Genomic DNA, 113317 nt, shown 5'->3' on the forward strand with positions numbered 1-113317 from the left:
AACTACCCGCCGATGGAGAGGAAGTACTGATGACGATCGTCGACAGCGGCGCACCTGCGGACACGCAGGAGGCGAACGACTCCGGCATCCAGTCGTACCTGGTCACCTTCATCATCCGGCGATTCGATCCCGAGGTGGATGCTGAGCCGCGCTGGGTCGACTACGACGTGGAGATGTACCCCACGGACCGTGTTCTGGACGCGCTGCACCGCATCAAGTGGGACGTGGACGGCACGCTGAGCTTCCGTCGCTCCTGCGCGCACGGCATCTGCGGGTCGGACGCCATGCGCATCAACGGTCGCAACCGCCTCGCCTGCAAGACGCTGATCAAGGACCTCGACATCTCGAAGCCGATCTACGTCGAGGCGATCAAGGGCCTGCCGCTCGAGAAGGACCTCATCGTCGACATGGACCCGTTCTTCGAGTCCTTCCGCGACGTGCAGCCCTTCCTGCAGCCGAAGTCCGCTCCGGAGCCCGGCAAGGAGCGCTTCCAGTCGATCAAGGACCGCGCGGTCTACGACGACACCACGAAGTGCATCCTCTGCGCCGCGTGCACGTCCTCGTGCCCCGTGTTCTGGACCGACGGTCAGTACTTCGGTCCCGCCGCGATCGTCAACGCGCACCGTTTCATCTTCGACTCGCGCGACGATGCCGCCGACGTGCGCCTCGACATCCTCAACGACAAAGAAGGCGTGTGGCGTTGCCGCACGACCTTCAACTGCACCGAGGCGTGCCCCCGCGGCATCGAGATCACCAAGGCCATCGCCGAGGTCAAGCAGGCTGTTCTCCGCAGCTGACCGGCCCGGATAGCCTCGAGGCGTGACCTCAGACGACGAGACGCCTCCCCTGCGCGAGCGGTGGGAGGCGTCTCGTCTGCGCGAGCGCCTCGATCAGCCGATCGAGCGTGCCACGGTGCTGACTCGCAGGACGGTCGAGTCATTCCCCGTGCGGGTGTGGCGACGGTTCCTGCGGCGGAACGGATTCCTGCTGGCGGCGAGCATCAGCTACCAGTCCCTGTTCGCGATCTTCGCGACGCTGTACACGGCGATCGCGGGTGTGGGCCTGTGGCTCGGCGGGTCGCAAGCGGCGATCGACGGCGTCATCACGGTCGTGAACTCCTACCTGCCCGGCTTCATCGCCGCCGGGGGCACGCTCGACCCGGCTGACGTCGCCGACATCGCGCGCGACAGCAGCAGCCTCTTCGCCGTGACCGGTGCGATCGCCGTCGCCGTCGCGATCTGGACGTCTATCGGATTCGTCACCTTCACCCGTCGCGCGGTGCGCGGCATCTTCGGCCTCCCGTTCGACACCCGCAGCTTCGTTCTGCTGAAGCTCGGCGATCTTCTGGCGGCCCTGCTGTTCGGGCTCGCTCTCGTCCTCGGCGCCGTCCTCGGCCTCGTCGCCGGCGGCGTCGTCGCGCTCGTCCTCGATTGGGCGGATGTGCCGTACGAATCGGCGGTCGTCGACGTGACGAGTCGTATCGCGTCGGTCCTCGTCAGCGTCCTCCTGAACACGGCTGCGCTGACCGGCCTCATCCGATTCCTCACCGGCACCTCCCTGCCGTGGCGCGCGATCCTCCCCGGCGCGCTCGCAGGCGGCGGCGCGCTCGCGCTCCTGCAGCTCGGCGGCGGTTTCCTCGCCGTGTACTCGCCGACCAACCCGCTCCTGGCGACGTTCTCCGTCGTCATCGGCCTGCTGCTGTGGCTCCGCCTCGCCGGGATCGTGATCCTGGTCGCGGCATCCTGGATCGCTGTCGCCGCAGACGACGCCGACATCCCCCTGGTCGAGACGACCGCGGCAGAGCGGCTGGAACGGGAGCGACGAGCACTCCGGGTCGTCGCCGAGGCCGGAGTCCGCGAGGCGCGGCAGTCGCTCGCGGACGCCTCGTGGTGGCAGAGGCCGGGTGCCCGGCGCGACCTCCGGCACGCGGAGGAACTGCGGGAACGCACCCGGGAGTGAAGGCGTGTCGGCGGTCGTCGATACGCTGGAAGGCGTGCCACGAACACTCCGCATCGCCTCCGTCAACGTCAACGGCATCCGCGCCGCCGCCCGGAAAGGGATGCACGGGTGGCTCGAAACCGCCGATGTCGACGTCCTGACCCTGCAGGAGGTGCGGGCCGAGGCATCCGATCTCGCGGCAGCTCTGCCCGGGTGGCACATCGTGAACGACGAAGCCCTCGCGAAGGGGCGCGCGGGCGTCGCGATCGCCGCGCGGGAACCGCTCGACGTGTGGCGGGTCGACCTCGGCGACGAGGCGCTCGACTCGAAGGGGCGCTGGGTCGAGGCCGACATCGAGGTCGATGGCGAGCTCCTCACGGTCGTGAGCGCCTACGTCTTCACGGGCGAGGCCGGCACCGAGAAGCAGATGGCGAAGTACGCCTTCCTCGACGCGATGGAAGAGCGGATGCCGCACCTCGGTGACCTCGCGCTCATCACCGGTGACCTGAACGTCGGGCACCGCGAGTTCGACATCCGCAACTGGAAGGGCAACGTCAAGAAGGCCGGCTTCCTCCCCCGCGAGCGCGCCTACTTCGACCGGTTCACCGGGCCCGCGGGCGACACCGTCGCGACCGTCGACGGCGAGAGCGGCACCGGACTCGGCTGGGTCGACGTCGGGCGCAATTTCGCGGGCGAGACGGACGGACCCTACACCTGGTGGTCGAACCGCGGAAAGGCGTTCGACAACGACACCGGGTGGCGCATCGACTACCACCTCGCCACCGCGGAACTCGCGACCCGGGCAACCGACTACCGGGTCGTCCGCGCCCCCTCGTGGGACACCCGGTGGAGCGACCACGCGCCCGTCGTCGCGGACTACACGCTCGGCAGCTGAGCACGGGCAGCGGGGGCGCAGCATCCGTTCGCGCCTAGGATCGTAGGGTGAGCAAACCCCGCCTGTACTCCGGAATGCAGCCCTCCGCCGACTCCCTCCAGATCGGCAACTACATCGGGGCGCTCATGCAGTGGCGGGACCTGCAGGAGTCCTACGACGCGTTCTTCTCCGTCGTCGACCTGCACGCCCTCACACAGCCGAACGATCCGTCGGAGCTCCGTGAGAAGACCCGCCGGACAGCTGCCCAGTACATCGCCGCCGGCATCGAGCCCGCCAAATCGACCCTGTACGTGCAGTCGCACGTGCGCGCGCACGCCGAGCTGGCGTGGGTGCTGTCGACCATCACGGGCTTCGGTGAGGCAGGGCGGATGACGCAGTTCAAGGACAAGTCGGCGCGCTACGGCACCGACGCGACGAACGTCGGCCTCTTCACCTACCCGATCCTGATGGCCGCCGACATCCTGCTGTACCAGACGGACATCGTCCCCGTCGGCGACGACCAGAAGCAGCACGTCGAGCTGACCCGTGACCTCGCGGAGCGTTTCAACAGCCGCTTCGGCGAGGCGTTCCGCGTGCCGAAGCCGGTCATCCAGAAGGACACGGCGCGCATCTACGACCTGCAGAATCCGACCTCGAAGATGTCGAAGTCCGCCGAGTCGGATGCCGGGGTCCTGTGGCTCCTCGACGACCCGGCGAAGTCCGCCAAGAAGGTCATGCGCGCCGTCACCGACTCCGAAGGGGTCGTGCGCTACGACCGCGCGGAGAAGCCCGGTGTGTCGAATCTGCTCGTGATCTACGCAGCCCTCACCGGTCGCGAGATCCCCTCGATCGAGGATGAGTACGCGGGACGCGGATACGGCGACTTCAAGAAGGGTCTGGCCGAGGTCGTCGTCGCGGAGTTCGGTCCCGTACGGGCGCGTGCGCTCGAGCTGCTCGACGATCCGGCCGAACTCGACCGTGTGCTCGCGACGAACGCCGCGCGGGCTGAAGAGGTCGCCGACCGGACCCTCGGCGACGTGTACGACAAGCTCGGGCTGCTGCGTCGTGCCTGATCCCTCCGCCTCGCAGCTCGACCCTGACGCTGCCCTCGTCGCAGCGATCGACGCCGCCGCGGGACCGTCGATGGCGGCGCCCGACGACCGCGAGGCGCAGGAGCGACTGTGGCGGGCGGTGTTCGCGCTCGACAAGTGGATCTTCATCGCGCGCGGAACCGACGAGCAGCCCACCCCGTTCGCCGCAACCACCCCGCAGGGCCCGGCGATCTTCGCCTTCTCGACCCCGGAGCGCGCGCAAGACGCCGCCGCAGGATTCGGCATCCCGAAGGAAGAGGTCGACCGACTGCCGGCCGTCCCCCTGCCGGATGCCGCCGGCTGGGTCGCCTCGTATGCGGAATCGGGCGTGGCGTCCATGGTGTTCGACGCGCCGGTCATCGGGGCGATGGCTCCCCTGTCCAATCTCGCCGCGATGGCCGTCTGGATCCAGCAGCACCCCGACGGCTGACGCCCGGGGCGGTACGTCTCGGCGCGGACGCGTGCCGTTCTCCGGACCAACGGTCGGTGACGGACCTGAGGGTGCCGGGGTGGTGGGATTCATCCGGAGAACGGCACGCTGACGGGCTCACACCCGACGCCGGGAGCGGAGCAGGCCGCGAACCGCCGAGGCCACCTGCTCGGGCCGCCACATGATGTCGGCGGCTGACAGCCGCATGACGGTGTATCCGCGCTCCGCCAACGCGAGGTCTCGGGTGCGATCGGAACGGTATGCCTCCGACCCGAGGTGATGAGCCTCGCTGTCGCATTCGATCACCAGCCACCCGTTCACAAGGAGGTCGACCCTGCCCACCCCATCGATGCGCACCTGCAGGTCGACATCCCTGGTGATGCCGCGTATGAGCAGTCGAGCGAGCGTTTCGGGCCCGGACTCCGCCCGGCCATCGAGCAGTGCCATCAGCGGCGCGAATCGCTTCGGGAGGAGTGCGAACACCTCCGTGACGTCGCTCGGTCGGATCAACCCCGTGTGCAGCGCGCTGTCCAGCGAGGCTACAGCTGCGCGCGGAGGCTGGCAGCGCACCGCGTGCGCGAGCATGTCGATGGGGTGAGCGCACGCTCGGCGAGGCAAAGCGCCGTCCGACGCCCGGAGCCAGTGACGCACGATCCGCTCGTCGCCGGAGGGCTTCAGCCGAGTCGAGTGGGGCGGCACGAGGACGTGGAGACCCCCGCCGTCGAGCACGAAGACTCCCAACAGCCGCAAGGCGCTCACGCAGGTCAGCACTCCTCCTGCCTCGACGGCGGCGACCAGCGCCTGGTCAGTGCCGGCGGCGACGTAGTTGTCCCGGCGCGCACGAATCAGCCGCCCCTCCCGGATCGCCGCAGCGATCGCGCGCTTGCTCACCCCTTCCGCCCGGAGCTGCGCAGTGCTCCACACCGGCGTTTCGAGGACCTCCGCGGCCCGCTGCCGGAACACCCGACGTTCGCTCTCCCACATGCGCCCACCCTGACCGGTGCGCGATCGGCCTCCGGCCCTCTCCACAGGTGACGCCGATCCTGAAGCGGGGATCGGCGACGTGCAGGAGACGCGGGCCGTTCTCCGGAGCAGCGCTACGGGAAGCACCATCCCCGGCTGCGATGCGCGTTCCCTCCGGAGAACGGCACGTGCCGGGCGATCCAGCGCGGCGTGCTGTGCCGAGGACCATGGGACGGGCAGGTCGCCCACCCGCGTCCCGTTCTCCGGAAGATTGAGCCACGGAGGCCGCACTGATGCCCCGTCACCCGACGTGTCCGGAGAACGGCACACACCTGGGTAGGGTCGGGGCATGCAACCGGTGACCCTGCGGACGGAGCGGCTCGAGTTGTCGGTGCCGACAACGGCCGACGTCGACGCGATCACGGCCGCGGCGCAGGATCCTGAGGTGCCGCGGTGGACCACACTCCCCTCGCCGTACGAGCGGACCCACGCCGAGGACTTCATCGACAAAGCTGCGACGTGGTGGGACGAGGAGAGCGAGCTCACCTGGGGCGTCCGCCGCGAGGGCCGTTGGATCGGCATGATCGGCCTGCACCGGGTCGAGAAGCAGGGCGCCGCCGAGATCGGATTCTGGCTGGATGCCGCCGCCCGAGGCCACGGCTTCCTCACCGAAGCGGCGGCGGCGGTCGTGGACTTCGGGTTCGCCGAGCCGCTGTCGCTGAGGCGGATCGAGTGGCGGGCGATCGTCGGCAACCAGGCGTCGGCTCGCGTCGCGCAGAAGCTCGGCTTCCGCTTCGAAGGCACTCTGCGCCAGGGCCTCTCCGGTCCGCGCGGCCGGGACGACGGCTGGATCGCCGCCGTGCTCGCGACCGACGACCGCACGCCGCACCCCTGGCCGGTCCTCTGACAACCCCCTGACCCGCGTCCTCCGCCGATGGCAGGATGACCCCATGCCTGAGATGCCCGAGGTACAGGGACTGGTCGACTTCCTTCGCGAGCGCGCGACCGGACTGACCGTCACGAAGGTGTCGGTTGCGAACATCGCCGCACTCAAGACGTACGACCCGCCGATCGACGCCATCACCGGCGCACAGGTCACCGGCGCGTCCCGCCACGGCAAGTTCATCGACCTCGAAACGGATGCCGGCGCCCACCTGATCTTCCATCTCGCCAAGGCGGGCTGGCTCCGCTGGTACGACCAGCTGCCCTCGACGGTCATCCGCCCCGGCAAGACGCCGATCGCCCTCCGCGTCGGATTCGACGACGGATCGGGGTTCGACCTCACCGAGGCCGGCACGAAGAAGTCGCTCGCGTACTACGCCGCCCGCTCCCCCGCCTACGTCCCCGGGATCGCGCGCCTGGGTCCCGACCCGCTCGACGCGTCCTTCACCCGCGACACGCTCGCCGGACTCCTCACCGGCCGCCGTACGCAGATCAAGGGTGTCCTCCGCGATCAGTCGATCGTCGCCGGCATCGGGAACGCCTACTCCGACGAGATCCTGCACGCCGCGAAGATGTCGCCCTACGCCTTGGCGGCGACGCTGACGGATGCCGAGATCGATCGGCTCTACGCCGCGACGCGGCAGACGCTGACGGATGCGGTGGCCGCGGCATCCGGCAAACCGCCTGCTGACCTCAAAGATGCCAAACGTCGCGGCATGGCCGTGCACGGTCGCCGCGGCGAGATCTGTCCCGTGTGCGGCGACGAGGTGCGCTCGGTCTTCTTCGCCGACAACAGCCTCGAGTACTGCCCGACGTGTCAGACCGGCGGCAAGATCCTCGCCGACCGGCGCCTGTCGCGTCTGCTGAAGTAGGTCAGACGGTGCCGGCGAGGACGCGTGCGTCGTCGTCGACCCAGCCCATCGACTTCTCGACGGCCTTCGCCCACAGGCGGCAGCGACGGTCGCGTTCGTCCGGGTCCATCTGCGGCTCAAACCGGCGATCTTCCTGCCAGTAGCCGCGGAGGGCGTCCTTGTCGGACCACACACCGACGGCGAGACCGGCCGCGTAGGCGGCTCCGAGCGCGGTGGTCTCGACCACCTTCGGGCGGATCACGGGGATCCCGAGGATGTCGGCCTGGAACTGCATGAGCATGTCGTTGCGCGTCATGCCGCCGTCGACCCGCAGCTCGTCGAGGTCGCGGCCGGTGTCGGAGACGACGGCCGTGATGACGTCGCGCGTCTGGAACGCGGTGGCCTCGAGGGCCGCCCGCGCGATGTGCGCCTTCGTGACGTACCGGGTGAGACCGACGAGGGCGCCGCGGGCGTCGGGGCGCCAATAGGGGGCGAAAAGGCCCGAGAAGGCGGGCACGAAGTAGGCACCGCCGTTGTCCTCGACGCTCCGGGCGAGACGTTCGACCTCGGCGGACTCCGAGATGATCCCGAGGTTGTCGCGCAGCCATTGGACGAGGGAGCCCGTGACGGCGATCGACCCTTCGAGCGCGTAGTGCGCGGGCTCGTCACCGAGGCGGTACGCGACGGTCGTGATGAGACCGGCCTGCGAGCGGACGAGCTCGGTGCCGGTGCCGACGAGGAGGAAGTTGCCGGTGCCGTAGGTGTTCTTGGACTGTCCGGCGTCGAAGGCCGCCTGCCCGAAGGTGGCGGCCTGCTGGTCGCCGAGGATGCCGGCGATGCGGATGCCGCGGGCCACCCGCGGCTGCACGACCTCGCCGTACACCTCGGAGGACGAGCGGATCTCGGGCAGCATCTCGCGCGGGATGTCCCACACCTGCAGCATCTCGTCGGACCAGTCGAGGGTCTTCAGGTCCATCAGCAGGGTGCGGCTCGCGTTGGTGACGTCGGTGATGTGGATGCCGCCGTCGCTCCCGCCCGTGAGGTTCCAGACGATCCAGGTGTCGGGCGTGCCGAACAGCAGGTCGCCGGTCTTCGCCGCCTCGCGCGCGCCGTCGACGTTGTCGAGGATCCACGCGATCTTGGATGCCGAGAAGTACGACGCGAGCGGCAGACCGGTGACGTCAGCGAACGCGTCGACGCCGTGAGCGTCGATGAGCCGGTCGATCGCGGGCTGCGTCCGCGTGTCCTGCCAGACGAGGGCGTTGTGGATGGGGCGGCCGGTGCGGCGGTCCCACACGATCGCCGTCTCACGCTGATTGGTGACGCCGATCGCGGCGACGTCGGCCGCCGACAGGCCGACCTGGTTGAGGGCGCGAGCGAGCACCCACTCCGTGTTCGTCCAGATCTCCACGGGGTCGTGCTCGACCCGCCCGGCGCGCGGGAAGATCTGCTCGTGCTCCCGCTGCGCGGTGGCGATGAGAGCCCCTTCGCCGTCGAACACGATCGCGCGTGTCGAAGTGGTTCCCTGGTCGATGGCGATCACGTGTTCGGCCACGTCTCGTCTCCTCTTCGAGTGCTCGTCGCCAGGTCGCGGCGACGGAAGTGCCGGCGTCGGCGTCAGACGGCGACGGGATCGGCGGCGTGCACCGCGGCGAGAGCCCGATCGATCTCGGAGCGCCGTGCTGCGGCATCCCACCCCATCACATCGGCGACGGCGTCTGCCACTTCTTCGACGACCTCGACCGTCGCCTCACCGCGGAAAGCGATGTTGGTGCGGCGGAGGAGGATGTCGTCGAGGTGGACGATCGACTCGGTGCGGGCGATGTGGCGGAACTCGCCCGAGGTGAACCGCGGAAGCGACGCGAGCGGGGCGTCGGCGTCGTCCTCACGGATCGAAGCCGCGACGGCGAGCGCGTGCGTGCCGTAGCGGTGCAGCATCCGGGTGCCGCGCTCGGGGCCGAAGTCGGACAGGTACTGGTGGACCCATTCGTCGCGCTCGGCGTCGGTGCGGGGGAACCCGACGGCGCCGCCGATCGGCAGGCCCTTGGTGGAGCGGACGCGGTCGCGGCCGATCCGTGCTAGGAGCTCGTCCGTGAGGCGCGCAGCGACGGCGCGGAAGGTCGTCCACTTTCCGCCGACGAGGCTCAGCACGGGGACGCGGTCCGACCCGGGGAGCACGGCCTCTTCGATCCGGTAGTCGCGGGAGACGAATCCTGCGGCGATGTCGCCGTGGCCGGGGAGAGGACGAACGCCCGAGTAGCGGTGGACGATCTGCGAGCGGTCCACGGGGATCGTCGGGAAGACGTGACCGATGAGGTCGAGGAAGTAGTCGACCTCCTCCTCGGTGCAGACGGCCGGTTCGGACATGTCGTGCTCGAGGTCGCTCGTGCCGACCAGGACGCGACCGTTGAGCGGGTAGATGAGGACGATGCGTCCGTCGGAGTGCTCGAAGAAGAGCTCCCGCCCGCCGGTGGCCTGCATCAGCTCGGGGTGGTCGAGGACGATGTGCGACCCCTTGGTGCCGCCCATGTAGTGGGTGGCGTCACCGAGCGCGCGGTTGGCGAGGTCGGTCCACGGGCCCGCCGCGTTGAGGACGACGGATGCCGCGAACGGGAACTCCTCACCGGTCACCTCGTCGCGGAGGACGACCTTGCCGTCCTGGACGCCCGCGGCGGAGACGTAGTTCGCCGCGCGGGCACGGCTGCCGCCGAGGGCGACGCCGTCGCGGACGAGGTCGAGGCCGAGGCGCTCGGGGTCGCGGAGCGAGGCATCCCAGTAGGTGGCCGTGTACTTCACGTCGGGGTTCAGGTCGGGCAGCGCACGAAGCGACCGGCGGCGACCGTGGAACGTGTGGCGCGGGACCTTGCCGCCGCCCCGGGAGAACGAGTCGTAGATGATGAGGCCGACCTTGATGAGCAGGGCACCGCGCTCGGTCGAAGCCGTCTTGCGGTGGAGCACCATCCGCAGCGGCGCGGAGAGCAGACCCGAGAACGTCGAGAAGATCGGCACGGTGGTGCGGAGGGGCCGGACGTAGTGGGCCGCTGTGGTGAGGAGGTCGTTGCGCTCGGTGACGGCTTCGTGGACGAGGCGGAGTTCGCCGTTCTCGAGGTAGCGGATGCCGCCGTGGATCATGTGGCTCGACGCGGCGGACGCGCCGGAGAGGAAGTCGCTGCGCTCGACGAGGGCCACGTCGATTCCTTGCAGAGCCAAATCGCGGAAGGTCGCGACGCCGTTGATGCCGCCGCCGATGATGAGCACGTCAGCCTGGGGCCGCTCGCGCAGCGCCGTCGTCGTCCGTCGGATCTCGGTGTCCACGTCACACTCCCACTTCTGCCGGGTGTCGACCCGGTCGCCTCAGACCGCCACCGGAGTGGCTGTTGGGACCAATGATGACATTCGTGGACGGGATTGCAGTCCGCTTGCACATACGTGCACACTGTCCCTCGTGGAAGACACACTCGATCCCGACGACATCCGTCGCGCCCTCACCGCGGCGCATCTGTACTACGTCCAGGAGCGCACGATGGAAGCCATCGCACGCGAGCTGGGGACCTCGCGCTCAACGGTGTCCCGGCTCCTCTCGCGGGCGCGGGCGAGCGGGATCGTGGACATCCGCATCCGCTCCCCCTTCGCCGCGCCGCAGCTGCTGGAGCAGAACCTCGCCGACCGGTACGGCATCACCGCGCACGTCGTTCCGGTGCCCGACGACGCGAGCGATGTCGAGCGGCTCGAGCGCGTCGCGACCGCCGCAGCTCACCTGCTGGGCGACCTCGTCGTGCCCGACGCCACCGTCGGGATCGCGTGGGGGTCCACGACGGCGGCCGTCAGCCGCCGCCTCGTCCCCAAGTCCGTCCACGGGACGACGTTCGTGCAGCTGAACGGATCGGGGAACACCCGGACGACCGGACTCCTCTACGCCAGCGACATCCTGAGCCGGTTCGCCGTCGCCTACGGCGGGAGCGCACAGCAGTTCCCCGTGCCGGCGTTCTTCGACGACCCCCGCACGAAGCACGCCATGTGGCGTGAGCGGAGCACCACCCGCATCCTCGACATGCACGCGTCGATGGACCTCGTCGTCTTCAGCGTGGGCGCGGCGGACTCCCGCGTGCCCAGCCACGTCTACTCCGGCGGCTACCTCGAGCCGGAAGAACTCGCGGCGCTCGACCGCGAAGGCGTCGTCGGCGACGTCGCGACGGTGTTCTACCGTCTCGACGGCTCGACCCGAGGGATCGAGCTGAACGACCGGGCGACCGGGCCCCGCTTCGATGTGCTCCGCCGCGTGCCGAGCCGTGTGTGCGTCGTGTCGGGAGTCGACAAGCGCGACAGCCTGCGCGGAGCCCTCGCGGCTCGCCTGGTCACCGAATTGGTCGTCGACGAGGCGACCGCCCGCTCGCTCGCCGAGTGACCTGGGATGTCAAGAGATGACAGGGAATGAATCGGGCGCAGGACGGTTGATTACACTTCAAGAGCAAGAAACGTGCTCCGGGGTCGGTGAGAATCCGAACCGGCGGTGACAGTCCGCGAGCGGGACCCCCGGGTCCTGCTGATCCGGTGGAATTCCGGAACCGACGGTGATGCGACGCAAGTCGCTAGTCCGGATGGGAGGCAGCACGGACGGATGCGGTGATTCCGCGATGACGTCTGCAGCGCCCGCGCCCCGGAGAACCCCATCGTGAGGATCCGGATGAGTGTCACCGACGCAGAGCAGAGCGCGCTTCGCCGCGCGTTCGCGCTCGCGCAGCACGGCCCGCGGGGAGTGAACCCCCAAGTCGGCGCCGTCATCCTCTCCCCCGACGGCGAGGTCCTCGCGGAGGGCTGGCACCACGGTGCCGGCACCCCTCACGCCGAGATCGACGCGCTGTCGAAACTGGACGCGGATGCCGCGCGCGGAACGACCGCCGTCGTGACCCTCGAGCCGTGCAACCACACGGGCCGCACCGGTCCGTGTGCGGTCGCGCTCATCGAGGCGGGCGTCGCCCGCGTGGTCTACTCCGCAGCGGACCCCGGCGCGGTGTCGTCGGGAGGCGCCGAGCGGCTCCGCGACGCGGGTGTGGACGTCGAAGGTGGCGTGCACCGCGAGGAGGGCGAAGAGCTCATCGCGTCATGGCTGACGGTGCAACGCCTCGGACGCCCTCAGGTCACCGTGAAGTGGGCGCAGTCGCTCGACGGGCGGGCCGCGGCATCCGACGGCACCAGCCAGTGGATCACCGGATCGGACGCGCGCGCGGACGTCCACCGTCGCCGTTCGCTCGCGGACGCGATCCTCGTCGGAACGGGCACCGTGCTGGCCGACGACCCCGCACTCACCGCGCGCCGGCAGGACGGCAGTCTCTTCGAGGACCAGCCCCGTCCCGTCGTCGTCGGAACGCGCGCCGTGCCGCAGGAGGCACGCCTGCGCTCCCACCCGCGACCGTTCATGCAGGACGAGGGCGAGGATCTGCGGGACCTCCTCGACCGCCTCCGCGAACTCGGGGCGCACCGAGTGTTCCTCGAGGGCGGCCCGACGCTCGCGGCATCCTTCCTGCGACAGGGGCTCGTCGACGAGCTCCTCGTCTACATCGCTCCGACACTGATCGGCGGCGAGCGCGTCGCCGTCGGCGACATCGGCGTCACGACCATCGCAGAACAGCGGCGACTCGACATCGTCGGTGTCGACAGACTCGGCGACGACATCCTCGTCACCCTGACCCCGAAGGAGAGCTGATGTTCACGGGCATCATCGAAGAGCAGGGCGTCATCACCGCGATCGAGCCGTCCGGCGACGGCGTCCGCCTCGCCGTGCGCGCTCCCCTCGCGGTCTCCGACGCGGCACGCGGCGACTCGATCTCGATCAGCGGCGTGTGCCTCACCGTCACCGAGCAGACCTCCGAAGGCTTCACCGCCGACGTCATGAAGCAGACGCTCGACATGTCGACCCTCGGCACCCTCGCCGTCGGCTCGCCGGTCAACGTGGAGCGGGCACTCGCCGCGCACACGCGCCTCGGCGGTCACATCGTGCAGGGGCACGTCGACGGCACCGGCGAGGTGCTCGAGGTGCGTCCCGGCGAGCAGTGGCGCGTCATCCGTGTCTCGCTACCGGCAGGGCTCGCCCCCCTCGTCGTCGACAAGGGCTCGATCACGGTGCAGGGCGTCTCGCTCACCGTCTCCGACGTCTCGGACGCCGACACGTCGTCGCACTGGTTCGAGATCTCCCTCATCCCCGAAACCCTCGAGGTGACCACCCTCGGCGCGCTGACGCCCGGCGACCCGGTCAACCTCGAAACCGACATCCTGGCGCGGCACGTGCAGCGCCTGCTCCGATTCGCCTCGCCCGACGGCATCCCGACCACAGAAGAAGGAGGCTCCCGATGAGCCTTTCCACCATCCCCGACGCCCTGGCAGCTCTCAAGGAGGGCCGGCCGATCCTGGTCGCCGACGACGAGAGCCGCGAGAACGAGGGCGACATCATCCTGTCCGCCGAGCTCGCCTCGCCGGAGTGGCTCGCCTGGACCATCCGCTGGTCCAGCGGTTTCCTCTGCGCGCCGATGTCGGCCGACTGGGCCGACCGGCTCGACCTGCCGCCGATGGTGGAGGTCAACCAGGATGCCCGGAGCACCGCGTACACGGTCAGCGTCGACGCCGCGGAGGGCGTCACGACCGGCATCAGCGCGTCCGACCGCGCCCGCACGGTGAACGTCCTGGCAGACCCGAACTCGGTCCCCGCCTCGCTCATCCGTCCGGGTCACGTCCTGCCGCTGCGGGCCGTCGACGGCGGGGTCCGCGAGCGTGCCGGGCACACCGAGGCCGCCGTCGAGCTCATGCAGCTCGCCGGCCTCCAGCCCGTCGGTGTCATCGGCGAGGTCGTCGCCGATGACGGCAGCATGATGCGGATGCCGGGGCTCCTCGAGATGGGCGAGCGGGAAGGCATCCCCGTCATCACGATCGAGCAGCTCATCGCACACCTCAACGCGGCCGACGGCGACAGCGCCGCCGCCCACGCCGACGGCATCCCCAAGCGTCGGGTGAGCCTCCGCGCCGAAGCGACCGTGCCGACCTCGCACGGCGAGTTCCGCTTCCTCGCGTACAAGGACCGGATCACCGGCACCGACCACATCGCGGTCGTCTCCGGCGACCTCACCGAGGATGCGCCGCTCGTGCGCGTGCACTCCGAGTGCCTGACGGGCGAGGCGTTCGGCTCGCTCAAGTGCGAGTGCGGTCCGCAGCTCGAGGCTGCGCTCGACGCGATCGAGCAGGACGGCGGCATCGTCATCTACATGCGCGGTCACGAGGGTCGCGGCATCGGCCTCATCAACAAGCTGCGCGCGTACAGCCTGCAGGAGCGGGGCCTCGACACCGTCGACGCCAACCTGGCCCTCGGACTTCCCGCCGACGCCCGTGATTACGCGGCGGCCGCCGGCATCCTGCAGGACCTCGGGGTCGCGCAGATCCGACTGCTGACCAACAACACCGACAAGGTCTCGCAGCTGCGAGCGCTCGGGCTCTCGATCGTCGATCAGGTCCCCCTGCTCGTCGGAGTCGGCGCCAACAACCACCAGTACCTGGCGACGAAGGCCGACCGTATGGGCCACATCATCGACGCCGACGAGCTGCGCGAGGCTCTCGCGCACAGTGAGGAGCACAAGGCATGAGCGGACACGGAGCACCCCAGACCGAAGCGGTCGACGCGAACGGGATGTCGGTGGTCGTCATCGCCGGCCAATGGCACGACGCCATCAGCAACGGCCTGATCGCCGGCGCCGCACGGGTCCTGGATGCGTCGGGGGCCTCATGGCGACTCGTGCGTGTACCCGGCTCGTTCGAGCTCCCCGTCGCGTCGAAGGCGGCGCTCGACGCCGGCGCTGACGCGGTCGTCGCCCTCGGCGTGATCATCCGCGGCGGCACGCCCCACTTCGACTTCGTCTCGGCCGCTGCGACCGACGGCCTCACCCGCGTCGCCCTCGACACCGGCAAGCCCGTCGGATTCGGCGTGCTCACCCTCGACGACGAGCAGCAGGGCCTCGATCGCGCCGGCCTCGAAGGCTCGAAGGAAGACAAGGGCGCAGAAGCAGCGGATGCCGCCATCCGCACCGCGCTCGTCCTCCGCGACCTCCGCGGCTGATCGCGCGACCTCCTGGTGCGCAGGATCTCCACCTTCAGCTAGCCTGAGGGCATGGAGATCCTGCGCAGCATCGTCGTCCTCGTCCACCTCGTCGGGTTCGCGACGCTCTTCGGCGCCTGGGTGGTCGAACTGGTCGGCCAGCGTCGGGTGACCCGGATCATGCACTGGGGCCTCGGCATCGCCCTCGTCGCCGGTCTCGCGCTCTCGGCGCCGTGGGGCCTCGACCACGACCTCAACTACGCCAAGATCGGTATCAAGCTGGTCGTCCTCGTGCTCATCGGCGGTCTGCTCGGCGCCGGCGCGGGACGCCTGCGTAAGTCGGGGTCGGTTCCCGCGGGGATCTTCTGGCCCATCGGCATCCTGACCCTTCTCAACGCGGGGCTCGCCGTCATCTGGCGCTGACCGGGACTTCCCGCCGCGATGCGCGGGAGTAGGGTGGAGGTTTGCGCGTCGGCGACTCCGTCGGCGCCTCGGTGATCCCAGTGCTGTGATGCCCCCGCGACACCCCTGCGAGGTCATCCGCCGCCGACACGTCCCATGAGGACCCACCGCTTCGCTCCGAAGGTCCCCCCGCATGTCATCCGCAGCACCCGCGGCATCCGTCGCCCCCGCCAATCCGCGCTCACGCGTCATCACCGCGAGCCTCATCGGCACGACGATCGAGTTCTACGACTTCTACGTCTACGCGACCGCCGCCGTCCTCGTCTTCCCCATCCTCTTCTTCCCCGCCGGCAACGACACCGCGAACCTGCTGCTCTCGTTCAGCATCTTCGGCGCCGCGATGGTGGCGCGCCCCATCGGCGCCGTGATCTTCGGCCACTTCGGCGACAAGTTCGGCCGCAAGGCCACCCTCGTCGGCTCTCTCCTCACGATGGGTGTCGCCACCTTCCTCATCGGCTTCCTGCCGACCTACGATCAGGTCGACGTCCTCGCCCCGATCCTGCTGCTCATCCTCCGCCTCGCGCAGGGCTTCGCCCTCGGCGGCGAATGGTCGGGTGCTGCGCTCGTCGCGACCGAGAACGCCCCGAAGGGCAAGCGCGCCTGGTACGGAACGTTCCCCCAGCTGGGAGCTCCGATCGGGTTCATCATCGCGAACTCCGTCTTCCTCGCGATCTATTTCGCGCTCCCCCACCCCGATGGCCCGGCGCAGCGGAGCGAGGCGTTCCTCGAATGGGGCTGGCGCGTGCCGTTCCTCTTCTCGGCGGTCATGGTCATCGTCGGTCTCTACGTTCGGCTCAAGCTCGTCGAGTCGTCGACGTTCGCCAAGGCGGAGAAGACCGGCGCGATCCGCAAGTTCCCCCTCGGCGAGGTCGTCCGTCGGCACTGGCGGCAACTCATCCTCGGCACCTTCATCATGCTGGCGACCTACGTGCTCTTCTACCTGATGACCGCGTTCACCCTCGCCTACGGCACAAAGGCCACGACAGAGGGCGCCGCCTCAGCGGCTGAGGCGGCCGGCACGGCCTTCGACGCCGCCGCCTACGTGCCGGGCCTCGGCTTCGGCTACACGGACTTCGTCATCATGCAGATCGTCGGCGTGGTCTTCTTCGGCATCTTCACGCTGCTCTCGGGTCCCGTCGCGGACTCCATCGGGCGCCGCCGGCTCCTCCTGTGGATCACCGGAGCCATCGGGGTCTTCGGACTCCTGTTCAACGTGTTCCTGTTGCCCCAGCTCGACCCGAAGTTCACCGGCGCACTGGTACAGGGCTTCCTTATCCTCGGGTTCATGCTCATGGGTGCGACGTTCGGGCCGATGGGGGCGCTGCTGCCGGAGCTCTTCCCGACGAACGTCCGCTACACGGGGTCGGCGATCTCGTACAACGTGTCGTCGATCCTCGGCGCCGCACTCGCTCCGATCGTTGCGACCGCGCTGTGGGCGGCCGCGGGCGGCTCGCCGTGGCTCGTCGGCATCTACCTGTCGGGCTCCGCCGTCCTCACCTTCATCGCCCTGTGGCTGTCGAAGGAGACGAAGGACGTCGAGTACGAGACGAACATCGGACACGCGGACCTCGGCATCCGCTGACCTCCGCTGAATCGACGGATGCCGCGGCCCACCCCACCGGGAGGGTCGCGGCATCCGGTCTGTCAAGAGCTCCTCTCGGGGCACACTCGGGTCTATCGTCAGCCTCACAGGGACACGAGGAGTGGACGATGGCGATCAAGAAAGTGACCCAGGCATCGGTCGTCGAGTACGACGAGACCGGCGGACCCGAGGTGCTGCACCTCGTCGACCGTCCGCTCGCCGAACCGCGTCAGGGCGAGGTGACCGTCGAGGTCATGACGATGGGCCTCAACCACATCGACGGTTTCGTCAGATCCGGTGCGGAGGAGGAGTGGGACGACGAGTTCCCCCGCCGGTCGGGAAGCTGCTTCGCCGGGACCGTCATCGCCGTCGGCTCCGATACCGCCGATTTCCCCGTCGGCAGCGACGTCGTCGGGCACCTCCGCGCAGGTGCCCAGGCGAGCCACGTGACCGTCTCGGTGGACCGCCTGGTCCGTAAGCCGAAGAACGTCACCTTCGAGACCGCGGGCGGCCTCTACCTGGCCGGAACGACGGCCCTCGACATCCTCGACGAACTCAAAGTGGGCGCGGGCGACACGGTCGTCGTCTCGGCGGCGGCGGGCGGCGTCGGAAGCGTCGAGGCGCAGATCGCGATGCATCGCGGCGCCCGCGTGATCGGTACGTGCGGCGCCCGCAACTTCGACTATCTGCGACAGCTCGGCGTGAAGCCGGTGCAGTACGGCGACGGCATCGTCGACCGCATCCGCGCTCTGGCTCCGAACGGAGTGAGCGCCTACATCGACAACTTCGGGCAGGACGGGCAGGACATCGCCGAGGCGCTCGGCGTGCCGGCGGGCAAGTTCCGCTCGAGCGCCGACCGTCGCGACCGTGAGGTCGCCCTGCTCTCCGACGAGCCCGACGCCGTCGCTCACGGGACCGAGCAGCTCCGCAAGCTCGTCGCCCTCGCCGAGAAGCGCGCCGTGAACGTGCTCGTCTCGGGCTTCTATCCGCTGGCGGACGTCGCCGAGGCCTACGACGACCTGCTGAAGCTGCACTCCCGAGGCAAGGTCGTGCTCGCGACGCATCCGGTCAATCCGCGTCGCATCCGCAAGGCGCGCGAGGTCATGGAGTCCGGCCGCTGAGCCTCAGTCGAGGAACAGCGCGCGCAGCCGCTTCGTGGTGAAGACGAGCCCGACGGCGATCATCACGACGTAATACAGAACGTGCCACAGCATGTCGACCGACAGGATGCCGAGGGTCAGCCCGCGGAGGAGTTCCACGCCGTGCCAGAGGGGCAGTGCCATGACGATCGACTGCACCCACTCGGGGTAGACGGTGATCGGGTAGAACGTCGCCGAGAAGAGGAACATCGGCAGCAGCACGAAGTTGATCCAGTCCATGTGCTGGAACGTCTTCATGTAGCTCGTGATCGCCATCCCCAGGCTCGCGAAACCGAACGCGATCAGGAGTACTGCCGGAATCGCGAGGATCGCGGTCCAGGCGAGGTTCAGCCCGAGCACCTGCATGACGATCATGAAACCGGTCGCGTAGAGCAGGCCGCGCAGGAGCGCGTAGAGGATCTCGCCGAGGGCGACATCGAGGGGCCCGAGGGACGTGGCCAGCATCCCCTCGTAGAGCTTGCCGTAGTTCAGCTTGAAGAAGACGTTCCAGGTGGAGTCGTAGATCGCGCCGTTCATCGCGGAGACGGCCAGGAGGGCGGGCGCGATGAACGCGGCGTAGCTGACGTCGATCCCCTGCGAGGTCTGGACGTCGCCGATGAGCTTGCCGAGCCCGAGACCCATCGACGCGAGGTAGAAGACCGGCTCGAAGAAACCGGACAGGACGACGGCCCAGCTCGAGGATCGGGCGGCGAGGAATCCGCGCTGCACGACGGCGCCGGGGTTGCCCGCCCAAAGGGCACGCACTCCCCCGCGGCGGGCGGCGGTGTCGACGGCGACGGCGCTCACTTGGCGAGCCTTTCGATGAAGACTTTCCGGCCCCACAGGTACCCCACTCCAGCGAGCACGACGAGATAAGCGAAGTGGACGACGATCATGAACGGCGGCACTGCGGCGCCGTAGGTCGCGAGGCGCCCCAGCTCGGCGCCGTGCCACAGCGGCGAGACCCACCCGATCCATTGGAGCCAGACGGGCAGGGTCTCGAGAGGGTAGAACGTGCCCGAGAACAGGAACGTCGGCATGAAGATGAAGCGCTGGACGAGCGCGAACTGCCCCCTGTCGTCTTCGATCGAGCCGGCGTACGCCATGAGCGGGATGCCGAACGCGAGGCCCGCGAGGATGCCCGCCGGGATCGCGATCCACCCGGTCTCGGGGTTCGGCACCGTCGTCCACCCGATGCCGAGGGCACCGAGGAGCCAGATGAAGAGGTAGTACGCCGCGACCGCGAACGTCATGCGGGCGGCCGCGCCGATGATGACGCCGTTGGCGATCTGCGGGCTCGACAGGGCGGACGCGTTGAACCCGAAGAAGTACCGTCGCCACTTGAACCCGGCCATGACGGGGTACGTCATCTCCTCGGAGGCGACAGAGATCGCGGCGGTCACGAGCAGCGCGGGCGCGACGAACACGAGGTAGTCGACCTGCACGCCGCGGTCGTCGATGGGCGTCTGGATGAGAGCGGCGAGTCCCGCCGCCAAGCCGAGCAGATAGAGGACGGGCTGCCCGAGCGCGCCGACGACGATCGTCCACCCGTAGGCGCGCATCGCGCGGACCATGTGCTCGGTGACGTACCAGCTGCCGAACCTGCGGGGTTTACGCCCCCACTCCATCGCCTCCGCTCGCAGCTCGTCGAGAGTCGGCTGCGCCGCCTGCGTCGTGTCACTCATTCGATGAGCGACCGTCCCGTGAGGCGGAGGAACACGTCCTCCAGGCTGGAGCGACGGACAAGACTGGTGATCGGCTGCAGCCCCGACGCCGTGACCTGCTCGAGGGCCGCTTCGCCGTCGTTCGCGTAGACGAGGATGCGGTCGGGCAGCACCTCGACGCGGTCACCGATCCCCTGCAGCTGAGACGCGACCTGCTCGTTGCGGTCCGACCCGAAGCGCACCTCGAGCACCTCACGGCTGGAGTGCTCGCGGATGAGGGAGGCCGGGCTCCCCTCGGCCATGATCCGTCCCTTGTCGACGACGACGAGCCGGTCGCAGAGCTGCTCGGCCTCGTCCATGTAGTGCGTCGTCAGCACGAGCGTCGTGCCGCGCTCCTTGAGACGGAACAGGCGATCCCACAGCACGTGACGGGCCTGCGGGTCGAGGCCCGTCGTCGGCTCGTCGAGCAGCAGGATCCGCGGGTCGTTGATGAGCCCGCGCGCGATCGTGAGTCGCCGCTTCATTCCACCCGAGAGCTGGTCGACCTTGCTCTTCGCCTTGTCCTCGAGCTGCGCGAACGCGAGGAGTTCGTCGGCTTTCTCGGCGCACACTTTGCCGGGAAGACCGAAGTAGCGCCCGTAGATGTAGAGGTTCTCGCGGGCGTTGAGCTCGCCGTCGAGGTTGTCCTGCTGGGGGACGACGCCCAGGCGCGAGCGGATCTCAGGGCCGTAGCGGTCGGGGTCGAGACCCAGGATCGAGAGGTTTCCGCTCGTCCGCGTCGACACGGCGCCGATCATCTTCATCGTCGTCGACTTGCCGGCACCGTTGGGGCCGAGCAGACCGAAGGACTCCCCAGGTGCGACCTCGAACGACAGCCCGTCGACGGCGACGAAGTCGGGCTTGCCCTTGGCCTTGTAGGCCTTCACGAGGTTCTCGGCGCGGATCACGGGTTCTGGCACCGGACCACCCTACCGACGGGGTGGGACACCGCCCACGCGCGTGGGGGGAAGATAGAGGGATGTCCACGCCTCGCCGCGGTCTGCGCCGCCCTTCGAAGGACGACGGCCCCCGCGCCAGCCTCCGTCAGCTCGTCCCGTTCCTCCTCGAACACAAGCGCGTCCTCGTGGTCGTCGGCGTGCTCAGCGTGCTCGAAGCGGTCGCCACCCTCATCCAGCCACTCCTGGTCGGCGACGTCATCGGGCGTGTGCAGGCGGGCCAGGCCCTCGGCATCCTCGTCTGGGTCCTCGTCGGCCTCGTCGTGGTGTCGTCCCTCATCGGCGGCTTCCAGCACTACCTGCTGCAGCGCACCGGCACCGCGGTCGTCTACTCGAGCCGCCGACGCCTGATCGCGAAGCTCCTGCACCTGCCCGTACAGGAGTACGACGCCCGACGGACCGGCGACCTGGTGTCGCGCGTCGGCACGGACACGACCCTCCTCTACGCCGTCCTCACGCAGGGCTTCGCCGACTCGATCGGCAACGCCCTCATCTTCGTCGGCGCGATCATCGCGATGCTGATCATCGACCCGATTCTGCTGCTGCTGATCGTCGTCGTCATCGGCGCCTCGGCGACCGTCGTCGTCGTGTTGAGCGGCCGCATCCGTCGGGCCACGCTCGAACAGCAGGAGAAGGTGGGCGCCCTCGCCTCGGGCGTCGAACGGGCGATCGGCTCGATCCGCACGATCCGCGCGTCGGGTGCGGAGTCCCGCGAACAGGAGACCATCTCGACCACCGCCGGCGAGGCCTACGACGCGGGTGTGAAGGTCGCGAAGGCGTCGGCGATCGTCGTCCCGGTCGCGGGAATCGCGCTGCAGGTGTCACTGCTGGTGGTGCTCGGCGTGGGCGGATTCCGCGTGGCATCGGGCGCCATCGAGATCGCGCAGCTCGTGGTCTTCGTGATGTTCCTCTTCTTCCTCGTGCAGCCGCTCGCCTCGTTCTTCGGTGCGATCACGTCGGTCAACCAGGCACTCGGCGCGCTCGGCCGCATCCAGGAGGTCCTCGATCTGCCGGACGAGACCGCGGAGGATGCCGCCCTCGCCGCATCCGCTGCCTCACCCGCCGCCGACTCGACGGCCGCGATCGAGTTCCGCGACGTGCACTTCTCCTATCCCGAGGCAGTCGTCCGCGCACGCCGGAGCGCACAGGACGAGGCGCTCAAGACCCTCGCCGACGCCCGCGCGCCCATCCCCGAGGAGTCCGAGCCGGAGCCCGAGGCCACCGTGCTCCGCGGCGTCTCGTTCGAGGTGCCGCGTGGAGCGCGCGTCGCACTCGTGGGCCCGTCGGGCGCCGGCAAGTCGACGACCCTCTCGCTCATCGAGCGCTTCTACGACCCGACGGCAGGCGCCATCCTCATCGACGGGATCGACGCGCGCGCGCTCGATCGCCTGTCGCTGCGCGCCCGCCTCGGGTACGTGGAGCAGGATGCCCCGACCCTGGCCGGCACGATCGCCGACAACCTGCGGCTCGCCTCACCGGAGGCATCCGACGCGGACTGCGAGCGCGTGCTCGAGGCCGTGAACCTCACCGAGGTCCTGGAGCGCTCCGCGCTGCGGCTGCAGGCTCCCGTCGGCGAGGCGGGTGTGATGCTGTCGGGCGGTGAACGTCAGCGCCTCGCGATCGCGCGGGCCCTGCTGGCCGCTCCCCCGATCCTGCTGCTCGACGAGTCGACGTCGTCCCTCGACGGACTCAACGAGCAGCGCATGCGCGACGCGATCGACGCCGTCGCGGCCGGTCGCACGCTCGTCGTCATCGCGCACCGACTGTCGACCGTCGTCGACAGCGACCTCATCGTGGTGCTCGACCACGGCCGCGTCGTCGGCCAGGGCACGCACGAGGAACTAGTGCGCGACGTCCCCCTCTACCGCGACCTCGCCGCCCGCCAACTGCTCGTCTGACGCGCTCCCCCCTCGAACGCGCGGCGACCCGACGCGAACTGCGACTCCCGGCATCCGGGAACAGCAGTTCGCGTCGGGTCGACGGCTGGTGCGGCGGGTCAGACCGTCTGCTGGGAGCGCTGCAGGCGGTAGCGAAGGGCGGCGAGCTCGGCGTACAGAGCGGGCGGGACCTTGCCGTCGAACGTCCGGTAGAACTCCTCGGTGAGGTCGGCCTCGGCGAGCCAGGATGCCGGGTCCACCGCGAACAGCTCGTCGAGATCCGCCTGCGGCACGTCGATCCCCGCGAGGTTCAGGTCGGACGTCTCGGGGAGGCGCCCCACCGGGCTGTCGACCGCACCGACCGACCCGTCGACGCGGCGGATGATCCAGTCGATCACGCGGGCGTTGTCACCGAATCCGGGCCACAGGAAGCGTCCGTCGGAGCCCTTGCGGAACCAGTTGACCTGGAAGATGCGCGGAGCACGGTCGAAGCGCAGCTTCTGCCCGACCTTGAGCCAGTGGCCGAAGTAGTCGGCCATGTTGTAGCCGCAGAACGGCAGCATCGCGAACGGGTCGCGGCGCAGTTCGCCGACGAGCCCTTCGGCTGCGGCCGTCCGCTCCGAGGAGATGTTCGAGCCCATGAAGACGCCGTGGGTCCAGTCGGTCGCCTCGACCACGAGCGGCACGTTGGTGGCGCGGCGTCCGCCGAAGAGGATCGCATCGAGCGGCACACCCTCGGGGGCGTCCCAGTCCGCGGCGATCTGCGGGCACTGACCCGCGCTCACGGTGAAACGCGAGTTCGGGTGGGCGGCGGGACGACCGGATGCCGGGGTCCAGGGCTTGCCCTCCCAGTCGGTGAGCTCGGCGGGCGCCTCGTCGGTGAGGCCCTCCCACCACACGTCGCCGTCGGGACGGAGGGCGACGTTGGTGAAGATCGTGTTGCCCCACAGGGTGTCGACGGCGGTGACGTTCGTCGATTCGCCCGTGCCGGGCGCGACGCCGAAGAAGCCCGCCTCGGGGTTGATGGCCCAGAGGCGCCCGTCCTCGCCGGGACGGAGCCACGCGATGTCGTCGCCGAGGGTCTCGACGCGCCAGCCGGGGATGGTCGGGCGGAGCATGGCGAGGTTCGTCTTGCCGCAGGCCGAGGGGAACGCGGCGGCGACGTGGTAGGCCTTGCCTGCGGGGTCGATGACACGGATGAGGAGCATGTGCTCGGCGAGCCAGCCCTCGTCGCGGCCGATGACCGAGGCGATGCGGAGGGCGAAGCACTTCTTCGCGAGGATCGCGTTGCCGCCGTAGCCGGAGCCGAACGACCATACCTCGAGCGTCTCGGGGAAGTGGACGATGTACTTCTCGTCGTTGCACGGCCACGCGTCGTCCTGCTGGCCGGGCTCGAGCGGCGCGCCGACCGAGTGCACGGTCTTGACCCACGGCTTGCCGTCGGCGATCTGCGCGAGCACCTCGGTGCCGACGCGCGTCATGATGCCGATCGAGGTGACCGCGTACGCACTGTCGGTGATCTGCACGCCGATGTGCGAGAGCGGCCCGCCGACCGCACCCATCGAGAACGGCACGACATACATCGTGCGGCCGCGCATGCTGCCCTCGAACAGGGGCGTGATCGTGGCGCGGATCTCGTCGGGCGCGATCCAGTTGTTCGTGGGCCCGGCATCCGCTTCACGCTCGGAGGCGATGAAGGTGCGACCCTCGGTGCGGGCGACGTCGCTCGGGTGCGAGCGGGCGAGGTAGGACCCGGGACGCCACTCGGGGTTGAGCTTGATGAGCTTGCCCTCATCGACCTGCTGGCGCAGCAGCGCGTCGTTCTCGGCGGCCGAGCCGTCGACCCAGTGGATGCGGGCGGGCTGCGTGAGTGCGGCGATCTCGTCGACCCAGGCGTGGAGGGCTGCCATCCCCTCACCGGTCGCGGCGGGACGGATGCCGGTGGGCGCCGGCGCTTCGCGGCGGGGGGCGGGCGTCGACTCGGTACGGACGGGGCGGGTGAACAGGTCTGCGATGGCCATTCGGCGCTCCTCGGTTGGGGTGGGCGTTCTTCCACTGTGCGCGCTTCCCAACCGAGTTTTCAGACCTCGAAGCGTTAAAGAAGTCGGATTCTTTCGCTAACATCAAGATCATGGCGACGCCCCTCCAGCTCTCGACGCTCGGTCACCGCATCCGGCACCAGCGCACCACCCACGGCTACACGCTCGACGAACTGGGCGAGATCGTCGGGATCGCCGGCAGCCAGCTCAGCCTCATCGAGAACGGCAAACGCGAGCCGAAACTCTCGGTGCTGCAGGCCATCGCGTCGGCGACCGGGACCGACGTCACCGACCTGCTCTCCACCGAGCCCCCCAATCGCCGAGCCGCCCTCGAGCTCGACCTCGAACGCGCGCAGCGGAGCCCCGTCTTCCGGCGCCTCGGCGTTGCCCCCGTGAGAGTCACCAAGACGATGTCGGACGAGACGATCGAGGGCATCCTCGCCCTGCACCGCGAACTCGAGCGCCGCGAGCGCGAGTCGATCGCGACACCGGAAGAAGCGCGACGCGCGAACACCGAGTTGCGACTGCGGATGCGGGACCAGAACAACTACCTGCCCGAGATCGAAAAACTCGCCGAGAAGAAGCTCAAGGCCGCTGGGCACACCACCGGCGCACTCACCCACCGAACCGTGAGCATCATGGCGGAGCAGCTCGGGTTCGAGCTCATCTACGCGAGCGACCTCCCCCACTCGGCGCGTTCGGTCACCGACCTCGAGAACGGACGCATCTACCTGCCGCCCGCATCCATCCCCGGCGGTCACGGCCTGAGGTCGATGGCGCTCCAGGCGATGGCGCACCGGCTTCTGGGGCACACGCCGCCGACCGACTACGCCGATTTTCTTCAGCAGCGCCTCGAGATCAACTACTACGCGGCGTGCTGCCTCATGCCCGAGACCGCGTCGCTCGCGTTCCTGACGCAGGCGAAGAAGGACCGGAATCTCGCGGTCGAGGACTTCCGCGACGCGTTCGGCGTGACCCACGAGGCCGCAGCCATGCGCATGACGAACCTCCTCACGCAGCACCTCGACATCCCCCTGCACTTCTTGCGGGTCGACGGCGCGGGCGCGATCAACCGGGTCTACGAGAACGATGGACTGCCACTGCCGATGGACGTCACGGGCTCGGTCGAGGGGCAAGTGGTGTGCCGGAAGTTCGCGGCGCGGTCCGCGTTCGCGGAACAGAACCGCACCACGGAGCACTACCAGTACACCGACACCCCCGGCGGCACGTTCTGGTGCTCGAGCCAGACCGGCTCGACCGGTGAGGGCGAGTTCTCGATCACGGTCGGCGTGCCGTTCGACGATGCGCGCTGGTTCCGCGGGCGCGAGACGCAGAAGCGCGCGAGCTCGACCTGCCCGGACGAGGCCTGCTGCCGGCGCCCCGACGCCGACCTGACCGAGCGCTGGCAGGGCAAGGCGTGGCCGAGCGCGCGCGTGCACATGCAGATGTTCTCGCCGCTCCCCCGCGGAATGTTCCCGGGCGTCGACGACGGCGAGGTCTACGCGTTCCTGGATCGACACGCCTGAGCGTGTTGAAGGCGGATGCGTCGCGGGTGTACGCTCACGCGGTGAGGTTCGCCTAACCTAAGCTGCCACGTCACCTCGTCGCTTCCTCGACGGGCAGTCGGTCCGCGGACGGGCTGCGACGGGGCAGCAGGCACCGGCCTCACTCCGCACACCCGAAGAGATCCCCGTGCTCGCCTCGCTCCTCCCTCCCTTCCTCATCGGCCTTCGCGAAGGCCTCGAGGCCGCCCTCGTCGTCGGCATCCTCGTCGCCTATCTGACCCGGATCGAGCGGCGCGACGTCCTGCCGAAGCTGTGGGCAGGCGTGGGCCTCGCCGCCGCCCTGGTCGTCGTCATCGGCGCCGTCCTCACCTTCGGCGCCTATGCGCTGACCTTCCAGGCCCAGGAGCTCATCGGCGGGCTCCTCTCCCTCCTCGCGGTGGGAATGGTGACATGGATGATCTTCTGGATGCAGCGCACCGCCCGGACGATGCGATCCCACCTCGAGGGCGGTGTCGATCGCGCACTCGCCATGAGCGGGTTCTGGGGGATCGTGCTGATCGGCTTCGTGTCGGTGGCGCGTGAGGGAATCGAGACGACGCTCTTCCTCTGGTCGATGGTGCAGTCCGCCGGCCAGGAAGGCCCCGGACTGGCGGGCGCGGTCCTCGGGATCGCGGTCGCCGTCGTCCTCGGCTGGCTGCTCGCCCGCGGTGTCGTCCGCCTCGATCTCCGCAGGTTCTTCGCGTGGACCGGCGGGTTCCTCGTCATCGTCGCCGCCGGGGTGCTCGCCTACGCCTTCCATGACCTGCAGGAAGCCGGCGTCCTCCCCGGCCCCTTCTCGGGATCGGCCACGATCGACCCCGCCACGGGCAGCGTCGGCGTCGGATGGGCCGGATTCCCGTTCGGCTGGGCCTTCGACGTCACGGCGCAGATCCCGCCGGGCGGCACACTCGCCGCCATCTTGCAGGCGACCGTCGGCTTCATGCCCGAGATGACCTGGCTGCAGGTGATCGCCTGGGCCCTCTACATCGCCGCCGTCGGCACGTTCTTCGTCCGCGGTCTCATCCGGCGGACGCCCGCCCCGAAGCCGGCCGCCTCCCCTGACACTCTCGCCCCTCGTCACGCCCCCCAAGGAGCATCATGACCCGCACCCGCCGCGCCCAGGCGCATGCCTACCTCTCCCTCGCCCTCGCCGCCGTCGGCGTCGTCGCCCTCTCGGGCTGCGTCGCGAAGACCGACGTCGCCAGCGCCGACGCGCTCACCGTGACTTCGACCGACACCTCGTGCGACGTCTCGGCGTCCGCCGCGAAGAGCGGGACGCTGACGTTCGCGGTCTCGAACAAGAGCTCTCAGACCAGCGAGTTCTACCTGCTCGCCGAGGACGGGCTCCGCATCATCGGCGAGGTCGAGAACATCGCGCCGGGCGCGGAGCGCACGCTCACCGTCGTCGCTCAGCCCGGAGAATACAAGACGCTCTGCAAGCCCGGGATGGTCGGCGAGGGTGTGGGTCGCGCAGACTTCAGCGTCACCGGCACGACCGTCGCCGCGACCGGCGACGACGCCGAGCAGAAGCAGAAGGCCGTCGACCTGTACGCGGCGTTCGTGAAAGACCAGGTCGAGCAGCTCGTGCCCGCCGTGGACACGTTCACGACGGCGTACGAGTCGGGGCGCGACGACGAGGCGCGCGCGCAGTTCCCGAAGGTGCGGGCGTTCTACGAGCGGATCGAGCCGGTCGCGGAATCCCTCGGCGACCTCGACCCGCGCATCGACTACCGCGAAGTGGATGCCGTGGCGGAAGGCCTCGACTGGACCGGATTCCACCGCATCGAGAAAGACCTGTGGGTCCCGAAGAAGGATGCGCTCAACGCCGACGGCGAGACGCCCGCGTGGAAGGACTGGGCGCCCTCGACCACGGCCGAGCGCGCCACCTACGGCGACAAACTCGTCGCGGATGTCGGCGAGCTCAACGACTACGTCCACTCCGAGAAGTTCCAGCAGGCCCTCGACTCCCAGGGCGTCGCCGGGCTCTCCAACGGCGCCATCGCGCTCCTCGACGAGGTCGCGACCGGCAAGATCACCGGTGAAGAGGACTGGTGGTCGGGCACCGATCTCTCGGACTTCGCCGCGAACGTCGAGGGCTCCAAGATGGCGTTCTCGCTCGTGAAGGACTTCGCCTCCGCGACCGGCGCCGACGGTGCCGCACTGTCGAAGGAGATCGCCCGTCGCTACGACGATCTGGATGCGTCTCTCGCCGCCCACGGCTCGCTCACGGACGGTTTCGTCGAGTACCGGACGTTGACCGAGGACGACAAGCGCGATCTCACCGACCTGATCAACGCGCTCGCCGAGCCACTGTCGCGCCTCACCTCGACGGTCCTGCAGTGACCGGAGAAGAGCCCACGCCCGAACAGACGGCTCCCCCGGCCCTGAGCCGCCGGGGTCTATTCGGCCTCGCGGCCGGCGTCGGTGCGGCGGGCCTCGCCCTCGGCGCGGGAGCAGGATCGGCGGCGGGTGTCGCGATCGGCCGCTCGCGCGCCGCGGAGGAAGCGGCATCCGTCTACCCGTTCACCGGACGGCACCAGGCGGGCATCACGACCCCCATGCAGGATCACCTGCATTTCGCCGCGTTCGACATGATGGCCGGCACCAGCCGCGAGGACCTGCAGTCGCTCCTCCAGGACTGGAGCTACGCGGCCGCGCGGATGACGCAGGGGCTCGACGTCAGCGCGACGGGCGCCGTCGGCGGGTCGCCGGAGGCGCCGCCGGACGACACCGGCGAAGCATTGGGTCTCCCGGCATCCGGACTCACCATCACGTTCGGAGTCGGTCCGACCCTCTTCACGACCGACGACGGCACCGACCGGTATGGACTCGCATCGCGCCGCCCTGCGGGGCTCGCGAAGCTCCCCGCGTTCCTCGGCGACGACCTCGACCCCGCGGTGTCGGGTGGCGACCTCTGCATCCAGGCGTGTGCGGACGATCCGCAGGTCGCCGTCCACGCGATCCGCAACCTCAGCCGCATCGCCTTCGGCCGTGCGCGCCTGCGCTGGTCGCAGCTGGGCTTCGGCAAGACCTCGAAGACGTCGGCTGCGCAGGCGACACCGCGGAACCTGTTCGGGTTCAAGGACGGCACCGCCAACATCCTCTCCGACGACACCGAGGCCCTCGCCGATCACGTGTGGGTCGCGTCCGCCGACGAGCCGGCCTGGCTCGCGGGCGGGTCCTACCTCGTGGCCCGCAAGGTCGCGATGCTCATCGAGACGTGGGACCGCGTGCGGCTCTCCGAGCAGCAGCGAATCATCGGCCGGGACAAGTCCGAGGGCGCTCCCCTGTCGGGCGGCAGCGAGACGGCAGCGCCCGACTTCGAGAAGAAGGATGCCGCCGGTGCCCTCGCGATCGATGCCCGGTCGCACGTGCACCGCGCCCACCCCGACGTGAACAACGGCATCCGGATCCTCAGGCGCGGCTACAACTACGTCGACGGCAACACCGACCTCGGCCGCCTCGACGCGGGACTGTTCTTCCTCTCGTACCAGCGGAGCCCCGATCAGTTCGTGACCCTGCAGCGGGCCCTCTCGACCGACCTGATGAACGAGTACGTGCGGCACATCGCGTCGGGGATCTGGGCGATCCCGCGCGGCGCGAAGGCAGGCTCGTACGTCGGCGCCGAGCTGTTCGCCTGACCCGCACGCACGAGAAAGCGGGGAGCACGGTCCCCCGCGTGCTCCCCGCATGACTCGCGCTGCCCGAACTAGGCGCGAGTGGTGAAGGTCAGTCCTTCTTGAAGGCGTCCTTCACGTTCTCGCCAGCCTGCTTCACGTCGGACTTGGCCTGGTCGGCCTTGCCCTCGGCAACGAGCTTGTCGTTGTCGGTGGCCTTGCCGATCGCTTCCTTCGCCTTACCGGCGATGTCCTGAGCGGCGTTCTTGATCTTGTCGTCGAGTCCCATGAGGGTCTCCTTTCTTTGTGGGTGGGTGGGTGGAACCGGTGCCTGGACCGGTGGACCGGTGGCGGGTCAACTGACCCGCGGGGCGTCGGAGGCGAGCCGGCTGCGGAGCCCGCCGTGGACGGAGATGAAGGCGGCGGTGTCGGCGCCGGTCACGGCGGCCAGCCCGTCCATCACGCGGTCGACGTGGTCGACGACGCTCCGGGGGTCGGCTCCCTGACGGGCCGTGACGCTCACGTGGAGGACCGGCTCGTCCCGCACGGTGTGTGCGGTGACGGATGCCGAGAGCACACCGTCCTGACGGGCGAGGGAGTTCTTCACCGCGTCGGCGGCGAACCCTTCGGTCACGGTGACCCGGCCGAGCGGGGTCTGGGATCCGCTCGAACGGAGGACCGTCCGGGAGCGCCGGCTCACCAGGGTGGTGAGGCTGGCGAACAGGATGACCGCGACCACGATCGCGACCGCTGTCGCTCCGATGACGGCCCAGCTGAGCGCGGTGTCGCCGATCCGGGTGGCATCGCCGGCGGCGCGGAGCGCGTCGAGCGCCGCTTTCCCGGACGAGGTCCACACATCGCCCACGGCCGGAACCGCCGCCGCAGTGGCCGCCGCGCCTCCGCCGACGAGCAGGACCAGTCCGACGATCAGGAGCACGGTGCGGTTCAGCGCACGGTTGGTGTCGTTCATGCCGCCTTCTCCTCTTCGTCGTGGCGCTCGACCCGAACGCGGGTGCGGACGGGGCGTGCAAGCTTCAGCGAGGCGATCTCCGCCTCGGCCAGCGCGGTGACCTCGGTCTCATCGATCGGGATGCCGGCCCCCGGCCTGACGGTGACGTCGACGCTCCGGTGGGCGACGCCGACCGTCACGCGATCGCGGGCGATGCCCGTTTCGTCGCTCACCCGCTGGGCGAGAGCCGACGCGAGCACACCGTTGTCGATGACGGCGACGCGGCCGCCGGCATCCACTTCATGCTTGGACAGGCGCCCCGGCGACACGGCCAGGACCACGAGCCAGAGGCCGAGCGCTGCCGCGATCAATCCTCCGGCGACTGCCGCTGCGACGGGGGCGTTCGAGGGGAGACCTGCCAACCACTGGAGAGCAGACATCGGCCGCACCAGCAGCGACGGCTGCGAGGCGAGGGCGAGGATGAGTTCGACCGCGACGTACAGCGCCAGGACGATTCCGAGCAGGACGACGAGGGCGAACGCGACGCTGCGCGGCGAGTGGGTCTCGCGGCGCACGACGCGACGGAGCACGGGAGTGGTCATCGCACACGCTTCCTTTCCGGGGTCCGGGCACCGGTCACGGTGAGGTCGATCCGGGCGATGTCACGCCCGAGGAGGTGGGTCAGTCGCTCGCGCAGCTGTTCTTGCATCTGCGCGGCGCGTTCGAGGACGGGGAGCGTACTCCGCACCGCATCCACATCATCGAGCTCGGGGACCGGCAGGGGGCTCGAGATTTTCAGAGCCATACCGTCCCGACGATCGGCGACACCCACGGAGATCTCGCCCCGCGGGACGCCGATGACATCGGCGGACACCGCCCGCGCGACGCCGACGAGCACACGCTCGGCGACCTCGGTGCGGCCGGCGACGCCGGGGGCTGCGGCGGCGAGTCGCGGGGACTCGCCGCCCGCCGTTCCGTCGGTGTCGGTGCGCATCAGGAGGTGCGCCGTCCCGTGAAGGCGTCAGTCACCGCGCGGACGTCGAGCTTGCCCGACGCGATGCGGCCGATGACCGCGCCGATCGCCATGAACAGGGCGGTGAGGAGGAATCCCCAGAACCCGAACACGAGGGCGACGACAGCGAGGATGGCGCCGGTCAGTGCGCCGATGATCGTGGTGCTCATGAGACGCGCGACTCCTCGTGCTCCTCATCCTCGTCACCCGGGATGTGGACGTCGTCGACGGTGACGTTGACCTCGACCACGTCGAGTCCGACGAGGCGGGTGATGGCGCCGGCGACGGCGTCACGAACCTGCGCGGCGACCTGGTGGACGGGCGTCGGGTACTCGACGACGATCGTGAGGTCGACGGCGGCCTGGGTCTCGCCCACTTCCACCTTCACGCCCTGACCGAGGTCGGTGGCGTTGATGGCGTTGCGGAGAGCGCCGAGAGCGCGGGCTCCGCCGCCGCCGAGGGCGTGCACGCCGGGGATCTCACGAGCCGCGATACCGGCGACCTTCGCGACGACGCCATCGGCGATGACGGTCGTGCCGGCTGTGCCGGACGTGGTCTCGGCAGCCTTCGGTGCGGTGCGGTCGACGCGCGCGCCGGGAACGGCGGGGGTGGTCGTGGTGGGGGTCTCGTCAGCCATGATTCTCCTCTTTCTGAAACGAACTGGCGGCGCACCCGGTGGTGCGACGTGGCCGTTGTTGTCGGCCTCGTACATAAGAGGGTGCGGCGTCCCGATTCCTCACAAAAAAGTTCGGAGAATTTCTGGCCGGTGCCGTGAGGTCAGTGGATGCGGGCGATCTGGATGCTGATCTGCGCGTCGTCGGGGGTGTTGGCAAGCAGTGCGTCGGCGACGCGGCGGGCGGCGGCGGGCGTGTTGTCGTGGGAGGCGGTCGCGATCCGCGCGGCGACCAGCGGCATCCCGTCGCGGACGGTGACGGCGACTTCGGCGACCCGGTCGCCGTCGGCACCCGCGGCGGCGGCGATCAGACCCGGGATGCGGGCGATCGCCGAGCGCGGCGAGTAGACATCGGTCACGCCGTCGACGGCGCGGATGCGCGCGACGAGGTCGGGCTGGTCCTCCGAGTGATCAGCGGGTTCGTGAGCGGAGGACAGACGGGTCATGTGCTCACTCCTCTCCTTCGGTGCCGTGAAGCTCTTCGACGGCGACGTTGACAGCGGTGACGTTGAGTTCGGTGTGCTCGGCGAGCACGCGGTATACGAGATCGCGGAGGGCGGAGGTCAGATCGGGGATCGAGCGACCCCATGCGACGGACGCGGTCAGATCGATCCGCACCGGGGCGCCGGGGGTCTCGGCGTCGCCGACGATCTGGGTGCGACCGAGGTAGATCCCGTCGAGCGCGTCGGCGCTGGATCGCACGAGGGAACGGACCGCGCCTTCGGTGACCGTGATCGTCACCCGGGGGTCGGGGTGGTGGATCGGGAAGCTGCGACCCGCGCGGAGTTCGGAGTGGATGACCGAGAGGATCCCCTCGAACCAGCTCTCGGGGGGTCGCGGCATCCGCTCGGCGTCGTCGGCGACCAGGTCGCGTGACAACTGCCCGACGCGTTCGAGGGCCTCGATGACGTTCAGGCAGTCGGGGCACGACTCGATGTGAGGGTCGCGCGGCGTCCGACCGGCTTCGACGTAGCTGCTGAGTTCGTCGATACTGCGCCCGCACTCGAGCGCGTCGTCGTCGTTCATCGCCACCCCTCCATCTCGATCGCGATGCTCGCCCGGGCCCGTGCGAGCAACCCTCGAACGGTGCTGTCGGTCATGTTCATCTCTTCTGCGATCTCGGCGTAGCTGAGTTCTGCGACTTCCCGCAGCAGCCAGCACCGGCGTTGATCTTCCTTCAATCGGTCGAGCGCCCGCGAGAGGGCGGCGAGGCGGTCGTTCTGGATCGCGGCGCGTTCCGGTTGCGCGTGCGGAGTGGGCGGCAGGACCGCCTCGTCGAGAGCATCCTCTCGCGAGTTGCGCGTGGCGAGGGCCAGGGCCTCTCGTCCGGCGATGCGCATGAGCCACGACCGGACAGCGGAGGGGTCGCGGAGCGTGGGGAGCTGCTTCCACGCCGTGACGAAGGCGTCCTGCACGACGTCATCGGTGTCGGCGACCGACCCGACGATCCGGTACACATAGGCGCGCACGAGCGAGGAATGCCGGCGGACGATCTCGCCGAAGGCGGACGTGTCGCCGTCGACGGCGCGCTGGACGAGGATGCGATCGGGAACATCGCGCGGTGGAGAGTCGATGATGCGCTCCCTCCGGTGCAGCCGCCAGGATCGGCGTGCTGGAGGTGACGCTAATCGGGCGGAGTTCTCGTCGAAACTTCTTGCGCGTGAGCGAGCGAATCGCTATGCACGGCGGAAGAAGCGGCGCACCCGCGCGAGCGCGTCGGCGACTCCGGCATCCGATTCCCCGTCGAACAGAGTCAGGTCCGGGATGCCGCTGCTCCCGAGTGCGAGCGACAGACTCCATGTGCCGACCGCGATACCGCCCCGCAGGATGACGGGGCGCACCATGCCGTTCACCGTGGGGCCGATCGTGGTGCGGTCCCCCGCGCCCATCGCGAGGGAGCGCTCGGCGTAGGAGAGGACGTATTCGTCGAAGGCGGGGAGCGCAATCGTCGTGGGGGCCACAGCCGCGCGGCCCGGCGCCGGGAGGGACAGCAGACCGTCGTCGGTGCGCACCACGCGATCGCCGGCGCGCTCGGCGACGGAACGCGTCGCGCCTGCGGGAAGCCCCGCCCACCAGGCGAAGTCCGCGGTCGATGCCGGGCCGTGACCGCGGAGGTAGGCGAGGAAGAGGTCGACGGCGGGGTCGTCGCCGACGGTCTCGGCAGGGGGAAGCGGGACGAGGTACTGCTCCCGCGTCACTCCACCCTCGCGCGGAACGACGCGCCCGAGCGCGACGACGCCGCGGAGCGACAGCGCGGTCAGGATGCGGCTGCAGGCCGGAACCGAGCCCGCGACGCCGTCTCGTTGCAGCGCATCGACGAACGCTGCGCGCGTGAGGCTCCCTTCGGCGTCGAGGGCCGAGCGGAAGACGCGCTCGGCACGGTCGAGCACGGCGGGGTCGATGCCGTACGCGCGCGACTGCCGTTCCCCGGTGACGGCCAGAATCCCCGCCACCGCCGTCGGCTCGACGATGTGCAGGGTGCCCCGCTGCGTCCAGGCCCGCACGAGCAGCCCCTCGTCGAACGCGCGATCGACGTCGCCGACCGTGGGGTCACCGGCGGTCCGGATGCCGAGGGCCCACCGCCCCGCCGCGAAGTCCTGCGATTGAACGGCAACGAGTCGGCGTGCGACGTCGGGAACGGTCGCTGCGGGTTCTGCGAGCAGGTGCGACCGCAGCCTCAGCGAGCGCAGCGCGTCGGCATCCATCTGCGTCTCCGCGTCCTACTCGGTCGCGTACGGTGCGAGCGCGTCGATCACGCTCGCGGCGAAGTCGGCGCTCGCACCCCAGTCGAACCGGAAGAGCGCGCCTTCTCCCCCGCCCGACCCGCGGAAGACCGCCGTCGTCGGGCCGGCGAGGTTCTCGAGGAGTACGGTCAGCGATGCCCGGCTGCTCGTCCGCATGTAGTACTTCTCGAAGATGAGGAGCGAGGTCTGATGCCCCGCCTCGGTCGCCGTCGCGTGCTGGCCGACGCACTCGACCGTCATCCCCGACGACTGCACGTGGTCGAGGACGATGCGGGCGGCATCGAACGGCGTGAGAGTGATCTCCATCGTCTGCAGCATGACCGCAGTGTGGCATGCCCGGCGGCATCCCGCGTGGATAGACTGAGCCCGTCCAGGACCGAAACAGGTCCTGGTGCTCGGAAAAGGGGCACGCAGCCACCCGCATCGTCGCGGAGCGCGAGACATATACGGCATCCGTCGTCATCGTCTCCAGGAGCTCTCATGCCCACCGTCGCCTCCCACGTCGCTTCCGCTCTCGCCGCCCACGTCGACCACGTCTTCGGGGTCATGGGCAACGGCAACGCCCTCGTCCTCGACGCGCTCGAACGCCGCGACGACGTGACGTTCACCGCGGTCCGCCACGAGGCCGGCGGTGTCGTCGCCGCCGACGCCCACTTCCGCGCCGGGGGCGGGCTCGCCGCAGCGACTTCGACCTACGGCGCCGGCTTCACCAACACGCTGACGGCGCTCGCCGAAGCGGCGCAGGCTCGCGTGCCGCTCGTGCTCGTCGTGGGCGACGAGCCGACCTCGGGTCCCCGCCCCTGGGACGTCGACCAGCTCTCGCTCGCGTCGGCCGTCGGCGTCCGCACCTACACGGTCGGACGAACGGATGCCGCGGCCACCACGGTCATCGCGATCGAGCACGCACTGTCGTTCCGCACCCCCGTCGTGCTCGCGATCCCCTACGACGTGGGCGGGCGCGATGCGGGCGAGATCCCCGCGACGCCCGACCCGGTACTGCCGGCGCCGCTGGCGGTGACCGGCGCGCACGCCGAGGCGACAGTGGCGGCGATCGCGCGGGCCCTCGCGGCAGCGGAGCGGCCGCTGCTGCTCGCCGGTCGCGGCGCGTGGACGGCGGGCGCGGGTGAGCAGCTGGGGCGCCTCGCCGATGCGGTCGGCGCACTGACGGCATCCACCGCCCTCGGCCGCGGCGTCTTTCCGCGCGGCGAGTTCGACCTGGGGGTGATCGGCGGGTTCGGTGCGGAAGGGGCGATGGACGCGATCCGCGACGCTGACGTGGTCGTCGTGTTCGGGGCATCGCTCAACCAGTTCACGATGCGATTCGGGGAGCTCTTCTCCCCCGAGGCGACGATCGCGCAGGTCGACGTGGCGCCTGCGGCGACGCATCCGCAGGTCGGTCGCTTCCTGCGAGCGGATGCCGCACTCGCCGCCCGTGCGATCGCGGACGAGCTCGAGCGGCTCGGTGCGGCGCCGTCGAACTGGCGCGATCAGGTCGACGTGGCAGGGTTGGGCGAACGCGACGCTGGCGACGGGCTTGCACCGGATGGACGACTCGATCCACGGAGTGCGGCCGCGGCGATCGCGGATCTTCTGCCGGAAGACCGGGTGGTGGTGTCGGACGGTGGGCACTTCATCGGCTGGGCGAACATGTTCTGGCCTGTGGCGTCACCCGACCGGATGATGATGATCGGCACGGCGTATCAGTCGATCGGTCTCGGCTTCCCCTCGGTGCCGGGCGCAGCACGAGCTCGGCCGGATTCGACGATCGTGCTCACGACGGGCGACGGCGGCGGGCTCATGGCGATCGCCGACCTCGAGTCGGCCGTGCGGGTGGCGCGCGGGCGGGGACTCGCGGTGGTCTGGAACGACGGTGCGTACGGCGCGGAGGTCCACCTGTACGGCGTCATGGGTCTCGCCCGCGGACCGATGGAGATCCCCGAGGTCGACTTCGCCGGGCTCGCTCGAGCCGTCGGCGCGGAAGGCGTCATCGTCCGAACCCTGGACGATCTGCAGGCGCTGGCGCGCTGGCGCGATCTGCCCGCGGATGAGCGTCCGTTCCTGCTGCTCGACCTGCGGATCTCGGGCGCCGTTCGCGCGCCGTATCAGGAGGAGATCCTGCAGGTGAACCTGCGGCGCTGAGGAAGCAGATGCGCTCGCGCCGAAAACGTCGCGAAGAGGTTTCGGTGGGGCGTGGTTTCGGCAGGGGTTTTCGGTGGGCTGCGGGCGGCGTGTCGCTGGGGTGTCTGGCGGGTCGGGAGTTGCGCCGAAAACGATCGTTTTCGGCGCACCACGGGAGGGGTCAGCGAGTAAGCGGACTGCCTCGCCATCAATCGACAGCCTGCCTCCCGACAGGTACCGTGTCATGATACGGTACCTGAATGGAAGCAAAGCTGATGGCTCTCCGGCGCGGGATGCTCGAACCCGTGGTCCTTGCAACGGTCGAGCATCACCAGCGCTACGCCGGCGAGATCGCGGAGCGTCTCCGGGCGGCAGGGTTTCCCGTGCAGGACGGAACACTGCACCCACTGCTCAACCGGCTGCGCCGTGAAGGACTTGTCGTTCATGAGTGGCACGAGTCCCCAACAGGTCCTCCGCGCAAGTACCTGACGCTCTCTGAGGACGGTCGCGTTCAGCTTGAGCAGTTTCGGGCCTATTTCCACACCCTCGCATCGATGCTCGACTCGATAGGACGATGACCATGACCGACCTCTCTCTTGCCGGCCACGCTGGCGCATTCTCGCTGACTCCTGAAGCCAAGCAGCTCATCCTCGACTACCTCGACCGCGCGAGAGAGTCGACATCCGCTGACGCCGACGGGGACGAGACAGTGCGCGACATCGAGACCGCGATCGGTGATCGCCTCTACGCCGTCCTCAGCGGAGGCGGTGAGATTGACAAAGCCGCGGTCACCGGCATCCTCAACGACTTCGGCCCGGTGGACGCGCACGACCGCGGCCCCGTGAATCGCAAGGCCCCCTTGCTGTGTCGCATCGAGGAAGGCAAGCAGATCTCCGGACTCTGCCTTGGTCTTGCCACGCGAACCGATCTTCGCGTCGACTGGGTCCGCAGCATCGCCGTCATCTTGGGCCTGCTCACCGGAGGGTTGCTGGTGCTCGCGTACCTCGTCGCACTCCTTTTCGCCCCACGCCTCCAAACCGTTTCCGAGTATCAGCACGCAATCCGCGTCGGCGACCGATCACGCAACACACCTGATTCGCCGTCGGCGTTCGGAAAGAGCAGTTGACGCCGAAAACGCCCGCCGAAACCAAGTTGTGAACCACGTTTCTGGTCGGCGCTTCAACGTGTCGCGCGTTACCCTCGCAAGACCCTCACGTGGGATCGCGGCCGCGAGATGGCAGAGCATCAAGAGCTCGCAGCCGATCTCGGCATAGGCGTGTACTTCTGCGACCCCCGATCACCCTGGCAGCGCGGCAGCAACGAGAACACCAACCGACTCCTACGGCAGTACCTCGCCAAGGGTGCGGACCTTCGCCGGTTCACCGCGGCCGATCTCGACGACATCGCGCATCGGATCAACGCGCGCCCGCGTCGCGTGCTCGACTGGGCGACCTCTGCCGAGTTGTTCCTGCCTCACCTCGGCGGGCCGCCTGCCGTCGTTCATCCGCGGCTCGAGCAGGTGCCGATGACCGGTCAGCCCTCGATGGACCTCAGCGCCTTGGACCGTCGGTAGAAGGTGGCGCGAGACATGCCGAGGTCGCGGGCGACCTGCGCCGCCGGGGTGCCGCCCTCGACGAGCCGCAGTGCGCTGCGGACCTGACTGTCCGTCACTCGCTGCGGCCGACCGCCAAGATCCTGGCCCGCTGCGCGGCGCTTGGCGATCGAGTCGGTGACGCGTTCGCGCTTGATCTCGTGCTCCATCTGCGCAAGCGCAGCCATGATCGTGAACAGCATCGACCCCATCGGCGTCGACGTATCGACGTCGCCGCCGCCTAGATTCAGCACCCGCAGACCGGCGCCGCGGTGGCGGAGCTCGTCCGCGAACGCGAGCATGTTCTGCGTCGACCGTCCGAGACGGTCGAGGGTCGTGATCACGAGCGTGTCCCCGTCGTGCAGCGCCTCGAGCGCCCGATCGAACTGCGGCCGCGACGCCTGCGCCCCGGATACCCCGTGATCGACGTACACATCATCCCGCCGCACGCCGGCAGCCAGGAGGTCGGCCTGCTGGCGATCGGTGGACTGCTGCCGCGTCGAGACCCGCGCGCAGCCGATCAGCTTGCCCATGTTCCGCTCCGGTGTCTCGAAACCAACGATAAGTACCCGGATCCAAGCATGTGGTTGCGAGACATGGTTGCGAGACTCGCCGAGCCATGCAGGGCGGCCCCAGCCGGCGGCAGTCTGACGCTCGTCGCGAGACGTCTCATATCCCTAGAGATAGAAGACGACTGATCGCCTCGACTAGTCATAGCAGCAGCGGTATCACAATGGTCGGTCACCAGGTTCAGCGTGCACTATGCCCGACTCAAGTCGGTCACGGGGGTCGATGGCACGAAGCCAGCTGCCACGTAGGTCGCAAGCGCGCCGTCATTCGACCCCTCGGCGACGACGACCGCGCTGGAGGAGCCCGCCTGCTGCAGTGCGCGGGCGCCGGCGAGCGTGATGGCGACGCCATAGCCCCTGCCGTGGTGATCCTTGTGCACGCCCATCGGCTCGATGAGTCCAGGACGCCCGGGCCCAGCGGCCCAGACCGAGGTGACCGCCACGGGCGCTTCGTCGGAGTCGAACGCGATCAGGTGCTGCGCGAGGTCGGCGAACGGGCCGGTGGCCATCGTCGTCCATCGCTGCATGAAGCGAGCTCTCGTCTCGTCGTCGAGCGGTGTCGCCCTGAAGGCTGACCAGTGCACCGCGATCCAGGTCGCTGCCTCGTCAGGACCTACCGACGCGACGCGGACTGCCGCGCGCTTGAGTCGTTCGACGTTGAGCGGCTCGTCGAGACGCAGTTGAAGCGGCGTCCACGGCTCGTCGTCAACCCATCCCTCGGTCCGGAGTGAATCCTGCAGGGCATGGGCACCGCGGGCCTCGATCACGGCCTCGCCGGCTGCGAGCACACCCTGTTCAGGATCCTCGAGATCGCGACGGATGTGCGCGGCGACCGACTCGTCGTCGCTCACTGATGGGTCGACTGCCATGCGGAGCAGGTCCGGCTCGTCGAGCAGGCCGATCGCCACGGTCTTCCCGTCGTACGCCCAGACACGCACGTCTGCCGCCGTTCGTTCCGCACCGACAAGCGAATGCCAGCCGAGGTCTCCGGGGTGCAGGAAGCCGGGCCATTCGTCCGACTGCCATCGGGCGAGGTCGCTCGCGACTCGCGTGAGGTCGGCAGCCACAGGTGTGCGCAGCATCATCGTCATGCGCGACACGCTACTGGCCCGGCTCCGGCCAAGCTCGGCCGGGCTTCGTCCGTGTGCGGACCATCTGGTGGTTCACCTCTCAAGGTGTGCGCTGCGTCATCGTACGCTCAACGTGACCGGTGGTGCGTTGACCGGTTGAGACCGCCATCGTCTTCGGCGGAGCGCGTGGGGACACCCACTGGGCGCTCGATCTAGACCCAGCAAGTTCTCACGCGCGAGATCTTGCCCGGGGCGTAGAGTCCGCTCATGCGACGAATAATGCTCTTCGTGGGGATCTTCTTGGTCGCGGCGGGAATGACTGTAATCGTCGCTGGCGCCGGCGTCTCTGGCGATTGGGGCGTCGCGATCGGGTGGCTACTCGCGCTCCCGCTCGCCGCGTCGATCGGCGGTTGCACGATCATGTTCGTGAGCCTGGCAGGAGGAGCGAGCGGGACGGTACCTCGATATCAGGCGTTGCGCATCATCGCCCTCGTCGCCATCGTTGGCTTGGCGGCCGGGTTGGCATTTCCTTTGGCGGGGATCGTCTCTCAAATCCCGGACACGGTAAACGGGTCCAACGGCGAGTTCGTCCGAGGAGCCGCGCCCGCCCTCGGCGTTCTCGTACTCGCGGGAGCGGGTCTTGCCGGTGGCGTCCTGCTCGGAGCTTTCGTCTCGCTTTTGGCGCGCTCCGCGAATCGCCGGTCACGATATCTGGAGCCATCCGCCCACTGATCATGTTCTTGAGAGACCGGGACGCGTTCTCGCTGAGCCACCGAGAACGCCCACCGAAACGAAGTTTTCAACCACGTTTCCAGTGGGCGTTTCAGGTTCTACTCCGCGATGCAGACGAAAACGATCGCTACGGGCTACTCGATTAGTCCCAGGAGTGCACCCTGTCCGCCCGCTAGGACGTGGGCTTGCTTAATGGGCATCCACCAGCACTCCCACCGTTCCGGTCCTGACCCGTCGGCTGGATCTGATTCCCCTGCTATCCAGCGCCCACGAGCGTCTTGCGCCTTCGCCGGGGCAAGCTGGACGAACGTTCTGTGTGCCAACTCATCCCGGTACGGACGCATGTCGTAATCACCCGTCCCCAATTGACGCACCACGCGGGCGCGGATGCCGGTTTCCTCAAGCACCTCACGCACCGCCGCAGTGAGCGCTTCCTCGCCGCTTTCCACGGTGCCGGCCGGCACCTGAACGCCCGTCACGGTCAGAGGGTGATCAAGATGGCGGAATACCAGAAGGTCGTCATCCTGCACTACGTAACAGATGACCTTCTCAACGACTATTGGAGGCATCCACCAAATCTAGGACGACGAGGGTGGGGGCCCGGTTGCTGCGCCGTCGGACGGACCGCAGACCCGGGGTCCGGCGCCGCGGTGAGTGTCGTTGGGCGCGCCTGCTCTGGCCTCGGTCCCGAATGACAATCCTGCGAGCCCGCCGGTCTCGGAGTACGGTGACAGTGGAGGCGCGGACACACTCGGACTGCGGCGAACATATGAAAACGCAACGTTTTGTGGTGATGACCACGCTGGCGCTGGCCACGGTATTCGCCCTCATGGGGTCGACAGCGGTGAGTGCGCCGCCCGCCCAGGCCGACGTGAATCCCGGATTCAGCATAGGAACGACCGCGCTCTACCGCCCGTCTGGTTCGGGCAGCCGCTACATCTACGTCGACGCGACCCGCGGTTCGGACTTCGCTTACGACCCGACTGGGCACGAGTCCGGCGATGCGCCCTGGCCGCGTCAGGACTGCCTGCACGGCAACCGCACGCCCTACTGGGCTCGGACCAACGGTCAGGGATCGGCGAACTGCCCCCAGCCGGATGCCGCGCACCCGATGCGCTCCATCAAGGTCGCCATCTACGCCTCTCGTCCGGGCGACGTCATCGTCGTCCGCGGCGGCACCTACAACGAGGCCGTCAGCACCACGGGCGACGGACGCACCGACCACCGTGGCACCTCGAGCACTCGACGCCTCGTGCTGCAGAACTATCCGGGCGAGTCGGTCAAGTTCAACGGGTATATCAACTTCCAAGACCCCGACTACTGGACCATCGCCGGCATCCGCTTCGGCTGGCACCCCACCATCACCGGCAACAACAACTACATCGTCGGCATGTTCGGGGGCACCGGCTGGGTTTTCCACCACAACGAGGTCTCCGGCAGCCACGGCAACTCGAACATGCTCGTGAGCTTCAAGTCGGGCGGCTTCAGTGCCGCCACGGCACCCCAGTCGTGGTACGTCAGCCAGAACTGCATCCACAACAACCGGGCCAACAATCCGGGCAGCATCGACCACAACCTCTATGTGAAGGCGTCGCAGTACTCCCGCGGCGGTGTCATCCAGCGCAACTTCATGTGGAATGCGCCCAACGGGGCCAACATCAAGCTCGGTCCGTCGCAGAATCCGGCCGAGTCCCCGGCCTATGTCACGGTGCGCAACAACACGCTGCTCCGCGCCGGCACAGGCGTCGTCGTGGGGTCCTCCTCCCACCACATCTCCATCACCCGCAACGTCATCGGTCTGCCCTACACCCCCAACCGCGACGACGGCGGGATCAAGACCTATTCGATGCGCTACCCCACGACCGTCTCGGTCGACAACAACTACGTGGCAGGCTGGCCCAGCTACATCCGCGAGACTGGTTCCAACTCCTACGGTCACGTCCGCCGCTCGAACAACAAGGTCTGGGACCAGCGCACGACCGGGTCCTACAACAGCTGCACTCTCGTGCCCGCGACCAGTTCTGTCCGCAACGGGTGGGGGCACGTCGCCAACTGACCGATCTGGCGACCCCGCGCTACCCCGTCCGTGCGCCGTGGGGGTGGGCCTGCCACGATGAGGTCATGCCCGTCATCGAGTCCCGCTGCGTCGTGCCGGTCGAGGTGACCGTCGCCTTCGCCGTTTCGCAAACCACCGGCGAGACCCGCAAGCGCTGGGACCCATTCATCCGTCGCCAGTACTTCGTCGACGGTGCCACCGGCCCGGCAAAGGGCGTGCGGACCTACACGGTGCAGCGCTTCGGATTCCGCATGGAGAGCGAGTACGTCTCTTACAACCCGCCGTCGAACGTCGGCATGAAGATGACGAAGGGTTCCTGGTTCTTCGAACGTCTCGCCGGTGGGTGGAAGTTCACCCCCGTCGCTGACGACCCCGGCAGCACCCTCGCTGTCTGGCGGTACAACTTCTCGTGCCGTCCCCCATGGTTGGCCCCGTTCGCTGAATGGATCGGCGCGATGGTGCTGAAGCGCGACATGGACCGACGCATCCGCCGCTTCGCGAGGGGGTGCTCCGATCCCCTCGTGCTCGCTGCAGTGACCTGACCGGGCGCCGACCCGGCGGCGGCAGATACCACGCGCCCGGGCCGCACGCCACAGCCCCCGCGAAGCGCCGTCCGCGCAGTACTGTGGCCCTCAGCCATGCGGCGTGAGTGGAGCGCGATGAACAGTAACGATGTGACCCCACAGGTTGCGGGGCATGAGTCGCGGCGAGTCCTCGACCTGTTGCGGCACTACCGGGTCGCCGAATCACACATGCTGGCCCGTGCACGACGGTCCCTGGGATTGAGCGAGAACGAATTCTCGGCGCTTCGCTTTCTGATGCAACAGCGCGACCATGCCGCCAGGCCTCACACTCTGATCCAGCATCTCGGGATCTCGTCGGCATCGGTGACAACCATGATCGACAAACTCGAACGCACTGGTCGGATCGAACGACACGTCGTCGCCGGCGACCGTCGAGCAGTGTCCGTGGCGGCGACAGAGCTCGCCAAACAGGAGATGCGGACCACGTTCGGGGTACTGGACCAGCTCATGGAAGCCGTCGCGGAGCGGCTCAGCCCGTCTGAACTCCGCCACATCGAAGCGTTCCTGGCGGCCGTCACCGATGCCGTCGAGGGAAGCGTCGCAGCCTGACCGGCAGACCGCGGACGCATGCCGAAGTCTCGTTCACTCTGCTGAAGAGGATTCGGACTCCGCGGCCGGCGCCGGTTCAGAGTGGCCGAGCGACTTTTCCTGAAGGAAGGCGCACAGCTCCGCTGCGATCTGAAGTTCGTGCGTAAGGGCGTTGAGCTCGAAGCTCGTCAGCTCGAGCGTCTGTTCGGCGGGCTGGATGAACACGTGCCAGCTGAGATCGTCGCCGTCGTCGCGGGGTTCGATCCACACCGCGTTCGGCGCACTCTCCAACGGGATCAACACCAAACCTGTGTCCTCGCCGCCGGATCCATCCTGCACCGCAACTCGGATCTCTTCGCCGGCGCTGCGGGCGTCGATGAATTCAGCCACCCAGTGCTCGAGCGTTGCCTTGCTGTGGAACACCATGTAGTCGTCCTCGGGTGAGTAGCAGAGGCGATGCCAGGGCGAGACCGCTCGCTCGATTATTGCGCTCCGGAGACGGGGTTTTGCACCCATCACGCGACGACACACGGTTTCAACGGGCACGGCCGCTCGGACCCAAGGGTTCGAGCGGCCGTGCGAGAGGCGGCATCCGAGCAACTCCTCGGTAGGCGGATCAGCGGCTGGCGCCCTTGCGCGGCTTGAGAAACAGCTCAGGCTCTCGCTTCTCGCGCTTGGCTGCTCGCTTCTCCTTGATCGATGACTGCGGCGCCTTCTTGGCACTTCGTGTGTTCGGCGTCTTCTTGGACATGAGGACTCGCTTCCCCTGACTGGCTGGCGGTTGACCTTTGACCATAGCCCGGTTCGATGGGAAGTCAAATCACCGTTGACCGGGAATTTTTACCTGCCAGAATGCCATCATCGAGGTCGTGGCGGCGGCGGGTCTCCGAACCGCTCCAGCGCAGCGGAGTAGCGATCACCGAACTCGACACGAGTCGCCTCGCCATACCACCAGCGATCCGGCTCCGGATCCCAGACTCCAGAGGCGTCGATGAATTGCAGATCGTACTTTCGAGCACCGAGCCCGGTGATGCGCCCCACAATCATCGGGTCGTTGACATCCATCTCGAGGTGGATGCAGGTCAGCAACGAATGATCAGCTGCAGAACGAAGGATGTCCCGCGTGGTCGGATTCGCGGGGAGAGAGTAGGTGACGTTCGGTCGACCCAAGGCATCCATAGCGCGATCGACGTAGCCGTTCCTGTGATCTGGCTTCACGCGTGCAACATCCCCGACCCGAATCACCGAGTAGCCATCGATGTACACACCGTCGACCCGCTTGTGCAGGGCAACCCAGTCACCGGCCATATCGAGCACATAGCCATACACATTCTCGAGCTGCCACTTCCCGCGCCGACGCTCCAGCCTCACCGGAGATCCAGACTCAGCGGCATCCCGAAGCTCAGCCTGGATCTGCTCGTGGTCTCTCACAATCCCTCCTAGAACGGCCGTCAGGCCTCGCGAGGAGGCATCCCGTGCGCCCGTCGGCCGATCGCGAGCCAGGTGACGGGTCCGAGGATCGGGATGAAGATCGTGAGCAGTACCCATCCGAGCGCCTGCCGTGCGCTGAGGTGTCGGGCGGAACGGGCGAGCGACACCAGCGCGACGATCGCCAGCACAGCGCCCACGAGCGCGACGACAGACCACGCGATGTCGTATCCGCTGGGGATGAGGGGGTTGATGGCGTCCACACCCCGACCCTAGCTGCCGACGTCCGCGTCGAACCGACGCAAAGTGTCGTCATGAGAGCGGCATTTCGACACTTCACGTCGGCTCGGCGCGCCGAGACGTCGCAGATGGTCGGCATTACGCCGCGCGGGCGACCATCTGCGACGGCTCGGCGGCCGGCGCGCCGAGATCAGCCGACCGGCCGAAGCGCCCCGGCGAGGAACTCACCCAACTCTGCCGTCGCGGTCAGCGGCAGGACGGCGGCGACGTACTGGTCGGGCCGCACGACCACGACCGCACCTTCCGGCGAGATCCCCCGCTCGGCGAAGATGTCGACATCCGTCCACGTCGACGGCCCCGCCGCGTAGACCTTCTCCCAGTCCATGAGCCCGAGCGGGCCGGAGTGGGGCCGGAAGACGCCCGGAACCGCGGCCATCTCGACATCCTCATACGAGCGCGGATAGATCACCTTCGCGTCGAACACCGCGTCGGGATCCGCCCCTACGGGAGTGTGCCGGGCGACGGGACCGGATGCCGAGCCGAACCACTCCGCCCAGTCGGCGAGTCTCTCGCCCGACTGGTCTGCGAAGGCGTACACGCGCCATCGGCCGTCCGCCTTCGCGTGGTGGCCGAGGTGCACGACGTTGCCGTCCGCGACGCGAACGACCTCGGCCGACTTCAGCCGCTTGCCCACGGGGAACCCGGTAGCGAGACTCTCGTGCTCGGTTCCGCCGACGATCGCCGACCGCTCGTACCGCGTCATGAACCCCGAAGGGAACTCGGCGGTCGCGAGGTAATAGGTCGCGAGGTCCTCGGGGTCGGTGATCTCCTCCGGCTTGCGCGCCATCAACGACGACCACTCCTTGTCGAAGTCGATCAGCTGCTGCGCGACCGGCCGCCGTTCGGCTCCGTAGGTGGCGAGAAGGGATGCCGTGGCAAGCCCGGTCAGCACGTGACCGAGCTTCCAGCCCAGATTGAACCCGTCCTGCATCGAGACGTTCATCCCCTGGCCGGCCTTGGCGCTGTGCGTGTGGCAGGCGTCCCCGGTGAGGAACACGCGCGGGTCGCGATCCTCCCCCTCGGGCACATCGTCGAACCCGTCGGTCACACGATGCCCGACCTCGTAGACGCTGTGCCAGGCGACCTGCTTCACGTCGATCGCGTAGGGGTGGAGGATCTCGTTCGCCCGCCGGATGACCTCTTCGATCGGGGTCTGGCGGACGCGGTGATTGTCGTCGGCTGAGACGGCACCGAGGTCGATGTACATCCGGCTGAGGTACCCGCCCTCACGGGGGATGTGCAGGATGTTGCCCGCCGTGCTGTTGATCGCGCACTTGATGCGCCAGTCGGGGAAGTCGGTGTCGACCAGCACGTCCATGACGCCCCAGGCATGCAGCGACGCATCGCCCACGTGGACCCGGCCGATCGCCTGCCGCACGCCGCTGCGCGCACCGTCGCATCCGACGACGTACCGTGCGCGGATCACGCGCTCCTCCCCCGCTCGCGGACCGTCGACGTGCCGGACCGTGACGGCGACGGGGGCCGCGGCATCCTCAGGCACCTCCAACCCGACGAACTCGACGCCGTAGTCGGGCACGATGCGTCCCGGCCCCTGGGCGGCTGCTTCGGCGAAGTAGTCGAGCACGCGCGCCTGGTTGACGATGAGGTGCGGGAACTCGCTGATCTTCAGGCCATAGTCATCGGTTCGAGACGTCCGACGGATGCGGCGCGGGTCGGACGGATCAGGGCCCCAGAAGTTCATGTAGCCGATGTTGTAGGCCTCGGCGACGATCCGCTCGGCAAACCCGAACGCCTGGAACGTCTCCACCGACCGCGGCTGGATGCCGTCGGCCTGTCCGAGCTCCAGCCGACCGCTTCGCCGCTCGATGAGGCGGGTCGAGACCTGCGGGAACTGCGACATCTGGGCGGCCAGCAGCATCCCGGCGGGACCCGACCCCACGATGAGGACGTCCGTCTCATCGGGGAGCTCGTCGGGGCGGTCGATCCCGGTGCCTGCGGCGGGGAGGACCCGCGGGTCGCCCGAGACGTACCCGTGGTGGTGGAACTGCATGGGTGCTCCTCGTCGAGGTCAGGCGCGCGTCAGACCGCGGACGGGACTGACCGACTGCTCTGCTTCGTGATCGGGGTCAAGCGGGATGCCGCTGCGATCCCGCAGCAGCAGCGTCGCCACCAGGCCGAGCACCGTCATGCCGGCGAGGTACCAGGTGACCGGGGTCGTCGACCCGAACGCCGCGACGAGGGCCGTCGCGATCGTCGGCGCGAAGGCGCCGCCGAGGATGGCACCGATGGCGTACGAGATCGAGACGCCCGAGAACCGGATGGACGCGGGGAACAGCTCGGCGTACAGCGCCGCCTGCGGTCCGTACGTGAAGCCGAGCCCGATCGTGAGGATCGCAAGGCCCAGGAACAGGACGAAGACGTTGCCGGTGTTGACCAGGGGGAAGAGCGTGAAGACGCCCACGAGTTGCATGATCCAGCCCGCGATGTACGTCGTCCGTCGGCCGAACCGGTCCGAGGCGAAACCGGCGACGAGCGTCGACAGCAGCCAGGTCACGGCGGACCCTGTCACCGCCCAGAGCACCGGACCGCGGTCGAGGCCGAGCGGCCCCTCGGGGTTCGTGGCGTAGCCCTGGATGTACCCACCGGTGGTCATGTACCCGACGGCGTTGTTGCCCGCGAAGACGAAGGCGGCGACGATCACGAGCACGGCGTGCTTGCGGAACAGCTCGACGATCGGCATCCGGCTGTGCTCTTTGCGCTCGGCGAGCTCGAGGAAGACGGGGCTCTCCTCGACGCGGCGGCGGACGTACCAGCCGACGAGGATGAGGACGACGCTCAGCAGGAACGGTACGCGCCATCCCCACTCGAGGAACTGCTCCCCCGGCGCGATCGCCGACATGAGCGCCATGACGCCCGACGCGAGCAGCAGGCCGAGCGGAACGCCGATCTGCGGCGACGCACCGAACGCACCGCGCCGCGTCTTGGGGGCGTGCTCGACGGCCATCAGCACCGCGCCACCCCACTCGCCGCCGGCGGAGATGCCCTGCAGGATGCGGAGGAGCACCAGGATGACGGGTGCCGCGAGCCCGATCGATTCGGCGCTCGGCAGCACGCCGATGAGCGCCGTCGCGACACCCATGAGGATGAGCGTCCACATGAGCACGACCTTGCGGCCGTACTTGTCGCCGAGATGGCCGGCGAGGAACGCGCCGAGCGGACGGAAGAGGAAGCTCACCCCGACCGTGGCGAACCCGATGAGGACGCTGTCCTTGCCCAGCGGGGCGAAGAAGAGCTGCCCGAACACGAGTCCGACGGCGGTCGCGTAGATGAAGAAGTCGTACCACTCCACGGTGGTGCCGACGACGGTGGCGAACACGACGCGGCGGCGGTCCGCGGCGGTGGCGATGGTCCCGGTGGGTGTGAACCCTCGGGCAGGGGAAGTGCTCATGCTGACTCCTGTGTCATCCGACGTCTTCGTCGATATCCGGTTGTCCGGTGCAGCCCGATCATATACGATTTGAGATACGACGCAAGGGCGAGGGAGCTCATGAGTATGCAGAACGACGACACGGTGACGGATGCCGCATCCCGCGATCCTCGCTACGCCGCCCTCCCCGGCCGGCCGGGCAAGATCGTCGCCGTCCACCTGAACTACCGCTCCCGCGCGGCGCAGCGCGGACGCACGCCCGCTGCCCCCTCGTACTTCTTCAAGGCGTCGAGTTCCGTCGCCGCCTCGGGCAGCACCGTCGAACGCCCCGTCGGCACCGAGCTGCTCGCCTTCGAGGGCGAGATCGCCCTGATCATCGGCGCCGCGGCGCGACGCGTGGGAGTCGACCGCGCCTGGGAGCATGTCGCGGGCGTGACCGCAGCGAACGACCTCGGCCTCTACGACCTGCGGGCGAACGACAAGGGGTCGAACGTCCGCTCCAAGAGCGGCGACGGCTTCACTCCCCTCGGCCCTGCCGTGCTCGACGCCCGCCGCGTCGACCCGACTCGACTGCGCGTCCGCACCTGGGTCAACGGGAAGCTTGCTCAGGACGGGTCGACCGACGACCTCCTCTTCCCCCTCGCGCAGATCGTCGCCGACCTGTCGCAGCACGCCACCCTCGAGCCGGGCGACGTGATCCTCACCGGCACGCCCGCGGGGTCGTCCGTCATCGTCCCCGGCGACGTCGTCGAGGTCGAGGTCGACGCCATCGACACCCGGGAGAGCACCGGGCGCCTCGTGACCACGGTCGTCGAGGGGCCGAACATCGCCTTCGACCGGACGCTCGGCTCGCTCCCCCAGGTGGACGACACGCAGCGCGAAGAGGCGTGGGGGTCTCGCGAGGCTGCCGGGCTGGGTGCGGCATCCGCCCTCTCTCCCGAACTCCGCGCGAAGCTCGAGCGCGTCCCCGTCGCGGGGCTGTCGCAGCAGCTGCGCAGGCGCGGCCTCGACAACGTCACCATCGACGGCGTCGCCCCGCTCCACCCCGACGCGAAGCTCGTCGGAGTGGCGTCGACCCTGCGCTTCGTGCCGAACCGCGAGGACCTCTTCCAGAGCCACGGCGGCGGCTACAACGCGCAGAAGCGCGCGTTCGACGCCGTCGGCGAAGGTGAGGTCATCGTCATCGAGGCGCGCGGTGAGACCGGGTCCGGAACGCTCGGCGACATCCTCACCCTCCGTGCCCACGCGCGCGGCGCCGCCGGCATCGTCACCGACGGCGGTGTGCGGGATGCCGCGGCTGTCGCAGCAGTCGGCATCCCCGTCTATTCGGCCGGAGCACACCCCGCCGTTCTCGGCCGCAAGCACGTGCCGTGGGACACCGGCGTCACGATCGCCTGCGGCGGGACGACCGTCCAGCCGGGCGACATCATCGTCGGTGATGGAGACGGCGTCATCGTGCTGCCACCCGCTCTGGCAGAGGAAATCGCCGACGCCGCGCTCGCGCAGGAGGATGAGGATGCCTGGATCGCGGCTCGCGTCGCCGAGGGTGAACCGGTCGACGGCCTGTTCCCGATGAACGCGCAGTGGCGCGCACGCTTCGAAGCCGAGCGGGACGCCCGATGACCGAGGTGCAGACGGCTCCGAGCAAGTCGCAGCAGGCCTACGCCTGGATCAAGGAACGGATCGTCGAGGAGACGTTCACGCCCGGCTACCGGCTCGTCCTCGGCAGCATCGCGGGTGAGCTCGACATGAGCGTCGTGCCCGTCCGTGAGGCGATCCGTCAGCTCGAGGCCGAGGGTCTCGTCACGTTCGAGCGCAACGTCGGCGCGCGGGTCGCGATGGTCGACGACTCGCAGTACCGCTACAGCATGCAGGCTCTGTCGATCCTCGAGGGGACGGCGACAGCCCTCTCGGCCCGCGCCCTCACCGAATCCGACATCCGCCGCGCCCGGCAGATCAACGAGCTCATGATCGAGACGCTCGACCACTTCGACCCACGCGCGTTCACCCGCCTCAACCAGGAGTTCCACGCGATCCTCTTCGAGCGCTGCGCGAACCCGCGGATGCTGGAGCTCGTCCAGACCGAGTGGGGCCGGCTCGGGCACCTCCGCGACTCCACGTTCAGCTTCGTGCCCGGGCGCGCGCAGGAGTCGGTCCGCGAGCACGAGCAGATCCTCGTGCTCATCGAGCGGAGCGCACCCCTCGGCGAGATCGAGCACGCCGCCCGGCGCCACCGGTCGGCGACGCTCGACGCCTACATGATCCACGAGCACCCCGACCAGGCGCTCGGCCTCCCGAACTTCTGACCCTCGAGCAAGGACGCACGACATGACAGAAACCACCCTGGCGGCGCCGCACACGCCCGCCGATCTGCCCACCCGCATCCAGCACTACATCGACGGCGCCTTCGTCGACTCGGTGGACGGCGACACCTTCGACGTGCTCGAGCCCGTCACGAACCGCACCTATCTGCAGGCAGCGGCCGGCAAGAAAGCCGACGTGGATGCCGCCGTCGCCGCCGCGCGCCGCGCGTTCACCGAGGGCCCGTGGCCGCGGATGCTGCCGCGCGAGCGCTCGCGGGTGCTGCACCGCATCGCCGACATCGTCGAGTCGCGCGATGCCCGCCTCGCCGAGCTCGAGTCGTTCGACTCCGGCCTGCCCATCACGCAGGCCCTCGGTCAGGCGCGACGCGCGGCCGAGAACTTCCGCTTCTTCGCCGACCTGATCGTCGCGCAGACCGACGACGCCTTCAAGGTCCCCGGCCGCCAGCTCAACTACGTCAACCGCAAGCCGATCGGTGTCGCGGGGCTCATCACGCCTTGGAACACGCCGTTCATGCTCGAGTCCTGGAAGCTCGGCCCCGCGCTCGCCACCGGCAACACCGTCGTGCTGAAGCCCGCCGAGTTCACGCCGCTGTCGGCGTCGCTGTGGGCGGGCATCTTCGAAGAGGCGGGACTGCCCGCGGGCGTCTTCAACCTCGTCAACGGCCTCGGCGAAGAAGCCGGCGACGCCCTCGTGAAGCACCCCGATGTGCCGCTCATCTCGTTCACCGGCGAGAGCTCGACCGGCCAGCTGATCTTCGCCAACGCGGCGCCCTGGTTGAAGGGCCTGTCGATGGAACTCGGCGGCAAGTCCCCCGCGATCGTGTTCGAGGACGCCGACCTCGAGGCAGCGGTCGACGCGACGATCTTCGGGGTCTTCTCCCTCAACGGCGAGCGCTGCACGGCGGGCAGCCGCATCCTGGTCCAGCGTTCGATCTACGAGGAGTTCGTCGAGCGTTACGCGGCGCAGGCGACGCGGGTGAAGGTCGGCTACCCGCATGACCCCGCGACCGAGGTCGGCGCACTCGTGCACCCGGAGCACTTCGCCAAGGTGATGTCGTACGTCGAGCTCGGCAAGACCGAGGGCCGCCTCGTCGCCGGCGGCGGACGGCCCGACGGATTCGCCGAGGGCAACTTCGTCGCCCCGACGGTGTTCGCCGACGTGCCGCCGACGGCGCGCATCTTCCAGGAGGAGATCTTCGGGCCGGTCGTGGCGATCACGCCCTTCGACACAGAGGAACAGGCGCTCGCGCTCGCGAACGACACGAAGTACGGCCTCGCCGCCTACCTCTGGACGAACGATCTGACCCGCGCGCACAACTTCTCGCAGGCGATCGAGGCAGGCATGGTGTGGCTGAACTCGAACAACGTGCGCGACCTCCGCACCCCGTTCGGCGGCGTCAAGGCGTCGGGCCTCGGGCACGAGGGCGGCTACCGCTCCATCGACTTCTACACCGACCAGCAGGCCGTGCACATCACGCTCGGCGAACCCCACCACCCCACGTTCGGCAAGAACTGACTTTCCCACGCAAGGACGCTGACATGACACACCGCGACGGGATGACGAAGACGTCATCCGGATTCTTCGTCTCGCAAGAAGCTCCCATCCGCACCGACGACCCGGTGCAGACGCCCACCTGCCCCGCCCCCGACATCCTGCGCTGCGCGTACATGGACCTCGTGGTCACCGACCTCGCGGCATCCCGCCAGTTCTACGTCGACATCCTCGGACTCCACGTCACCGAGGAGGACGACGACGTCATCTATCTCCGCTCGACGGAGGAGTTCATCCACCACAACCTCGTGCTGCGGAAGGGCCCCCTCGCCGCCGTCGCCGCGTTCTCGTACCGCGTCCGCACCCCCGAAGACCTCGATCGGGCAGTGGCCTTCTACGAGGAGATCGGATGCCGCGTCGAGCGCCGTCCCGAGGGGTTCACGAAGGGCATCGGCGACTCGGTGCGCGTCGAGGATCCCCTCGGGTTCCCGTACGAGTTCTTCCACCAGAGCGAGCACGTCGAGCGGCTGTCGTGGCGATACGACCTGCAGATCCCCGGCGAGCTCGTCCGCCTCGACCACTTCAACCAGGTGACGCCCGACGTCCCGCGCGCGGTGCGCCACTACCAGGACCTCGGGTTCCGGGTGACCGAGGACATCCAGGACGAGGACGGCATCGTGTACGCGGCGTGGATGCGGCGCAAGCCCACCGTGCACGACACCGCCGCGACCGGCGGCGACGGGCCGCGCATGCACCACGTCGCCTTCGCGACGCACGAGAAGCACAACATCCTCGCGATCTGCGACAAGCTCGGCGCCCTCCGCCGCTCCGACGCGATCGAGCGCGGACCCGGCCGACACGGCGTCTCGAACGCCTTCTACCTCTACCTCCGCGACCCCGACGGGCACCGCGTGGAGATCTACACGCAGGACTACTACACGGGCGACCCCGACAACCCGGTCATCACGTGGGACGTGCACGACAACCAGCGCCGCGACTTCTGGGGCAACCCCGTCGTGCCGTCCTGGTACACCGAGGCATCCCTCGTCCTCGACCTCGACGGCAATCCGCAGCCGGTGCGCACCCGCGAGCACCGGAGCGAGATGGCCGTGACGATCGGCGCCGACGGATTCTCGTACACCCGCGAGGGCGACGACGAAGCGATGCCGTCGTGGAAGCAGGGCGAGTACAAGCTGGGAAACCAGCTCTGATGCTCTCCGCCGAGGACGTCTCCCGCATCGCCGACGAGCTCGCCGAGGCCGACCGCACGCACGGCGTCATCCCGAGGATCACCGCCCGCTACCCGGGGGCGACGGTCGAGGATTCGTACGCGATCCAGGGGGTGTGGCGCGATCGGATGATCGCGTCGGGCCGCCGTCTCGTCGGTCGAAAGATCGGTCTCACGTCGAAGGCGATGCAGCAGGCGACCGGCATCACCGAGCCCGACTACGGGGTCATGTTCGACGACACCGTCTACCGCTCGGGCGACCGCATCCCGGTCGACCACTTCTCCAACGTGCGCATCGAGGTCGAGCTGGCGTTCGTTCTCGCCCGCCCGCTCGAAGGTCCCGACTGCACGCTCGACGACGCCCTCGCGGCGATCGAGTACGCCGTTCCCGCCCTCGAGGTGCTCAACTCGCACATCGAGCTCGAGGGCCGCACGATCGTCGACACGATCAGCGACAACGCCGCCTATGGTGCGATGGTCCTCGGCACCGAGCACCGCCGCCCCGATGAGATCGACCTGCGGTGGGTGCCGGGCGTGCTCTCGCGGAACGGCGAGATCGAGGAGACGGGCGTCGCACAGGGAGTGCTCGGCCACCCCGCGACGGGTGTCGCGTGGCTCGCGAACAAGTTCCACCAGCACGGGGCGCGGCTCGAGGCGGGAGAGATCATCCTGGCGGGCTCGTTCACCCGGCCGATGTGGGTCTCGCGAGGCGACCTGGTGCGCTGCGACTATGGACCGATGGGGGTCATCGAATGCCGTTTCATCTGAATCCGACCTTCCGCGACGCGCTCGCGGCGGCCGACCGCCCGCTCGCCGGGATGTGGGTCTGCTCCGGGTCGCCGCTCGTCGCCGAGATCTGCGCGGGTGCAGGGCTCGACTGGCTGCTCATCGACATGGAGCACTCCCCGAACGGACTCGAGTCGGTGTTGGCGCAGCTGCAGGCGGTCGGCGCGGCACCCGTGACACCCGTCGTCCGGGTGCCGATCGGCGATGTCGTCACGATCAAGCAGGTGCTCGATCTCGGCGCCCAGAACATCCTCGTCCCCATGGTCGATACGGCCGAGCAGGCGAGTGAGCTCGTCGAGGCGGTCCGCTATCCCCCGCGGGGTCGCCGCGGGGTCGGGTCGGCGCTCGCCCGCTCGGCCCGCTGGAACCGCGTCGAGGACTACCTCGCCGACGCCGACCGGCACGTGTCGCTGTTCGTCCAGGTCGAGACCACCGAGGGCGTGCACAACGCGGCCGAGATCGCCGCGGTCGACGGGGTCGACGGGGTCTTCGTCGGCCCGAGCGACCTCGCGGCCTCGATGGGCCTGCTGGGCGCGCAGACGCATCCCGATGTCGTCGCCGCCGTCCTCGACGCGTTCACCGCCGTCCGCGCGGCGGGCAAGCCCGTGGGCGTCAACGCATTCGACCCGGATGCCGCACAGCGCTACCTCGACGAGGGTGCGTCGTTCGTGCTGGTCGGCGCCGACGTCGCCCTGCTCGCGCGGGGGTCCGAGGCGCTCGCGGCCCGGTGGGGTCGCGCCGGCGGCTGAGGGTCCGCGCGAACGTCAGCGGGCGGCATCCCACCACTGCAAGGTGCGGACCGCGAGGAACGTGAGCCACCGCGACGGCTGACCCTCGGGAGCATCGACATCGAACCAGCGTCGCCCTTCGAGCGTTCGCCCCTGGTGCCACGCGCCGTCGGGATGCCGCGCCGCGCGCACCATCTCGATCGCCGCGGCGAGTCGCGGATCAGGAGCGGAACCGTCGCGCAGCGACGCCTCGCGGAAGTGGTCGAGCGCGGCGAGCGCGCTGTAGCGGTGCCGGTTGGGGTACACGAAGTCGGTGACGAAAGAGCCGACGAGCTCGCCCGTCGACAGCCGGTAGGCGAGGCGCCGCTCGAGCAGGTATTCCTCGCCGCGGTTCCGACTGGCCCGGAGGGCCGTGTCGCCGGTGAACTGCTCATAGGCGAGCATGCCGCGGACGGCATTCAGCGTCGAGTGGAACGAACCGCGCACCGAATCGCCCTCCTCCGCCTCGCAGTTCCAGCCGCCGTCGGCGAGCTGATGTGCGGGGAACCACGCGGCGAGGGCGGAGACGTCTGCACCGAGCCACGCTCCCGCGCCCAGGGTGAACGCGTTGATGCAGACATCCACCTCACCGCCCCAATAGGGCAGGTCGTCGTACTCCCAGCGACTGTTGCGGTCGAGCTTTTCCGCGGTGCCCCCGAGAGCGGATGCCGCGACTCCCCACTCACGCAGATCCTTCAGCGTCCAGGTCGTCGCCGTCCACGGCTGGCCGGGCATCTCGGACTCGGGGCTGCCGAAGAACCCGGCGGGGAAGTACGCCCCGCCCTCCCACTGCCCGTCAGCCCCCTGCTGAGCGAGGAGAGTCGCGCCGTTCCCCTCCGTCGCGACCCGCGCGCGTGTGGCCTCCCACTGTGCGCTCGGCGCCCTGAGCAGATCCCGCTCGACCTGCCATCGCAGCGACGGATCGGAGTCGAGCAGCCAGTCGAGGGTCTCCTGCGCGGGGGTCATGCCTGCATCCTCGCGCCGGCCGCCGACATCCGCCAGGGCGCGCACCCTGCCCTCCCCTCGACAAACGGCATCCCGGTCCAGGCACGCGGCGCCGCCCCCTGTCTCGTCCCGGATGCCGTTTCTCGGCACGCGCGCGGCTCCCCCGCCACCGGCGCACCGGGCGTCGCTCAGGCGACCTGCACCGGAACTCAGCGCTGCGCGAGCATCTCGCCGTAGCCGTCCTCGAACGACGGGTATGCGAGGCCGTCGACGACCTCGGCCAGACGCGACCCGTCGAGGATGGTGCCGCGCCGCTCGGCGGGCTCCCCCCGAGGCGGCACCGGCACGCCGAGGCGACCGGCGAGGAAGGTCACGACCTCGCCGAGCGTCGCGGGCCGCCGGTCGACGGCGTGGAGGACGGCAGGCACCTCGTCGGCCTGCAGGAGCGTCACGATCGTGCGGACGACGTCGGTCTCGTGGATGCGGTTGGTCCGGCGGTCGTGATCGACGGGTGTGCCTGCGAGCACCTGGCGGATGAGCCGATCGCGGCCGGGGCCGTAGATGCCGGCGGGGCGCAGGATGGTCGCGCCGAACAGCTCCACCGCGCGCTCCTCCCCGTCGACGAGCTGCTGGGCGCGCTCGCTCCGCGGCCGCGGCTCGTCGCTCTCGTCGAGCGGACGCTCGTCGCCGTACCCCTCGAACACGCGCGTCGACGACACCCATACCGTGCGCCTCGGAGCGGCGGGCAGCGCCTCGGCGACGCGGGTGATCGCGGCCGCGAGGAAGTCGGGCTCGTCCCCCGGGGGGAGCGTCACGACGACGGCATCGACCGCGGGCAAGGCTTCCGCAAGCGGCTGGGACAGATCCGCGGCGATGTGCCGCCAGCCGTCCGAATCGGATGCCGCCGACCGCCGCAGCGTGACCACCTCGCCGCCCGCGCTGCGGAGCTCTTCCGCCACGCGCGAACCGATGCGTCCGGAACCGACCAACAGCGTGCGTGCGGGAGTCATCCCCCCATCCTCTCCCGCCTCGGCGATGACGGGCGTGTAACAAAGCGACGCCCCGGGACCCGCGGCATCCGTCCTCACGCGAGAATGATTCCGGCACCCGTGATCCGCACCGCGGGCGTCTCCCGAATTCCCCGTCCGAGTCCGCTCGGCGCCCCCGGAGGCCCACATGTCCCGTCGTCCCGCCCTGCGCACCGCACTCGTCGCGTCCGCCGCGGCCCTCGCCCTCCTCCTCGGAGGTTGCGCCTCGAACCCGGCCCCGGGCGCCGGATCGTCCGCCGGCGCGACTCCCTCGGCCGACGACTACGTCACCCCCGGGAAGTTCACCGTCGCCACCGGCGAGACCGCCTACGAGCCCTACGTCTACGACGACAAGCCCGAGTCGGGCAAGGGCTTCGAGTCTGCCGTGGCGTACGCCGTCGCAGACAAGCTCGGCTTCGCGAAGGACGACGTCGAGTGGGTCCGCACGAGCTTCGAGGCGGCGATCGCGCCGGGGCCCAAGAGCTTCGACGTGAACCTGCAGCAGTACACGATCACCGACGACCGCAAGAAGGGCGTCGACTTCTCGTCGCCGTACTACTCCGCGAGCCAGTCGATCATCGCCCTCAAGGGCGGCAAGGCCGACGGTGTCACCGACCTCGCCGGGCTGAAGGGCATCACGATCGGCGCCATGGCGAACTCGACGAGCGCCCTGACGCTCGACGCTCTCGACGTCGATCTGACGCCGAAGCTCTACAACTCGAACGAGGACGCGACTGCGGCCCTCAGCGCCGGACAGGTGGATGCCGTCGTCCTCGACACCCCCACCGCCTACGTCGCGGTCACCGCGTACATCCCGGATTCCTTCATCGTCGGCGAGCTCCCGAAGGTGGGCGTCGAGGACCAGTGGGGCCTGCTCCTCGCCAAGGACTCCCCGCTGACGCCCGCCGTCAGCGCCGCCGTCGACGCACTCCGCGAAGACGGCACCCTTGCGAAGCTCGAGAAGGAGTGGCTCTCGGGGCTGACCGCAGGCGTGACGAAGCTCCAGTGAGGACGCGCTAGCGTCGATCCGTGAGTACCAGCATCCCGAGCGCACTCGAGCTCGACCGTCGCGCCTACCGGCGTGGGCGGGAGCGTCGGTCCGTGCTCATCGCGATCGGCTCGACCCTTGCCTTCGCGGTGATCGTCTGGGCGACCGTCATCAACACCGAGGGTTGGTCGAAGGTCCAGCAGGCCTTCTTCGACCCCGCTGTCGCCATCGAGGCGTTGCCGAAGGTGTGGGAGGGCTTCCTCCTCAACCTGACGGTGCTCGGCATCTCGATCTTCACGGTCGGCGGCGTCGCGCTCGTGATCGCCCTGGTGCGCACTCTCCGGGGCCCGGTCTTCTTCCCGGTGCGGGCACTGGCGGCGGGCTACACCGACCTCTTCCGCGGGCTGCCGTTCATCATCGTGCTGTACCTCGTCGGTTTCGGACTCCCAACCATCGTCGGCGAACGCATCGACGAACTGTTCCTCGGCATCCTCGCGGTCACCCTCACCTACTCGGCGTACGTCGCCGAGGTGATCCGGGCCGGCATCGAATCGGTGCACCCGTCGCAGCGCCTCGCCGCCCGCGCGCTCGGCTTGGGCCACGTGCAGACGCTCCGCCGCGTCGTGCTGCCGCAGGCACTCCGCAAGATGACACCGGCGCTCATGAACGACTTCATCTCGATGCAGAAAGATGTCGGGCTGATCTCGATCATGGCGAGCCTCGATGCGCTCGCGCGGGCGAAAGGCGTCGTCGCGACGACCTACAACTTCACGCCGTACGTCGTGGCCGGCATCCTCTTCATCCTGCTGGCGATCCCGACGATCCGCCTGACGGACTGGTACACGGCGAGGCTTCGCGAGCGCGAGCAGTCGGGATCGGTCCTGTGAGCGGGGTCTTGCGGGCCACCGGCATCCGCAAGTCCTTCGGCGACCGCGAGGTGCTGAAGGGCGTCGACGTGACGCTCGGCGCGCACGAAGTCGTCGCCCTTATCGGCGCGAGCGGGTCGGGCAAGTCGACGCTCCTCCGATGCCTCGGTCTGCTGGAACCGATCGACGACGGGCAGATCTTCCTCGGCGACGAGGACATCTCCGACCCCCGGGTCGACGGCAACCGCGTGCGAGCCCGCCTCGGCGCGGTGTTCCAGAGCTTCAACCTCTTCCCGCACCTGTCCGTGCTCGACAACGTCACGCTCGCCTCCCGCGTGGTGCACCGGATGCCGCGACGCGACGCCGAAGCCCGCGCCGCCGACCTGCTGGCCCGGGTCGGACTCGCCGACAAGGCGAAGGACCACCCTGACCGCTTGTCGGGCGGTCAGCAGCAGCGCGTCGCCATCGCCCGCGCGATCGCGACCGACCCCGAGGTGCTGCTGCTCGACGAGATCACCTCGGCGCTCGATCCGGAGCTCGTCGGCGAGGTCCTCGAACTCGTCCGCGGCCTCGCGACCGAGGGCGCGACGATCCTGATGGCGACGCACGAGATGGCGTTCGCGCGCGACGTCGCCGACCGCGTCGTGTTCCTCGACGCCGGAACGATCGTCGAGCAGGGACTGTCGTCGGTCGTGCTGCGGCAACCGCAGGAAGCCCGCACCCAGTCGTTCCTCGCCCGCTTCACCGCCTGAGGCTCGCCCGGGCAGGCTTCCCCTGTCACAACTCGCCGCGCGCCCCTGCACATTGCGACAGGCGAGCGGCTCCCCTTAACGAAGGCGAGGGATGCCGGGCGGCACCCGGCATCCCTCGTTCACGGCCGTCCGGTCAGACGCGCAGACCCGCAGCGCGCTCGGCGACCTCGACGACGTTGGTCATCAGCAGCGCGACCGTCATCGGGCCGACACCGCCGGGGTTCGGCGACACCCAGCCCGCGACCTCCGCGACGTCCGGGTGGACGTCGCCATAGACGCGGCTCTTGCCGGTCTCGGGGTCGTCCTCGCGGGTGACGCCCACGTCGAGCACGGCGGCGCCGGGCTTCACGTGCTCGGCGGTGACGATGTGCTTCACGCCCGCCGCCGCGACGATGACGTCGGCTTCGCGCAGGTGCGCGCCGAGGTCAGTCGTGCCGGTGTGGGTGAGTGTGACGGTCGCGTTGTACTCGCGACGGGTCAGCAGCAGTCCGATCGAGCGACCGATCGTGACGCCGCGGCCGACGACGACGACGTGCTTGCCCGCCAGGTCGTAGCCGTTGCGGAGCAGCAGCTCGATGACGCCGCGCGGCGTGCAGGGCAGCGGCGAGGTGATCGGGGTGTTGACGTTGAGCACCAGGCGACCGAGGTTCGTCGGGTGGAGGCCGTCGGCATCCTTCTCGGGATCGATCCGCTCGAGGATCCGGTCGGTGTCGAGGTGCTTCGGCAGCGGCAGCTGCACGATGTAGCCGTGGCAGGCCGGGTCGGCGTTGAGCTCGTCGATCAGCGCTTCGACCTGCTCCTGCGTAGCATCGGCGGGCAGCTCCCGCTGGATCGAGTTCATCCCGATCGCTTCGGACTGCCGGTGCTTCATCCCGACGTAGAGCTGGGATGCCGGGTCCGCCCCCACGAGGACGGTGGCGATCCCGGGCGTCACGCCGTGCTCCTTCAGCACGGCGACGCGCTCGGCGAGCTCGGTCTTGATCGCGGCCGAGGCCGCCTTACCGTCGAGGATCTGAGCGCTCACGGTGTCTCCTGTGTCGTCGAGAAACGGCGTTCGGGATGAGACCCGGGGCGCCGCCGTGTGTATCGGCCCTGACGGCGCTTATCAGTGGCCGGGTGTCGAGGTGGGGGCGGCGGCCGGATCGCTCCGGCCGCCGCGCAGTCACTGCTGGAGGCCGGGGTAGAGCGGGAACGCGTCGGCGAGCTTCGCAACGCGGGCGCGGAGCGGCTCGAGGTCGGCGCCGGGCAGCAGCGCGAGCGCGATCACGTCGGCGACCTCGGTGAACTCGGCGTCGCCGAAACCGCGGGTCGCGAGCGCGGGCGTGCCGATGCGCAGGCCCGAGGTGATCATCGGCGGGCGCGGGTCGTTCGGGACCGCGTTGCGGTTCACGGTGATCCGGATCTCGTGCAGCAGGTCTTCGGCCTGCTTACCGTCGATCGCAGCCTCGCGGAGGTCGACGAGCACGAGGTGCACGTCGGTGCCACCGGAGCGCACCGAGATGCCGGCGTTCTTCACGTCCTCCTGGGTGAGGCGATCGGCGAGGATCGCCGCTCCCCGGAGCGTCCGCTCCTGGCGCTCCTTGAACTCCGGGGTCATCGCGAGCTTGAACGCGGTCGCCTTGGCGGCGATCACGTGCATGAGCGGGCCGCCCTGCTGGCCCGGGAAGACCGCCGAGTTGATCTTCTTCGCGATGTCGGCGTCGTTCGAGAGGATGAGGCCCGAGCGGGGGCCGCCGATCGTCTTGTGCACGGTGGTCGAGACGACGTGCGCGTGCGGGATGGGCGAGGGGTGCAGGCCCGCGGCGACGAGACCGGCGAAGTGCGCCATGTCGACCCAGAGGAGTGCCCCGACCTCGTCGGCGATGGCGCGGAACGCGGCGAAGTCGAGCTGGCGGGGGTACGCCGACCAGCCGGCGATGATGACCTTCGGCTTGTTCTCGATCGCGAGGCGACGAACCTCGTCCATGTCGACGAGCGAGGTCTCGGCGTCGACGCCGTACGCGACGATGTTGTAGAGCCGGCCCGAGAAGTTGATCTTCATGCCGTGCGTGAGGTGGCCGCCGTGGTCGAGCGACAGGCCGAGCAGCGTGTCACCGGGGCGGGCGATCGCGTGCAGGACCGCGGCGTTCGCCGAGGCACCGGAGTGCGGCTGGACGTTGGCGAACCCGGCGCCGAAGAGGGCCTTGGCGCGCTCGATCGCGAGCTCCTCGGCGACATCGACGACCTCGCAGCCGCCGTAGTACCGGCGGCCGGGGTAGCCCTCGGCGTACTTGTTGGTGAGGACGGAGCCCTGCGACTGCAGCACCGACACGGGAACGAAGTTCTCGGAGGCGATCATCTCGAGGAACCCGCGCTGACGGTCGAGCTCCCGCTCGAGCACATCGGCGATCTCGGGATCGACCTCGGACAGCGGGGCGTTGAACAGCGAATCGGTCATAGCGATCTCCTGACGACGGCTTTCGGGATGGGGAATCTCGCATCGGCCCAGGCGCGCGGTCGAATGCCGTGTCAATCGCTCCCCGGTGGTGGTCCACCTCAACGCCAGTCGCGACACTGCGAGCATAACGGATGGGGCCGCTGATAGGCTGGCCCGATCGGTTTTGTTAGGACGCCTTACAGAACGGCGGCGGACATGCTCCCCCTTCCTCTCGTGCCCTCCCCCGCGCACATCGAGGTCTCGGGCGACGCGCCTCTCCCTCTCACCGGCGCAGGCATCACGGGAGATCCGGATGCCGCAGCCCACCTCCGCACCCTGATCGCCGCGCGCACGGGCCTCGACCTTCCCGAAGGCGACGACATCGTGCTGGCCGTGACCGACGGCGGCCCCGCGGAGTCGTACCGACTCGAGGTCTCGGCCACCGGCATCCGGATCACGGGAGCGGATGCCGCGGGTCTGTTCTACGGCGTGCAGACGCTCGGGCAGCTGGTCCGTCGCGACGGCGAGCGCTGGGTGGTGCCGAGTGTCCGCATCGATGACGCGCCGCGCTTCGCCTACCGCGGCGTCATGCTCGACGTCGCCCGTCACTTCCACGACGTCGCCACGGTGCGCGCGTACGTCGACCGGGCGGCATCCCTCAAGCTCAACGTCCTGCACCTGCATCTCTCGGACGACCAGGGCTGGCGCCTCGAGCTGCGCTCGCGGCCCGCGCTCACGGCGAGGGGGTCCACGACCGCGGTCGACGGCGCCCCGGGCGGCTTCTACACGCAGGGCGATTACCGCGCGATCGTCGACTACGCGGCATCCCGCCACCTGACCGTCGTCCCCGAGTTCGACATGCCGGGTCACACGCACGCCGTCGGCCTCGCCTACCCGGACCTCGCCGAGGCGCCGGTGACCGACGTCATCACGGAGGGCTCGACCCCCGTCGCGGGCGAGGCGTACACCGGCACCGCTGTCGGATTCTCGTCGCTGCGCGTCCACGACGAGGCGACGTACGCGTTCGTGCGCGACGTGTTCGGCGAGCTCTCCGAACTCACCCCCGGGCCGTGGCTGCACTTCGGCGGCGACGAGTCGCTCGGCACCGCACCCGAGGACTTCGCGCTCTTCGTCGCCCGCGCGAGCGCGATCATCGCCGACCTCGGCAAGACGCCGATGGCGTGGCACGAGGCCGGCGCCGTCGCGAGGCTGGCGCCCGGCACGGTCGGCCAGTACTGGGGGTTCGTGACGCCGACGGATGCCGCCCCGCACCACACCCGCGCCATCGCCGAGCGCGGCGGCCGGGTCGTCCTCTCCCCCGCCGATGCCATCTACCTCGACATGAAACCGACAGCCGACTCACCCCTCGGCCTCACCTGGGCGAACGGCGCGACGAGCCTCGAGCGCGCCTATGCCTGGGAGCCGTCGGCGGTCATCGCCGGCCTCCCCGAGGACGCGATCCTCGGCGTCGAGGCGCCGCTCTGGACCGAGACCGTCGCGACGCTCGCCGACATCGACGCGCTCGCCTTCCCCCGCATCGCCGCCGCCGCGGAGATCGCCTGGTCCCCCGCCGACGGGACCGAGCGCACGTGGGAATCGTTCCGCACCCGAGTCGGTGGTCTCGGGCCGTTGTGGACGACCCTCGGCATCCGCTTTCCCGCTCTCGAGGAGGTTCCGTGGACGACATGACCCGCATCATCCACTCCGCCCGGCTCGTCGATGGCGGGAGGGAGACCCCGGACGCGTGGGTTCGCCTCGAGGCCGGGCGGGTCGCCGCATCCGGAACCGGCGACACCTGGCGCGGGCTCGGTGCGGACGAGGTCGTCGACGCGCGCGAGGTCGCGGGTGACGGCGCGGTGCTCACGCCGGGGTTCGTCGACCTCCACAGTCACGGCGGCGGCGGGCACGCGCACGAGGACGGCGCCGACGCGATCCGCGCGGCTCGCGCCCTGCACCTCCGCCACGGCACGACGCGCGCGGTGATCTCCCTCGTCGCGGGCTCGCCCGCCGACCTCGCGACCCGCCTGGGCGCGATCGCCGATCTCGCGAAGACGGATGCCTCGGTCCTCGGCGCGCACCTCGAGGGACCGTTCCTCGACCCGGGCCACCACGGCGCGCACGACCCGGCGCTGCTGGTGGAGCCCACGCCTGACACGGTGGCCGCGCTGATCGAGGCGGCGCGCGGATCGCTCGTCCAGGTCACGCTCGCGCCCGAACTGCCCGGCGGGTACGACGCGATCGCCCAGCTCGTGGCAGCCGGGGTCGTCGTCGCGGTCGGCCACACCGCCGCCGACGTCGAGGCCACGCGCCGCGCATTCGACGCCGGCGCGACGCTCCTCACCCATGCGTTCAACGCGATGCCCGGTCTCCACCACCGCGCACCGGGACCCGTCGGCGCCGCGACCGGCAACCCGCGCGTCACGATCGAGGTCATCGCCGACGGTGTGCACCTGCATCCCGATGTCATCCGGATGCTGTTCGCCGCCGCTCCCGGCCGCGTCGCGCTCGTGACCGACGCGATGGCCGCCGCCGGCGCCGCAGACGGGACCTACCGCCTCGGCTCGCTGGAGGTCACCGTCGATGCCGGCGTCGCCCGCCTGGCCGACGGCACGATCGCGGGGTCCACCCTGACGCAGGATGCCGCCCTCCGCACCGCGGTCGCCGCGGGAGTCGCCCTGCCCGACGCCGTCACGGCCCTCACACGGACGCCGGCGCGCACGATCGGCCGTCCCGACCTCGGCTCCCTCAGCGTCGGCGCCGTCGCCGACGCCGTGCTGCTCGACGCCGAGCTGCACGTGCGGCGGGTCGTCAGCGGGACGGTCTGACCGCGGCATCCGCCGGGCGCGGGACCGCGTCGAGCCGTTCTCCGGATGGATGCCGGTCGGCGGTGCCGAGAACCGGTCTCAGGCCGAACCCTCCGGAGAACGGGTCGCCGGCTGCGGCCGCAGACCGCTCCCCGCCGCCCCCTGGTCGACGACCGTGCTGGACCGTTCTCCGGATGGATGCCGGTCGGCGGTGCCGAGAGCCGGTCTCGGGCCGAACCCTCCGGAGAACGGGCCGGCGACTGCCTCTCCAGACCGCTCCCCGCGGCCCCGTTGATCGGCCCACCGCGCCGGACCGTTCTCCGGATGGATGCCGGTCGGCGGTGCCGAGAGCCGGTCTCGGGCCGAATCTTCCGGAGAACGGGTCACCGGCCGCGGCCGCGGCACCGCGGTTCCGGACGATGCCCCGTCGCGCACGTGGGAGGGGGTCAGGACACACCGAGCCGATCGGACAGCACCATGACGGCGGCACCACGGAGCACGATGTCCTCGCTGTGAGCAGACATCCGCACCCGCACACCGTCGTGGGACGTCGAGAGGGTCCGGATGCGCACCGTCTCGGCGGCAGCCTCGGCGAGCGCGCCGCCGAGGAGCTCGGCCGGCCCGGAGAGTGCGATCTCCGAGAGGTCGAGGGCGCCCACGATCGGGGCGAGGGCGATGCCGAGACGTTCGCCCGCGTCGCGCAGGACTGCATCCGGATCGGGTGACGCGGCGAGGCGCTCGGTGAGGGCGGGCACGGCGAGCCAGGCCTCGAGGCATCCGATCTTCCCGCAGGCGCAGGCGGGTCCGCCGTCCGTACCGACGGTCACGTGACCGATCTCCCCGGCGGCGAATCGCGCGCCGGTCAACGGCTCGCCCCCCGTCAGCAGCCCGGCGCCGACACCGCGACCGACGCGGACGAGGATCATGTCGTCGCCCGCTCCGCCGAAGGTGTGCTCGGCGAGGACGGCGGCGTTCGCATCGTTGGCGACGAGGACGGGGAGCCCCAGTTCCGCCTCGAGCCGTCCCGCGAGGTCAACGCCCGCCCAGCCGAATCCGGGCGCCGCGAGGATAACGCCGCGATCGTCCACCACCCCGGGCGTTCCGACGCCGATGCCGAGAATCGGCACGTGCGCGTCGGCGACGACGGTGCGCACAAGAGTGAGGACCGCCTCGAGCACCTCGTCGTGATCCGCGGGCACGGGAACGGCGTGCCGCGCGACGATCTCGCCGCCCAGAGTGAGGACGGCGCCGACGAAGCTCTCACTTCCGGAGAGGTCGAGCCCGACGATGCGGTGGCCGTCGCGGGCGATGTCGACGAGGATCGCGGGTTTGCCCGGACCGGATGCCGCGCGCACGCCGCGCTCGATTACGTAGCCGTCTGCGATGAGCGCCGCGACGAGATCGGAGATGGTGACGCGAGCGAGCCCGGTCTCCCGCGCGAGATCGGCGCGGCTCATGGCTCCCGCCGTGAACAGAGCCTGCAGGACGAGCGCGCGATTGGCGGCCCGGGCGTGCTCGGGGAGGACTTTGCCGCCACCCCGGCGGCCGCGCACCGCGGTGGCGGATCGCATCGAGGTGGGCATGTTTGTTAGTAGAACTTACGAATGGGAGATCTGCAACACCCCCCCGTAGAATCGAGGCATGTCCGAGCTCCCCCACGTCCGGCCCGAACGACCCGCGGAGCCCGCACCCGCCGCTACCGCCCCCGAACGGCTCTCGGCCCTCGACGCGCTCAGCTACCTGTGCGCCCTGTTCGCCGTCGCGACGTTGGCGATCTGGGGCTTCACCGCGTGGGAACTCCCGTGGAACATCGTCTTCGGTATCGCCGCACCGCTGGCCACGCTCCTCGTCTGGGGCCTGTTCGCCTCCCCCCGGGCGGTCATCCGCGTCCACCCGTTCGCCCGCGGCGTCGTCGAGCTCCTCGTCTACCTGTCGGCCACGATCGCCTGGTGGAGCGCGGGGCAGGCCTGGATCGGCCTCGGCTTCGCCGTCGTCGCCGTGATCGTCGGTGTCCTCTCAGGGCGTCGACGCCTCTCATGACCGACGTCGTCGGCCTTCTCCGCGACGAGCTCGGCGAACGGGTCGACACGTCGGATGCCGCTCTGGAGGCGGCACGGGCTGACAAGTCGGGGCACCGCGCCGAGCGACGGCCGCTCGCGGTCGTGCGGGCGGCATCCGTCTCGGACGTCCAGACCACGCTGCGGATCGCCTCCGCGACGGGGACCCCTGTTGTCACTCGCGGAGCCGGCACCGGGCTCGCCGGGGGCGCGAACACCGGCGAGGGCGAGATCGCACTCTCCGTGCGCGACATGGACCGTGTCCTCGACGTCCGTCCCGATGACCTCCTCGCGGTGGTCGAGCCCGGCATCCTCAACGCCGACCTCGGTCGCGCCCTCGCTCCCCACGGACTCTGGTGGGCGCCGGATCCCGCCAGCCGCGAGATCTCGACCGTCGGCGGCAACATCGCCACCGGCGCCGGCGGCCTGCTGTGCGCGAAGTACGGTGTCGTCCGCGACGCGGTCCTCGCCCTGGACGTCGTCCTCGCCGACGGCCGGCTCATCTCCACGGGACACCGCAGCGTCAAAGGGGTGACGGGCTACGACCTCACCTCCCTCATGATCGGCTCCGAGGGAACCCTGGGTGTCGTCGTCGGCGCGACGCTGAAGCTTCGCCGGGTCGTCCCCGGTGAGACCCGGACGCTGACCGCGCAGTTCCCGGACGTGCGCTCCGCTGCGGCCGGCGCGGCGGCCGTGACCGCCGCCGGAGTGCAGCCCGCGATCATGGAGTTGATGGATGCCGTGAGCCTGGCAGCCGCCCACGCACTGCTGGGCCTCCCCTCGCCCACGCCGGGAGCGACGCAGTTGACGGTGCAGACGGACGGTGTCGGCGCGGCGAACGAGCAGGCGGAGATCGCCCGCATCCTCACCGCGGCGGGAGCCGCCGTGCGGCTCGCGGCGGACGAGGTGGAGGCCGCGCAGTTGTGGGCGGTCCGCCGTGCCATGCATCCGGCGATGGAGAGCCTGGGCACCGCGCTCATCGAGGACGTATCAGTGCCCCGCAGCGCACTCCCGGCGATGTTCGACGAGATCGCCCGCGTCGAGGCGGAGTACGGCCTGACGATCCCCACCGTCTGCCACGCGGGCGACGGCAATCTGCATCCCAACTTCATCTTCGATGGCGACGAGGTCCCCGAGAAGGTGTGGCAGGCGGCGGACGCACTGTTCCGCGCGGCGATCGCGCTCGGCGGCACGCTCACGGGCGAGCACGGGATCGGCGTCCTCAAGAGCCGTTGGCTCGCCGACGAGCTCGGCGATGTTCAGTGGTCGCTGCAGCGCGGGATCAAAGCCGTGTTCGACCCGGCCGGCATCCTCAACCCCGGAAAGGTATTCGCGGCTCAGCCGTGACGCACCGCTGCAGCCGACGGCGCCGACGACGTCCGCGCAGGTGAGGGCTGCGTCGTGACGGCCAGCACCATCGAGACGATGCCGACGACGCCCGGGATGGTCATCGGCAGGACCCCCACGCGGCCACCGGCGCCCGGTGCGACGACCGTGACAGCGGCGACGACGACCGCGAGACCGAGACCGAGGACGATCGCGGCCAGCGGTATCCAGCTCCACGGCTCTGGGATGACCCCGATGCGGAGGATCGCGATCGCCCCACCGATGGCGAGGACGAAGGAGACGATGATGCCCAGCGCCGCAGTGAGCTCCGCACCGAGGCCGGCGGTGTACCCGGTGGGGCCTGCCCACCACACCGCACGCAGGAGCATGAACGCGCCGAGGGTGAGGAGGACCGCCATGCCGGCAGGACGACGCGCGACGACGCTTTCGGCCGGTCGCAGACCGAAGGCGTAGACCGCGCAGGCGACAGCGATCAACAGGGCCGCACCGAGCTCCAACGGGACGGACGCCCTGTCGCCGGAGCGGATCGCCAGGACCGACAGCACGCCGAAGGTGCTCTGGCCGACGAGGAGGAGCCCGCCGACGAACCACGACCACACCGTCGTTCGCTGCATGGCCACACCTTATGACTCGCGGCGCGCAGATGTCACCCGCCGTGCCGTGTTCCGCTGCACCGTTCCTCCAGCGGCGCCGTGGCAGGCTCGAAGGGTCCCGATCCGAGGAGGCTCGACGTGTCCGCATCCCACCCTGTCCGCACCATCGGCGCCCTCCTCACCCTCAGCGCTGTCGTCGTCCTCGGCGCCGCGTGCGCGCCCGACTCCGACGGCGACGGCGACGGCTCCCAGAGCGTGACCGCAGCATGCGCGGTCCTCGCCGACACCGTGGACGACGCGATGGCATCCTTCACCGAGGTGGATGCCGCTGACCCCACCGCCGCCGCGAAGGCCACAGCGAACGTGCGGACTCAGCTGGCCACGGTGGCCGACTCCGTCGACAACGCGCGCGTCGCGAAGATCGTGGCCGACCTCCGCTCTGGATTCGACGTGCTCGCCGACGAGACGGCGGCGGCTGCCACCGGTGATCTCGGCGGCACACCCGGGCTGGCCGAGGCGACGGACCGCATCCGCGCCGGAATGGCCCAATATCACGATCTGTGCGGCCGATGATCCGGATGCCGCCCCCGTCGCGTACCCTTTTCTGAAGCGACATTCGCCCTGACGACGAGACCCCGGATCCCCGTGGCGTCCGGAACGTCGGGGGTGCAGCTCGGGGGAGATCGATGTCCGAGACCATCACACGCCACGACGCCGGCGACACCTCGGCCTTCACCGGAGCGGTCGACGTGCGCTGGGCACCGGCAGAGCCGGCCCCCAAGCCCCGACGCCTGTGGCTCAAGATCGGTGTGCCCGTGGCGGCAGTCGTCGCCGCCGCAACGGTCTGCTCGCTCGTGTTGATCGCGCCGGGCACGACTGCGGCCGGCGTACCGGTGGGGGGCCAGACCGCGGGAGCTGCGGCCGACACGATCTCGTCGCGCCTCTCCGCCATCGAGGTCTCCCTCGGCGACGGCGGCCCGACGGTCTCGGCGGCGGACCTGGGAGCGTCGGTCGACGCGTCGGCACTCGCCGACGCCGCCTTCGCCGGCAGCCCCATGTGGAACGTCACCGCCTGGTTCGCCGAGTACGGCACCCCCGAGGTCAGCCTCGACGCCGACCGGGCTGCGACCGCGCTCCGCGCCGCACTGCCCGATGCCTACTCCGACCCGACTCCCGCGACCGTGTCCTTCCAGAAGGACGCCTACACCGTCACGCCCGCCGTCGACGGCACCGGCATCTCGACCGACGCGGTGCGTGCGGCACTCGAGACGGCACTCGTCAAGGGCGAGTCCACCGCGACCGTCGACCCGACGCCCGAGCCGGTCGCTGCCACGGTGACGACCGATGCGGCCGAAGCTGCCAGCGCACGTCTCAACGACATGATCGCCGAGGCCGGTTTCTACGCCGGCGACCACCGTGCGGTGTCGATCCCTGCCGCAACCCTCGCCTCCTGGCTGACCGTCGAGGCCGACGACGCGGGTGTCTTCTCGTACGCGGTGGATGCCGCCGCGATCCAGACCGCCGTCGACAAGCTCCCGAGCCAGGTCAACCAGGACCCCGTGAGCGCGAACGTCCTCGCCAGCGAATCCGGCACGACCCTCTCGACCCTCGCCGAAGGGCAGGACGGCCGTGTGCTCGGCGACACGGCGGGAGTCGCCCGCGACTTCGCCGACCAGCTCGCCAGCGGTGACGCGTCGTACGAGCTGCCGGTCGAGGTGACTCCGCGGAGCACCGTCAGCACGGTGCGTCTCGCCGAGGTCGACCTGGGCGAGCAGCGCCTCTACCTGAAGGAGAACGGCAAAGTCGTCGACACCTGGCTGATCTCCAGCGGCCGCGACGGCGCCGTGACCTTCACGGGTCACTACTCGATCGGCTGGCGCACAGCCCTCCAGGACATGAAGGGCACCTCGCGCGACACGGGCAACAAGTACACGCAGCCCGACGTGCCGTGGGTCATGTACTTCAACGGCAACCAGGCGTTCCACGGTGCGTACTGGCACAACAACTTCGGCAACCAGATGAGCGCGGGCTGCGTCAACATGCCGCCGCCCCTCGCCAAGAAGCTCTACGACTGGATGCCGGACGGCGGCGACGTCTGGATCCACGCCTGAGGCGAAACCGCATCGATCGTTCAGGTGCAGACCACAGCGATCGCGGTTAGCCTGTGCTCATGGCTGACCTCCGCGTAGAAGAACTGTCGGCGTCGACGATCGTCGCCGTGAACACCCTCTCGCTCAAGCCGGGCCAGGAACGCTTTATCGCACCGGAGAGTTACGCGATCGCGGCGACCGTCGTCGACCCCGCCACCTCGTGGCAGCGGGTCATCCTCGATGAGGATGAGGTCGTCGGGTTCGTGAGCGCCGGGTTCGATGAGGATGCGCCCCACGAGCACTTCCGCTCGGTGCTGTGGCGCATCAACGTGGATGCCGACGATCAGGGTCGCGGCGTCGGGCGGTACGCCGTCGACCAGCTCGTCCACGAGGCCCGCGCACGCGGGTTCGACCACGTCAACGTCATCTACGAAGCCGGCGAGGACGGCCCGGACGCGTTCTTCCGCCGCGTGGGCTTCACCCCGGTCGATGAGACCGAGTACGGCGAGGTCGTCGCGCAGATCAAGCTCTGACGCTCCCCCGAACGAACGGATGCCCCGGCCCGCTGTTGCGGCCGGGGCATCCGTCTGTGCGGATCAGAGTCCGTCGATGATGCCGTTCAGCGTCGCGGACGGGCGCATGACCTTCTCGACCAGCGCGGGGTCGGGACGGTAGTAACCGCCGATCTCGGCGGGTGAGCCCTGCACGGCGACCAGCTCGGCGACGATCTTCTCCTCGTTCGCGACGAGCGCCTCGGCGATGGGAGCGAAGGCGGCAGCCAGCTCGGCGTCGACGGTCTGGCGGGCCAGCTCCTGCGCCCAGTAGGTCGCGAGGTAGAAGTGGCTGCCGCGGTTGTCGATCGTGCCGAGTGCGCGACCGGGCGACTTGTCCTCTTCGAGGAACGTGCCGGTGGCGGCGTCGAGCGTGTCGGCGAGGACCTTCGCGTGCGCGTTGCCCGTGTAGTCGCCGAGGTGCTCGAACGACGCCGCCAGGGCGAAGAACTCGCCGAGCGAGTCCCAGCGGAGGTAGTTCTCCTCGACCAGCTGCTGCACGTGCTTCGGGGCCGAGCCGCCCGCGCCGGTCTCGAACAGTCCGCCGCCGGCGAGCAGCGGGACGATCGAGAGCATCTTGGCGCTCGTGCCGACCTCGAGGATCGGGAACAGGTCGGTCAGGTAGTCGCGGAGGACGTTGCCGGTGACCGAGATGGTGTCTTCACCGCGGCGGATGCGCTCGAGCGAGTACCGGGTCGCCTCGGCGGGAGCGAGGATCTCGATCGTGAGTCCCTCGGTGTCGTGGTCGGCGAGGTAGGTCTTCACCTTCGCGATGAGGTTCGCGTCGTGCGCGCGGCTCTCGTCGAGCCAGAACACGGCGGGAACGCCGGTGGCGCGGGCACGCGTGACGGCGAGCTTCACCCAGTCGCGGATGGCGACGTCCTTGGTCTGCGTCGCACGCCAGATGTCACCCTGCTGCACCGTGTGGGAGAGGAGCACCTCGCCGGCGGCGTTCACAACGTCGACGGTGCCGGCAGCGGCGATCTCGAACGTCTTGTCGTGCGAGCCGTACTCCTCGGCGGCCTGCGCCATGAGACCGACGTTGGGGACGGAGCCGATCGTGGCCGGGTTGAGCGGGCCGTTCGCGATCACGTCGTCGATCGTCGCCTGGTAGACCCCGGCGTAGGACGAGTCGGGGATGACGGCGATCGTGTCGTCCTCGCCGCCGTCGACGCCCCACAGCTTGCCGCCGTTGCGGATGAGGGCGGGCATCGAGGCATCCACGATCACGTCGGAGGGGACGTGCAGGTTCGTGATGCCCTTGTCGGAGTTCGTGTACGACAGGCGCGGGCCGTTCGCGATGGCTGCGTCGAACGCGGAGCGGATCTCGTCGCCGCCCTCGACGTGGCCGAGGCCCGCGAGGATCGCGCCGAGACCGTCGTTGGGGGTGAGGCCCGCGGCAACGAGCTTGTCGCCGAAGCGCGAGAAGACGTCAGCGAAGAACGCGCGAACGACGTGACCGAAGATGATCGGGTCGCTGACCTTCATCATCGTGGCCTTGAGGTGCACCGAGTAGAGCACGTCCTCGGCCGCAGCCTGCGCGATCGTGTCGGTGAGGAAGGCGTCGAGGGCCTTCGCCGAGAGGAACGTCGCGTCGACGACTTCACCGGCGAGGACCTTCAGCCCGGACTTCAGCTCGGTGGCGGTGCCGTCCTCCGCCGTGAAGCGGATCGACAGGACGTCGTCGCTCGCGAGGACGGTCGAGGTCTCGTTGGACTTGAAATCGTCGTGGCCGAGGGTCGCCACGCGGGTCTTGCTGCCGTCGGCGAACGGCTTGTTGCGGTGCGGGTGCTTGCGGGCGTAGTTCTTCACCGACAGCGGCGCGCGACGGTCGCTGTTGCCCTCGCGGAGCACCGGGTTGACGGCAGACCCCTTGACGCGGTCGTAGCGGGCGCGGACGTCCTTCTCCGCGTCGTCCTTCGGCTCGTCCGGGTAATCAGGGATGTCGTAGCCGGCTGCCTTCAGCTCGGCGATGGCGGCCTTCAGCTGCGGGATGGATGCCGAGATGTTCGGCAGCTTGATGATGTTGGCCTCGGGCAACGTCGCCAGGCCGCCGAGCTCGGCGAGCGCGTCGCCCACCTGCTGCTCGGGCGTGAGGTTCTGCGGGAAGAGGGCGAGGATGCGGCCCGCGAGCGAGATGTCGCGGGTGTCGATGTGGACTCCGGCCTTTCCGGCGAACGCTTCGACGATCGGCAGGAAGGACGCCGTCGCCAGCGCCGGAGCCTCGTCGGTGTAGGTGTAAATGATGGTGGAATCAGGCACGTGTCGTCTCCAAGAAAAGGGCGTCGCGGATGCTCCTCAGCGTATCGCACGACCCCGGTTTCTCTCGATGTCGAGATATCTCCGACGCCGGCCCGCCGAACGCTAGGGTGAGGCCGTGCCGCGCTTCGATCTCGCCCTGCCCGACCTCCGCGACTATCGACCGGAGGTGCGCATCCCCGCCGACTTCGACGACTTCTGGTCGAGCACGATCACGGGTGCCCGCCAGGCCGGCGGCTCCCCCGTCGTCACCCCGGTGGAGACACCCCTCCGGGGCATCGATGCGTTCGACGTCACCTTCCCCGGGTTCGCAGGCGACCCGGTCAAGGGGTGGCTGCTGCTTCCCGCCGACCGCGAGGGCACGCTTCCCGCCGTCGTCGAGTTCAACGGCTACGGCGGTGGCCGAGGGCTCCCCGTCGAGCGCCTCGGGTGGGCGGCATCCGGATACGCCCACTTCTTCATGGACACCCGCGGCCAGGGCAGCGCCTGGGGCGCGGGCGGCGCGACGCCCGATCCGCACGGATCGGGGCCGGCCTTCCCCGGCTTCATGACCCGCGGCATCGACGACCCCGAGACGTACTACTACCGCCGCGTCTTCACCGACGCGGTGCGCGCGGTCGACGCGGTGCGAACCCTGCACGAGGTGGATGCCGCACGCGTCGCCGTCTGCGGTGCCAGCCAGGGCGGCGGGATCGCGATCGCGGCAGCCGCGCTCAGCGACGGGCTCGTCGCGGCGATGCCCGATGTGCCGTTCCTCTGCCACTTCGAACGCGCCGTCGGGATGACCGGGCGCGACCCCTACGACGAGATCGCCCGGTACCTCGCCGTCCACCGCGGCGCCGAGGAGCGGGTGTTCGAGACCCTGTCGTACTTCGACGGGGTGAGCTTCGCTGCCAGGGCACAGGCGGCGTCCCTCTTCTCCGTCGCCCTCCTCGACCCGATCTGCCCGCCGTCGACCGTGTTCGCCGCGTTCAATGCGTGGGCCGGCGCCGACAAGGAGATCGAGGTCTTCCCCTTCAACGAGCACGAGGGCGGCCAGGCGCACCAGTGGATGCGGCAGGCCGAGTTCCTCGCCGCGCGGGTCTGAGGCGACTCAGTCCACCGGCGGACGCTCGCCCGTTCCGCGCTCGATGATCCACGTCGGCAGCACGATCTGCCGGACGAAGCCCGACGGGTCTCCGATCCGCTCGATTGCGAGCGTCGCCGCACGCCGTCCGAGCTCGAGCGGGTCGTAGGAGATGACCGAGACGCCGAGGACGTCCCCGGTGTCGAAGTCGTCGAACCCGATGAGCGCGGTCTGCTGATCGTCTCGCGCCTGCAGGGCGCGCAGAGCGCCGATCGTCACGCGGTTGTTCCCGGCGATGATTGCCGTGGGGGCGGCATCCTGCTGCCAAAGGCGTTGCACCAGCTCCCGCGGCGGGATCGTCAGATCGTCGCCCAGCATCTCCCACGGTGCGGAGTCCATGCCGGCTTCTGACATCGCCTGGCGGTAGCCGGCGAGTCGCTCGGACTGGGTCCAGACGGATGCCGGGTTGCAGACGTACGCGATGCGACGGTGCCCGAGCGCCGTGAGCCGCCGCGTCGCCTCGAGGACCGCGACGCGGTTGTCGAGGACGATCGAGTCGGCGGCGAGGTTCCGCGCCGGGCGGTCGATCGCGATGATCGGAGTGCCGAGCTGGCGTTCACCCTCGAGGTAGGACTGGTCATCGCCGACGGGGATGAGCAGGAGAGCGCCGACCCGCTGCGCCAACAGCGCGTCGGCGACCCTTCCCTCGCCCTCTTCCGTGTCGTCGGTCGTCGCGACGACGAGGCTGAAGCCGTGGGCGGAGAGCTCCTTCTCGATGCCCGCGGCGACCTTGTAGTAGAACGGATTGCTCAGCTCACCGATGATGAATCCGACGGTACGGCTGCCGCCGCGGCGGAGCCCTTGAGCGAGGCTGTTGGGTCGGAAGCGGAGCCGCTTCGCCGCTGACAGCACACGATCCACTGTCTGAGGCGCGACGAGCTCGCGCTGGGCGAACACGCGCGACACGGTCTTCGAACTCACGCCGGCCAGCCGCGCGACGTCTTCGAGCGTGGCCCGCTGTTGCACCGTCATCGGTCCTCCCTGGGGTCGACCATAGCAGCCGGTGCGCAAATGACGACGATGGACATTTATGCGACATTGACCGACAACAGAGTCGCTCACATACAAGAGAAAAACCCGTTCAGACTGAAATCGAGACGTTCGCAGGGTTGCGGGACACACTTAGACAGCGCTGACATTCGGCCCTTGTGAGCGCCGTTTCGCGAGGCTAACGTGAGCCGCGTCGGCGACGTTGCCGACCCGCACCCGAGTGGTTTCGAAGACGAACCTGACAGGAGACGCACACATGGCACGCACACGGATCGGCGTCGCAGCCGCGACGCTCACCGTCGTCGGCATCGCGCTCGCCGGCTGCGCCGGCGGAGGCACGCAGAATGCCGCCGACAACACCATCGACGGAAAGGTGGCCGGCGACATCAAGGTCGTCACCTGGCGCACCGATCTCGTCGAAGACGGCACTTTCGAGAAGTACGCCAAGGAGTTCACGAAGGAGTATCCCGACGTCACCGTGACCTTCGAGGGGATCACCGACTACGCCGGCGAGATGCTCACCCGCATGTCGACCACCAACTACGGCGACGTCATCGGCATCCCCGCCATCAAGCCCGACCAGTTCGAGCAGTTCCTGGAACCGCTCGGTAAGACGTCGTCTTTCACGGACACGTACCGCTTCCTTCCGGCGGCGAGCTTCGACGGCACCCAGTACGGCATCGCCTTCGGCGGCAACGCGAACGGCATCGTCTACAACAAGAAGGTCTTCGACGAGGCGGGCATCACCGAACTGCCGACCGACGAGGCCGGCTGGCTCGAGACGCTGCAGAAGGTCAAGGACAAAACGGACGCCGTGCCGATGTACACCAACTACAAAGACGGCTGGCCGCTGACGCAGGCGTTCGGCAACCTCGGCTCGATCACGCACGACCCCGACGCTCCCATCACGATGGCCGAGAATGCGGCACCGTGGACGGAAGGCACCGACGCCTACGCGGTCGATTCCTTCCTCTATGACACGGTCGCGGCCGGACTCACGGAGAAGGATCCGCTCACGACCAACTGGGAGCAGTCGAAGGTCGACCTCGGCACCGGCAAGATCGCGACGATGCCTCTCGGCTCGTGGGCCATCTCGCAGATGCAGGCCGCGGCCGAGGCCAACGGCGGATCCGTCGATGACATCGGCTATATGGCCTTCCCGGCCAACGTCGACGGCACGCAGTACGCCGTGATCGGCGGCGACTACAACCTCGCCGTGAGCAAGCACTCGAAGTCGAAGGCCGCCGCGTGGGCGTGGATCCAGTGGGTCGCCGCCGAGTCCGGCTACACCGAGGCTCAGGGCATGATCTCCCCCGTCATCGACAAGCCGCTGCCCGCCAACCTCGCCGGGTTCGAGGACTCGGGAGTCGAGCTCATGGAGATCAACCCCGCCCCCGCCGGCAAGGAGGGTCTGATCAACGCGATCGCCGACGACTCGCAGATCGACCTCTACGGCCCGCTCTACCGCCAGAAGCTCGTCGACATCGCCCGCGGCGCCGCCGACGGCGACAAGGACAGCTACTTCGCCGACCTGAACAAGCGCTGGGGCGCATCGGCCGAGAAGCTCGGCTGAGGTCATCACGATGGCGATCGCAACTCCCGGCTCCGCTCCCGCGGATGCCCCTGCGGTCCTGTCCGCGCCCGCCCGGGCGCGCCGGCTGCGCGGTTCCCGCCGCGCGGCCGGCGCACCCGGCGCAGGGTCGCGCGGGGCGGGACGCGGGATCGTGCAACGACTCACCCCGTGGCTGTTCCTGTCCGGCGCGGTCGGACTGCTGCTCCTGTTCACCTACTGGCCCGCGGTCAACCTCTTCTACTTCTCCGTCACCGACTGGGACGGCATCGACCTCACGAAGAATTTCGTCGGACTCGACAACTACGTGCGGGTGTTCACCGATCCGCGCATCTTCAGCGTCTTCGGCGTGAGCCTGTACTACTTCGCCGCATCCTTCGCGCAGATGGCGATCGCGCTCTACTTCGCGGTGATCCTCAGCTTCTCGACGCGGTTCTCGAGCCTCTTCCGCGGCATCCTCTTCTTCCCGTACCTGATCAACGGCGTCGCGATCGGCTTCGTCTTCCTCTATCTCTTCCAACCCGGCGGAACGCTCGACACGGTGCTCGGGTGGTTCGGTCTCGCCGATCCGCCGCAGTGGCTCGGCGACCCCGACGTCGTCAACTGGTCGCTCGCCGGCACCTCGGTCTGGCGGTACACCGGCCTGAACTTCGTCCTGTTCCTGGGCGCGATCCAGTCGATCCCGCGCGAGCTCTACGAAGCCGCCGAACTCGACGGCGCGAACAAGTGGCAGCAGTTCTGGTCGATCATCGCCCCCGGCATCCGTCGCATCATCGGACTGTCCTTCATCCTCGCCATCGCCGGGAGCCTCTCGGTCTTCGAGGTGCCCTTCATCATGACCGGCGGCGCCAACGGCTCATCGACGTTCGTCATCCAGACCCTGCAGACCGCGTTCTCCTTCCGCCAGGTGGGTCTGGCGTCGGCCATGGCCGTCGTCCTCCTGACCATCGTCCTGGTCGTGACCTGGATCCAGCGACGCGTGTTCCCCGACGAGAAGGTGGATCTGACATGACCGCCACCCTGATGCCGCCCACGAAGCCGACACCCCTCCCCCGGCGCCGTTCCGGGCGGACTCCGCTGCAGCGACTGGGCGGCATGAGCGCGACCGCGGCGAAGTACACGAGCCTCGTGATCGCCGCGATCGTGACGCTGCTGCCGCTGTCTGTGCTGCTGTTCGCCTCGATGAAGAGCTCGAGCGAGTACGCGGCGACCGGCCCCTTCGACCCGCCCACGAACTGGCTCAACTTCGACAACTTCGTGACAGCGTTCACGAGCGGCAAGATGCTCGAGGGCTTCGTCAACACGACGATCGTGCTCGCGGTGTCCCTCGTCGGCACGATCGCCCTCGGGACGATGGCCGCGTATGCGCTCGACCGGTTCGCCTTCCGCGGCAAGAAGCTCGTCATGGGCCTGTTCCTGCTCGCCACGCTCATCCCGGGCGTGACCAGTCAGGTCGCGACGTTCCAGCTCGTCAACGGGCTCGGGCTCTACGACACGAAAGCCGCGCTGATCCTGCTCTTCATGGGCACCGACATCATCGCGATCTATCTCTTCATCCAGTTCATGCAGTCGATCCCCGTCTCGCTCGACGAAGCGGCGATGATCGACGGCGCCAACCGGTGGACCATCTACTGGCGAGTGATTCTGCCGCTCCTGCGGCCTGCAATCGCGACGGTGGTCATCATCAAGGGCATCGCGGTCTACAACGAGTTCTACGCCCCCTTCCTCTACCTGCCCTCCGAGGGCATGATCTCCACGTCCCTCTTCCGATTCAAAGGCCCGTTCGGCGCACAGTGGGAGGTGATCGCGGCCGGCACGCTCGTCGTGATCATCCCCACCCTGGTCGCCTTCCTGGTGCTGCAACGATGGATCTATCAGGGCCTCACCTCAGGAGCTGTCAAGTGACCCACCTCTCCCGCCGCCCCCTCCACGACGGATGGACCGTCCGCGCCGCAGCGGGACCTGCGCCCGTGGCACTCGAAGGTCTCACCGTCCCCGCCACGGTGCCGGGCAGCATCCACGTCGACCTGCTCGCGGGAGGATTCATCCCCGACCCGTTCCACGGCGACAACGAGTCGCTCCTGGCCTGGATCGGTCTCGTCGACTGGACGTACCGGACCGCCTTCGCGTGGACGCCCGACGGGAGCGACCGTCACGACCTCGTCTTCGACGGCCTCGACACCGTCGCGACGATCCGCCTCAACGGCGAGGTCGTCGGCGAGGTCGCGAACCAGCACCGCTCCTACCGCTACGACGTCGCCGCTCTCCTCCGCGACGGCGACAACGAGCTGGAGGTCGCGTTCCGCGCGCCGGTGCCGTACGCGAACCAGGCGAGCCTCGACCTCGGAGCGCGTCCCCGCCCCTACCCGCTCCCCTACGAGGCGATCCGCAAGTCTGCGTGCAGCTTCGGGTGGGACTGGGGCATCGCGACCTACACGAGCGGCATCTGGAAGCCGGTGCGTCTCGAGTCGTGGTCGGCGGCCCGCCTCGCCGAGACGCGGGTCGTGGCGACGCCCGACGGCGACGGGGGGCGCGTCGCGGTCGACGTCGTCCTCGAACGAGCGGATGCCGGTGGCCGCCCCCTCACCGCCCGCCTGAGTGTGAGAGGACCCGGCATCGACGGCACCGCGACCGCCGAGTCGACACTCGGCGAGCGCGACGGCCGCGTCGAGGTGGACCTCGCCTCGGTCGAACGCTGGTGGCCGGTCGGCCACGGCGCGCAGCCGCTCTACACGGTGGACATCGCGCTCGTCGCGGACGACGCGGTGATCGACGCGACCTCCCGTCGGATCGGTTTCCGGACCGTCCAGTGGGACATCGAGCCGGATGCCGCGGGCACCCCGTACACGCTCGTCGTCAACGACCGTCCGATCTTCGTGAAGGGCGTCAACTGGATCCCCGACGACGCCCTCCCCGTGCGGGTCGACCGCGAGCGCTACGCGCGTCGCCTGCAGCAGGCGGTCGATGCGAACATCAACCTGATCCGGGTCTGGGGCGGCGGCCTGTACGAGTCCGACGATTTCTACGACCTCGCGGATGAGAAGGGGCTCCTCGTCTGGCAGGACTTCCTGTTCGCCTGCGCGGCGTACCCCGAAGAGGAGCCCCTCCGCTCCGAGATCGAAGCCGAAGCCCGCGAGAACGTCGCGCGGCTCGCGTCGCACGCCTCGCTCGCCCAGCTCGTGGGCAACAACGAGAATCTGTGGGGCTTCGAGGACTGGGGCTGGAAGCTGAGCCTCGACGGCAAGACGTGGGGCGCGACGTACTACTACGAGCTGTTCCCCGCGATCATCTCCGAACTCGCGCCTCATGTGCCGTACGCCCCCGGCAGCCCGTTCAGCCCGGAGACCGGGTGGGATGCGGCATCCGCTCGCCAGACGGGACCGCACCCGAACGACGAGCAGCACGGCAGCATGCACCTGTGGGAGCAGTGGAACAGGCGCGACTGGACCACCTATCGCGACCACACGCCGCGTTTCGTCGCCGAGTTCGGGTGGCAGGCACCGCCGGCGTGGACGACGCTCGTCGAATCGGTCGTCGATGCCCCACTGACGCCGGAGTCGCCGGGCATGATCGTCCACCAGAAGGCGACCGACGGCAACGTGAAACTCACGAACGGGCTGCTTCCCCATTTCCGGGTGCCGGCGGACATGGAGACCTGGCACTGGGCGATGCAGCTCAACCAAGCACTCGCCGTCGGCGCGGCGGTCAATCACTTCCGTTCGCACGCGCCGCACACGATGGGTGCGGTCGTGTGGCAGCTCAACGACTGCTGGCCGGTCACCTCGTGGGCCGCGATCGACGGAGCCGAGCGGGTGAAGCCCCTCTACCACGCGCTCAAGAACGCCTTCGCGCCGCGCGTCGTCACGGTGCAGCCGCGTGACGGCGGGCTGGCGGCGGTCCTGAGCAACGACACCGATGAGACCTGGAGCGTCGCACTCCGCACGCGCCGGGTGTCGTTCGCGGGCCACGAGCTCGCCGGCGCGACAACCGAGGTGACGCTCACGCCGCGGGGCACACTGACGGTGTCGATCGGCGACGCGTTCGCGACGGCGACGGATGCCGCCGACGAAGCACTCGTGCTCGATGCCGGCGAGGCCCGCGGAGTCTGGTACTTCGCCGAACCGCGCGACTCGACCCTCGGAGAGGCGGGACTGTCGGTCACGGCACAGGCCGTCGAAGGCGGCACGGAAGTCAGCATCACGGCTGAGGGCTTCGCCCGCGACGTGAGTCTGCTCGCCGACAAGGTGCACCCGTCGGCGCAGCCCGACGACGGGCTCTTCACCCTGCTCCCCGGGGAGACTCGACGCGTCGTCGTGCGTCATGACGGCGACGCCGCTCTCGACGCCGACGCGCTCTCGGACCCGCGCGTGCTGCGTTCCGCGAACCAGCTGGTGAGCGGGTGAGCCGACTCGCCCACCGACGACTACTGTCCTTAGGGCACGCAGGCAGGAACCTTCCTGCGCGAGCAGTACCGGGCCTGACGGGCACCGCCAGCGGAGGAGAACGATGAACGCGCGCCGAGTGTTGGCCATCGATGCGGGTCAGAGCGACATCAAGGTGCGGGTGAGCGATGGGCAGCGCCGGGAAGACCTGGCGTTCCACGGGATCCACACCGGGACCCCGCTGCTTCCACAGCTCGCCCAGGTGGTGAAGGACACGCTCGCACGAACGGGCGCCGAGCTCGATGTCGTGACCGCCGGCATCTCGGGGCTGACCGATCGCGATGCCGATGCCGATGCTCTGCTCGCTCTCATCCAGGGCGACGGCGTCCGCGCCACGATGCTCGCGCACGACTCGACGACGTCGTTCCTCGGCGCCCTCGGCGATCGGCATGGAGCAGTCGTCGCCGCCGGCACCGGTGTCGTCACTCTCGCCGTCGGCGAATCCGACACCGCGCGGGTCGACGGCTGGGGCTGGATCATGGGCGACGCCGGCAGCGGCTACTGGATCGGCCGCGAGGCTCTCGACGCCGTCATGCGCGCCTACGACGGACGAGGTCCCGCCACGGCTCTGACGGACGCCGCCGTCTCGCGGTGGCCGGATCTGACGCAGGCGTACATGGCACTGCAGGCCGATCACGACCGAGTGCGGGTGGTGGCTTCCCTCGCCCGCGAGGTCGCCGCGGCAGCGGATGCCGGCGATCAGGTCGCTCGGGACATCGCCCGCCGGGCGGCACACGAGCTCGCGCACAGTGCGAGAACCGCCGTCGGCCGCGTACGCACCGACGAAGCGACGTTCGACGTGTGCGCGATCGGCGGCGTGTTCTCGTCGCAGACACTTCATGCCGCCTTCGTCGATGAGCTCGATGACGGCTCCGGGCTCCGCATCGTCGCGCCGCGAGGCGTCGGCATCGACGGCGCCCTCGCGCTGGCGGAGATCACCCCCGCTCACCCGCTCGGCGCTGCCGTCCACCGCGCCGGCGCGGTCTGACCCGCAGGATCCGAACCTGCCGGGTCCTCGGCGGGTATGCCTGCCGTGCCGAGTGCAGGTGAAATGGGCTCCGACAGTGCTCTGAGGCACGGTGAGAGCCCACTGAACCTGCACCCGGCACACACGCCCGCCGCGAACGACGGATGCCGGGGCCCCGACGTCGGGCCCCGGCATCCGTCTGCCACTCCAGGGCGACTCAGACGAGAGATTCCCGCCAGGCGCGATGCAGCTGGGCGAACTTGCCCGTGCCGGCGATCAGTGCCGCGGGAACGTCGTCCTCGATCATGCGCCCGTGCTCCATGACGAGCACGCGGTCGGCGATCGCGACCGTCGAGAGGCGGTGCGCGATGATGATCGCCGTGCGGTCGGCGAGCAGGGTGCCGAGGGCGTCCTGGATCTGCCGTTCGCTCGGGATGTCGAGCGACGCCGTGGCCTCGTCGAGGATGAGAACCGCCGGGTCGGCGAGGAACGCGCGGGCGAACGAGATCAGCTGGCGCTGCCCCGCCGACACGCGGCCACCGCGCTTGTTGACGTCCGTGTCGTAGCCGTCCGGCAGCTTCTCGATGAACGCTTCCGCACCGACGGCACGCGCCGCCGCACGGATCTCGTCCATCGTCGCGTCCGGCTTTCCGAGCGCGATGTTGTCGGCCACGGTCCCACTGAACAGGTACGCCTCCTGCGTCACCATGACGATCGCGCGGCGGAGATCCTTCGGGTGGAGATCTCTCAGATCGACGCCGTCGAGCGTCACCGCACCGCGGGTGGGGTCGTAGAAACGCGCCACGAGCTTGGCGAGCGTCGACTTTCCGGCACCCGTCGTCCCCACGAGGGCGATCGTCTGCCCCGCGGGGATGTCGAGGCGGAAGTCCGGCAGGATCGTCTTCGACTCGGAGTACCCGAAGGTCACGTCGTCGAAGCTGAGGTGCCCGCGCGCCTCGCGCAGCTCGACCGGATCGGTCGGGTCGGGAACGGTCGGGTCCTCTTCGAGGACGCCCGACACCTTCTCGAGCGCCGCCGTCGCCGACTGGTAGGAGTTCAGGAAGAACGCCACCTCCTGCATGGGTGCGAAGAAGTTCCGCACGTACAGGACGGCCGACAGCAGGAAACCGAGCTCGAGAGCCCCGCTCACCACGCGCAGACCACCCCAGAGCAGCACTGCCGCGAGGGCGAAGGATGCCAGGGCCATCATCGCGGGCTCGAACGTGCCGAACAGGCGGATCGAGCGCATGTTGATGTCGCGGTAGTCGCTCGCCAGACCGCCGAACTCGCGGTCGTTCGCCGGCTCCTTGCGGAACGCCTTGACGGCGCGGACACCGGTCATCGTCTCGACGAACTTGACGATCACCTTGGCGCTCACGACGCGGGACTCGCGGTAGACGACCTGCGAGCGCAGGTAGAACCAGCGCATGAGGAAGAACAGCGGGACGCCCATGGCTGCGAGGACGAGACCGGACTGCCAGTCGAGCAGGATCAGCGCGACGAGAGTGAACCCGCCGTACAGCAGGCCCGAGACGAGCTCGTTCAGACCGCCGTCGAGCAGCTCGCGGATCGTGTCGAGGTCGCTCGTCTGTCGCGAGATGATGCGGCCCGACGTGTACGACTCGTGGAACTCGAGGCTGAGCTTCTGCGTGTGCAGGAAGATCCGCTTGCGGAGGTCCAGCATGACCGCCTGGGTCAGGCGCGCCACGACGACGGCGTACCAGCCGATGAGCGCGGCGCCGCCGATCGCGGAGATCAGGAAGATGATGACGACGACGATCGTCGGCATCCAGTCGGCTTCCTTCTGGACGGCCGGGAGCGCGTTCGCGATGCCCCAGCCGACGAGGGCGGGACCGGCGACGCGGAGGACGGTCGAGATGACCAGCACGATCCCCGCGAGGACGAGCTGCATCTTCAGCGGCGTGACGAGCGACCCGAGGAGTCGCAGCGAGCGACGCCGGATCTGCCGGCTCTCTTCGCGGGTGTAATCGGAGCGGTCTTCGCCGCTGGTGCCCGTGACGGTGCTCACAGGGACACCTCCCTCTTCTGCTGACGTTCCTGCTCGTCCTCGAGACTCGAGATGACGTGCCGGTAGTGCTCGCTGGTGCGCAGGAGCTCGGAGTGCGTGCCGACGGCGGTGATGCGTCCCTCTTCGAGGAGCGCGACGCGGTCGGCGAGTGTGACGGTGGAGGGCCGGTGCGCGACGACGAGCGCCGTCGTCTCGGCCAGGACCACACGGAGGGCGTCCTCGACGAGCGCCTCGGTGTCGACGTCGAGCGCCGACAGCGGGTCGTCGAGGACGAGGACGGCGGGACGCGCCGCGACGGCGCGCGCGAGCGCGAGGCGCTGACGCTGACCGCCCGAGAGGCTGAGCCCCTCTTCGCCGATGACGGTGTCGACGCCGTCGGGCAGGTCGTCGACGAACGCGGCCTGCGCGACCTGAAGGGCCTCGCGCATGACGCGCTCCCCCTCGGCGCTCTGCGGGTCGAGGTCCTCGCGCCCGAGCAGGACGTTCTCACGCACGGTCTGCGAGAACAGCGTCGCGTCCTCGAAAGCCATGCCGACGTGACGGCGCAGCTCGGTCAACGGCAGGTCGCGGACGTCGACGCCGTCGATCAGCACGCGACCGCCGGTGACATCGTAAAGGCGCCCGGGCAGGGTCGTGAGCGTCGTCTTGCCCGACCCCGTCAGACCGACGAGAGCCATGGTCTCGCCGGGTCGCAGCGACAGGTCGATGCCGTCGAGCAGGTCGCGCTCGGTGGCCGCGGCATCCTGATACCGGAACCGCGCCCCCTCGAAGACCAGCTCGCCGCGGGGCTCCGCGATCGAGACCGGGTTCTCGGGGTCGACGATCGTGTTCTGCTCGTCGAACACTTCGAAGATGCGGTCCGTCGCGGTGCGTGCGTCGACGAGGAACGAGAACAGGAACCCGATCGACTCGACGGGCCAGCGGAGGATCGTCGCCATCGCGAAGAAGGCGATGAGCGCGGCGGTGTCGATCTCGCCGACCGAGACGAGGTAGATGCCCGCGCCGAGGCACAGCGCGAAGGCGATGTCGGGCAGCAGCACGAGCCAGAACCAGATCCAGCCGACGGCCTTGGCCTTGCTGATCTCGGTCTCGCGCAGCGTCTCGGCCTGGCGGGTGAACTTGCGCAGGGCATGGCTGCCGCGCCCGAAGGCCTTGAGGACGCGGATGCCGTGCACCGACTCCTCGACGGCGGTCGCCAGGTCACCGGCCTGGTCCTGGCTCTGCCGTGACAGCATGCCGTAACGGTTCTCGAACACGAAGCCCGCGATCCACAGCGGTGCGGAGACGATGACGAAGATCGTGCCGAGCAGCCAGTGCCAGCTGAACAGGATCGCCGAGCCGACGACGATCGTGATCATGTTCACGACCAGCAGGACGACGCCGAACGCCATCCACCGGCGGATGAGGCCGATGTCCTGCATCATGCGGCTGAGCAGCTGGCCCGACTGCCACCGGTCGTGGAAGGCGACGGGCAGGCGCTGCAACCGTCCGTAGAAGTCGGTGCGCAGCTCGTACTCGACGGCGGTGGCGGGAGAGAGCACGAACCAGCGGCGCGCCCAGACCATGAGCGCTTCGAGCAGGCCGAGCAGCAGCACGGCGCCGCCGCCGAGGGCGATCAGCCACGGGTTGCCCGAGGCGATGGGACCGTTCGTGCCGACGATCTGCTCGAGGACGAGCGGGATGGACAGGCCCAGCAGGCTCGCGATGAGCGCGCTGAGGGCACCGAGCCCGAGACGCGGGAGCACGGGCTTCGCGAACGGGATCAGGCGGGCGAGGGAGCGGGCGGTGGACAGACGGGGATGCGTCGAGGAGGTCATGATCCTGCACAGGTGAGGAGCGGATGCCGAGGCGGCGAGGAGCGCGGCGTGGCGCGGACGATCAGGGTCGCGGTGACCCGTCGAGGGAGAACGAAGAGGTGCGCGGGAAGCTTCCGCGCGGGATCAGATCCTCGGTGTCATCCCTGACGGACGGGGCGTCCGGCGACGAGGAAGGCGGCGGACTTCGTGTAGACGATCTCCGTGGACATGGCTTCCTCCTTGATGGGGCCGGACGAGGCGCCCGCATCGCGCGGGAGCCCTCCAGGATATCCCCGTGCTTTCGCAGTAAGCAAGCGTTTACCGGAGATCTGTCTCAGATCGCCGCCTCGCGCTCCAACAGCCGCATCTTCACGTCGAGTCCCCACGCGAATCCGCCGAGTGCTCCCCCGGTGCGGAGCACCCGGTGGCAGGGGACGAACAGCGCGGGCGCGTTCCGCGCGCAGATGGATGCCGCGGCCCGAACGGCGGTCGGCGAGCCGAGGTGCGCCGCGAACTCGCCGTACGTGAGCGGACGCCCGGCCGGGATGCTGCGCAGCGCCGCCCAGCCCGCCGTCTGCATCGCCGTCCCCTGCTGCGACACCGGCACCTCGTCGATCGCGGTCAGGTCGCCGTCGTAGTAGGCGGTGACAGCGGCGGCGGAGCGGGTTCGACCCGTCGCGATGTCGGCGGGAACCCGGTCTGCGCGGAGCCGTCCGAGGATGGCCGCAGCGTCGGCGGTCCACCCCGACGCCAGTACGCGGCCGTCGTCTTCGAGAATCGTGAACGCCCCGTCGGGGGTGTCGAGGGTCTGCAGAATCGCGGTCATCGGTCGGCCTTTCGGGGTGGGGATGCGTCGCCGACCCGCCACGCCTGCGTGACGGGAGCGGCGTACCAGAGGTGAGCCATCAGGTAGCTGCGCCACGGGGCGACGCGAGCCGACCAGGCGGTGAGGCCCGCGGCATCCGCAGGGATGCCGGCGGCCGCCGCCCCTGCACGGGCGGCCACGTCACCGGGAAGCAGGACGTCGGGGTCGCCGAGCACCCGCATCCGGACGTAGTCGGCGGTCCACGGCCCGATCCCGGGGAGCGCCAGCAGCGCGGCGCGCTGCTCGTGCGTATCGTCGCCCGGGCTCATCCGCAGCGTCCCCTCGGCGAGCGCGGTCGCTGCGTGGACGATCGCGCGGATGCGCGCACCGGGACCGCGCAGCACCTCTCCCCCGCGCTCGGCGATCACCGCCGGTGTGGGGAAGAGGACCGCGGGGCCGGACGGCGTCTCGACCGGCTCGCCGAGCGCCGCGGCGAGCCTGCCCATCACCGTTCGCGCCGATGCGACGCTGATCTGCTGCCCGATCATGGCGCGGATGAGCATCTCATCCGCGTCGAGCGCCGCGGGCAACCGCACGCCGGGAACACGCTCGACGAGGGGGCGCATCTCGGGATGCCGCGACAGGGCGGCATCGATCGCGGTCGGGTCGGCGTCGAGGTCGAACAGGCGCCGCACGCGTGCGATGAGCGGGGCGAGGTCGCGGAGGGAGGTGAGCTCGGCGCGCAAGCGGAGTCGACCCGCGCCATCCTGTCGCACGGCGAACCACGCGGGCCCGCCGTCGAGTCGGATGGTCCGCGCGAACGACTGGGCGTCACCGGTCTCCACTCCCGGGATGGCGTGCGCCCGCATCCACCCGAAGAGCCCGACCGCGTCGAACGGTTCACGCAGCGGAAGCACCAGGTCGATGCGCCCCGCGGCCGTCGACGTGCCGCGGCGCCGCGCGCGCAGCTCGGTCGGCGAGAGCGAAAATACCTCGGTGATCGTGTCGTTGAACTGACGGATGCTGCCGAACCCGGCAGCGAACGCGACGTCGGCCATCGCCAGGTCGGTGTCGACGAGCAGAGTGCGTGCGGTGTGGGCGCGGTGGGCGCGGGCGAGAGCGAGCGGGCCCGCGCCGAGCTCCGTGGTGAGGAGCCGCGTCAGGTGGCGGTCGGAGTAGCCGAGCCGCGCGGCGAGCCCGGGCACGCCCTCGCGATCGACGACGCCGTCGGCGATGAGGCGCATCGCCCGCCCGGCGACGTCGCCCCGCAGATTCCACTGCGACGAGCCGGGCGTCGCCTCGGGGAGGCACCGCTTGCACGCCCGGAAACCGGCCTCGTGTGCCGCAGCGCTCGTCGGGAAGAAGCTGACGTTCGCGGCCTTCGGGGTTCTGGCCGGGCAGCTGGGACGACAGTAGATCCCGGTCGTGTGCACGGCGGTCACGAACTGGCCGTCGAAGCGCGCGTCCCGCGCGTCGATCGCGCGATACCGCTCGTCGAAGGTCATCGCCGCGATCGTCATGACCTCAGCCTGACACGTGCATCCGACACCGACTCGCGGAAATCGGACACGACGACCGGATGCCGCGCGTCAGCCCGCGGGGGTCCACCCCGAAACACCCGACAGCACCGGAGCGTCGTCGCCGTCGCGGACCGTGACCCCCGTCACGGAGGGAGCGGAGATCGTCAACCGGGGAACCGCAGCCAACGGCCGGGCGACGGCGGCCGAGACGATCGTCGATTCGATCTGAGCCAGCAGGTCGCGCGCGGTATAGACGTCCACCGTCTGCTGGAGTTTCGCGATCAGGTCGTCGCGGGCAGGATCCGCCTGTCCGACGAGACTCGCAGAGCCCTTGGTGCCCCACTGACTTGCGATCTGACCGGGCGTCTGAGGGACGCGGACGCGGCGGATGACGGCATCCCATCCGGAGCTCTTCTGTGCGGCCTCCAGGTCGTCGGTCGCGCAGTCGACGGCGTTCCAGCCGGCCTCGGCGACCCCCGCCTTGAGCGCCGTGAACGCCCCCTTCGCGAACTCGCTGTCGCGGTCGTAGAGGACGCAGATCCGAGCCCCGGCGCGGACACCCGCACCGGCGCGGTCGGCAGCGGCGTCGTCGGCGGGCTCGCCGAGCTCCTTCGCGAACCCGGAATCCTCGGTAACGATCTCGAACGCCCGCGATCCCGGCGCGGTGACCATCGATGTGGTCTTCGGGTAGGACTGCGACCACTCGCCGGCGCCGCCGGCCACCAGGTCGTCAGCGGGGATCGCGCGCAAGAAGGCAGCGCGGGCGTTCCGCTGGGCGAAGACGGCGTCGGTGCTGAGAAGCACGGTCCAGACAGTGCCGTCGTTCGTCGTCTGCACCGCGAAGTCGCGCCGCTCGCGCTCCTTCACCGGCTTGCGGTCGGCGGGAGTCGGCGTCAACGAGAGAACGTCGAGGGTGTCCCCGAGGGCAGCGAGGGGGTCCTTGCCGCGGGGGACGAGCTCGACGTCGGCGATCTGCGGCACGGCCGCTCCCCGGTACTGGGCGTTGGGCGTCAGGGTGACGCTCGCGCCGTCATCGTCGACCTTCGAGACGACGTAGGGGCCGCTCGAGAGCGCGACGCTCTCCGAGAGCTTGCCGTCCGTGAGAGCGAAGTCGGTGTTCCACACGTCCGAGACGGCAGCGAGAGCCGTCGTGTCGCGGTCGAGCACAGCACGGATGACGGCCTGCTTCGCCTCCATCGGGTCGTCCAGGTCGAACGCGCGCATTCCCACCGTGTGCGCCGGCACGTCAGCCGCGACCGCGGTCTGCCACGAGATGGTGGGTTCGGGGAAGGTGACGTCGACGGCGCGGGCGAACTCGTCGATTTTCGGCCGTTCGGCTTTCAGCGCCGCATCCGTCGGGCCGTCCTTCGCGAGCAGTCCAACGGATGCCGCCCACCCCAGCACGAGGTCGGCGGCGTCGAGCGGAATGCCGTCTGACCAGAGCGGCTCTTTCAGGTCGTAGCGAACCGTGAAGGGGTCTTTCCCGACGATCTTCACCGTGCCGAACGACTCGTCCGGCACGACTTCCCCATCGACGACATGGCCGAAGGCCGCACGCGTCACCGCGGCGATGTCCCGGTTCGCCGTCGTGGGATCAGTGGCCGCGTTGAAAGAGGTGAGCTGCCCGCCCCACCCGACGGTGACACTGCTGCCGGCGATCACCGACGGCGGCAGCGCGGGCGCACAGGCACTCAGAGCGAGGGCGGCAACCGCGAGGGCGGCAACCGCTCCGCGGCGAGAAGCACGCACGCTGGTCAGGCGCGATCGATGTCGTCGTCGAGCTCGGCCGCCATCTGGCGGTAGGGCTCGCTCTCTTCGCTCTCGAGCCAGCTCTTCGCGTATTCGATGAGCACGGCGGGCGAATCCTCCGCCTCGGCCGCGGTGGCGAACGGACCCAAGCAGTCCTCCGAGGGGCGCTCATCGTCGCGCACCACGGACTGCGTGGAAAGGTTGTACCAGTAGGTCTGCGAGGTGGTCATCGTCGCGACTCTCCGTTCGTCATCCTGATCCTAATCATCCCTTGCACACGGAACGGGCCGTGGTGCGGATCCGGAGATCGCACCACGGCCCGTGAGCCTTGCGCGGGATCAACCGCCGGCGAGCTCAGCATCCGTGTCGCGGATACGGTCGGCCATGCGGTCGAGCGCCTGAGCCATGTCGTTGACGGCCTCAGCGGCGTCGTCGAGCGACGTCGTGAGCTCCGAGTAAGCGGTCGAGTAAGCCTCGGACGCGTTCTCGGTCTTGAAGCCGTCCTGCACCAGGTCATCGATGATGCCCTGGAGTTCCTTCAGCGTGTCGGTGACGGTCTGACGACCGTCGCGCAGGCGCTGCGCCGCGCTCTCCATCTCGCTGTATGTTGCACCAAAATCGTGAGCCATGAACCCGCCTCCCAGCGTTTCGTCGTGGTGCGGGGACCTTGTCCATCCCCCCGCGTAAATGATGCTAACGAAGGAACTCGTCGTCACATATGGGGAGAACTACCCACCTTCGAGGCCCTATATTTCGCCCAGCACGAAACGAGGCGCGGATTACTGGCAGATCAGTGCGGGCGATCCTGGTTGCTCGACCGCCTGACGATCAACCTCAGGAGAACCCAGCAGTGGTCGATCAGTGACCGATGGGCCCCTGAAGATCGACCATGACCTGGATAGCCGACAGCGTCTGACGCTTCTGCAGGGTGTCGACCGTGCCAGGTCCACCCAAGGAAGGAAGGGGGACGAAGATGAACGACTCATCGTATGCGGGCGCCCCCTGCTGCTTGACCGCCTCGGGGAAGACATCCCACCCGAACTTCTCCGACAAGTAATCCGAGCCGTCCAGCTTCAACAGACCGAGGAGAGTAGCGACTTTGCCTATCCCCGTCCCGCGGTTACTCCTGAACATGAGTACGACGAGCCCGTTGAGGCTCGGCTCCCACGTGATGAGATCTCCCAGCCCGGTCACCATGACGGGGATCGCGACCCCGTCACCCTGCGTCTTACCGATGCGGTCGCCGAGCTCCGCCTCGTACACACCAGGGTTGATGACGCGGATGAAGCCCTCGCCGAACGTGCCATATCCGTACTGCTCCCAGATCTCGACGATCTCCGCGGGAACTCGGTCACGGTAGGCAGCGATCACTTCCGGCTCCACCGGCGCATGCGGGACGAAATCCTCGACCTGAAACATGGTTTCCAACCTAGAGAGGAATTCAAGGTGTGGCCGGTCAGTGCCCGATGGGCCCCTGCAGGTCGACCATGACCTGGATAGCCGACAGCGTCTGACGCTTCTGAAGAGTGTCGACGGTGCCCGGGCCACCCAAGGATGGCAAGGGAACGAAGATGAACGACTCATCGAAGTCGGGCGCGCCCTGCGCTGCAACCGCTTCGGGGAAGACGCCCCAGTTGAACTCCGAGGCCAAATGGTCCACGCCCAACGCCTCGGTGAGAAGAAGGAATGAATCGACATCCCCCAGGCCGACGCCTCTGTTCTCGCGGAAGATGAGACCCACAAGTCCACCCAGACTGGGCTCCCAGGTGATGAGATCTCCCAGCCCGGTGACCATGACGGGGATCGCCACACCGTCACCCTGGGTCTTGCCGATCCGGTCGCCGAGTTCAGCCTCATAGACCGCGGGATTGATGACGCGGATGAAACCTTGCCCGAACGTGCCGTAGCCGTACTGCTCCCAGACCTCGACCAGCTCTGCGGGAACCCGATCGCGATAGGCAGCCACGACTTCGGGTTCGACAGGTGCATGCTCGACGAAGTCCGCGATCTCGATCATGCCCACAACCTATCGACGATGACGATGGTGGTTTCGTCTCCGACTCGCGCCAGCGGACAGTCTTGACCCCGGGCGCGGCCGACTTCAGTGGCCGATGGGACCCTGCAGATCGACCATTACTTGAATGGCCGAGATGGTGGGGCGTTTCTGCAGAGTGTCGACCGTGCCCGGACCACCCAACGACGGCAGCGGGACGAAGATGAACGACTCGTCGAACGTCACGGCCCCTTGACGGGCAACTGCCTCCGGGTAGGGGTCCCACGCGAATTCTTCCTCCAGGTGCTCCGCCCCGTCGAGGCGAGTCAGGCCGAGGAAGGTCTTGGGCGAACCCAGACCCACCGTCTCGAACTTCCGGAAGAGGATCGCAACGAGTGAATCGACGCTCGGCTCCCAGGTGATGAGATCGCCCAGGGCGGTCACCATGACGGGGATCGCGATGCCGTCGCCCTGGGTTTTCCCAATCCGATCACCGAGCTCAGCCTCGAACACTGAAGGGTTGATCACGCGGATGAACCCCTCGCCGAACGTGCCGTAGCCGTATTGCTCCCAGATCTCGACGATCTCCGAGGGAACTCGGTCGCGATACGCGGCTATGACTTCCTGCGAGACCGGCGAGTGCGCGACGAAATCTTCGATCTGGACCATGGTTTTCAACTTATCTGAAGGTGACATTCATGTAGACATCGGAGAGGTCGACGCCCGGATGGGATTGGATGAACCGGACGACGGCGGCGTCGATGTCACCGACACGAGACCGCCATTGAGACCCCAGCGACGAGTTGATGCGAGCGTCGCCGACACCGGAGATGTCAGTGACGTTGCCCCCCGCGATGCCGTCCAGCCTGTGAGTGGCCGCTTGCGTCGCAAGCCATGATGACGCATTCTCCGCAGCTTCGGATCGACTCTGGCCCTGCTCACGAAGCTCCAAGATCTTCGCCTTGAGCGCAGCCGCGCGAGCGTTCTCCTGCGCCCGCAGCGAGTCGGGCGTGCGGCCGTTCTGCACGTATTCCGTACGATTACGCAGCCAGTCGGACAGCGGCATTTGCTGCAGGGCATCCATCTGCTCGTTGTACTGGCGGTCGTATTCGACCGGGTCGTGCTTCTTGTTCCGCTTGAAGGGCCGCAGCGTGACATCGAACGTGTCGATCTCCTCGACACCGTCGCGGTTGCGTCGCTGTTTGCCGCGCAAACCTCGCACCATCTCGCCGAGCTGCCGGCCGTGGACCGGGATGTCGTCCAGCGCACGCAGCATCGGCTTGATGAGTTCGTCTCCGACTCGAGCCATGTGTCAGTCCCCCGTGATGTTCAGTCCGGCGAGGTCGGCCATGAGCCGGTCCATCAACGATTCGATGTCGGCCGCGCGCAGATCGAGCTCCTCCTCGGATTGCTCGAGCGCCTGCAGGTCGGCGTAGAACTCGTCCGGGTTGCCGGCCACGGCCTCGACGACGGGAGCGTTCAGCGCCGCCATGACGACGGCGGGCAATTCATCGGCGAGCGGCTCGATGACCGTCGGCAGGATCTGGTTCAGCGCCTGCTCGATCGCGATGTCGACAGCCGCGTTCAGGAGCTTCTTCTTGATGAGGAGCATCGGGCCAGCGCCCGCCGCGGTGATCGGGTTGGTCAACATGCCGACCAGGGTGATCATCGTCGTGGTGACATCCGCGATGACCTTGATCTTCAGGCCCAGGACGACGCCGGCAGCGATGTCCATTCCCGGCGGGACGGGCCCCAACAGGTCGACGAGCTTCTGGAGGTTCTGCGATCGGTTGGTGTTCCACGCCGACACGAACGCCGGCCCCGCCTGGCCCCGCATTGCCGCGGCCAGATCGCCATTGACCTTGCGGTCGATGGCCTGCAGAGATTCCTCGAGATCGTCCCGGAAGTGAGAGACGATCTGCGCACCCCGCCGCAGTTCGTCCTCGTCGACGTCCGGCCATTCGAATCCGAGCTTCTCCATGACCCAGATCAGTTCATTCGGCAGCATCATGCCCACAGCGCATCACCTCCCCGACAAGGGTAGGCAACACGCTTCGGCTCGTACATGGGGAGAACTCCCCGTCGCGGTGACCGGTCACGCCCCCAGGGTGGTGCCCACGGCATCCGCGGACACGGCTTCACGGGCGGCAGCGCGTGTCGTCGGCACGCTCACGGCAGGCGCCTCGGCAGGTGGAACGTCCGCGACGAGAGGCATCTGCACCGTCACGGAGCGTCCCGCTTGGACGAAGATGCCTCGGCCGACCGGGAAGTCCGACCGCTTGACGCGACCGAACGCCGTCTTGAAGATCGCCTCACCGTCGTAGGTGTCGGGCTTGAGCACGATGCCCTGCCTGCCGGCCTTCCACTCTCCGAGCACACCGATGCTGCCGCTCGCGCGTGAGATTTCCGCCTCGCCGATGAGCATGTGCTCGCTGTCGTTCATGGCCTGCAGGAGCGCTCGCATGGGGCGGTCGGCGGGTCCGTCCGAGAGGTGGGGCATGTCCTCGATCACGATCAGGATGCGGCCCTCCGAGAGCTCTCGCGTGACGAGTTCCGCCAACTCGGTCGCGAGCTCCTTCTCGTCGTCGGGGCGCGTGGCGCTCTTGACCCACGGACGGAAGTCCTTGAGCTCGGACCTGCGGCTGCCGAAGTGGTAGAGCTGCACGCCCGGGTCGAAGCGCTCCATCGCGATGACGAGCGACTTGAGCCCGTTGGTGCGACCGGATGCCGGGGGCCCGGAGATCACGAACGAGCCGATCGGCTCGAAGCCGTGCGCCGACAGGGTGTCGTCGGCGACGCCGAACACCGGCATCCCGTCGACCCGTGCCGGCATGTCCGACGCGGGAACCGCCGTCGGGAGGGCTCCGATCTCGGGCAGATCGCGGACGCCCTCAGCCCTGAGCTTCGCCCCGAGCACGCCGAGAGCCTTCGTCTGCTCGACCGCGTTCGACGTCCCGCCGAGGACGGCGATCTGCGCCTCGTGTCCGTCGACGACGGCGCGTCCCGGTGCCGACTGCTCATCGAGCACGTCTCTCGGAGTGCCGAGCAGCATGTACTGCGACGGGTCGCCCATGCGCAGTACGACCTTGCGAGAGATGTTGGAGGCGACCGCGCTCGGCACCGCGTTGCCGCGGTCGGCGGTCAACACGGTGTGCACGCCGAGGGTGCGGCCTTCACCGAGGATCCGCATGAAGGTCCGGTAGAACGGCCCGCGCCCGGGCGCGACTTCCCAGTCCTTCTTGAACTCGGGGAAGTTGTCGATCAGGAGGATGATGCGCGGCAGGTTGGGATCCGCGATCTCGCGGTACTCCTGCAGCGTCGCCGCGCTCGCAGCCGAGAACGCCGTAGCGCGACGGTCCATCTCGCCGTCCAACGTGCGGAGGAGGCGCTGGATGCGCTCGACGTCGGAACCGTCCACGACGGAACCGACGTGAGGCAGCGCCGACAGCGCACCGAGCGCACCGGTGGCGAAATCGAGGCAGTAGACGTTCACACGACCGCGGTCGGGACGCATCCCCGCCGCGGTGCCGATCGTCCGGAGAACGGTCGACTTACCCGACCCCGACGTGCCGTAGACGACGAGCGAGCCGTCGCGGTCCGGCACGAAGTACGCCGGTTCCTGCAGCTGCTTCTCGGGAACGTCCATGAGGGCGATCGGGATGCGGGTGTCCCCGTCGTTCGCGAGGTCGGCGAGGTCGACGAGGGGTGACAGGTCGTCCAGCCATGGACGCCGCGGGAGTGGCAACTCGGCGAGTTCCCGCGCCGTGACGAGCGTCGACACGATGCGACGCTGGTCGTTCGGGCCGAGGTCCTCTTCGTGCGAGTCGGACTCGGCGGGCCGGTCGGGCTCCCACTCGGGGGCGGCACCGAAGCGCAGCTCGGCGACGCGCACTTCGGCGACGGTCGTCTCCTCCTGGCTCGTCCACCCGCCGGTGTAGGCGGACTGGAACGGGACGAGTCGCCCCGGCCCCGTCTTCGCGATGGCGCGCCCCGGAACGGATGCCGGGAAGCTCGCCGCCACGTCGTCGTCGACCACGTCGCGGGAGTCCGCCTCATCCGCCATGCGCAGCGCGATGCGGAGGTTCGTGTTCGCCCGCAGGTTGTCCTTGATGACGCCGGCGGGGCGCTGGGTCGCCATGATGAGGTGGATGCCGAGGGAGCGGCCGCGCTGGGCGATGTCGACCACGCCGTCCACGAACTCGGGCATCTCCGACGCGAGGGCGGCGAACTCGTCGATCACGAGGACGAGCGACGGCGGGCAGTCGGGGTCCTGCCGCTTCTCGAGCTCGAGGAGGTCCTTGGCCTTCTTGCGGTTGAGCAAGTGCTCGCGGTGCTGGAGCTCGGCGCGGAGGCTCGTCAGCGCACGGCGGACGAGGTGCGGGTTGAGGTCGGTCACGAGTCCGACGCAGTGCGGGAGATCGACGCAGTCCGCGAAGGCGGATCCGCCCTTGTAGTCGACGAAGAGGAAGGTGACGCGGTCGGGGCTGTGCGCCGCCGCCATGCCGAGCACCCAGGCCTGCAGGAACTCGGACTTACCCGAACCGGTCGTGCCGCCCACGAGGGCGTGCGGACCCTGCGTACGGAGGTCGAGCGCCATCGCATCGCTCGGCCCCTGTCCGATGATGGCGCGGAGCGTGCCGGCCTTCTTCAGACGAGGACGCGGCGTGGGCGTGCGGTCGAGGATCGTGTTGTTCTGCCGCCAGCGTTCGATGGCCGCGTTCGGGTTCTCGGCGATGGCCGGGTCGATGAGCTGGAGGAACATCACGGCGTTGGGGATGTCAGACGCGTCGTGCACGACGGTGCTCGCATCGACGACCGGCGCCAGCCGCCGGGCGAACATCTCCATGTAGGCGTTGGAGACGCCTTCCACGGCGACGTGCTCGAAACGCTCGCCGTTGCGCACGAGACCGACCCGCGCGTCGGCGAGGTCCGAGGTGAGCTCGATGAAGCTGCGGCACACGGCCGGGAGCGACTCGACGGTGTCCGAGATGAAGATCGCGTGGACACCGTGGTCCGCGCCCTTCTCGAGCACATCCGTCAGCCGACCACGGTCGACCGGAGCGTCACCGGTGACGAACACGATGACGGACACGGGAGGCGTCTTGGTGCGGTCCTCCGCGGCGCGAGCGACGTCGGTGCCGTAGAGCAGCGGATTCCAGTCGTCTTTGAAGGGTCCACGGGGTTCACCGCTGCCGCCACCGGCGGCGCGTCGGACGTACTCCTCGAGGGAGTTGAGCAGGGCGGCTCCGCTGGGGGCCGAGTCGGCGAGCGCCGCACCGCGGAACGGGCTCCGCTCGGCGGACGTGTGCGGAAGCCACTTGAGCCATTCGAGCTCGGGAGTCCACGACGAGTCCGCGAAGGCGACGGTGACGACGTCGTTCGGCGCGTGCAGACCGAAGACCTGCACGGCCACGCCGCGCATCGCGTCGGCGACCAGTCCACGGGGCCCGGCGATGCCGATCGATCCGGCAGTGGGGAACGTCTCGAAGACGGGCACATCGTCGACGGTGGCGTAGCGAAGGCGCAGTCGGTCGACACGATCGATGTATTCGGGCAGACCGTCAGGCGTCTCGGCGTCGTCGATGCCGTTCCGCGCCGGAAGCGAGCAGGTCCCGAGTCGCAGCGCCAGGAAGTTCCAGTGCTCCGGGCGCCGAGTCCAGAGCAGCGGCCCGAGCCGCATGGCCTCCTCGAAGACGTCGGCGACGGCCGGGGCCTCAGCGTTGCGGGCCGCCTCCTCCTCGGGCTTGCCGCGGAAGAAGTCCTCCTCGAGCTGCTCGAACTGGCGCTCGAACAGCAGCCGCTCGTGGTCCTCGCTCTTGCGGCTCTGCACGGACTGGTTGATGAGGTTGCCGAACGCCATGAGCGGAGTCATGACGATCAGCAGGAGCGAGCGGGGGTTGCCGTTGAGCGCGAAGAGGGCCGCACCCATGAGGATCGGGGCGACCATGATGGGCCACGGGAAGATCTTGCCGATCTTCTCGGTGGGCAGGCGCGGCGGCTTGAACCGAGTGCCGGGATAGCGCACCTCGACGCGAGGGCTGCGGTTGAAGAGCAGGCCTCCGCCGCGCTCAATGATCGGATCGTCGGCCGCAGCTCCGTCCCACGCACGCGTCAGGTACACCACGAGGGTCGTGCCGCCGATGACGAACGGGCGGCCGTCCTCGACGCGCACGCGCTGCACCTCGACACCTTCGACGAGGACACCGTTCGCCGAGTTCAGGTCGACGACCTCGGCGTAGGTCCCGACCTCGATGCGTGCGTGACGCTTCGAGACCAGCGGATCGATCAGCACGACGTCGTTGCTCGGGTCGCGTCCGATCGAGACATGACCGGCCGACAGGGCGAACTCCTGCCCGGCGAGCGGGCCCGCGATGGCGCGGAGAATGCCCACCGTCTCGCCCCGCCCCGCCCGAATGTATCCCGCACCGTAGTTGACGATGGATGCCGCGAACCCCGAGCCGATCGGAGCCTCGCCGATCGGCAGATCGTGCGGCAGCTCGACAGCGCGCGACGCCGTCGGAGGCGCCACCGAGAGGGTGAGGACGTCCTCTTCGGCGAACGTCGTGGTCCGCATCGGATCGGATGCCGCGATGTAGCGCGCGACGTCGCCGACGGTCGCCGTCGAATCCGCCGTCACGACGATGTCGACGGGGTCGTTGCCCTGACGGTGCAGGGTGAGCTTCAGCCGCATTGGTCTTCTCCGGGGGGATGGGGACGCATTCGTCGGACGGGGGCGAGCGGGGCGATCACAGCAGAACGACCTCGGCGAGGAGGTCGCCCAACCGGACGGTGTCACCGATGACGACGGACAGCGCGACCCCGGCGACCGCGGGCGTCTCCACGCCCGCGCGCACGACCGCGCTGCCGTTGGTCGACCCGCGGTCGATGACCTCGAGCCCACCACTGGTCGGGACGAGCAGAGCGTGGGTCTTCGACAGCGACCGGCTCTCATCCGTCAGCCGGGTGGGCTCCGCCCCGGGTGCAGCTGCGGGGTCGGGGTCGCGACCGACCAGGAGCGGCCCCGCCACGACGAGCGTCTCGCCCGTCTCGAAACGGAGGGCGATTCGCGACGCAGGAGCGGGCTCCGGGGCGACGGCAGGAGCGGGAGCGGGTTCCGGAGCGACCGCAGGTGCGGGTTCGGGTTCCGGAGTAGCCAGGGGTGCGGGAGCGGGCGCAGCTGCAGGAGCGGGCGCCGCCTGCGCCGGGGCCGGCGCTTCGACAGGCTCTGCGGCAACGAATCCTGCGCCCCGATCGGGAAGCGGGCTGCGGTGAGACGGGTCGACGCCGGGGGCAGCGTCGATGACACCGCTCCCTCCCGCTGCGGGAGCGTCGTTCGAGCCGTCCCGCTCCGGCGCGCCGCCCTGCGAACGTCCGACTCCGAGCACGCCGGCGCTGATGCGGTTGCCCGGCCGGTACTCGGCTGTGGCGCCGGGACGCGTGGGCGTGGCCAATGAGGGACGTTCGGCGCGCTCGAGCACGGGCTCGGCCTTCACGGTCTTTCGGGCGATCCGCATCCGCTTCTCGTCGTAGGGGTTCAATCCGCGCTTGATGTCGACGAGCCACATCCGGGCGGCACGGTCATGGAAGCCGCGCCCTCGCTCCTGCGAGTCGAAGGTGGGAGAAGCGAGGATGACCGCGGTACCGATGACGGGGATGACGCCGGCGATGCCCACGAGAAGAGCCCGAAGCAGGACGGGGCCGGCCCCGGGCCGCTCCAGGGTGCGGACGTTGACGCTCCGCAGACCCATGAAGCCTTTACCGATCGTCAGCCCGCGACGAGCCTGCAGGATCCACTGCACGATGAGGAACGCGAGCGACAGCGCGACCGAGATGCCCGCCATGACCGCGGCGAGCACGAAGCTGGGGTGGTTGACGAGGCCGTAGGGGGAGATCGACCCGGTCGCGAGCTTCAGGAGCAACGGCAGGGCTCCCAGCCACAGCGGAAGCTGCAGGACCACCCAGATGAGGATGTCGATCACGAACGCCAGCGATCGGCGCCCGAACGGCGCGCGGATGAGGCCGAGCGCCGCTGCGTACGCCGGATCCGGCCGTCCCAGGGCGTCGACGCCGTCGGGACGGTCCTCCGGCTGATCGATCTCCCAGATCATGCCTTCGAGGCATCCGGTTCGTCACCGGGCACGAAGTAGCGTGCAGGCGACAGCCCGGTTCGGACGATCGCGTCGCCGGCAGCGTCGAGGAACTCGGTCATCGTCGCAACGCTCAGCGTTCCGGCGGGGTCCGCGATGATCACGTTGTCGACGGCCGGGAGGAGGGTCGCGGTCCCCTGCGGCCACGCCGCGAACGTCGTCGTCACTCCGGACTCGAGAATCCGGATCTTGGCGGGGGCGATGTGCACGTCGGGCCGCTGCAACGCGGCAGTCTGCACGTCGTAGGCCCGCACCGAGAACAGGCGCAGCACGCGCTCGAACCTCATCTCCAGCTCGGGCAGTCGCTCCCGCCACGGGAACGGAGCCCAGCCCTCGTCCGTCAGGACGACGGGGTGCGCGCTGACGAGCGGCCGCTCGGCCTCGTAGAGCTCCTCAGCGATATCGAGGACGCGAGCGATGGCGGTCTCGTCGTCGGCGCCCACGATGATGACGCGATCCCGCGCGTAGGGGAAGGCGACCGGCGCACCGGACAGTCCGGCCCCCGCGAGACGCGAGGGATCGAGCAGCACGGCGGCTGCGAGCGCCTCCTCGGTGATGACGAGCGAGCTTGCTCCCTCGACCGGGGTGTCCCCTGCCGCGGAGATGGCGGAACGCACGGCATCTCGGAAGTCGGCATCCGCCCCTTCGGTCTCACCCTGCGTGACGGGGGCGCGGCCGTCGCGGTGGTCGAGGCCGACGAACACCTCTCCGCCGACGTACTCCACGCGAGGGTGGTCGGCGCCGGGAGCGGTCTGCGACAGCACACCGAGCTCGCTCGCACCGTAGATCCGAAGGATCACATCGGTGGCGATTCCATCGACAGCACTCATTGGTCCAGCCCTCTCATCAGCGTTCTCACAGACTAAATCCTCGGTCGTGCTCAAAAAGGCCGACGACGTCCTGCCACGACCATCGCACGTCGATTGCGTGCGGAGGCGCGGCGGTCGGTGCACGGTGGAAGAGCCAGCCCTCAGGAACCACGTGCAACGCCAGCGATGAGGACGCACTCGTCCCGTCGCCATCCGCTCGGACGAGCGCAACAGCAACCTTTCCTGAATAAATCCAGTAGCGAACGCGAGACGCCGCGACGGCACGCAGCGCCTCCGCGTAGGCACCGATCGCGTCGTCGCGTTCCGCGTCGAGATCGAGGAGCGACCAGTTGCCTGCGCGGTTCACGCAGGCGGCGGTCAGCGCGTGCCAAAGGTCCTGCGCGTGTGGCGACGGCTCCGGCGATGTCCACGTCGCGAGCGGCACGATTCGGATCTGCCCTCGAACGAGAACCGGAATGCCGCCGGCGAGAATGCCGTCTTCGGACACGTCGAGAATTCCGTCGGGCAGGGCCTGCGCCCCGACGAGGGAGCTTTGCGCTCCTGTCGGCAGGATCGTTTCGACACTCTCATGCCCGTCCGGCTCAGATCCGCCCGCGCTCATGACGAGGTGCCCCCCAAGCTCAGGGGCCGGGAAGATCCTGGCCATCGGCTCTGGTCGAGCAGGTTGTCGCCGTTTCTCCAGCCGGTCGCGTCGTGCGGGATATCGATCACTGCTTCAGGGATGCCGCTGGGAAGATACCCCCCGGGAATCCACCTCTCGGCATCGGTTCCACCCTCGTTACCCGAGGGCAGGCTGAGCCCAGTGAGCTCGTTCGGAGCGAAGTCGCGCAATTCGACATCCGCGTCCTCGAAGAAATCAGCAGGGAGGCCGAGCGCATCCGCCAACTCGCGCGGACCGTTCACGCTGTTCATGAGCGCGTTGAGCTGATCCGTCGGGAACACGTACGCGGTATTGGTCGCTCCTCCGGGAACTTGATTGTTCCCCGGTCCCCAGTCCTGCAAGCTGCGGGTGACGTAGATCCTCGTCGCACCGTTTTCGAACTGTGCGAGGTGCCTCTCCATGTATTCCGTGGTGAGGTACTCGCCCGGCTCGGGCCTGTTCCCCTTGCCCGCGTTCACGATGGCGTCGGGTTCCCATCGACTGTCACTGCGCCAGCCGTTGCGCAGCGCCTCCGGCACGTCCGCAGCGTCGAGGTCGGTCACTCGGCCCGTCGTGTCGCCCTGCTTCTGCCCGTGCTTGCGGAACATCTCTGCGAGCTGCCGCACGTGAACCGGCATCCCGTCCAGCGAGTTCTTCAGCGGCCGGATGACTTCTCCGATTCCCATGGATCTCCCCCTCGTGAAAATGCTATCTACGCGCCTGACAGGCACATAGGTCTTGCGTACCCGCCGACCGCCCGTCTAGGTGGGCCCGCTCGCGTCGGGTCGCCGAGTGCTTCCAGCCGGAAGATCTCGAACCGACGGGTGACGGACGCGTGCCGACTCCACGTTCGTCGCAGGCGACCACGACAGGTCCACGTCGGGAATTCGCCGCGTCGGGCGGACATCGGACACCCAGCCCACGGGCACGATATGCAGTGCACTCGCGGACGCGCGCGCCGGCAAGGGCGCGCCGTGGACGACGAGGACGAGTGCGACGCCGTCGGCGCCCCACCAGTCGGCGCGCCTGACGCCATGCCGGACCAGATGCTCGCGATACGCGTTCGCGGGCGCAGTTCGGTCGAGGGCGACCGACAGGGCTGCTCCGTGGTGATACTCGCACGCGCTCCGGATGCCTTTCCAGACCTCGTTCGCCCGCTCCCGCAGAGCCGCCGCGACATCCTCGGGCTGAGCCGGCTCCCACGACAGCGGGACGATCTCCGCCTCCCCGCGGTGGATGATCGGCGTTCCCGCGATCAGCTCGTCCTCGGACGGCGCTGCGGCTCGACGGTTCACGAGCGACTCGATCGCGTCGACGATCTTGCCCGCCCTCGCGATGGCACCGTCGGCGTCCGCGGAGTGCACGCCGTTCTCGTCCACGACGTGGCCCGTGAGCCACGGCAGCCCGGTGACGGTCTCATTGGGTTCGATCATGGGTTCAGGGTTGAACCTTGCGCTGTTCCGGGCCAGAGACCCGGGTTGTCGTCACGCGCCGGCTTCGTTGCCCGAAGGTATACGGAGGTTGACGAATTCTTCAGCGGACGAATGACCTCACCGATACCCATGATTCCCTCTCATCGCACAGGCTAGCTGCGCCCGGAACACTCACCGAGGACTTGCGCCGGTCGGGCTCAGTCCCCTACGTCCGCACGTGACCAGCGAAGATCGACCGGGGCACGGCCTGTGTGGGTTCCGCTCCTGCCCGACACCCACCGCGCGGGGACGATGTGCACAGCAAGCGCCAAGTCACCGGCATCCTCATCGCCGGAACGCACGACGACGATGCCTGTCTCGTTCAGCACCCACCATTGGGCACTCCGCGCGTGCGCGCGCCGGAGGGATGCCGCGTATTCTGCGACCGGTCCGTCGCCGCGCTGCTCGATCGGGAAGGCGATCGGCCTTCCCGCCGCATACTCGAAAGCGCCGGCCAGGTCGGATGACAGCTCGTCGACTCGCCGCCGCTCCTCGCGCGGGTCGAGCCCCGACTGCCGCGGGGATGCCCCCTGCACGAACACCGGGAGGATCTTGGCCGCCTCCCGCTCGATGACCGGCACCAGCGAGGGGGCCGGTTCGAAGGTGGTGAGGGACGTCACGGTGTCCAACACCGTCGACGAGGATGCGGGCAGGTTCCACCGACCGGCATCCGTCATCGGCTCGCCGCCGGCGATGGTCGCCCGCGCGAAGTCTTCCGCCACGTCGACGGCATCGAGGTCGAAGCGGCCCAGCTCCGGGGGAGCGGATGCCTCGATCAGCGGCGCCCACTCTCCGAACGCGGGGATGTCGACCCACTGCAACTCCCCCGGCGCGGAGACCTCGACGACCAGGTCCTCGTCGATCGGCGACGATCGCGAGACGTGCGCTATCCCGTCGGTGTACCAGTGCTGGTCCACCCTGAGGAGATGCGAGTACGGGACGCGTCGCTTCGGGTCGCCCTCCGGGTAGAACAGGTCAAGGATGCGACGCCGGAAGAGCCGACCGTCCACCCTCTCCCATTCGACCTTCCTGACGGGCGTCTTATGAGGCGAGTAGAAGGTGACCGTGAACCGGTCCCGATGCAGGACGTCGACGTACCAGGCGGGCGGGGCAGCAGCATCCGTCACCGCCAGCCGACGACCCCGTTCGTACTCGTTCCGAGCTTCGGCGTCGGTGAAGAAGGGGTCGTCGCCGAGAGCTTCCAGCCGGAAGATCTCGAACCGACGGGGATAACGGACCGCGCCCGAGACGGACGAGCCGCTCACAGCTTGAAGGGCGTGTACGTGCCCCATGTCCCGCCGACGGACGGGTCTGCTCCGGTGGCGTCAGGGTGCGTGTTCATCACGCCCTCGGGAATGCCCTCCGGCAGGTAACCGCCGGGGATCCACGCCTCGTTGGCACCGGCCTCGTTGCCGCGCGGCATCCGAAGGTTGCCGTTGATGATCTCCTCATAGGTGAAGTCAGCCCGAGTGATGTCGAGGGGCTTGTCGTTGCCGTCGACGAAGAAATCCTCGCCGAGGCCGAGCATCACTCCGAGCTTCTTGGGGTTGCCGTCCGCCTGCGTGATGATGTTGTCGATCTCGGACGTCGGGAAGACGAACGTCGTGCCCTGGTTGCCCGGACCGTACTTGTCGAGGTTCTCGGTCCGGTAGAACCGCGTCGCCCCACCTTCGAAGCGCTGCAGGTGCTGCTGGATGTAGTCCGCGTCGAGGTACTCCGCCGGGTAGGGGCGGTTGGGCTTGCCCGAGCCGACCACGCGGTCGGGGGTGTGCCAGGAGTCCTTCTTCCAGCCGTCACGGAGCGCGTCGGGCACGTCGGTCGCGTCGAGGTCGTCGACACTGCTCGTGTTGCGGTTCTGCTTCTGCCCGTGCTTACGGAACATGTCGGAGAGCTGCCGGACGTGTACCGGCATCCCGTCCCACGCATTCTGCACCTGGCGGGTGACATCGCCCATCTTCATGATTTATGTAGTCCCGTCGAATCGTTCATCGCCAGTTGTATGTGTACGCCCATGCCAGCGCGTCCAGCGCTTCGGAGCTCAGTTCTGGATGCCGCTGGGCCATGGCGGACCGTGCCACCCTGCCGCCTTCGGCGAGAGTGTGCGTCGACCAATCAGGGTCGATGGCGAGGCACTCTGCCACGACGGCACGCACATCGGCCACGAGGGCGGGCCGGTCCGCGGGTGATGCGCTGATCGCGTCGTCGTCGGCGCGAGGGAGGGAGGACTCCCCTTTGCCGAGAAACGCGATGATCGCCGCGCTCAGCCCGGGGCGCGCGGTCGCCGCATCCGGCACTGTCAGTCGCCTCCGATGTTCAGACTCGCGAGGTCTGACATGAGCCGGTCGGTGAGGCCCTCGACATCCGCCGCGTGCTGTTCCATTTCGCCCTGCGCCGATTCGAGGGCCTGGAGGTCGGCGTAGAACTCTTCGGGGTCCCCCGCGACAGCTTCGACGATCGGTGAGTCGAGGGCGGACATGATGATGCCCGGCAGCTCTTCGGCCAGCGGCTGGATGACCATCGGCAGTACCTGGTTGAGCACCTGCTCCACCGCGATGTCGACCGCGGCGTTGAGCAGCTTCTTCTTGATGAGGAGCATGGGGCCGGCACCGGCGGCGGTGACCGGGTTCGTCAGCATGGCGACGAGCGTGACCATCGTGGAGGTCACGTCGACGATCACCTTGATCTTCAGCGCGGTGACGCCGGCGGCCGCGATGTCGACACCGGGCGGGACGGGGCCGAGGATGTCCATCAGCTTCTGAAGGTTCTGCGAGCGGTTGGTGTTCCACGCCCCGACGTACGCCGGACCCGCCTGACCGCGCATGGCGGCGGCGATGTCGGTGTTGACCTTGCGGTCCATCACCTGGATCTTGTTCTCGAGCTCGTCCCGGAACGTCGAGATGATCTGGCCACCCCGGCGCAGCTCGTCCTCGTCGATGTCTGGCCAATCGAAGCCGAGCTTCTCCATCACCCAGATCAGCTCGTTCGGCAACATCATTCCCATAGCGGAACCTCCCGCGACGAGAGTATGCGATCAGCCCGATCGATTTCGATGGGGAGAACTACCCTGCCCCTCACCGGCTATGATCCGGGGCCACGCGACGAGCTCAGTGGAAGAAGTGACGCTCGCCCGTGAAGTACATCGTGACCCCTGCGGCCTGCGCGGCGTCGATGACCTCCTGATCGCGCACGGATCCGCCCGGCTGGATGATCGTCGTGATCCCGGCATCCAGCAGCACCTGCGGTCCGTCCGCGAACGGGAAGAACGCATCGGATGCCGCGACCGATCCGGCAGCACGGTCACCGGCGCGCTCGACCGCGAGGCGGCACGAGTCGACGCGGTTGACCTGGCCCATGCCGATACCGACCGTCGCCGAGCTCTTGGCCAACACGATCGCGTTCGACTTGACGGCGCGGCAGCTCTTCCACGCGAACGAGAGGTTCTCGAGCTGGTCGTCGGCGGGACGCTCCCCCGAGACGAGCTGCCACGAGTCGACGAGCGATTCGATCTCGTTCGGGAACCGGTCGGCGTCCTGGAGGAGCAGACCCCCCGAGACCAGGCGGACGTCCATGGGCTCCTGGCGCCAGTCCGAAGGAAGCTGCAGCACGCGCAGGTTCTTCTTCAGTCGGAAGACCTCGAGCGCCTCAGGCTCGAAGTCGGGCGCGACGATCACCTCGGTGAAGATGTCGCGCAGGTTCTCGGCCATCTTGAGCGTCACGGTGCGGTTCGCGGCGATGACGCCGCCGAAGGCCGACACGGGGTCGCACTCGTGCGCCCGCAGGTGCGCGGAGGCGAGCGGGTCGAGCGCCTGCGGCGCTCCGATCGCGATGCCGCACGGGTTCGCGTGCTTGATGATGGCGACCGCCGGCTTGACGAGATCGAACGCGGCCCGGAGTGCGGCATCCGCGTCGACGTAGTTGTTGTAGGACATCTCCTTGCCCTGCAGCTGCGTGGCCTGCGCGATACCGTGCCCACCCACGCGCGAGTAGATCGCCGCGCGCTGGTGCGAGTTCTCGCCGTAGCGGAGGGTCGCCAGGCGCTCGGCCTTGATCGTCAGGTGCTGCGGCAGCTCGCCGTCGCCCTCGAGAGTCTCCTCGGCGAACCACGTCGCGACGGCGCGGTCGTACGCCGCCGTGTGCGCGAACGCGCGCGCCGCGAGCTCGCGGCGCTGCGCGAGCGTCGTCCCGCCCTGGCCGAGGGCGTCGACGATCGCCGGGTAGGACTCGGGCGAGACGGCGATCGCCACGTTGGCGAAGTTCTTCGCCGATGCGCGGACCATCGCGGGGCCGCCGATGTCGATCTGCTCGACGACAGCGTCGCCCTGCGCGCCGGAGGCGACGGTCTCGACGAAGGGGTAGAGGTTCACGACGACGAGCTCGAAGGGAAGGATGCCGAGTTCGCCGAGCTGGGTCTCGTGGTCCTCCAGGCGCAGGTCGGCCAGGAGGCCCGCGTGGACGCTCGGGTGGAGCGTCTTCACGCGACCGCCGAGGGACTCGGGGAAGCCCGTGACCTCGGAGACGTCCTTCACGTCGATGCCGGCGTCGCGCAGAAGCGCTGCGGAGCCGCCCGTCGAGACGATCTCGACGTCGGCTGCGGCAAGGGCCTGACCGAGCTCGAGCAGCCCGGTCTTGTCGCTCACCGAGACGAGCGCACGGCGGACGGGCACGACGTCGCGTGCACGGTAGAGGGAGGGGTCGATCTGCGGGCCGGCCATGCGGGAACTCCTCGAGTCGGGGGCGTTCGGGTGTCGGTTCAGGGGGTCAGTGCAAGCTCGCCGGTCGCGATGCGACGGACGACGTCGATGAGCAGTCGGCGTTCGACCGGCTTGATGCGCTCGTGGAGGGTGTGCTCGGTGTCGCCGGGCACGACGGGGACCCGTTCCTGGGCGAGGATCGGGCCGGTGTCGACGCCGTCGTCCACGACGATGACGCTCGCCCCGGTCTGCTCCGCGCCGGCGGCGAGTGCGTCGCGCACACCGTGCGCGCCGGGGAACTCGGGCAGGTACGCGGGGTGGGTGTTGATGAGGCGCGGCGCCCACGCCGCGACGACGGCCGCGGGCAGCAGCCGCATGAGCCCGCTCAGCACGACGAGGTCCGGCTTCCACACCTCGAGATGCGCGAGCAGTTCGTCGCCCCACGCCTCACGACTGTCGAACTCCTGGAACGGGACCATGAAGGTCGGGATGCCGTAGGTCTCGGCATGCGCGAAGCCGTCGGCCTGCCGATCGGCGCCGACGACGATCACGCGAGCGGGGAAATCGGGCTCGTTCGCGGCATCCAGAAGAGCACGCAGATTGGATCCCGTGCCCGAGATGAGAACGGCGACCGTGAGCACCGGGTCAGTCTAGCGGGGCGGTGGGGAACTCGTCGGGCGAGACCGTCCCGGCAGGCTCGCGACGCAGCTCGACCGGCGAGCTCGCGACTGGCGCGTCCCGGGTGAGGGACGGCTCCGCCGGCCGGGCGGGTTCCTCGCCGCGCGGCGACAGCAGCATGACTGCGGCGCCCACGGCGACCTCGACGGCGGCCACCAGCCCCACGAGCCAGGGCTCGGGGCCGACCTGCGCCAGCCTGCCGGGACCGATCGACCCCTGCGCCGCCCACGCGAGGACGGCGAGGAGCGCACCCGAGCCGACGGCGGTCACGCCGAGGGCGACGAGGCGCGGGCGGAGCGGCTCGGCATCCGTCTCCGAACCGATGAGCAGCGCTCCGCGCGCGACCATGCCCGCGAGCGCGCCGAGGCCGACCACGACGAGCGCCAGGAGCAACAGCCACGGCGACGTGGAATCGGGGATGACGCCCAGGACCGGGATGCCGGGCACGACCCCCAGGCTCGTGGCGGCCGGCGAGACCGCCGTTCCCGTCCCGATGGCGAAACCGGGCCCGATCGCGAATCCCGCGAACCACACGATGAGAGTGGGGAGGTAGAGGAGGCTGCCCAGAGCGAGCACCACGACACCCGGCAGGTCGGTCTGGGCCGCCTGGGTCAGCGCGATCACCTCACCGCCGCGGACGAAGAAGAGGACCGCGAGCACGACGGCTCCGAGTCCGACGATCCCGGCGACGGTGATCGCGACGCCCCGGGCACCGGCATCCACCGCGTTCTGCACGTCGTCCGGAATCCGCTCCGTGAGAGCGTCGACGATGCCGTCATCCCCCTCGTTCCACGCCCGCACGAGAGCACCGATCAGGGCGGGGACGGCGAAGACCAGCGCGGGACCGGCGATGGCGGCCCACAGGTCGACCGAGGCGACGCTCGCGCGTCCGGTGAGGGCGATCATCGTCGAGACCACCGCGACGGCAGCCGTGCCACCGAGGACTCCGGTCAGCCACGCACCGGCGCGAGCCGCGCGACCTCCCGACCGCCAGGCAGAGATCGCCGTGAACGCGGCGAGCGCTGTCGGCGCGAGCGACACGGTGAACTCGGCGCCGCCCGACGGCAGACCGCCGAGGGCGACCAGCTCTGCGGGAAGGGAGACCGCGACCGGCGCGAAGTGTCCGAGCTGCCAGATCGTCGCCGCCGCCGGCCAGAGCGCCGCCCAATCGGCATCCCCGCTCACGCCGAAGACCCACACGAGAGTGACGGGCGCGAGCACGACGCCGACGCCGACCGCGACGGCCACGAGGGCGTCGACGGCAGCGAGGAGGAAGACGAGCAGGCGATTCACAACGAACCGACCTTACCCGCGGCGGGCGCGTGCGCCCCGCTCCCGCACCGGGCGAGGCGTCAGGTGCGCAGGACCTTCTCGAGCGCCTTGCCCTTCGCCAGTTCGTCGACGAGTTTGTCGAGATAGCGGATGCGGCGCATCAGCGGGTCGTCGATCTGCTCGACGCGGACGCCGCAGACGACGCCGGTGATCTGCGCGACCGCAGGGTTGAGGTCGGCGGCGGCGAAGAACTCCGCGAAGCTCGCCCCCGTCGACACCTGCGCAGCGATCGCCTCGTCGTCGAACCCGGTGAGCCACGTCACCACCGCGTCGAGCTCGGCTTTCGTGCGCCCTTTCCGCTCCACCTTCGCGAGGTACAGCGGATAGACCGCGGCGAACGGCGTGCCGAAGATGCGGTGCATGCCGCGAGGATACGCCCCGCCCGCCGGGGCGGCGACGACCCACTACCCTCGGAGGGTGAACAGCACCACCTCCCGAACTTCCCGCGGTGCCGCAGCCCCGGCATCCTCGTCCTTCCTCGACCGCTACTTCGACATCACCGGCCGCGGTTCCACCCTCGGCACGGAGATCCGCGGCGGCATCGTCACGTTCGTGACGATGGCCTACATCGTCATCCTGAACCCGATCATCCTGTCGACCCCGGACGTCGACGGCGTGACCCTCACCGGCACCGCCGTGGCGACCTCCACGGCCTTGACCGCCGGTGTCATGACGATCCTCTTCGGGCTCGTCACGCGTCTGCCCTTCGCGTTCGCGGCGGGCCTCGGCATCAACGCGTTCCTCGCGTTCTCGGTGGTCGGTCAGGTCACGTGGGGCGAGGCGATGGCTCTCGTCGTGATCAACGGTCTGATCATCGTGCTGCTCGCCGCGACCGGCCTTCGGAAGATGATCTTCGACGCCGTCCCCGTGCAGCTGAAGCTCGCGATCACGGTCGGCATCGGCCTGTTCATCGCGTTCATCGGCTTCGTCAACGCCGGCTTCGTCACCACAACGGGCAACGCCTCTCCCCCGCTCGACCTCGGCGTCGGTGGCTCGATCACGACGATCAGCACGGTCATGTTCGTCGTCACGCTCTTCCTCTCCGGCATCCTGATGGCCCTTCGGGTGAAGGGCGCGCTCCTCATCGGTCTCGTCAGCGGCACGGTCATCAGCTACATCGTCAACGCGATCTGGCCGACCGCCCTGGGCCTCAAGGTCAGCAGGCTGGAGATCGTCGCGTTCCCGAACTTCGAGCTCGTCGGCAAGATCGACTTCGGCTTCGACTGGGCGAAGATCGGCATCGTGTCGGTCGTCATGATCGTCTTCACGCTCGTGTTCTCGAACTTCTTCGACGCGATGGGCACCATGACGGGCCTCGCGAAGGAGTCCGGCCTCGCGAACGACAAGGGCGACTTCCCGCGCATCAAGTCGGCGCTGATCGTCGAGGGCGTCGGCGCGATCGCCGGTGGTGCGACCTCGT

The 113317-nt window shown here is 69.2% G+C and carries 112 protein-coding genes, 1 pseudogene and 2 riboswitches (2 of these 115 running past the window's edge); of the genes and pseudogenes, 52 read left to right on the plus strand and 61 right to left on the minus strand.

The window, feature by feature from the left end:
* The 6 genes in view from sdhA to ABQ271_RS11380 are tightly spaced (at most 47 nt apart) and all read left to right on the plus strand, a layout consistent with a single transcriptional unit that may run on beyond the window.
* A protein-coding gene (gene sdhA / locus ABQ271_RS11355) for a succinate dehydrogenase flavoprotein subunit (protein ID WP_036312819.1) crosses the window boundary here: on the plus strand, window positions 1–30 show its end. The gene continues 1797 nt to the left of window position 1, outside the view; the window shows 30 of its 1827 coding nt (coding positions 1798–1827); its start codon lies beyond the left edge, outside the window; it ends in the stop codon at window positions 28–30.
* Window positions 30–797, plus strand: a complete 768-nt coding sequence (locus ABQ271_RS11360; protein ID WP_349308865.1) for a succinate dehydrogenase iron-sulfur subunit — start codon at window positions 30–32, stop codon at window positions 795–797. The genes sdhA and ABQ271_RS11360 overlap by 1 nt, the downstream gene beginning before the upstream one ends.
* A 22-nt stretch (window positions 798–819) precedes the next feature.
* Window positions 820–1959, plus strand: a complete 1140-nt coding sequence (locus tag ABQ271_RS11365; protein WP_349308866.1) for a YihY/virulence factor BrkB family protein — start codon at window positions 820–822, stop codon at window positions 1957–1959.
* A gap of 34 nt (window positions 1960–1993) precedes the next feature.
* Window positions 1994–2833, plus strand: a complete 840-nt coding sequence (locus ABQ271_RS11370; RefSeq protein ID WP_349308867.1) for an exodeoxyribonuclease III — start codon at window positions 1994–1996, stop codon at window positions 2831–2833.
* Between the two features lie 47 nt (window positions 2834–2880).
* Complete coding sequence (gene trpS, locus ABQ271_RS11375) at window positions 2881–3885, plus strand: tryptophan--tRNA ligase (protein ID WP_349308868.1); 1005 nt, start codon at window positions 2881–2883, stop codon at window positions 3883–3885.
* Window positions 3878–4333: a hypothetical protein gene (locus tag ABQ271_RS11380; protein WP_349308869.1), complete on the plus strand. Its 456-nt coding sequence runs from the start codon at window positions 3878–3880 to the stop codon at window positions 4331–4333. The genes trpS and ABQ271_RS11380 overlap by 8 nt, the downstream gene beginning before the upstream one ends.
* A gap of 117 nt (window positions 4334–4450) precedes the next feature.
* Here the strand turns inward: ABQ271_RS11380 and ABQ271_RS11385 are convergent, their stop codons facing one another.
* Window positions 4451–5317, minus strand: coding sequence for a DUF559 domain-containing protein (locus ABQ271_RS11385; protein ID WP_349308870.1), 867 nt, complete (start codon window positions 5315–5317; stop codon window positions 4451–4453).
* A gap of 328 nt (window positions 5318–5645) precedes the next feature.
* Here ABQ271_RS11385 and ABQ271_RS11390 point away from each other — a divergent pair, with 328 nt between their 5' ends.
* Window positions 5646–6203 (plus strand): GNAT family N-acetyltransferase, encoded by a 558-nt coding sequence (locus tag ABQ271_RS11390; protein ID WP_349308871.1) that lies wholly within the window; start codon window positions 5646–5648, stop codon window positions 6201–6203.
* Window positions 6204–6246: 43 nt separating this feature from the next.
* Entirely contained in the window at window positions 6247–7110 is an 864-nt protein-coding gene (locus ABQ271_RS11395) for a DNA-formamidopyrimidine glycosylase family protein (RefSeq protein WP_349308872.1), read from the plus strand.
* Window position 7111: 1 nt separating this feature from the next.
* Here ABQ271_RS11395 and glpK read toward each other — a convergent pair whose 3' ends face one another.
* Window positions 7112–8644 carry a glycerol kinase GlpK gene (gene glpK / locus ABQ271_RS11400; RefSeq protein WP_349308873.1) on the minus strand — a complete coding sequence of 511 codons (1533 nt, stop codon included), beginning with the start codon at window positions 8642–8644 and terminating at the stop codon, window positions 7112–7114.
* A gap of 62 nt (window positions 8645–8706) precedes the next feature.
* Window positions 8707–10404, minus strand: a complete 1698-nt coding sequence (locus ABQ271_RS11405; RefSeq protein ID WP_349308874.1) for a glycerol-3-phosphate dehydrogenase/oxidase — start codon at window positions 10402–10404, stop codon at window positions 8707–8709.
* A 130-nt stretch (window positions 10405–10534) separates the two neighbouring features.
* Between ABQ271_RS11405 and ABQ271_RS11410 the strand changes: the two genes are divergently transcribed.
* The 8 genes from ABQ271_RS11410 (at window position 10535) to ABQ271_RS11445 (ending at window position 18331) form a co-directional block, all read left to right on the plus strand.
* Window positions 10535–11494, plus strand: a complete 960-nt coding sequence (locus tag ABQ271_RS11410) for a sugar-binding domain-containing protein (protein ID WP_349308875.1) — start codon at window positions 10535–10537, stop codon at window positions 11492–11494.
* Window positions 11495–11562: 68 nt separating this feature from the next.
* Window positions 11563–11705: riboswitch (FMN riboswitch) on the plus strand.
* 68 nt (window positions 11706–11773) lie between these two features.
* Entirely contained in the window at window positions 11774–12793 is a 1020-nt protein-coding gene (gene ribD, locus ABQ271_RS11415; RefSeq protein WP_349308876.1) for a bifunctional diaminohydroxyphosphoribosylaminopyrimidine deaminase/5-amino-6-(5-phosphoribosylamino)uracil reductase RibD, read from the plus strand.
* Complete coding sequence (locus ABQ271_RS11420; RefSeq protein ID WP_349308877.1) at window positions 12793–13440, plus strand: riboflavin synthase; 648 nt, start codon at window positions 12793–12795, stop codon at window positions 13438–13440. The genes ribD and ABQ271_RS11420 overlap by 1 nt, the downstream gene beginning before the upstream one ends.
* A complete protein-coding gene (gene ribA / locus ABQ271_RS11425) occupies window positions 13437–14717 on the plus strand; it encodes a GTP cyclohydrolase II (RefSeq protein ID WP_349308878.1) in 1281 nt (426 codons plus the stop codon). The genes ABQ271_RS11420 and ribA overlap by 4 nt, the downstream gene beginning before the upstream one ends.
* Entirely contained in the window at window positions 14714–15187 is a 474-nt protein-coding gene (gene ribH, locus ABQ271_RS11430; protein ID WP_349308879.1) for a 6,7-dimethyl-8-ribityllumazine synthase, read from the plus strand. The genes ribA and ribH overlap by 4 nt, the downstream gene beginning before the upstream one ends.
* A 51-nt stretch (window positions 15188–15238) precedes the next feature.
* Window positions 15239–15589, plus strand: coding sequence for a hypothetical protein (locus tag ABQ271_RS11435; protein WP_060915675.1), 351 nt, complete (start codon window positions 15239–15241; stop codon window positions 15587–15589).
* Between the two features lie 172 nt (window positions 15590–15761).
* Window positions 15762–17210, plus strand: a complete 1449-nt coding sequence (locus ABQ271_RS11440) for an MFS transporter (protein ID WP_349308880.1) — start codon at window positions 15762–15764, stop codon at window positions 17208–17210.
* Window positions 17211–17338: 128 nt separating this feature from the next.
* Entirely contained in the window at window positions 17339–18331 is a 993-nt protein-coding gene (locus ABQ271_RS11445; protein WP_349308881.1) for an NADP-dependent oxidoreductase, read from the plus strand.
* Window positions 18332–18334: 3 nt separating this feature from the next.
* Here ABQ271_RS11445 and ABQ271_RS11450 read toward each other — a convergent pair whose 3' ends face one another.
* Genes ABQ271_RS11450 through ABQ271_RS11460 form a run of 3 tightly spaced genes read right to left on the minus strand, consistent with a single transcriptional unit; the run spans window position 18335 to window position 20972 of the window.
* Window positions 18335–19156: an ABC transporter permease gene (locus ABQ271_RS11450; RefSeq protein ID WP_349308882.1), complete on the minus strand. Its 822-nt coding sequence runs from the start codon at window positions 19154–19156 to the stop codon at window positions 18335–18337.
* Window positions 19153–20034 (minus strand): ABC transporter permease, encoded by an 882-nt coding sequence (locus ABQ271_RS11455; protein WP_349308883.1) that lies wholly within the window; start codon window positions 20032–20034, stop codon window positions 19153–19155. Before ABQ271_RS11455 ends, ABQ271_RS11450 begins: the two co-directional genes overlap by 4 nt.
* Window positions 20031–20972: an ATP-binding cassette domain-containing protein gene (locus ABQ271_RS11460; protein WP_349308884.1), complete on the minus strand. Its 942-nt coding sequence runs from the start codon at window positions 20970–20972 to the stop codon at window positions 20031–20033. The genes ABQ271_RS11455 and ABQ271_RS11460 overlap by 4 nt, the downstream gene beginning before the upstream one ends.
* Window positions 20973–21031: 59 nt before the next feature.
* Between ABQ271_RS11460 and ABQ271_RS11465 the strand changes: the two genes are divergently transcribed.
* Window positions 21032–22906: an ABC transporter ATP-binding protein gene (locus ABQ271_RS11465; protein ID WP_349308885.1), complete on the plus strand. Its 1875-nt coding sequence runs from the start codon at window positions 21032–21034 to the stop codon at window positions 22904–22906.
* A 98-nt stretch (window positions 22907–23004) separates the two neighbouring features.
* Here ABQ271_RS11465 and ABQ271_RS11470 read toward each other — a convergent pair whose 3' ends face one another.
* On the minus strand, window positions 23005–24906 hold the full coding sequence (locus tag ABQ271_RS11470) for a phosphoenolpyruvate carboxykinase (GTP) (RefSeq protein WP_349308886.1): 1902 nt from the start codon (window positions 24904–24906) through the stop codon (window positions 23005–23007).
* Window positions 24907–25016: 110 nt separating this feature from the next.
* Between ABQ271_RS11470 and ABQ271_RS11475 the strand changes: the two genes are divergently transcribed.
* The 4 genes from ABQ271_RS11475 (at window position 25017) to efeB (ending at window position 30109) form a co-directional block, all read left to right on the plus strand.
* Window positions 25017–26450 (plus strand): helix-turn-helix domain-containing protein, encoded by a 1434-nt coding sequence (locus ABQ271_RS11475; RefSeq protein WP_349308887.1) that lies wholly within the window; start codon window positions 25017–25019, stop codon window positions 26448–26450.
* A 166-nt stretch (window positions 26451–26616) separates the two neighbouring features.
* Window positions 26617–27570, plus strand: coding sequence for an iron uptake transporter permease EfeU (gene efeU / locus ABQ271_RS11480; protein WP_349308888.1), 954 nt, complete (start codon window positions 26617–26619; stop codon window positions 27568–27570).
* On the plus strand, window positions 27567–28811 hold the full coding sequence (gene efeO / locus ABQ271_RS11485; protein WP_349308889.1) for an iron uptake system protein EfeO: 1245 nt from the start codon (window positions 27567–27569) through the stop codon (window positions 28809–28811). Before efeU ends, efeO begins: the two co-directional genes overlap by 4 nt.
* On the plus strand, window positions 28808–30109 hold the full coding sequence (gene efeB / locus ABQ271_RS11490; RefSeq protein WP_349308890.1) for an iron uptake transporter deferrochelatase/peroxidase subunit: 1302 nt from the start codon (window positions 28808–28810) through the stop codon (window positions 30107–30109). The genes efeO and efeB overlap by 4 nt, the downstream gene beginning before the upstream one ends.
* A gap of 88 nt (window positions 30110–30197) precedes the next feature.
* Here efeB and ABQ271_RS11495 read toward each other — a convergent pair whose 3' ends face one another.
* The 11 genes from ABQ271_RS11495 to ABQ271_RS11545 form a co-directional block, all read right to left on the minus strand.
* Window positions 30198–30374, minus strand: coding sequence for a CsbD family protein (locus ABQ271_RS11495; protein ID WP_349308891.1), 177 nt, complete (start codon window positions 30372–30374; stop codon window positions 30198–30200).
* Window positions 30375–30440: 66 nt separating this feature from the next.
* Window positions 30441–31055 carry a hypothetical protein gene (locus ABQ271_RS11500; protein ID WP_349308892.1) on the minus strand — a complete coding sequence of 205 codons (615 nt, stop codon included), beginning with the start codon at window positions 31053–31055 and terminating at the stop codon, window positions 30441–30443.
* Complete coding sequence (locus ABQ271_RS11505) at window positions 31052–31636, minus strand: DUF6286 domain-containing protein (protein ID WP_349308893.1); 585 nt, start codon at window positions 31634–31636, stop codon at window positions 31052–31054. Before ABQ271_RS11505 ends, ABQ271_RS11500 begins: the two co-directional genes overlap by 4 nt.
* Window positions 31633–32028 (minus strand): hypothetical protein, encoded by a 396-nt coding sequence (locus ABQ271_RS11510; RefSeq protein WP_349308894.1) that lies wholly within the window; start codon window positions 32026–32028, stop codon window positions 31633–31635. Before ABQ271_RS11510 ends, ABQ271_RS11505 begins: the two co-directional genes overlap by 4 nt.
* Complete coding sequence (locus ABQ271_RS11515; RefSeq protein WP_036312902.1) at window positions 32028–32216, minus strand: DUF2273 domain-containing protein; 189 nt, start codon at window positions 32214–32216, stop codon at window positions 32028–32030. The genes ABQ271_RS11510 and ABQ271_RS11515 overlap by 1 nt, the downstream gene beginning before the upstream one ends.
* Window positions 32213–32683, minus strand: coding sequence for an Asp23/Gls24 family envelope stress response protein (locus tag ABQ271_RS11520; RefSeq protein WP_349308895.1), 471 nt, complete (start codon window positions 32681–32683; stop codon window positions 32213–32215). The genes ABQ271_RS11515 and ABQ271_RS11520 overlap by 4 nt, the downstream gene beginning before the upstream one ends.
* A 140-nt stretch (window positions 32684–32823) precedes the next feature.
* The gene (locus ABQ271_RS11525) at window positions 32824–33165 is read right to left on the minus strand and encodes a hypothetical protein (RefSeq protein WP_349308896.1); all 342 of its coding nucleotides are present in this window, start codon (window positions 33163–33165) and stop codon (window positions 32824–32826) included.
* 4 nt (window positions 33166–33169) lie between these two features.
* Complete coding sequence (locus ABQ271_RS11530) at window positions 33170–33745, minus strand: Asp23/Gls24 family envelope stress response protein (RefSeq protein WP_349308897.1); 576 nt, start codon at window positions 33743–33745, stop codon at window positions 33170–33172.
* A complete protein-coding gene (locus tag ABQ271_RS11535) occupies window positions 33742–34314 on the minus strand; it encodes an RNA polymerase sigma factor (RefSeq protein WP_349310897.1) in 573 nt (190 codons plus the stop codon). Before ABQ271_RS11535 ends, ABQ271_RS11530 begins: the two co-directional genes overlap by 4 nt.
* A gap of 81 nt (window positions 34315–34395) precedes the next feature.
* Window positions 34396–35424 (minus strand): winged helix DNA-binding domain-containing protein, encoded by a 1029-nt coding sequence (locus ABQ271_RS11540; protein ID WP_349308898.1) that lies wholly within the window; start codon window positions 35422–35424, stop codon window positions 34396–34398.
* A gap of 15 nt (window positions 35425–35439) precedes the next feature.
* The gene (locus tag ABQ271_RS11545) at window positions 35440–35781 is read right to left on the minus strand and encodes a DUF6054 family protein (protein ID WP_349308899.1); all 342 of its coding nucleotides are present in this window, start codon (window positions 35779–35781) and stop codon (window positions 35440–35442) included.
* Window positions 35782–35943: 162 nt separating this feature from the next.
* Here ABQ271_RS11545 and ABQ271_RS11550 point away from each other — a divergent pair, with 162 nt between their 5' ends.
* The 4 genes and pseudogenes from ABQ271_RS11550 to ABQ271_RS11565 all read left to right on the plus strand — a co-directional run.
* Window positions 35944–37602, plus strand: a complete 1659-nt coding sequence (locus tag ABQ271_RS11550; RefSeq protein ID WP_349308900.1) for a thiamine pyrophosphate-binding protein — start codon at window positions 35944–35946, stop codon at window positions 37600–37602.
* Window positions 37603–37841: 239 nt separating this feature from the next.
* The gene (locus tag ABQ271_RS11555; protein ID WP_349308901.1) at window positions 37842–38159 is read left to right on the plus strand and encodes a PadR family transcriptional regulator; all 318 of its coding nucleotides are present in this window, start codon (window positions 37842–37844) and stop codon (window positions 38157–38159) included.
* Between the two features lie 2 nt (window positions 38160–38161).
* Window positions 38162–38707, plus strand: coding sequence for a PspC domain-containing protein (locus tag ABQ271_RS11560; RefSeq protein WP_349308902.1), 546 nt, complete (start codon window positions 38162–38164; stop codon window positions 38705–38707).
* Window positions 38708–38782: 75 nt separating this feature from the next.
* Window positions 38783–39154, plus strand: a pseudogene (locus tag ABQ271_RS11565) (IS30 family transposase); the annotation flags it as partial.
* On the opposite strand, the gene ABQ271_RS11570 reads toward ABQ271_RS11565, so the two are convergent.
* Complete coding sequence (locus ABQ271_RS11570) at window positions 39115–39705, minus strand: recombinase family protein (protein ID WP_349308903.1); 591 nt, start codon at window positions 39703–39705, stop codon at window positions 39115–39117. The pseudogene ABQ271_RS11565 and the gene ABQ271_RS11570 overlap by 40 nt on opposite strands.
* A 227-nt stretch (window positions 39706–39932) precedes the next feature.
* Window positions 39933–40832, minus strand: a complete 900-nt coding sequence (locus ABQ271_RS11575; protein ID WP_349308904.1) for a GNAT family N-acetyltransferase — start codon at window positions 40830–40832, stop codon at window positions 39933–39935.
* Between the two features lie 246 nt (window positions 40833–41078).
* Between ABQ271_RS11575 and ABQ271_RS11580 the strand changes: the two genes are divergently transcribed.
* Window positions 41079–41543 (plus strand): hypothetical protein, encoded by a 465-nt coding sequence (locus ABQ271_RS11580; RefSeq protein WP_349308905.1) that lies wholly within the window; start codon window positions 41079–41081, stop codon window positions 41541–41543.
* A 134-nt stretch (window positions 41544–41677) separates the two neighbouring features.
* Here ABQ271_RS11580 and ABQ271_RS11585 read toward each other — a convergent pair whose 3' ends face one another.
* A complete protein-coding gene (locus tag ABQ271_RS11585) occupies window positions 41678–42112 on the minus strand; it encodes an NUDIX domain-containing protein (RefSeq protein ID WP_349308906.1) in 435 nt (144 codons plus the stop codon).
* A gap of 221 nt (window positions 42113–42333) precedes the next feature.
* On the opposite strand from ABQ271_RS11585, the gene ABQ271_RS11590 reads away from it, so the two are divergent.
* The 3 genes from ABQ271_RS11590 to ABQ271_RS11600 all read left to right on the plus strand — a co-directional run bounded on the left by ABQ271_RS11590 (window position 42334) and on the right by ABQ271_RS11600 (window position 44732).
* Window positions 42334–43599: a hypothetical protein gene (locus ABQ271_RS11590; RefSeq protein ID WP_349308907.1), complete on the plus strand. Its 1266-nt coding sequence runs from the start codon at window positions 42334–42336 to the stop codon at window positions 43597–43599.
* A gap of 65 nt (window positions 43600–43664) precedes the next feature.
* Window positions 43665–44141 carry an SRPBCC family protein gene (locus ABQ271_RS11595; protein WP_349308908.1) on the plus strand — a complete coding sequence of 159 codons (477 nt, stop codon included), beginning with the start codon at window positions 43665–43667 and terminating at the stop codon, window positions 44139–44141.
* A gap of 96 nt (window positions 44142–44237) precedes the next feature.
* Window positions 44238–44732: a MarR family transcriptional regulator gene (locus ABQ271_RS11600; protein ID WP_349308909.1), complete on the plus strand. Its 495-nt coding sequence runs from the start codon at window positions 44238–44240 to the stop codon at window positions 44730–44732.
* Between the two features lie 33 nt (window positions 44733–44765).
* Here the strand turns inward: ABQ271_RS11600 and ABQ271_RS11605 are convergent, their stop codons facing one another.
* The 6 genes from ABQ271_RS11605 to ABQ271_RS11630 form a co-directional block, all read right to left on the minus strand.
* Window positions 44766–45137: a hypothetical protein gene (locus tag ABQ271_RS11605; protein WP_349308910.1), complete on the minus strand. Its 372-nt coding sequence runs from the start codon at window positions 45135–45137 to the stop codon at window positions 44766–44768.
* A gap of 190 nt (window positions 45138–45327) precedes the next feature.
* Window positions 45328–45462, minus strand: a complete 135-nt coding sequence (locus ABQ271_RS11610; RefSeq protein WP_349308911.1) for a hypothetical protein — start codon at window positions 45460–45462, stop codon at window positions 45328–45330.
* Between the two features lie 107 nt (window positions 45463–45569).
* The gene (locus ABQ271_RS11615; RefSeq protein ID WP_349308912.1) at window positions 45570–46142 is read right to left on the minus strand and encodes a hypothetical protein; all 573 of its coding nucleotides are present in this window, start codon (window positions 46140–46142) and stop codon (window positions 45570–45572) included.
* A 20-nt stretch (window positions 46143–46162) separates the two neighbouring features.
* Window positions 46163–46402 carry a PLD nuclease N-terminal domain-containing protein gene (locus ABQ271_RS11620; RefSeq protein ID WP_036312942.1) on the minus strand — a complete coding sequence of 80 codons (240 nt, stop codon included), beginning with the start codon at window positions 46400–46402 and terminating at the stop codon, window positions 46163–46165.
* 167 nt (window positions 46403–46569) lie between these two features.
* The gene (locus ABQ271_RS11625; RefSeq protein ID WP_349308913.1) at window positions 46570–48450 is read right to left on the minus strand and encodes an FAD-dependent monooxygenase; all 1881 of its coding nucleotides are present in this window, start codon (window positions 48448–48450) and stop codon (window positions 46570–46572) included.
* Window positions 48451–48468: 18 nt separating this feature from the next.
* Entirely contained in the window at window positions 48469–49848 is a 1380-nt protein-coding gene (locus ABQ271_RS11630; protein ID WP_349308914.1) for an MFS transporter, read from the minus strand.
* 105 nt (window positions 49849–49953) lie between these two features.
* Here ABQ271_RS11630 and ABQ271_RS11635 point away from each other — a divergent pair, with 105 nt between their 5' ends.
* From ABQ271_RS11635 to ABQ271_RS11660, 6 genes are read left to right on the plus strand one after another with little or no spacing between them, the layout of a single operon-like run.
* Window positions 49954–51450, plus strand: a complete 1497-nt coding sequence (locus ABQ271_RS11635; RefSeq protein ID WP_349310898.1) for a fumarylacetoacetate hydrolase family protein — start codon at window positions 49954–49956, stop codon at window positions 51448–51450.
* Complete coding sequence (locus ABQ271_RS11640; RefSeq protein ID WP_349308915.1) at window positions 51447–52133, plus strand: GntR family transcriptional regulator; 687 nt, start codon at window positions 51447–51449, stop codon at window positions 52131–52133. Before ABQ271_RS11635 ends, ABQ271_RS11640 begins: the two co-directional genes overlap by 4 nt.
* A 22-nt stretch (window positions 52134–52155) precedes the next feature.
* Window positions 52156–53667, plus strand: a complete 1512-nt coding sequence (gene hpaE / locus ABQ271_RS11645) for a 5-carboxymethyl-2-hydroxymuconate semialdehyde dehydrogenase (protein ID WP_349308916.1) — start codon at window positions 52156–52158, stop codon at window positions 53665–53667.
* 23 nt (window positions 53668–53690) lie between these two features.
* Entirely contained in the window at window positions 53691–54854 is a 1164-nt protein-coding gene (gene hpaD / locus ABQ271_RS11650; RefSeq protein ID WP_349308917.1) for a 3,4-dihydroxyphenylacetate 2,3-dioxygenase, read from the plus strand.
* The gene (locus ABQ271_RS11655) at window positions 54854–55639 is read left to right on the plus strand and encodes a fumarylacetoacetate hydrolase family protein (RefSeq protein ID WP_349308918.1); all 786 of its coding nucleotides are present in this window, start codon (window positions 54854–54856) and stop codon (window positions 55637–55639) included. The genes hpaD and ABQ271_RS11655 overlap by 1 nt, the downstream gene beginning before the upstream one ends.
* The gene (locus tag ABQ271_RS11660; RefSeq protein WP_349308919.1) at window positions 55624–56406 is read left to right on the plus strand and encodes an HpcH/HpaI aldolase/citrate lyase family protein; all 783 of its coding nucleotides are present in this window, start codon (window positions 55624–55626) and stop codon (window positions 56404–56406) included. Before ABQ271_RS11655 ends, ABQ271_RS11660 begins: the two co-directional genes overlap by 16 nt.
* A 15-nt stretch (window positions 56407–56421) precedes the next feature.
* On the opposite strand, the gene ABQ271_RS11665 is transcribed toward ABQ271_RS11660, so the two are convergent.
* Both ABQ271_RS11665 and ABQ271_RS11670 read right to left on the minus strand, forming a co-directional pair.
* Window positions 56422–57390, minus strand: coding sequence for a squalene cyclase (locus ABQ271_RS11665; protein ID WP_349308920.1), 969 nt, complete (start codon window positions 57388–57390; stop codon window positions 56422–56424).
* A gap of 188 nt (window positions 57391–57578) precedes the next feature.
* Entirely contained in the window at window positions 57579–58379 is an 801-nt protein-coding gene (locus ABQ271_RS11670; RefSeq protein ID WP_349308921.1) for an NAD(P)H-binding protein, read from the minus strand.
* A 166-nt stretch (window positions 58380–58545) separates the two neighbouring features.
* On the opposite strand from ABQ271_RS11670, the gene ABQ271_RS11675 reads away from it, so the two are divergent.
* From ABQ271_RS11675 to ABQ271_RS11685, 3 genes are read left to right on the plus strand one after another with little or no spacing between them, the layout of a single operon-like run.
* Window positions 58546–59406, plus strand: coding sequence for an ABC transporter substrate-binding protein (locus ABQ271_RS11675; protein ID WP_349308922.1), 861 nt, complete (start codon window positions 58546–58548; stop codon window positions 59404–59406).
* A gap of 20 nt (window positions 59407–59426) precedes the next feature.
* Window positions 59427–60272: an amino acid ABC transporter permease gene (locus ABQ271_RS11680; protein WP_349308923.1), complete on the plus strand. Its 846-nt coding sequence runs from the start codon at window positions 59427–59429 to the stop codon at window positions 60270–60272.
* The gene (locus ABQ271_RS11685) at window positions 60269–61003 is read left to right on the plus strand and encodes an amino acid ABC transporter ATP-binding protein (protein ID WP_349308924.1); all 735 of its coding nucleotides are present in this window, start codon (window positions 60269–60271) and stop codon (window positions 61001–61003) included. Before ABQ271_RS11680 ends, ABQ271_RS11685 begins: the two co-directional genes overlap by 4 nt.
* Window positions 61004–61136: 133 nt before the next feature.
* Here the strand turns inward: ABQ271_RS11685 and ABQ271_RS11690 are convergent, their stop codons facing one another.
* Both ABQ271_RS11690 and glyA read right to left on the minus strand, forming a co-directional pair.
* Complete coding sequence (locus tag ABQ271_RS11690; RefSeq protein WP_349308925.1) at window positions 61137–62027, minus strand: bifunctional methylenetetrahydrofolate dehydrogenase/methenyltetrahydrofolate cyclohydrolase; 891 nt, start codon at window positions 62025–62027, stop codon at window positions 61137–61139.
* A 138-nt stretch (window positions 62028–62165) separates the two neighbouring features.
* On the minus strand, window positions 62166–63440 hold the full coding sequence (gene glyA, locus ABQ271_RS11695) for a serine hydroxymethyltransferase (protein ID WP_349308926.1): 1275 nt from the start codon (window positions 63438–63440) through the stop codon (window positions 62166–62168).
* A 38-nt stretch (window positions 63441–63478) separates the two neighbouring features.
* Window positions 63479–63562, minus strand: a riboswitch (ZMP/ZTP riboswitch).
* Between the two features lie 73 nt (window positions 63563–63635).
* On the opposite strand from glyA, the gene ABQ271_RS11700 reads away from it, so the two are divergent.
* Window positions 63636–65108 (plus strand): family 20 glycosylhydrolase, encoded by a 1473-nt coding sequence (locus ABQ271_RS11700; protein WP_349308927.1) that lies wholly within the window; start codon window positions 63636–63638, stop codon window positions 65106–65108.
* A complete protein-coding gene (gene nagA / locus ABQ271_RS11705; protein ID WP_349308928.1) occupies window positions 65105–66244 on the plus strand; it encodes an N-acetylglucosamine-6-phosphate deacetylase in 1140 nt (379 codons plus the stop codon). Before ABQ271_RS11700 ends, nagA begins: the two co-directional genes overlap by 4 nt.
* Window positions 66245–66669: 425 nt before the next feature.
* On the opposite strand, the gene ABQ271_RS11710 is transcribed toward nagA, so the two are convergent.
* Entirely contained in the window at window positions 66670–67806 is a 1137-nt protein-coding gene (locus ABQ271_RS11710) for an ROK family transcriptional regulator (RefSeq protein ID WP_349308929.1), read from the minus strand.
* A 58-nt stretch (window positions 67807–67864) separates the two neighbouring features.
* Here ABQ271_RS11710 and ABQ271_RS11715 point away from each other — a divergent pair, with 58 nt between their 5' ends.
* Both ABQ271_RS11715 and ABQ271_RS11720 read left to right on the plus strand, forming a co-directional pair.
* Window positions 67865–68263, plus strand: a complete 399-nt coding sequence (locus tag ABQ271_RS11715; protein ID WP_349308930.1) for a YrdB family protein — start codon at window positions 67865–67867, stop codon at window positions 68261–68263.
* Complete coding sequence (locus ABQ271_RS11720) at window positions 68260–69627, plus strand: FAD-linked oxidase C-terminal domain-containing protein (RefSeq protein ID WP_349308931.1); 1368 nt, start codon at window positions 68260–68262, stop codon at window positions 69625–69627. Before ABQ271_RS11715 ends, ABQ271_RS11720 begins: the two co-directional genes overlap by 4 nt.
* Here the strand turns inward: ABQ271_RS11720 and ABQ271_RS11725 are convergent.
* Entirely contained in the window at window positions 69618–70241 is a 624-nt protein-coding gene (locus ABQ271_RS11725; RefSeq protein ID WP_349308932.1) for a hypothetical protein, read from the minus strand. The two genes, ABQ271_RS11720 and ABQ271_RS11725, sit on opposite strands and share 10 nt — an antisense overlap.
* Before the next feature lie 117 nt (window positions 70242–70358).
* Between ABQ271_RS11725 and ABQ271_RS11730 the strand changes: the two genes are divergently transcribed.
* The 3 genes from ABQ271_RS11730 to ABQ271_RS11740 all read left to right on the plus strand — a co-directional run bounded on the left by ABQ271_RS11730 (window position 70359) and on the right by ABQ271_RS11740 (window position 72843).
* Window positions 70359–70793, plus strand: a complete 435-nt coding sequence (locus ABQ271_RS11730; RefSeq protein WP_349308933.1) for a hypothetical protein — start codon at window positions 70359–70361, stop codon at window positions 70791–70793.
* Window positions 70794–70906: 113 nt separating this feature from the next.
* Window positions 70907–72331: a L,D-transpeptidase family protein gene (locus ABQ271_RS11735; protein WP_349308934.1), complete on the plus strand. Its 1425-nt coding sequence runs from the start codon at window positions 70907–70909 to the stop codon at window positions 72329–72331.
* Between the two features lie 59 nt (window positions 72332–72390).
* Window positions 72391–72843, plus strand: coding sequence for a GNAT family N-acetyltransferase (locus ABQ271_RS11740; protein ID WP_349308935.1), 453 nt, complete (start codon window positions 72391–72393; stop codon window positions 72841–72843).
* Between the two features lie 63 nt (window positions 72844–72906).
* Here the strand turns inward: ABQ271_RS11740 and ABQ271_RS11745 are convergent, their stop codons facing one another.
* A complete protein-coding gene (locus ABQ271_RS11745; RefSeq protein WP_349308936.1) occupies window positions 72907–75123 on the minus strand; it encodes an NADP-dependent isocitrate dehydrogenase in 2217 nt (738 codons plus the stop codon).
* 115 nt (window positions 75124–75238) lie between these two features.
* Here ABQ271_RS11745 and ABQ271_RS11750 point away from each other — a divergent pair, with 115 nt between their 5' ends.
* Window positions 75239–76207 carry an acetylxylan esterase gene (locus ABQ271_RS11750; RefSeq protein WP_349308937.1) on the plus strand — a complete coding sequence of 323 codons (969 nt, stop codon included), beginning with the start codon at window positions 75239–75241 and terminating at the stop codon, window positions 76205–76207.
* Window positions 76208–76213: 6 nt separating this feature from the next.
* Here ABQ271_RS11750 and ABQ271_RS11755 read toward each other — a convergent pair whose 3' ends face one another.
* On the minus strand, window positions 76214–77218 hold the full coding sequence (locus ABQ271_RS11755) for a LacI family DNA-binding transcriptional regulator (protein ID WP_060915632.1): 1005 nt from the start codon (window positions 77216–77218) through the stop codon (window positions 76214–76216).
* A 274-nt stretch (window positions 77219–77492) separates the two neighbouring features.
* Between ABQ271_RS11755 and ABQ271_RS11760 the strand changes: the two genes are divergently transcribed.
* The 5 genes from ABQ271_RS11760 to ABQ271_RS11780 all read left to right on the plus strand — a co-directional run bounded on the left by ABQ271_RS11760 (window position 77493) and on the right by ABQ271_RS11780 (window position 84236).
* On the plus strand, window positions 77493–78809 hold the full coding sequence (locus tag ABQ271_RS11760; RefSeq protein ID WP_349308938.1) for an ABC transporter substrate-binding protein: 1317 nt from the start codon (window positions 77493–77495) through the stop codon (window positions 78807–78809).
* A gap of 10 nt (window positions 78810–78819) precedes the next feature.
* Window positions 78820–79818 (plus strand): sugar ABC transporter permease, encoded by a 999-nt coding sequence (locus tag ABQ271_RS11765; RefSeq protein ID WP_349308939.1) that lies wholly within the window; start codon window positions 78820–78822, stop codon window positions 79816–79818.
* Window positions 79815–80711 (plus strand): carbohydrate ABC transporter permease, encoded by an 897-nt coding sequence (locus tag ABQ271_RS11770; protein WP_036313039.1) that lies wholly within the window; start codon window positions 79815–79817, stop codon window positions 80709–80711. The genes ABQ271_RS11765 and ABQ271_RS11770 overlap by 4 nt, the downstream gene beginning before the upstream one ends.
* Window positions 80708–83209: a glycosyl hydrolase 2 galactose-binding domain-containing protein gene (locus ABQ271_RS11775; RefSeq protein ID WP_349308940.1), complete on the plus strand. Its 2502-nt coding sequence runs from the start codon at window positions 80708–80710 to the stop codon at window positions 83207–83209. The genes ABQ271_RS11770 and ABQ271_RS11775 overlap by 4 nt, the downstream gene beginning before the upstream one ends.
* A gap of 103 nt (window positions 83210–83312) precedes the next feature.
* On the plus strand, window positions 83313–84236 hold the full coding sequence (locus tag ABQ271_RS11780) for a BadF/BadG/BcrA/BcrD ATPase family protein (RefSeq protein WP_349308941.1): 924 nt from the start codon (window positions 83313–83315) through the stop codon (window positions 84234–84236).
* A 196-nt stretch (window positions 84237–84432) separates the two neighbouring features.
* On the opposite strand, the gene ABQ271_RS11785 is transcribed toward ABQ271_RS11780, so the two are convergent.
* The 26 genes from ABQ271_RS11785 to ABQ271_RS11910 all read right to left on the minus strand — a co-directional run bounded on the left by ABQ271_RS11785 (window position 84433) and on the right by ABQ271_RS11910 (window position 112259).
* The gene (locus ABQ271_RS11785) at window positions 84433–86244 is read right to left on the minus strand and encodes an ABC transporter ATP-binding protein (RefSeq protein WP_349308942.1); all 1812 of its coding nucleotides are present in this window, start codon (window positions 86242–86244) and stop codon (window positions 84433–84435) included.
* Window positions 86241–88061 carry an ABC transporter ATP-binding protein gene (locus tag ABQ271_RS11790; RefSeq protein WP_349308943.1) on the minus strand — a complete coding sequence of 607 codons (1821 nt, stop codon included), beginning with the start codon at window positions 88059–88061 and terminating at the stop codon, window positions 86241–86243. Before ABQ271_RS11790 ends, ABQ271_RS11785 begins: the two co-directional genes overlap by 4 nt.
* A 313-nt stretch (window positions 88062–88374) precedes the next feature.
* Entirely contained in the window at window positions 88375–88866 is a 492-nt protein-coding gene (locus tag ABQ271_RS11795; protein WP_349308944.1) for a methylated-DNA--[protein]-cysteine S-methyltransferase, read from the minus strand.
* Window positions 88863–90365, minus strand: a complete 1503-nt coding sequence (locus ABQ271_RS11800) for an AlkA N-terminal domain-containing protein (protein WP_349308945.1) — start codon at window positions 90363–90365, stop codon at window positions 88863–88865. Before ABQ271_RS11800 ends, ABQ271_RS11795 begins: the two co-directional genes overlap by 4 nt.
* Window positions 90366–90434: 69 nt before the next feature.
* The gene (locus ABQ271_RS11805) at window positions 90435–92114 is read right to left on the minus strand and encodes an ABC transporter substrate-binding protein (protein ID WP_349308946.1); all 1680 of its coding nucleotides are present in this window, start codon (window positions 92112–92114) and stop codon (window positions 90435–90437) included.
* A 5-nt stretch (window positions 92115–92119) separates the two neighbouring features.
* Entirely contained in the window at window positions 92120–92344 is a 225-nt protein-coding gene (locus ABQ271_RS11810) for a hypothetical protein (protein ID WP_349308947.1), read from the minus strand.
* Between the two features lie 108 nt (window positions 92345–92452).
* Window positions 92453–92743, minus strand: a complete 291-nt coding sequence (locus ABQ271_RS11815; RefSeq protein ID WP_231370862.1) for a WXG100 family type VII secretion target — start codon at window positions 92741–92743, stop codon at window positions 92453–92455.
* A 229-nt stretch (window positions 92744–92972) separates the two neighbouring features.
* The gene (locus ABQ271_RS11820; protein WP_349308948.1) at window positions 92973–93533 is read right to left on the minus strand and encodes a T6SS immunity protein Tdi1 domain-containing protein; all 561 of its coding nucleotides are present in this window, start codon (window positions 93531–93533) and stop codon (window positions 92973–92975) included.
* A 37-nt stretch (window positions 93534–93570) separates the two neighbouring features.
* A complete protein-coding gene (locus ABQ271_RS11825; RefSeq protein ID WP_349308949.1) occupies window positions 93571–94131 on the minus strand; it encodes a GAD-like domain-containing protein in 561 nt (186 codons plus the stop codon).
* Window positions 94132–94215: 84 nt separating this feature from the next.
* The gene (locus ABQ271_RS11830; protein WP_349308950.1) at window positions 94216–94776 is read right to left on the minus strand and encodes a GAD-like domain-containing protein; all 561 of its coding nucleotides are present in this window, start codon (window positions 94774–94776) and stop codon (window positions 94216–94218) included.
* A gap of 10 nt (window positions 94777–94786) precedes the next feature.
* Window positions 94787–95416 carry a polymorphic toxin type 15 domain-containing protein gene (locus ABQ271_RS11835; protein ID WP_349308951.1) on the minus strand — a complete coding sequence of 210 codons (630 nt, stop codon included), beginning with the start codon at window positions 95414–95416 and terminating at the stop codon, window positions 94787–94789.
* 3 nt (window positions 95417–95419) lie between these two features.
* The gene (locus tag ABQ271_RS11840; RefSeq protein ID WP_349308952.1) at window positions 95420–96118 is read right to left on the minus strand and encodes a WXG100 family type VII secretion target; all 699 of its coding nucleotides are present in this window, start codon (window positions 96116–96118) and stop codon (window positions 95420–95422) included.
* Between the two features lie 84 nt (window positions 96119–96202).
* Window positions 96203–100798, minus strand: coding sequence for an FtsK/SpoIIIE domain-containing protein (locus ABQ271_RS11845; RefSeq protein WP_349308953.1), 4596 nt, complete (start codon window positions 100796–100798; stop codon window positions 96203–96205).
* Window positions 100799–100853: 55 nt separating this feature from the next.
* Window positions 100854–102215, minus strand: coding sequence for an RDD family protein (locus ABQ271_RS11850; protein WP_349308954.1), 1362 nt, complete (start codon window positions 102213–102215; stop codon window positions 100854–100856).
* On the minus strand, window positions 102212–103084 hold the full coding sequence (locus ABQ271_RS11855) for a hypothetical protein (RefSeq protein WP_349308955.1): 873 nt from the start codon (window positions 103082–103084) through the stop codon (window positions 102212–102214). Before ABQ271_RS11855 ends, ABQ271_RS11850 begins: the two co-directional genes overlap by 4 nt.
* 25 nt (window positions 103085–103109) lie before the next feature.
* Window positions 103110–103685: a hypothetical protein gene (locus tag ABQ271_RS11860; RefSeq protein WP_349308956.1), complete on the minus strand. Its 576-nt coding sequence runs from the start codon at window positions 103683–103685 to the stop codon at window positions 103110–103112.
* A complete protein-coding gene (locus tag ABQ271_RS11865) occupies window positions 103682–104410 on the minus strand; it encodes a hypothetical protein (protein WP_349308957.1) in 729 nt (242 codons plus the stop codon). The genes ABQ271_RS11860 and ABQ271_RS11865 overlap by 4 nt, the downstream gene beginning before the upstream one ends.
* Before the next feature lie 75 nt (window positions 104411–104485).
* Window positions 104486–105157, minus strand: a complete 672-nt coding sequence (locus tag ABQ271_RS11870) for a hypothetical protein (RefSeq protein ID WP_349308958.1) — start codon at window positions 105155–105157, stop codon at window positions 104486–104488.
* A gap of 197 nt (window positions 105158–105354) precedes the next feature.
* Window positions 105355–106461, minus strand: a complete 1107-nt coding sequence (locus ABQ271_RS11875) for a hypothetical protein (RefSeq protein WP_349308959.1) — start codon at window positions 106459–106461, stop codon at window positions 105355–105357.
* Window positions 106458–107150 carry a hypothetical protein gene (locus ABQ271_RS11880; RefSeq protein ID WP_349308960.1) on the minus strand — a complete coding sequence of 231 codons (693 nt, stop codon included), beginning with the start codon at window positions 107148–107150 and terminating at the stop codon, window positions 106458–106460. The genes ABQ271_RS11875 and ABQ271_RS11880 overlap by 4 nt, the downstream gene beginning before the upstream one ends.
* A gap of 31 nt (window positions 107151–107181) precedes the next feature.
* Window positions 107182–107490 carry a hypothetical protein gene (locus ABQ271_RS11885; RefSeq protein ID WP_349308961.1) on the minus strand — a complete coding sequence of 103 codons (309 nt, stop codon included), beginning with the start codon at window positions 107488–107490 and terminating at the stop codon, window positions 107182–107184.
* A gap of 2 nt (window positions 107491–107492) precedes the next feature.
* The gene (locus ABQ271_RS11890) at window positions 107493–108197 is read right to left on the minus strand and encodes a hypothetical protein (protein ID WP_349308962.1); all 705 of its coding nucleotides are present in this window, start codon (window positions 108195–108197) and stop codon (window positions 107493–107495) included.
* A 103-nt stretch (window positions 108198–108300) separates the two neighbouring features.
* A complete protein-coding gene (purH, locus tag ABQ271_RS11895; protein ID WP_349308963.1) occupies window positions 108301–109908 on the minus strand; it encodes a bifunctional phosphoribosylaminoimidazolecarboxamide formyltransferase/IMP cyclohydrolase in 1608 nt (535 codons plus the stop codon).
* Between the two features lie 38 nt (window positions 109909–109946).
* Window positions 109947–110528 carry a phosphoribosylglycinamide formyltransferase gene (gene purN, locus ABQ271_RS11900; protein WP_349308964.1) on the minus strand — a complete coding sequence of 194 codons (582 nt, stop codon included), beginning with the start codon at window positions 110526–110528 and terminating at the stop codon, window positions 109947–109949.
* 4 nt (window positions 110529–110532) lie between these two features.
* Window positions 110533–111858: a DUF6350 family protein gene (locus ABQ271_RS11905; RefSeq protein ID WP_349308965.1), complete on the minus strand. Its 1326-nt coding sequence runs from the start codon at window positions 111856–111858 to the stop codon at window positions 110533–110535.
* Between the two features lie 59 nt (window positions 111859–111917).
* A complete protein-coding gene (locus ABQ271_RS11910; RefSeq protein WP_349308966.1) occupies window positions 111918–112259 on the minus strand; it encodes a DUF2200 domain-containing protein in 342 nt (113 codons plus the stop codon).
* A gap of 55 nt (window positions 112260–112314) precedes the next feature.
* Here ABQ271_RS11910 and ABQ271_RS11915 point away from each other — a divergent pair, with 55 nt between their 5' ends.
* Window positions 112315–113317, plus strand: partial view of an NCS2 family permease gene (locus ABQ271_RS11915; RefSeq protein ID WP_349308967.1) — the 5' portion only. Its footprint extends 425 nt past the window's final position; the window shows 1003 of its 1428 coding nt (coding positions 1–1003); the start codon lies at window positions 112315–112317; the stop codon falls past the right edge of the window.

The organism is Microbacterium sp. MM2322 (assembly GCF_964186585.1).
Lineage (GTDB): Bacteria > Actinomycetota > Actinomycetes > Actinomycetales > Microbacteriaceae > Microbacterium.

Coding starts and splice junctions, on each gene's coding strand:
- ABQ271_RS11360 (WP_349308865.1), top strand. CDS start 30: ATGACGATCGTCGACAGCGGCGCACCTGCGGACACGCAGGAGGCGAAC.
- ABQ271_RS11385 (WP_349308870.1), bottom strand. CDS start 5,317: ATGTGGGAGAGCGAACGTCGGGTGTTCCGGCAGCGGGCCGCGGAGGTC.
- ABQ271_RS11390 (WP_349308871.1), top strand. CDS start 5,646: ATGCAACCGGTGACCCTGCGGACGGAGCGGCTCGAGTTGTCGGTGCCG.
- ABQ271_RS11395 (WP_349308872.1), top strand. CDS start 6,247: ATGCCTGAGATGCCCGAGGTACAGGGACTGGTCGACTTCCTTCGCGAG.
- ribD (WP_349308876.1), top strand. CDS start 11,774: ATGAGTGTCACCGACGCAGAGCAGAGCGCGCTTCGCCGCGCGTTCGCG.
- ABQ271_RS11420 (WP_349308877.1), top strand. CDS start 12,793: ATGTTCACGGGCATCATCGAAGAGCAGGGCGTCATCACCGCGATCGAG.
- ribA (WP_349308878.1), top strand. CDS start 13,437: ATGAGCCTTTCCACCATCCCCGACGCCCTGGCAGCTCTCAAGGAGGGC.
- ribH (WP_349308879.1), top strand. CDS start 14,714: ATGAGCGGACACGGAGCACCCCAGACCGAAGCGGTCGACGCGAACGGG.
- ABQ271_RS11435 (WP_060915675.1), top strand. CDS start 15,239: ATGGAGATCCTGCGCAGCATCGTCGTCCTCGTCCACCTCGTCGGGTTC.
- ABQ271_RS11440 (WP_349308880.1), top strand. CDS start 15,762: ATGTCATCCGCAGCACCCGCGGCATCCGTCGCCCCCGCCAATCCGCGC.
- ABQ271_RS11445 (WP_349308881.1), top strand. CDS start 17,339: ATGGCGATCAAGAAAGTGACCCAGGCATCGGTCGTCGAGTACGACGAG.
- ABQ271_RS11455 (WP_349308883.1), bottom strand. CDS start 20,034: ATGAGTGACACGACGCAGGCGGCGCAGCCGACTCTCGACGAGCTGCGA.
- ABQ271_RS11465 (WP_349308885.1), top strand. CDS start 21,032: ATGTCCACGCCTCGCCGCGGTCTGCGCCGCCCTTCGAAGGACGACGGC.
- ABQ271_RS11470 (WP_349308886.1), bottom strand. CDS start 24,906: ATGGCCATCGCAGACCTGTTCACCCGCCCCGTCCGTACCGAGTCGACG.
- ABQ271_RS11475 (WP_349308887.1), top strand. CDS start 25,017: ATGGCGACGCCCCTCCAGCTCTCGACGCTCGGTCACCGCATCCGGCAC.
- efeO (WP_349308889.1), top strand. CDS start 27,567: ATGACCCGCACCCGCCGCGCCCAGGCGCATGCCTACCTCTCCCTCGCC.
- ABQ271_RS11495 (WP_349308891.1), bottom strand. CDS start 30,374: ATGGGACTCGACGACAAGATCAAGAACGCCGCTCAGGACATCGCCGGT.
- ABQ271_RS11500 (WP_349308892.1), bottom strand. CDS start 31,055: ATGAACGACACCAACCGTGCGCTGAACCGCACCGTGCTCCTGATCGTC.
- ABQ271_RS11505 (WP_349308893.1), bottom strand. CDS start 31,636: ATGACCACTCCCGTGCTCCGTCGCGTCGTGCGCCGCGAGACCCACTCG.
- ABQ271_RS11510 (WP_349308894.1), bottom strand. CDS start 32,028: ATGCGCACCGACACCGACGGAACGGCGGGCGGCGAGTCCCCGCGACTC.
- ABQ271_RS11515 (WP_036312902.1), bottom strand. CDS start 32,216: ATGAGCACCACGATCATCGGCGCACTGACCGGCGCCATCCTCGCTGTC.
- ABQ271_RS11520 (WP_349308895.1), bottom strand. CDS start 32,683: ATGGCTGACGAGACCCCCACCACGACCACCCCCGCCGTTCCCGGCGCG.
- ABQ271_RS11525 (WP_349308896.1), bottom strand. CDS start 33,165: ATGACCCGTCTGTCCTCCGCTCACGAACCCGCTGATCACTCGGAGGAC.
- ABQ271_RS11530 (WP_349308897.1), bottom strand. CDS start 33,745: ATGAACGACGACGACGCGCTCGAGTGCGGGCGCAGTATCGACGAACTC.
- ABQ271_RS11540 (WP_349308898.1), bottom strand. CDS start 35,424: ATGGATGCCGACGCGCTGCGCTCGCTGAGGCTGCGGTCGCACCTGCTC.
- ABQ271_RS11545 (WP_349308899.1), bottom strand. CDS start 35,781: ATGCTGCAGACGATGGAGATCACTCTCACGCCGTTCGATGCCGCCCGC.
- ABQ271_RS11550 (WP_349308900.1), top strand. CDS start 35,944: ATGCCCACCGTCGCCTCCCACGTCGCTTCCGCTCTCGCCGCCCACGTC.
- ABQ271_RS11555 (WP_349308901.1), top strand. CDS start 37,842: ATGGAAGCAAAGCTGATGGCTCTCCGGCGCGGGATGCTCGAACCCGTG.
- ABQ271_RS11560 (WP_349308902.1), top strand. CDS start 38,162: ATGACCGACCTCTCTCTTGCCGGCCACGCTGGCGCATTCTCGCTGACT.
- ABQ271_RS11570 (WP_349308903.1), bottom strand. CDS start 39,705: ATGGGCAAGCTGATCGGCTGCGCGCGGGTCTCGACGCGGCAGCAGTCC.
- ABQ271_RS11575 (WP_349308904.1), bottom strand. CDS start 40,832: ATGACGATGATGCTGCGCACACCTGTGGCTGCCGACCTCACGCGAGTC.
- ABQ271_RS11580 (WP_349308905.1), top strand. CDS start 41,079: ATGCGACGAATAATGCTCTTCGTGGGGATCTTCTTGGTCGCGGCGGGA.
- ABQ271_RS11585 (WP_349308906.1), bottom strand. CDS start 42,112: ATGCCTCCAATAGTCGTTGAGAAGGTCATCTGTTACGTAGTGCAGGAT.
- ABQ271_RS11595 (WP_349308908.1), top strand. CDS start 43,665: ATGCCCGTCATCGAGTCCCGCTGCGTCGTGCCGGTCGAGGTGACCGTC.
- ABQ271_RS11600 (WP_349308909.1), top strand. CDS start 44,238: ATGCGGCGTGAGTGGAGCGCGATGAACAGTAACGATGTGACCCCACAG.
- ABQ271_RS11605 (WP_349308910.1), bottom strand. CDS start 45,137: ATGGTGTTCCACAGCAAGGCAACGCTCGAGCACTGGGTGGCTGAATTC.
- ABQ271_RS11610 (WP_349308911.1), bottom strand. CDS start 45,462: ATGTCCAAGAAGACGCCGAACACACGAAGTGCCAAGAAGGCGCCGCAG.
- ABQ271_RS11625 (WP_349308913.1), bottom strand. CDS start 48,450: ATGCAGTTCCACCACCACGGGTACGTCTCGGGCGACCCGCGGGTCCTC.
- ABQ271_RS11630 (WP_349308914.1), bottom strand. CDS start 49,848: ATGAGCACTTCCCCTGCCCGAGGGTTCACACCCACCGGGACCATCGCC.
- ABQ271_RS11635 (WP_349310898.1), top strand. CDS start 49,954: ATGCAGAACGACGACACGGTGACGGATGCCGCATCCCGCGATCCTCGC.
- ABQ271_RS11640 (WP_349308915.1), top strand. CDS start 51,447: ATGACCGAGGTGCAGACGGCTCCGAGCAAGTCGCAGCAGGCCTACGCC.
- hpaE (WP_349308916.1), top strand. CDS start 52,156: ATGACAGAAACCACCCTGGCGGCGCCGCACACGCCCGCCGATCTGCCC.
- hpaD (WP_349308917.1), top strand. CDS start 53,691: ATGACACACCGCGACGGGATGACGAAGACGTCATCCGGATTCTTCGTC.
- ABQ271_RS11655 (WP_349308918.1), top strand. CDS start 54,854: ATGCTCTCCGCCGAGGACGTCTCCCGCATCGCCGACGAGCTCGCCGAG.
- ABQ271_RS11660 (WP_349308919.1), top strand. CDS start 55,624: ATGCCGTTTCATCTGAATCCGACCTTCCGCGACGCGCTCGCGGCGGCC.
- ABQ271_RS11665 (WP_349308920.1), bottom strand. CDS start 57,390: ATGACCCCCGCGCAGGAGACCCTCGACTGGCTGCTCGACTCCGATCCG.
- ABQ271_RS11670 (WP_349308921.1), bottom strand. CDS start 58,379: ATGACTCCCGCACGCACGCTGTTGGTCGGTTCCGGACGCATCGGTTCG.
- ABQ271_RS11675 (WP_349308922.1), top strand. CDS start 58,546: ATGTCCCGTCGTCCCGCCCTGCGCACCGCACTCGTCGCGTCCGCCGCG.
- glyA (WP_349308926.1), bottom strand. CDS start 63,440: ATGACCGATTCGCTGTTCAACGCCCCGCTGTCCGAGGTCGATCCCGAG.
- ABQ271_RS11700 (WP_349308927.1), top strand. CDS start 63,636: ATGCTCCCCCTTCCTCTCGTGCCCTCCCCCGCGCACATCGAGGTCTCG.
- nagA (WP_349308928.1), top strand. CDS start 65,105: ATGACCCGCATCATCCACTCCGCCCGGCTCGTCGATGGCGGGAGGGAG.
- ABQ271_RS11710 (WP_349308929.1), bottom strand. CDS start 67,806: ATGCCCACCTCGATGCGATCCGCCACCGCGGTGCGCGGCCGCCGGGGT.
- ABQ271_RS11715 (WP_349308930.1), top strand. CDS start 67,865: ATGTCCGAGCTCCCCCACGTCCGGCCCGAACGACCCGCGGAGCCCGCA.
- ABQ271_RS11720 (WP_349308931.1), top strand. CDS start 68,260: ATGACCGACGTCGTCGGCCTTCTCCGCGACGAGCTCGGCGAACGGGTC.
- ABQ271_RS11725 (WP_349308932.1), bottom strand. CDS start 70,241: ATGCAGCGAACGACGGTGTGGTCGTGGTTCGTCGGCGGGCTCCTCCTC.
- ABQ271_RS11735 (WP_349308934.1), top strand. CDS start 70,907: ATGTCCGAGACCATCACACGCCACGACGCCGGCGACACCTCGGCCTTC.
- ABQ271_RS11740 (WP_349308935.1), top strand. CDS start 72,391: ATGGCTGACCTCCGCGTAGAAGAACTGTCGGCGTCGACGATCGTCGCC.
- ABQ271_RS11755 (WP_060915632.1), bottom strand. CDS start 77,218: ATGACGGTGCAACAGCGGGCCACGCTCGAAGACGTCGCGCGGCTGGCC.
- ABQ271_RS11760 (WP_349308938.1), top strand. CDS start 77,493: ATGGCACGCACACGGATCGGCGTCGCAGCCGCGACGCTCACCGTCGTC.
- ABQ271_RS11765 (WP_349308939.1), top strand. CDS start 78,820: ATGGCGATCGCAACTCCCGGCTCCGCTCCCGCGGATGCCCCTGCGGTC.
- ABQ271_RS11770 (WP_036313039.1), top strand. CDS start 79,815: ATGACCGCCACCCTGATGCCGCCCACGAAGCCGACACCCCTCCCCCGG.
- ABQ271_RS11780 (WP_349308941.1), top strand. CDS start 83,313: ATGAACGCGCGCCGAGTGTTGGCCATCGATGCGGGTCAGAGCGACATC.
- ABQ271_RS11790 (WP_349308943.1), bottom strand. CDS start 88,061: ATGACCTCCTCGACGCATCCCCGTCTGTCCACCGCCCGCTCCCTCGCC.
- ABQ271_RS11795 (WP_349308944.1), bottom strand. CDS start 88,866: ATGACCGCGATTCTGCAGACCCTCGACACCCCCGACGGGGCGTTCACG.
- ABQ271_RS11800 (WP_349308945.1), bottom strand. CDS start 90,365: ATGACGATCGCGGCGATGACCTTCGACGAGCGGTATCGCGCGATCGAC.
- ABQ271_RS11810 (WP_349308947.1), bottom strand. CDS start 92,344: ATGACCACCTCGCAGACCTACTGGTACAACCTTTCCACGCAGTCCGTG.
- ABQ271_RS11815 (WP_231370862.1), bottom strand. CDS start 92,743: ATGGCTCACGATTTTGGTGCAACATACAGCGAGATGGAGAGCGCGGCG.
- ABQ271_RS11820 (WP_349308948.1), bottom strand. CDS start 93,533: ATGTTTCAGGTCGAGGATTTCGTCCCGCATGCGCCGGTGGAGCCGGAA.
- ABQ271_RS11825 (WP_349308949.1), bottom strand. CDS start 94,131: ATGATCGAGATCGCGGACTTCGTCGAGCATGCACCTGTCGAACCCGAA.
- ABQ271_RS11830 (WP_349308950.1), bottom strand. CDS start 94,776: ATGGTCCAGATCGAAGATTTCGTCGCGCACTCGCCGGTCTCGCAGGAA.
- ABQ271_RS11835 (WP_349308951.1), bottom strand. CDS start 95,416: ATGGCTCGAGTCGGAGACGAACTCATCAAGCCGATGCTGCGTGCGCTG.
- ABQ271_RS11840 (WP_349308952.1), bottom strand. CDS start 96,118: ATGATGCTGCCGAATGAACTGATCTGGGTCATGGAGAAGCTCGGATTC.
- ABQ271_RS11845 (WP_349308953.1), bottom strand. CDS start 100,798: ATGCGGCTGAAGCTCACCCTGCACCGTCAGGGCAACGACCCCGTCGAC.
- ABQ271_RS11850 (WP_349308954.1), bottom strand. CDS start 102,215: ATGATCTGGGAGATCGATCAGCCGGAGGACCGTCCCGACGGCGTCGAC.
- ABQ271_RS11855 (WP_349308955.1), bottom strand. CDS start 103,084: ATGAGTGCTGTCGATGGAATCGCCACCGATGTGATCCTTCGGATCTAC.
- ABQ271_RS11860 (WP_349308956.1), bottom strand. CDS start 103,685: ATGAGCGCGGGCGGATCTGAGCCGGACGGGCATGAGAGTGTCGAAACG.
- ABQ271_RS11865 (WP_349308957.1), bottom strand. CDS start 104,410: ATGGGAATCGGAGAAGTCATCCGGCCGCTGAAGAACTCGCTGGACGGG.
- ABQ271_RS11870 (WP_349308958.1), bottom strand. CDS start 105,157: ATGATCGAACCCAATGAGACCGTCACCGGGCTGCCGTGGCTCACGGGC.
- ABQ271_RS11880 (WP_349308960.1), bottom strand. CDS start 107,150: ATGGGCGATGTCACCCGCCAGGTGCAGAATGCGTGGGACGGGATGCCG.
- ABQ271_RS11890 (WP_349308962.1), bottom strand. CDS start 108,197: ATGGGAATGATGTTGCCGAACGAGCTGATCTGGGTGATGGAGAAGCTC.
- purH (WP_349308963.1), bottom strand. CDS start 109,908: ATGGCCGGCCCGCAGATCGACCCCTCCCTCTACCGTGCACGCGACGTC.
- ABQ271_RS11910 (WP_349308966.1), bottom strand. CDS start 112,259: ATGCACCGCATCTTCGGCACGCCGTTCGCCGCGGTCTATCCGCTGTAC.